This is a genomic window from Brucella sp. TWI559 (assembly GCF_039674265.1).
Classification (GTDB): Bacteria; Pseudomonadota; Alphaproteobacteria; order Rhizobiales; family Rhizobiaceae; genus Brucella; species Brucella chromiisoli.
Genome location: NZ_JBDJNE010000005.1, coordinates 57,672 through 173,014 on the forward strand (window position 1 = coordinate 57,672; position 115,343 = coordinate 173,014).

The window sequence follows — 115,343 nt, forward strand, 5'->3', positions numbered from 1 at the left end:
ATGAGCGGCGGCGAGCAGCAAATGCTGGTCATCGGGCGCGCATTGATGGCAAAACCCAAGCTGCTGTTGCTGGATGAACCCTCGCTCGGGGTCGCACCAAAGCTTGTGCAGGATATTGCACGTTCAATTGTCGCCATCAACCGCGATGAAAAGGTCAGTGTTCTTCTGGTCGAGCAGAATTCCCGCATGGCACTGCGTATTTCACAGCGCGCCTATGCGCTGGCAACGGGCAAGATCGTTCTTTCCGGGAACTCTGAAGAACTTGTTTCTGACGACCGTATCAAGAAGCTTTATCTGGGCGGCGAAATTTGATTTCAGGGCGCGCTAAAGCGCCCTGAAACAACCACAACGATAAAAAAACAATCGATGGTTTGAGGAAATGGACATACTTGTCATCAACCCGAATACAACCGCGTCTATGACGCGGAAAATCGGTGACGCTGCGCGAAGCGTGGCGGCAGCCAAAACGAATATCATTGCCATCAACCCCAAGGATGGACCACCCAGCATTGAAGGCTATTTCGATGAGGTTTTTGCCATCCCCGGCATGATTGGGGAAATGCGCAAACATCCGAAAGCCGATGCCTGTGTGATTGCCTGTTTTGACGACACGGGACTCGACGCGGCGCGCTGCGCAAGCACGATGCCTGTGATCGGTATCGGTGAAGCTGCTTTTCATGTGGCAAGCCTGATTGCAGGAAAATTCAGCGTTGTAACAACCCTGTCGCGCTCAGTTCCGGCCATTGAGCACAATCTGTCACGTTACGGTCTTGCAACACGTTGCGCCCGTGTCAGGGCCAGCGATGTGGCCGTGCTTGACCTTGAAATTCCCGGCTCAGATGCCCGACGCCGCATATCGCAAGAGATCGCACATGCGATGCGCGATGATCACGCCGAAGCAATCGTTCTGGGCTGTGCAGGCATGGCAGATCTTGCCTCCTCCTTATCGGAAGAGCATGGAATTCCCGTCATAGATGGTGTGACTGCTGCGGTAAAGCTCTGCGAAAGTCTCGTCGCGCTTGGTCTTAGAACATCGAAAATTGGTGGTTATCAGACGCCAAGATCAAAAGAGTTTCAGGGTATATTTGAACCTTTTTCACCACGAAACTGAAGGCCAATCAAACGATCTTGCCAATTTCAAACGACACGATATTTTGTAAACCATAACGGCAATATCGTTGACAATGAAGAGTGCTGCTTCGATATGTATATGAGTTGCAACTCAAAGACATACAAAACGGCCCTGAACCTTGACCCGTTTGTATCTGGATGAAAATGAATTTTCTGGACACGCAAACAACTGACAACAACGAGATGAGTGGCAATAACGGGTCCACACGCTGGCATCCTGTCTATGAGGGGCTACGCGATGCGGTCGTGAGCCACCAATTGCTGCCCGGAACAAAATTGCCGGAAGACGAACTGGCGTCGATTTATTCGGTCAGTCGCGCCGTTGTGCGTTCTGCATTGCAGGCGCTTGCCCACGATCGTCTGGTACGGCTTGAGCCGAACCGCGGCGCATTTGTAGCCGAGCCCTCGCAGGAAGAAGCACGCGAAGTGTTTGAAGCGCGTATGCTGATTGAGCCGGAGGTAGCAGCACTTGCGGCAAAAGTGGCGACCGCAGACGATGTGAAAAAACTGCGGGAGCATCTGGATAAAGAACATGAAGCCCTTCATGCAGGCCGCGACAGCGATGCCATTCGTTTGTCTGCGCGCTTTCATCTCGAACTCGCAAGCATTGCTGGCCATTCCATTCTGGCAGGGTTTGTCACAGACCTTCTGCCGCGCTCATCCCTGATTATTGCGCTTTACTGGCGGCGCCGCGAAACCACGTGCGAAAGCCACGCGCATAATGCTCTGGTCGATGCTATTGAACGCCGTAAAACAAGTGAAGCTTCGGAATTGATGAAAACGCACATTCTTGATTTGCTCGCTGGCCTCAATCTCAAACGTGCGGCGAAAGAGCAAAAGCGTCTTTCCGATATTTTGAAATAACGCGTTTCTGTAGCGCACTTACGAACGTCTTCTCAACACCGATCATCCGGTGCTTGAGGCCACCAGTGTCGAGCAAGGCGTAGCATTCGGCTGGGCTAGAACATTTCCAGCAAAGGTGAGAAACGGCTTTGCTGGATTTGATACGCCCCTCTTCAAGCCCTGAGTGCATTCCAAAGTGGTGATGCTATTTTGATCATAAAAAGCACAATCAGCGAGCCCAGCACAAAGCCAAAGATGCCATCGGCCAGGGCTGTGACCATCCAATCAACAGCCCCAAAGAGATTTGCCGTCACCTCCCCTGCAATATCCGCTGCGGTCTCTGAAATCCATGCAAATGGCTGATGGACGCCAAGACCGTGCAAACCATGAATGAAAATGTTACCGCCAACCCACAGCATGGCTGCTGTTCCCACAATTGTCAGCACCACCAGCAGCTTGGGTACGGCTCGCACCATCCATCGCCCCAGTGCACGCGTTGCAGAAGACCGCCCCTTACGGGCCATTAACACGCCAAAATCATCCAGTTTCACAATTATGGCCACAACGCCATACACAAGAACCGTAATCATGATCCCGACCATAGCCAAAGTGGCTATCTCGATCCAAATTGAATTGGTTTCGATCATCGAAAGCGCGAGTGTCATGATCTCGGCGGAAAGGATCAAATCCGTCTTGATTGCACCTGCAACACGCTTTTCTTCAAGCGCGGTTGCATCTTTGCTTTGTTCGGATTCTTCTCCATCATGCTCTTCACTCGGAAAAAGCGTGTGCCAAACCTTTTCAGCGCCCTCAAAGCACAGATAAGCCCCGCCAAGCATCAGTAATGCGGTGATTGCTAGCGGCAAAAAATAATCGAGCAAAAGCAGAACCGGAATAAGCAGCCCCTTATTCCGAAGACTTCCAAGCGCGATTTTACCAATCATCGGCAATTCACGTGCAGCCGCAATACCGACAACATATTTCGGCGTAACCGCCGTATCGTCGATCAGCACGCCAATTGTCTTTGTTCCCGCTTTTGCGGCATTGGCGGATATATCATCGACGGATGCCGCCGCGATTTTGGTAATTGCCGCCACGTCATCAAGAAGTGCCAGAAGGCCACTCATGCAGGTGTCTCCGCTTTCAGCGCAAATATGATTTCCGACACATTGCAGATATGAAGGGCTTTCAGCAAGTGTTTGAAAAAGCCGGCATGAATAAAACGCGCGTTAATTCCGACAAAACGCAAAATGGTGCAAACAGGGAACTGTCCGCACCATTGTAGGATTGCGAATAAGCGGTTTTGCGCGGGATAATGCGTGAAACAAACGATCAAGCATTTTCAGCGATTCAACCAAAACAGGAAATGCTTTAACGAGCGACCAAAATACCTGCAATAAGGCCGGTTGCAGCTGTAATCAGCAGATACTGATTGTCGACCTTCACCCAATGCTGACCACGGCCCGGCTTGCGAAGACCATAACGCTTGTAATCACGAATTTCCTGATGGCGACGCCAGTCGCCATAGCGTTCTCCCTGCCGCCAACGCTTGTGATCGCGGTCACGACGGTCATACCGGTCATGGCGTTTAAAATCTTTCCCATGGGAAGGGTGTTGCGGCTCAACATGACTATAGCCCGGCTTGCGCGGCTGATTGTAATTTTGCGCCTGAGCAAAAGGTGCACCAATAAACGACAGTGCGATGGCGGCGAGTACGGCTTTTTTAATCATGAAATACTCCATTATTCTGACACCAGAATACAGGAGGTAAAGTGAACGCAATATGAATGAAATATCCGCAAAACATTAAATAAAATCAATGTTCTATCAAAATTCACCAAGCAAAATAAACATTCAGCCAGCTTATATAATCAAGTGAAAAAATTTCATTATAATTACACGCAAACAGCGCCTGACATCGAATGATTATCAGGCGCTTTAGAAGTCGAAAAAGGCGGCTTTTATAACACAGTAAACGCTTTGCAACGATTTAACTGACAAGTAGCATTAAAGGAATGATCAGCAAAAATGCTACTGCGACGATGGCCTCTATTCGCGAATAAATAAGCATGGCTGCCTCCAATCATGATTAATCACTTATTAACAACGCAACCAGACGAATTTGGTTCACCGCCTTTTTAATTTTCTGGAATTCAGTGCTGTCTCAGAATGAAAAAGCCGGTCAAGTTAATGGGCTGCGATTAGGGCGCTGAAAGCCAAATAACGCCCATTGTAAGCATAATAGTCTTACAGCGGTTCCATCAAAACAGGAAATCCTCTAAAGGAAACGCCCCTCTAAACTTATTCACGCCATATAAGCGCAGGCACTAAAATTCAAACAAAGAGGAACGTTTAAAGAGCGGCAGTTATGGCCAACAAAGAACCAGAATATGCGGACTAATCAAATCACGGAGCCGAATTTTAAATGCCGATAAAATACGTTATTACCACTGGAAAACGACCTAGCCCAATCACCTAATGAAAAGAGCTGGCTCCCCGGGCCGGATTCGAACCAGCGACCAACCGGTTAACAGCCGGTTGCTCTACCACTGAGCTACCGGGGAAGAGGTGCTCGTTGCGTCAGCGAGGTGGCGTATAGCAGGAGGATTTCTGATTTGCCAAGCCCTATTTTCGTTTTTTTCCAAATTTTTGCATTCTTCTCACGAAACCCTATATTCTCTGGTGCGTTTTACAAATAAATTAAACACCTCAAACCGTGCGAGACTGAAAAAGTGGACGAACAAGACGGCCTTAAACCACCAAAACGCACAATTGTGATTCTCGGAAAGCGAATCCCTATGCCGCAGTCCGTCGCAATGCGCAGAACGCTGGGAGGATCGCTAGTAGTCGGAGGTACGCTTGGTTTCCTGCCCATCCTCGGCTTCTGGATGCTTCCACTTGGGCTGATCGTTCTTTCAAACGATTCCCATCGTGTCAGGCGCTGGCGCCGTAAGAGTGAGGTTCACATCTGGCGTAAGTGGCTTAAGCGAGGCTCCACGCCAACGGCAGGCTGATACCTGCCGTTGGGGTTGTGCTATCGCTTCGTCTTTGTTTGAAGATATTCCTTACTTCTACGCCGCCTAACCTCACCTGGTGTCAGATTGCGATATTTTTTTAGAGCAGTCGTAAAATGACTCTGGCTCGAAAAATTAAGCTTTATTGCAATTTCACTGATTGGCATGTCGGTTTCAATAAGCCACTTTTCTGCGTCGTCTAACCGCAGTCCCATCAAATACTGATATGGCGTAAGGCCAAAGCTTTTGCGAAAACACATCGAAAAATGCCCGGCAGACATGTTGAGCAACGATGCCATTTGCGGCACATTGATCGAATTGCGGAAGTTTTCTTTCATGTAATCCTCTATCTGCCGACAGGCATAACTTCGCAAACCGGACGGTGAAGCCTCCATGCTAAGCGAAGTCGCTGCATTAGACGCAATTTGATAGAGAAGTGCAGAATATAATGATTCAAGATAACTTTGCGCCGAAGGGGTTTCTACCCGCAATTGCTCCAAAATCAATTCACTGATCCGTAAACATTGCTTGCTGTAAAAAATGATCATACGGCCATGCGTATCGCTAACGCGCAAGGCTATATCTTGAGCATCTTGCCCGCAATTTTGATCTCGACCGATAAAGACTTTCAATAACTTGACCTGCCCGGGCCAGGTTATAATCGTTCTTTGATCCGCCGGAATGAGCAAAACCGTACCTGCCGAAAAGCTTGATGTATTTTCACCCCCTTCAGGAAATTTCCATCTAAGGTTGCGCACAGGTTCAAGCAAAATGAGCGCGACTATATCTTCCGGCGTGTAGATATCGATCCCTGTTGATGAGCGGGTGTAGAGAAAGGCTCCCCTTGAAATTTCGTCCGCGGTAAAACTCTCCCCTCCTTTGTTGCCCGTGGATAAATTGCCCTTATATTCATGAATTTTAATATTATTTTTCATCTTTAACCGCATTAGTATCCCCGATGATCAAATCAAAATTAAAAAATGAAAATGGGATTCCAATTACTTTCTTATGCCGTTGAAGCTCTATCTCAAGCAGAGGGTTTACCGCCTCAAATGGCCTAAACGAAGCTTTCACCCATAGAAGAAAAATTACACAGAAATCACGTTAATACAATTTATAAGTGAATAATCGCAAAATCACCTATGGAAATTCGGTTACGGCATTATTGCAAATGATTTGCAAAAGCGCTTGAAAAGCACCCTCACTTCATTTATGCAAATGCTAATTATTCGCATTAAAGGCATCCGGCCGTGCACCGTCTTGCAGCCGACAGGATGAATTTGAAGGAGAGAGCAATGCATCAACCGATCAACCGCAGACTGTTTACAAGTCTGGCTGTGAGCCTTGTGATACTGATGGCACCGGCAAATGCATTTGCATCAAACAAATTTAAGGCGATAACGACGTTTACGGTCATCGCCGACATTGCGCGCAATGTGGCTGGTGATACAGCAACGGTTGAATCGATCACAAAACCCGGTGCTGAAATTCACGAATATCAGCCCACCCCCGGAGATCTCATTAAGGCGCAGGGTGCGGATCTTATTCTTTGGAACGGTCTCGGTCTGGAACTATGGTTTGAGAAATTCTTCTCACGCCTCAAAAATGTTCCAAGCGTGGTGGTGAGCGACGGCGTTGTGCCGATGGGCATCACCGAGGGTCCGTATAGCGGCAAACCAAATCCACATGCGTGGATGTCCCCGACCTCTGCTCTCATCTATGTCGATAATATCCGTGATGCTTTCGTCAAATATGACCCGGAAAATGCAGAGGCTTACAAAGCCAATGCGGAGAAGTATAAGGCTAAGATAAAAGCGACCATCGATCCGATCAGCGCCGAATTCGCATTGATTCCGGCTGACAAGCGATGGCTGGTCACCAGCGAGGGAGCATTCTCCTATCTCGCCCGTGATTTTGATCTCAAGGAACTTTACCTTTGGCCAATTAATGCCGACCAGCAAGGCACTCCGCAGCAGGTTCGCAAAGTGATTGACGCCGTGCGTGCAAATACGATCACCGCGGTTTTCTCGGAAAGTACGGTGTCGGCAGCCCCTGCGAAGCAGGTCGCGCGCGAAACCGGCGCGACATATGGCGGTGTGCTTTACGTCGATTCTCTCTCCGAAGCTGATGGCCCTGTTGCGACCTATATTGACCTTCTCAAAGTTACATCGGGCACGATTGCAAAAGGCCTCAAACAATGAATGTTCCGATAGATCAACACCTTCGGGCACAAGCCGCGCTCAATGATAGCGTGTCTGAAGGGCTTAAAGTCAAAGATGCAACCGTCACCTATCGCAACGGCCACACAGCACTGCGCAATGCGAGCTTTGAAATTCCAACAGGCACGATTACGGCGCTGGTTGGTGTGAATGGATCGGGCAAGTCGACACTGTTTAAGGCCATTATGGGGTTTGTTCGTCTGGCAAAGGGCGACATTTCTATTCTTGGCCAGCCGGTAAAACAGGCACTCAAGCGCAATCTCGTCGCCTATGTGCCGCAAAGCGAAGAGGTAGACTGGAACTTCCCTGTTCTGGTGGAAGATGTCGTTATGATGGGCCGCTATGGACATATGGGCATGATGCGTGTTGCGCGTCGTGCCGACCATGAGGCGGTGGAAAAGGCGCTCGGTCGCGTCAATATGCTGGATTTTCGCAAGCGGCAGATTGGTGAGCTTTCCGGCGGTCAAAAAAAGCGCGTATTTCTCGCTCGTGCGCTTGCGCAAGATGCGCAGGTAATCCTTCTTGATGAACCTTTTACCGGGGTAGACGTGAAGACCGAGGAGGCGATTGTGCTGCTGCTGCGTGGGCTTCGTGATGAAGGCCGGGTCATGCTGGTCTCGACACATAATCTTGGCAGCGTTCCTGAATTTTGTGACCGCACTGTTCTCGTCAAGAATACTGTGCTTGCTTATGGTTCAACGAAGGAAGTTTTCACACAGGCCAATCTCGAAAAGACATTTGGCGGCGTTCTGCGTCATCTTATTCTGAATGAGGCCAAGCAATCCGATCGTTCGGCCGTTGGTGTGATTACCGATGATGAACGGCCATTTGTGCTTTATGAGCAAAAGCAGGAAGGGCAGAATTGATGGCTCTGCTGCTCGAACCGTTTTCTTATGGCTATATGCTCAATGCTATGTGGGTTTCGGCTCTTGTTGGCGGTGTTTGTGCATTTCTGTCTGCCTATTTGATGCTCAAGGGATGGTCGCTCATCGGCGACGCTCTCTCCCACTCCATCGTTCCCGGCGTGGCGGGAGCCTATATGCTGGGCCTGCCATTTTCTATCGGGGCTTTCTTTTCCGGCGGGCTGGCTGCTGCGGCGATGCTGTTTCTCAATCAGCGTACAAAGCTCAAGGAAGATGCGATTATCGGGCTGATTTTCACAGCGTTCTTCGGTCTTGGTCTCTTTATGATTTCTTTGCGGCCAACTGCGATCAACATTCAGACCATTGTGCTTGGCAATATTCTGGCGATAACGCCCGGCGATATTCTGCAACTGGCGATCATCGGCTTCGTATCGCTGGCGTTGCTGCTGTTGAAATGGAAAGACCTGATGGTGGTCTTTTTCGACGAAAGCCATGCGCGCTCCATCGGCTTAAGGCCAACCGCATTGAAAATCATGTTCTTTACGCTGCTTTCAGCATCCACCGTTGCGGCAATGCAGACCGTAGGCGCGTTTTTGGTCATCTGTATGGTCGTGACACCCGGAGCGACCGCGTATCTCCTCACAGACCGCTTTTCACGGCTTTTGTGGATTGCGGTGCTTATTGGCGCACTGACCAGCTTCATGGGTGCCTATGCCAGCTATTTCATGGACGGCGCGACAGGTGGCATTATCGTCGTGCTGCAAACGCTTGTGTTTCTTGCCGTATTTTTTCTGGCGCCCAAGCATGGAATGTTTGCGGCCCGCCGACGTGCGACCAAAGCATTCAAGGAGGTTAAGCTATGAGCTTTCCCGAAACACTCCTGATGCCGTTTCAGTTTGACTTCATGATCTACGCATTGGCTGCCTCGGTGCTGATTGCCATTCCGACCGCCCTGCTCTCCTGCTTTCTGGTTCTTAAAGGCTGGTCACTGATGGGCGATGCGATCAGCCACGCTGTACTGCCGGGGGTTGTGATCGCCTATATGGTTGGCCTTCCTTTTGGCATCGGTGCTTTCGTTGCTGGCATGGTCTGCGCGCTTGCCACCGGCTTTCTCAAAGAAAACAGCCGTATCAAGCAGGATACGGTCATGGGCATTGTCTTCTCCGGCATGTTTGGGCTGGGGCTCGTGCTTTACGTCTCCGTGCGCGCAAATGTTCACCTCGATCACATCCTGTTTGGCGATATTCTGGGCATCAACACCAGCGACCTGATTGAGACAGCAATTATCGCCGCTGTGACCGCCGGCGTTCTCATCGTCAAATGGCGAGATTTCCTGCTCCATGCGTTTGATCCTGCGCAGGCGCGCGCTGTCGGCTTGCCTGTCAGGTTTCTTCATTATGGACTTCTGTGCCTGATTTCGCTGACGATCGTCGGTGTTTTGAAAGCAGTCGGCATCATACTGGCGATTTCTCTGCTAATCGCACCCGGTGCAATCGCCTTCCTGCTCACCCGCAGGTTCAGCAGCATGATGATTGTCGCAATTATCGTTGCTGTGTTTTCGTCTTTTATGGGCGTTTATCTGTCATTTTTCATCGACAGCGCCCCTGCTCCAACAATCGTTCTGCTGATGACCGTAATTTTCATTGCGGCCTTTCTGTTTTCGTCTTGGCGCACAGCGCGCACAGAAGCGCAACATCAAGTTGAAATCGCCTGAGCGTTTAATTTGCAGGAGGCTCTTTGTGCTGCAACTAATATATGCGGCTCGACTGCCGCATAGTCGTCAGTTCATCAAGCGACACGCCAATCCAACGCGTGGTCTATCTAAAGCATGTCGCGGAAAAGTGAGAACCGATTTTACGAGAACGACATGCGTAAAAACAAGAAGATAGAGCGAGCCGATGGGTAGGATGAAACGCGACACGCTAGGCTAAAAGCCAGCCACACATAGGTGGCTGGCTATTTTCAATCAAAGAGGACGCGGGAAATTGCGGTAGACGTTTTCGATGTCCGCCAGCACTTCGTCCGAAAGCTTTAATTCGCTTGCAGCGATATTTGTCTTAAGCTGTTCAACGGTTGTGGCGCCAATAATGACAGAGGTCATGAAAGGTCTTGATGCAGAAAAAGCAATCGCCATCTGCGCAATATCAAGACCATGCTTCTTCGCAACATCGATGTAAGCGAGGATTGCTGGCTGCGAATAGGAATTATCCCGCCACATGCCACCGTCCATTACCGAAGCACGCGATCCTTCGGGGATTTTACCGCCGAGATATTTTCCGGTCAGCACGCCTGCTGCCAATGTTGAATAGGCAAGCAGACCAACATCCTCAAACAGCGATACCTCTGCCATATCGTGATCAAATTCACGCTGCAACAGGCCATACTCGTTCTGGATCGACGCCATACGTGGCAAATTATGTTCTTCGGCAATTTTCAGCCATTGCATGGTGCCCCAAGCAGTTTCATTCGACAGACCGACATGACGAATTTTGCCCGCACGAACAGCATCTTCAAGACCGAGTAGAACATCATGGATCTGTTCACGTTCCGCCTTAGAATCAACGCTTGAGGGATCAAAACTCCAGCCCTGACCGAAATGATAATGCGGGCGGGATGGCCAGTGGATCTGATAAAGATCAATGTAATCTGTCTGCAAACGCCTCAGACTGTCATTCACAGCTTCCGCAACACTGCCACGACTTGGCTTCGCACCGCCGCGGATCCATGGTTGACGTCCACCACCTGCAATTTTGCTGGCGAGGATGACACGATCACGCTTTCCCGATTTCTGAAACCAGTTTCCGATATAAGTTTCGGTTTTGCCAAAACTTTCAGGGCTCATCGGAATGGCATAAGCTTCGGCTGTATCAATAAAGTTGACGCCAGCATCGATAGCAAAATCGAGCTGATCATGTGCGTCATTTTCAGTGTTCTGCACGCCCCAAGTCATGGTGCCAAGGCAGATTTCTGTAACATTGAGGCCTGTGCGGCCCAAAGGCTTCATTTTCACGAGATTTTTCCGGATCAATTTGCCCGCAGGACGCGGATGTGAAGGGGCGTAATTGATAACCCTGCTTTGTCGTGCCTGACAAGGCCGCTCGCCGAAAATTGAAGGAAATTATAGAAAGCGATTTGCTGAATAAGGGGCTGGATCAGTAAATGGCTTCTCACCCGTCATCATCTCTGCAAGCAATCGACCGCTGGCCGGGCCAAGTGTCAGCCCGTGATGGGCATGACCGAAGTCAAACCACAGTCCTTTATGACGCGGCGCGGCACCAATGACAGGCCGCATATCCGGCAAACAAGGGCGCAGACCAAGCCAGGGTTTGGTTTCTACAGGCGCCCCCAGTTGTGGTAACAGACGTCGCGCAACTCTTTCAGCACGTTTGAGCTGAATGAAATTAGCAGGCGCTTTGGGTGACGCAAACTCGATGCCAGTGGAAAGGCGGACGCCTTGCACCATCGGCGCGAGCACATAGCCTGCCTCTTCATCAACCACGGTATGGCCAAGCCGTGCACCATCGTGCATTTCGAAATGCATATGATGACCGCGCTTGATACCGAGCGGTATAGAATAGCCAAATTTCTGGAAAACCAGCCCCGACTGTGGACCAAGGGCCACCACAACTTCACGCGCAAAACTTGGACCGTCCTCCGTCATCACCTGCCAGCCGTTTGCACTTTCCGCAAGCGTTGCTGCATCGCCATGTACAAACAGGCCGCCATTCGAGCGAAACAAATCCGCATAAGCCTGAACCAGACCAGCGGGATTGACGATGGTTTTGGGATCAAGCCAATGAATACCACCCACAACATCGCCCAGTGTGGTTTCGCGTTGTTTCAAGGAAGACGTATCAAGAATGTCATAGGCCAGATTAAACCGTTGCAACTGCGGCAGGCGCTGAACAGCAGCCTTAAATGCGGGCTCATTGCGAAAAACTTCAATCCAGCCCTGCGCACGCACCAGCCGCTCACAACCAGCCTGTGCAATCAATCCATCATGCTCGCGAACGCTCGCTTCAACCAAAGGCAACATGGCTTCAGTCGCAACTTTCAAGCGTTCAGGCGAAGATTCACGCCAATACTGAAACAGCCACCGCGCAATGCGTGGAACATAAAATGGATCGTAGCGCACATCGGAACGCCGGTTGAGGCTATATCTTAAGAGCTTACCCAACCCTTGCGGAAAAGAATAGGGAATGACGCTCGAACGTTCGATAAGACCAGCATTGCCAAAGCTTGTGGCCTGCCCCGGTTCGCCACGATCAATCAGCGTGACCGACCGCCCCCGCGCCTGCAAATGAAGTGCTGCTGAAACCCCGACAATACCCGCGCCCAGAACGATGACATCTTGTTGCTGCATGGTATCCCCGAACCATTCCATGAAATGAAAGCGCGCACCGATAAACAGTCAGCGCGCGCTTTCATACATCAAAGTGAGCAAACTTTTACAAGAAACTTTATTTGATCAGTAAATATCGAAGTCGAAGTATTTCTTCACGATGGTCGCATAGGTACCATCGTCGCGGATTTTCTTGATTGCCACATTGAACTGCTCGCGCAGATCATTGTCATCCTTGCGCACGGCGATTGCCGTGTCGGTCTGCGTGCCGGGCACATCGCCAATCAGCTTGCAACAATCAGCACCATCAGCCTTGATCCAGTCAGAAATCGGGAACTTGTCGGAAACCACCGCATCAAGACGACCGCTTTTAAGATCGGCATTGGCTTCATCGGCAGTCGGATAGAGTTTTATGTCCGCTCCGGCCTTGCCATAAACGTCCTCCGCATAGGTGCCCTGTGTGGTGGAAGCCTGCGCGCCCACCGACTTGCCTTTGAAAGCTTCTGGGGCGAGTGAAGTGATCGGGCTGTCTTTTGGAACGGCAACGGAGAGCGGCGTTGAATAATATTTATCGGTGAACGATACTTGCTTCTGGCGCTCTTCTGTCACACTCATCGATGCGATAACCGCATCGAATTTATTGGTCTGAAGGCCCGGAATCATACCGTCCCAATCATTGGCAATGATGGTGCACTTGGCTTCCATCGCTGTGCAGAGCGCATTGGCGATATCAACATCCAATCCCTGCAAAGAACCATCTGCCGCAACGAAATTAAAAGGCGGATAAGCGCCTTCTGTCGCGATCTTGATTTCCTTCCATTCTTTAGCCTGCGCCGGAAGTGCGGCGATAATGGAAGCAACGCCTGCGAACAGGATCGATTTCAACATAATATTCCCCTTGACCGTTTTATGGTTCTGTTTTGCAGGTCTATGCCAGCAATTATTTATAGAATGAAGCACCGGACGCCGTCTGTTTCAAGTTAAAGATTGAGCGGCGTCCGATAATTTTATCAATAGATATCGAAGTCGAAATATTTCTTGCGAATTGTCTCGTAAGTGCCGTTGTCGCGGATCTTTTTGATTGCAGCATTGAACTGCTCGCGCAGATCGTCATCACCCTTGCGCAGAGCAACCGCGATTTTGGTTTCAGAACCCGGAATATCGCCCAGGAATTTGCAGCAATCTGCACCCTGTTTCTTCAGCCAGTCGGCTGCGAGAAATTTATCAGCTGCAATTGCATCAATACGACCATTTTCAAGATCGGCATTGGCCTCATCAGCCGTTGGATAAAGCTTCACATCTGCGCCAGCCTTGCCATAAACGTCATCGGCATAATTGCCCTGTGTGGTGCCAGCCTGTGCGCCAACGGTTTTTCCGTCAAATGCTGAAGGCTCAAGCGAGGTAATATCGCTATCCTTTGGCACGACAACTGCCAGTGGTGTGGTGTAATAGCGTTCCGAGAAAGCGACCTGCTTTTCACGCTCGGGCGTAATGGCCATCGAAGCGATCACTGCGTCAAATTTGTTGGCCTGAAGCCCGGGGATCATACCGTCCCAATCATTGGCGACGATTTCACACTTGGCTTCCATCGCTTCACAAAGCGCATTCGCAATATCAATGTCAAATCCGACCAGCTTGCCGTCTGGCGACATATAGTTGAAGGGCGGATAGGCGCCTTCACTGGCGATACGGATTTCTTTCCATTCCTTTGCCTGCACAGGCATGGAAATGAGGACAGAGGCCAGACCGGCCAGCAAAATTGTTTTAAACATCGCTTCCCTATTTCACTTTTAACACACGGGCTTTTTATGCAGTCCTCAGTTCGGATTGCCCGCAAAGCCGAACAAATTCAATTGCAACTTTGGTGCTATTTTAACGCAAGATGACCCGCTGCGTGTTGAACGCAACGGGTCTGACATGGCCTTAACGGTGCTTTCAGGCAACGAGACGCGTTGCATGGTCTTCCTGCGCATAAGCTTTGCCGAAACGGTTTGCGAGGAATGCATCCAGCGTGATGTCTTCCTGACGAACAAAGCCCTTCTGCGCGATTTCGCCCTTGGCGAGCATGTCAAGCACGGCGCAGATTGCCGAGGCCGTGGTGATCTGGATGCCTGAACGAACGATCTTGCCAACCTGATTGGCATAAACCTTGTTCGCATAGGTTTCCTGAACCAAACGGCCGTTCTTCGTGCCCGAAACGGTAACAAAAATCACGATAACGTCCTGAAGTGTGCTTGGCAGAGCATTTTCAAAAATATCCTTGAGCACTTCACGGCGATGACGCAGGCCGAGATCGTTGAGCAGCGCTTTCATGAGCGCAACATGGCCCGGATAACGGATCGTGCGGTAGTTGAGCGTGCGCACTTTGCCTTCGAGCGTATCGCAAAGCGTGCCGAGACCACCCGACGTATTGAACGCTTCGTAAGTTACGCCATCAAGCGAGAATTCTTCACGCTCTTCAAGTGCAGGAACCTTGGTCAATACGCCATTGACGATAGCTTCACATGGCTCGATATATTCATTGATCAGACCGTCTGTGCTCCAGGTCAGGTTGTAGTTGAGAGCATTCGACGGAAATTCTGGCAAGGCGCCAACGCGCATACGCACGTTTTCGAGTGTATCGAAACGCTTTGCAAGGTCATAGGCAACAATCGAGATAAAGCCTGGAGCCAGCCCACACTGTGGGATGAATGCTGTCTGTGCATCCTTGGCCAATTCCATGACGCGCTTGGTGCTGGCAACGTCTTCGGTTAGATCGAGGTAATGCACGCCGGTCTTCGCAGCCGCTTCAGCGATCAGCGTCGTGAGCTGGAATGGCGCAGCACTCAGAACAGCAAACTTGCCGGCGAGAACGGTTTCAAGCGCCTTAGCGTCTGCAATGTCGAGTGCCTGCGTTTTGACTTCCGCGCCCGTGTCCAACGCGTCGAGCTGAGCCTGCGAACGATCGACAACCGTCACAGCATAGTCACCAGTCGAAGCCAGAAGATCGGCAATGGTTGCACCAATTTTGCCCGCACCGACAACAACGATCTCTTTCATGTATTTTCCCCTTGGGTAATGCAATTTTGATGAACAAAGAATCTCACAAATTTCGGCGAAAAGAAGCATTTAAACTGACGATTTCACGTTGTTTGTTTGTACGATTTGACGTATTCAATATGCATTATGACGACAAATGCTGATCTAGCCCTCATCGCCCTGCTGCGTGAAAATGCCCGTGCCTCCACTGCCGACCTTGCTCGCAGGCTCGGCGTGTCACGAACAACCGTCCAAAGCAGGCTGGAAAAGCTGGAAAAAAGGCGGATCATCGAAGGCTATACCGTTCGAATCGCTCCTGAATTTGAGCGTGATCTGGTGCGGGCGCATGTGCTGGTGACAGCATTGCCGAAGCTTGCACCAAAGGTTGAAACAGCGCTGCGCGGTATCATGGCTGTGCGCACATTGCACTCGGTCAGCGGCCATTTCGATATGATTGTCGTGGTCGAAGCGCCGTCAATTCAGGAACTGGATGTTGTTCTCGACAAAATCGGTGCGCTCGAAGGCGTCGAGCGCACCATGTCATCGATCATTCTCTCGACGCGGATTGATCGATAATCAGTTTCCGACAAATTCGAACTTATCGACATCAACGAGTCCCCGATCCGTAATTTTCAGATGCGGAATGACCGGCAATGCAACAAAGGCGAGTTGAAGAAACGGTTCTTCCAGAACCGAGCCAAGCTCTTCCGCAGCATGGCGAAGTTCGCGCAGCTGTTCACGGACCGTTTCATAGGGTTCAACGCTCATCAGTCCGGCAATCGGCAAAGGCATTTCTGCAAGCACGTTGCCATCGCGAACCACGACAAAACCGCCTTCAATCTCACCAAGCCGGTTAGCCGCCGCCGCAATATCTTCATCCGAAACGCCGACCACGCAGATATTATGGCTGTCGTGACTGACGGTTGATGCAATAGCGCCGGCTTTCAGGCCAAAACCATGCACGAAGCCAGTGGCGATATTGCCATTCTTGCCATGTCGCTCAATGACCGCAATTTTGACCACATCGCGCTCAAGATCGGGTTCAACACCATGTGGGCCGACTTTAAGATCAAACTCCAGGCTTTCGGTAATAATCTTGCCCGGAACGATGCCGATGGCGCGCGTCTTACCGCTATTGGATTGTGATCTGAAGCTCGATGCGCTGACTGTCGGCGCTTTCACACTGTTGCGTCCAACTTCCGCAACAGATCCACGCGTTGAGAACAGCTCTTCAGAAACCACCCTGCCCGCAGATAATACCATTTCTGCATGGCAGCCTTCGAGACTATCGACGACCACGAGATCGGCGCGCTGGCCGGGCGCAACCAATCCGCGATCAAACAAGCCAAAGGCGCGCGCTGCGGAAATGCTTGCAGCACGATAGATCGCAAGTGGCTCAACACCCCCTGCAATCGCCGTGCGAATGAGATAATCAAGGTGGCCCTGATCAGCAATATCAAGTGGATTACGATCATCGGTGCAAAGTGCCAGAAACTGCGAGTGCCGCTCTGTGATGATCGGCATCAAGGCATGCAAGTCTTTGGAAACCGAGCCTTCGCGCACCAGCACATGCATACCCTTGCGCATCTTTTCAAGCGCCTCTTCGGCAGTGGTCGCCTCATGCTCGGTGCGAATGCCTGCCGCAATATAGCCATTCAGATCAAGCCCGCGCAAAAGCGGTGCATGACCGTCAATATGACGTCCCTGAAAGGCTTTTAGCTTCGCCATGCATTCAGGGTCTTTTGAAAGGACACCAGGGAAATTCATAAACTCGGCGAGACCGACCACCTTCGGATGATCAGCAAAAGGCAGCAGATCATCGATCAGCAGTTGCGCACCGGACGTTTCCATATGCGTTGCAGGCACGCAGCTTGAAAGCTGCACCCGAATATCCATAATCGTTTCCAGCGAACTATCGAGGAAATATTGCAGACCTTCTACGCCCAGAACATTGGCAATCTCGTGTGGGTCACAAATCACTGTCGTAACGCCCTGTGGCAGCACACACCGATCAAATTCGTGGGGTGTCACATTGGATGATTCAATGTGCAGATGCGTATCGATAAAACCCGGCACAACAATGCGACCGGAAATGTCGATTTCCTTTTTTCCCTGATAGGTGCCGAATGTACCGACAATGCGATCGCCACTGATCGCAATGTCGCTTTCAACGAGCTCGCCGGTAACAAGATCGAAGAAGCAGCCGCCTTTCAACACGATATCGGCGGGTTCGCGACCGGCACCCTGATCGATCATCTGTTCAAGCATTGGCTCACTCCATTCAAATCATTTTCGGAATCAATTTTTCGAAAATAACACAGTGGAGCGTTTTTAGAGCGTGTTTCGATCTGACTGGATCAGATCGGCACTCCAATTTTGTTTGAACGCTGATATTCCATGACGCGGCTACGGTTGAGGACCAGTTCAAGCCTATCGTTCCCCAGACGATGGATGCAAATGCGTTTGTTCCATGGTCCATCCTGCAACATGAACAAGGCTCTGCCATTGCCCAAATCTTCAACCGGCATGACCTGACGCGCAGGGCCTACGCCCATAATGATGTGCCCATTGTCGATGACAAACGACGCGCCATAAAGAGGCGCATTCCACTGGCCGTCAAACTGATTGTCCACAGGCCCCGCCTGCACCGGGCGCAGTTCGCGCTGCACATGGCCGATTTCGCCGTAAAGCACCTCTCCATTCCAGCGCAGCTTCATCGGCGACGATGGTGACAGTGAAGAAGCCCAACCTTCCCCAACGTCATAAAGCCGGTCTTCCGCCCCCAGATAATTGGCAACGCCTTCGCGCATCTCAAGCCAGAATGGCCCCGTATCAGCGACATACAGTCCATCGGGGATAGCAGACGTCTTTTCAGGAAGCGAAAGCCCATTAAGAGCAGCCATACAGTCGCGAGCGATTGTGTATGTGTCTGCATCTTCCCGATTGCAAACAACGATGATTCCTGTTTTTTCGGCAGGATCGAGGAGAAAATAACTTTTATAGCCCGGATGCGATCCGCCATGGCCGACAAAATGCTTGCCACCAATTTCGTTCCAACGCAGACCAAGGCCATAACCTGTCGGGCGGCCATCATTTAAAAAATGCCCCGCGGAAAGTGCCGAAAGCAGCCCGCTCAACGCACCCTCACCGGCCAAAAGAGCCTGCGTCCATTTCGTGAGCGCCATACCACTGCCAGCCACACTTCCAGACGCAGAGAGTTGAAGGCCAGCATGGCTCTGCTGCCATTTTTCGCCGGACTTCCAATAGCCTGGGACCAGTCCTTTGACCGGATCTGCCCAGCAGTCAGGTGCATCCATAAATATATTGAGAGGAAGACCGATCTCGGAGCGTACAAAATCTTTGAAAAACAGACCCTTCCGCTCAAAAGCGGCTTCAACCAGTCGATACCCGGTATTGGAATAGGAAACTTCAGTCCCGTCCGCGAAATTCAACCGCGTCATAGACGATAGAAACTCGATCAGGCTTTCAGCACCGGTATGCGTATCAACCGACAGGCCCAATAATCTCAAACACTCCCGCACATCCGGCAAACCAGATGTCATATCCAAAGCGCGACCGATTGAAACGTCCGCCAACGGGCTTTGCAACTCTGGGAGATGATCGCCAAGCCTGTCATTAAAATCAATGATATCTCTATGGCGCAGCACCATTGCGCAAAACATATGCTTTGTGATCGATGCGTAGCGAATAACGGTGTTGGCGGTAAATGGAATACCTGTCGCGAGACTTTCCAGACCTCCGGCATAAGCGAACTTCGTGCCGTTCAGATCAAACCCGATAATGACTCCGCCTGGCTCATTTTTGTCCCATGTTCTGGAATAAATCTTTGCAGATAAAGAGGCTGCATTCCAGTCTGCTTTGATGGACATAAAAACTCCGCCTGCGAATTTCGGGAACGATAAAACGTTCCAATGCACTTTTCTTAAAAATCGGTCCGCATTTCCGCCGCTGCGTTGCACGTTTTACGGAATAAAACCTGCAAAATGATGCACAGAAATTTGGGCCCATCTAAACCATAAAGATTTCATCGTGAAGGCCTCATCGCTAAAGAGTCGCAATCAATCGTCAGGCAATCATCAGGAAAAGCGCCTCTATCCACACTTTCTCCCCAATGTTATCAATTCGTTTTCGTTTTTTTTCCTTTCAACAAATAAAATTTTCGGATTTATTCTGTTTTCGGGAGTTAAAAGTTGTTCAATGAAAATTGAAGTCATATAAGTGTAATAACGATAATGCAGGTTCCGACACCCAGAGGCCGGATCGAATCCGTTCTTGATGCTCACGAAACCTCATTTCCTGAGGAGGAAATATGTTTACCCGTCTGATTACGACTTCGGCGCTGACCGGCGCTCTTGCGTTCACACTTGGCTCGCAGGCTTTTGCCCAGACAGAACTGTCATGGTGGCATGGCATGACCGGTGCAAACAATGAAATGGTCAATGAGCTTTCCAAAGAGTTCAACGAAAGCCAGAGCGAATACAAGATCGTTCCAGTCTATAAGGGCAGCTATCCTGAAACGCTGAATGCAGGCATTGCTGCATTCCGCTCCAAGCAGCCGCCTGCAATCATTCAGGTCTTCGATGCCGGTAGCGGTGTTATGATGGCTGCTGAAGGCGCGGTGGTTCCAGCAGCAGAAGTGCTCGAAAAAGGTGGCTATAAGTTCGACAAGTCACAATATTTGCCGGGTATCGTGGCTTATTATTCGAAGCCAGACGGCACCATGCTGTCTTTCCCTTATAACTCTTCTTCGCCGATCCTCTATTATAACAAGGACACTTTCAAGAAAGCTGGCCTTGACGAAAACAACCCGCCAAAGACATGGCCAGAAGTTTTTGAAGCAGCCAAAAAGATCAAGGCAAGCGGCGCATCGGCCTGTGGCTTTACCTCGACATGGCTGACATGGATTCAGACCGAAAACTTTGCTGCATGGAATAATGTTTCCTACGGCACCAACGAAAATGGCCTTGCAGGCACGAATGTGGAACTCAAGATCAACGAACCACTTTTCGTTGAACATTTTCAGGCAATTGCCGATCTCGCCAAGGACGGCACCTTCCGTTACGGCGGCCGTACATCTGAAGCAAAGCAGCTTTTTACCTCGGGTGAATGCGCAATGCTGACTGAATCTTCGGGCGGACTTGGCGATGTGGTGAAATCTGGCATGAATTACGGCATCGGTCAGTTGCCTTATTATGAAGGCTATGGCCCGCAGAACACTATTCCGGGTGGCGCAAGCCTCTGGGTCTTTGCAGGTCTCAGCGACGACCAGTACAAAGGCATCGCACAATTTTTCAACTTCCTTTCGCAGACCAAAACTCAGCAGAAATTGCATGAAAAGTCCGGCTATCTGCCTGTGACGATGGCTGCTTATGAAGCAACCAAAAACTCGGATTTTTATGAAAAAAATCCGGGCCGGGAAACGCCAATCCTTCAGATGATGGGTAAAGCACCGACGGAAAATTCCAAAGGTGTCCGCCTCGTCAACCTGCCGCAGGTTCGCGATATTCTGAATGAAGAATACGAAGCAATGCTTGGTGGCAAGCAGGATGCAAAAACGGCTCTCGATAACGCCGTAAAACGCGCAAACGAAGCGATTGCCGCCGCACAATAATATGATGAAATAAAGCATACCGCCGGCCCATTAGGGTTGGCGGTATTGCTATCCGCAAGGAAACTCCCCGTGCAGAAAGTCACGTTTCCAAACAAAGTCTTACCCTTTTTCCTGCTGGCCCCGCAGATCATATTGACTGTGATCTTCTTCTTCTGGCCAGCCAGTCAGGCAATTTATCAATCCTTCATGCGCGAAGACGCGTTCGGATTGAAATCCACATTCGTTGGACTTGCCAATTTTACGAATGTGTTATCCGACCCCAATTACCTGCATTCCGTTCAGGTCACGATTGTCTTCAATCTTCTGACTGCGTTTGTAGCCATGGGCGCAGCCTTGCTGCTTGCAACGGCTGCTGACCGTGTCATTCGCGGCAAGACATTTTATCGTACATTGCTGATCTGGCCCTATGCTGTAGCCCCCGCTGTTGCAGGCCTGTTGTGGCTGTTCATGTTCAACCCAGCGATGGGCACACTTGCCTATCTGCTGCGCAGCAGCGGCTTTGCATGGGATCCTCTGCTCAATGGCAATCAGGCGATGGCGATGATTGTCGGTGCAGCCGCATGGAAACAGATCTCTTACAATTTCCTGTTTTTTGTCGCGGGCCTTCAGGCCATTCCAAAATCACTGATCGAAGCTGCTGCCATTGATGGCGCGCGCGGCGCGCGGCGATTCTGGTCGATCGTGTTTCCGCTTCTGGCGCCAACCACATTCTTCCTGCTGGTGGTCAACACGGTTTATGCCTTCTTCGACACATTCGGCATCATCCATGCTGTAACCGGCGGCGGCCCTGCCAAAGCAACCGAAACTCTGGTCTACAAGGTTTATAATGACGGTTTCGTCAATCTTAACCTCGGCTCTTCATCGGCGCAGTCAGTTATTCTGATGATTATCGTGATCGCCCTGACCGCATTCCAGTTCCGCTTCATTGAGAAGCGCGTGCATTATTCGTGAGTGAGGCGAGAATGATTGAAAAACGCCCAGTCTCCAATCTGATCGGCCATTTGATCCTGATCATCGGGATCATCATTGTTGCCTTTCCGATTTATTACACCTTCATCGCGTCAACGATGACATCCGGCCAGATCATCCGTCCGCCAATCTCGCTCTTGCCCGGCGGGCATATGATGGAGAACTATAACGAAGCCATATTCGGCGGCGTTGAACGTGTTGTTGGCGTCAGTCTTGAACGGCTTTTGTGGAATTCATTCGTCGTGGCCATGCTGATTGCCGTTGGCAAGATCATCATCTCCTTCATGTCGGCGTTTGCGATAGTGTTCTTTCGCTTTCCATTCCGCATGTTCTTCTTCTGGATGATTTTTGTTACACTGATGCTGCCTGTCGAAGTGCGTATTCTCCCGACCTATAAGGTCATCGTCGATCTCGGTTTGATTGACACTTACGCTGGTCTGACATTGCCTTTGATGGCATCGGCAACGGCAACATTCCTGTTCCGGCAGTTCTTCCTCACCATTCCCGGTGAGTTGGTAGAAGCTGCACGCATCGATAATGCAGGTCCATTTCGCTTCATGCGTGATATTCTGCTGCCGCTGTCGAAGACGAACATTGCTGCCCTCTTCGTAATTCTCTTCATTTATGGCTGGACCCAGTATCTGTGGCCGCTGCTCGTGACCAATGACGCAAAGATGAACACCATTATCATCGGCCTGCGCCGTATGGTGGATTTCGCCGATGCTTCCACACCGTGGAATTACGTCATGGTCACGGCCATTCTGGCTATCATACCGCCTATTCTCGTGGTGGTATTGATGCAGCGCTGGTTCGTCAAAGGTCTCGTTGAAACGGAAAAATAATGAGCAAGATCATTCTTGATAATGTCCGCAAAAGCTATGGCGGCGGTGTTGAAGTCATCAAAGGCGTTTCGCTGGATATTCAGGACGGCGAGTTCGTCGTTCTTGTTGGACCTTCAGGCTGCGGAAAATCCACGCTTCTGCGCATGATCGCAGGACTTGAAGGCATAAGTGCTGGTACAATTTCCATTGGTGACCGCATCGTCAACGATGTCGAACCCGCCGAACGCGACATCGCAATGGTATTTCAGAACTATGCGCTCTATCCGCACATGACTGTTCGCGAAAATCTCGCCTATGGTCTGAAAAATCGCAAAACGCCCAAAGACGAAATCGAACGCCGCATCAACAAGGCCGCAAAAGCGCTTGAAATTGAACAGTTTCTTGATCGCAAGCCGCGCCAGCTTTCGGGCGGTCAGCGTCAGCGCGTTGCCATGGGTCGCGCTATCGTGCGTGAACCGGCTGCATTCCTTTTCGATGAACCGCTTTCAAACCTCGATGCAAAACTTCGCGTACAGATGCGCGTTGAGATCAAGCGCCTTCAGCGTGCACTCGGCACAACCAGTGTTTACGTCACACACGATCAGATGGAAGCCATGACCATGGCTGATCGTCTCGTGGTATTGAACGCTGGCAATATTGAGCAGGTTGGCACCCCAATTGAGCTTTATGAAAAACCGGCTTCGACCTTCGTTGCCACTTTCATCGGTTCACCATCGATGAATCTGCTCGAAAAGAGCGAAAGCACTGTCTGGCAGCCGGGTAAAGCGGTTGCGCTTCCTTCGGAGAAGTACACTTTTGGTGTGCGTCCTGAAGATATTCGTATCATTGAGAACGGTGAGCCTGACGCAGATGGCTTCAACACGGAAGTACGTATTGATGCGATCGAACTGGTTGGCGCCGAAAGCTATATCCATAGCTCGCTTTCTGATGGCAAGCCGCTGATCTTCCGCGTTGCCGGCCGCTCAGAACATTCCATCGATGAAATGGTCAAAATCGGCGCTTCTGCGAAAGACGTTCATATTTTTGGTGCCGATGGTCGCCGCGCGAGCAACTAATTTCAATATCGGGCGTTCTGCATTTTGAGCGCCCGATATATAAGAAATCGCTTCATTTTAGCATTTTCGTTTTCTTTGTTATGCGCTACACGAAATAGAATATTTTTCTCCTTCCGAGGAACGCGCATTCGATGACCCATCCGCAGATACTGTCCTTTGCAGTGATCATTCTTATGATGGGGGCATTTATCTGGGGCAGATTTCGCTACGATATTGTAGCTCTCTGCTCGCTTTTATTGGCTGTTGCCGTTGGCGTCGTCCCTTATGATCAGGCTTTTACCGGTTTCAGTGATGACATCGTCATTATCGTGGGCAGCGCGCTGATTGTGAGTGCCGGAGTGGCACGCTCAGGCCTTATGCAAAACGCGGTTCAGCGATTTCTGCCGGATATAAACAGCGTTCGATTGCAGCTCGCGGTTCTTGTTGCCATTGTTACGGTTTTATCGGCATTCGTGAAAAATGTTGGTGCATTGGCAATTATGATTCCGGTTGCGTTTCAGTTTGCGCGCCGCTCCAATGTCTCGCCATCAACCTTCCTGATGCCAATGGCGTTTGGTGCGCTGCTTGGTGGCTTGATGACGCAAGTGGGCACCTCACCCAACATCGTTGTGTCGCGCATTCGCGGTGAAATGGTCGGTCAGCCCTTCACGATGTTCGATTTCACCCCCGTCGGCGCTATACTCGCCAGTGTTGGTCTGATTTACCTTGTGACTTTTTATTGGCTTGTGCCGCAGCGCACGCGCGAAAACATTTCGCTCAACGAAGCGATTAAGATCAAAAACTACGCCTGTGAAGCCAGTGTGCTTGCCAATTCTCCTGTTGTTGGCAAACGCATCAGTGATCTGATCAAGCCAGCTGAAGGCGAGGCGATGGTAACATCGATCGTTCGCAAGAACAGCCGCATTACACCTTTGCCCGATACCGTGATTGTTGAAAACGATGTCGTGCTGCTTGAAGGCGATCCGAAAGCACTGGACACCGTTGTAAGTTCTGGAAAACTCACTCTATCGAAAAACAGAAACCCGTCTGAAACAAGCGGTTCAACGGAGATCGAAACCGTTGAGGCTGTTATCGGCACCAATTCCCGCCTGGTCGGCCTGAACGCACAACAGCTTGATATCTACGCGCGCTATGAGGTCAATCTGCTCGCAGTCAGCCGGCCCGGCCAGCGTATTTCAGAACGGCTGAGTGAGGTACGTCTGAGCTTTGGGGATGTGGTGGTTCTGCAAGGCAGACAAGCCAGCCTTTCAAACTTCCTGACCGAATCTGAATTGCTGCCATTGGCACGACGCAAGCTGATGCTTGGAAGTGTCCGGCGTGGCCTCGTCCCGCTTACCATTCTCATTGCTGCAATTGGTGCGACGGCATTGAGTATCGTGCCTGTCGCGGTTGCATTTTTTGCCGCAGCCGTCGCTATGCTGCTATTCAAAGTCATTCCGATCAACGAAGTGTATGATGAGATCGACGGCCCAATTCTGGTGATGCTTGCGGCCCTGATACCTGTGTCTGATGCTTTGCGAACAACGGGAGGCACTGAGCTGATCGCACAATGGCTGTCAAACATTGGTCACCAATTGCCGCCTGCTGGCGCACTGGCGCTCATTCTGGTGACGGCCATGATGGTCACGCCTTTTCTCAACAATGCCGCAACGGTGCTGGTTATGGCTCCGATTGCAACGAGTTTCGCAGCGGGACTGGGCTTTAAGCCGGAAGCCTTTCTTATGGCGGTAGCGATTGGCGCGGGGTGCGATTTCCTCACCCCGATCGGACATCAGTGCAATACGCTTGTGATGGGTCCCGGCGGCTATAAGTTCAGCGATTATCCCAGACTTGGGCTGCCATTATCGATCATTATCGCACTTGTAACAGTGCCTGCGCTGATGTTCTTCTGGCCGCTACGGTAACTCGGCCGCCATCGAACGCATCCATTCAAGGCTTTCTGAAACGATTTTCTCAATAGGATCGACAACATCTGCGCGGAATACCATGGGTTCGCCGACCGGGCTTTCGAGGGTGGCAAGTTGGCTTTCCAGCATTGCTAATGGCATAAAGTGGCCGGTACGGTGGCCCATATGTTCATGCAGAACTTCAAAACTGCCATCGAGAAAAATGAACAACAGCGGTCCATGTGCAGCCTTCCGAAGGCGCTCACGATAGCTTCTCTTAAGCGATGAGCAGGATATGATGATCCCGCTTGCAGCCGTTGCAAGACGCTCTGCGATGAGATCAAGCCAAGGCCAACGATCATCATCCTGCAACGGAATTCCAGCCACCATTTTATCGACATTGGATTGTGGATGCAGGCTGTCACCTTCAAGAAAAGGCAGATGAAGGGCTTCTGCCAGCCTTTCCCCGACTGTCGATTTACCGGAGCCGGAAACGCCCATGACTATTATATGCAATGCCGACATGCTCAGAATGTCTCCAACTCAAGATTAACGCGTTGTGCAGCGCCGACCACATGCTTTCGCATGACGTCTCGCGCCTTTAAAGGATCGCGCTCGGCAATCGCATCGCGGACTGCTTGATGCTCCTGAATTGTGATTTCAACGATCTCTTCGAGAACCGCACGCGCCCGCGCGGCGCGAATGGCCTGGCTAATACGCTCTGCAATAAAACCAAGAACGAGAGGAAAATATTCGTTATGCGTGGCACTCGCCAATGCGCGGTGAAATGCCAGATCGGCATCAATGCCTTCATCGGCCCATTTCTTGTGGCCACTCATTCCTGCGAGCGCTTCATCCAGCTTGCACATGTCCTCAGCCGTGTGATGCACAGCCGCAAGGCCAGCAGCCTCAATCTCAAGTGCCATGCGCAGCTGAAACAAGCTGCGGAAATGATCGCGGTCGGCAAGCGTTTCAGGCTCAATACGAATCGCTTGACGCCGGTCGGGTTCGGTAACGAATGCGCCAACCCCCTGTCGCGTTTCAATCAGCCCCTCGCTGCGCAGTTGCGCAATAGCCTCGCGAATGACCGAACGGCTAACGCCAAAACTTTGGGCCAAACGATGTTCGGTTGGCAATTTATGCCCAGGTTGCCAGCTACCTTCGGTTATCTGGCGCACAATCTCAGAAGCAATACGGGCGGGAAGCTGTTCACTCCGTCTGATTTCATCGAACAAGGCGTTCTCCCATAATGTCCTGACACTCGACCGCTATTGAAGCCATTGATATTTGACCTGTTATGGTTCTGCAATGTGAAACACTATTTCATGTCGAAACCGCATTTGGTGCATAAAACTGTTTTCAAAGCAGGTATATATAGTTATCAGACAACCAGACAATAAATTCGGATTCAATTCAATCCGGATTTCTGAGTTGAGGAGATATTGCCAAATGGGAGGACTATCCGTGCAAGACAAGCATATTCTGAATTCATCCACCATCCTGCCCGAAGACAGTGCATCGGCGGTTCTGATCGGCCGGGTGTGGTCAAAGGCTGAAAATGGTCCCTGCCCCGTTTTGGTCGCCAATGGCCGTGTGCATGATCTCTCTCAACTTTCCGCAACCGTTTCCGGCTTGCTCGAACGTAAAACACTGGTCGATGAGCTCAAGGATGTCAGCCGCTTTGCCGATCTTGGAGCTTTAGACGATTATCTTTCCGGCGCAAAAGGCGAATTGCTGGCGCCCATCGATTTGCAATCAATCAAAGCTGCAGGCGTCACTTTCGCCGACAGCATGCTCGAGCGCGTGATCGAAGAACAGGCAAAAGGCGATCCGACGCGCGCGCGCGAAGTCCGTGATCGGCTTGCACCAGTGATTGGCGACAGTCTGCGCGGCGTTGCCGCCGGTTCCGAGAAAGCTGCACAGGTCAAGGCGCTGCTTCAGGAAATGGGCCTCTGGTCGCAATATCTGGAAGTCGGGATCGGTCCCGATGCTGAAATTTTCACCAAGTCGCAGCCCATGTCTGCAGTTGGCTGTGGTGCCACGGTTGGCATCCTGCCGATCTCGCAATGGAACAATCCTGAACCGGAGGTGGTCCTGGCTGTGGCTTCGGATGGCCGCATTGTCGGTGCAACACTCGGAAATGACGTAAATTTGCGTGACGTCGAAGGGCGCTCAGCGTTGCTTCTCGGCAAGGCCAAGGACAACAATGCATCATGCGGAATCGGCCCGTTCATTCGTCTTTTCGACGGAAACTTCACCATGGATGTGCTGCGCAAGCTCAAGCTTTCGCTCAAAGTAACCGGTAGCGATGGTTTCGAAATGACCGGGGAAAGCCCAATGGAAGCGATCAGTCGCGATCCGGAAAATCTTGCCGGGCAAATGATGAACCGTAACCACCAATATCCTGATGGTGCCGTTCTTTTCCTCGGCACAATGTTTGCCCCCGTCAAAGACCGTCGTGGAGCAGGTCAGGGCTTCACACACGAAATCGGCGACAAGGTGGAAATCTCTACGCCTAAGCTCGGATGTCTCGTCAATTGGGTGGATCGCACCGATAACTGCGCCGAATGGACTTTTGGTATTCGCGCTTTGATCCAGAACCTTCAGAAGCGCAATCTGCTCGACAAGATTTAAAATAATAAGGCCGCATATCAGATTTGATATGCGGCCTTTGAATTAGCTCAGCGGAATAGTATTTCCGTCTTTTGATGACTGATACGCGCCGGACATTGCATCATATTGTGCGCGCATTGCATCCAGTCGCTTTTCCAGCCGCTGACGATCCGGCTCCGGCAGCGATGCCACCATTTTTGGAATTGAATGGCTGTGCCAGAAGCTATTATCGCGGTTGTAGCCACCCGGCTCTAATGTGAAGACCTCTTTGAGGATTTTCAGATCATGCGGGATCGAAAACGCATCGCGTGAATCCTCATGGCTGAACAGATAATAAAAATTATCAAACCCGCTCCACGTAATCGCCGAAAGGCACATAGAGCATGGCTCATGCGTGGACAGGAAAACCATATCTTTGGTGTTGGGGCGCCCCTGCTCCGGCATTTCATAAAAGCGTTTGAGCGTGTGCACTTCGCCATGCCAGAGGGGATTTTCGGTTTCATTATTCGTTTCAGCCAACACCAGAGACAAATCTGACTTGCGCAAAAGTGCAGCACCAAACACCTTGTTGCCTTTTGCAACGCCCTGTTGGGTCAAAGGAATGATGTCTTGTTCAATGACATCAATTAGCTTCTCAAGCAGCTTAAATTCATCCGGTGCCATCATCTGAACTCCCAAATAAAGCAGATAGAAAAACGCCGGGGTATTGCCCCGGCGTTTATTGTTATTCTGGGAAAAATGCGAAGCGGATCACAAACAATGCCGCTACAATCCATGTTGCCAGATGCACCTCGCGTGCTTTTCCGGTGACAGCTTTGAGCACAACATAGGTGATGAAACCAAAAGCAAGACCGTTTGCAATCGAATAGGTGAATGGAATTGCAAGTGCCGTCAGAGCGGCAGGCGCTGCTTCTGTGATCTCGTCCCACTTGATTTCTGACAACTCACGCATCATCAGGCAGGCAACATAAACAAGTGCCGGTGCTGTGGCATAGGCAGGCACGGAACCTGCCAGCGGTGAAATGAACAGCGCAGCAAGGAACAGCACAGCAACAACAAGTGCTGTCAAACCTGTTCGGCCACCAGCCTGAACGCCGGATGCGCTTTCGACATAAGCGGTCGTTGAGGATGTGCCGAGCAGTGAGCCGCCGAGGATGGCTGTGCTATCTGCAAACAAGGCCCTGCCAAGGCGATTTGGCTTACCCGGTTCGATCAGGCCGCCGCGCTTTGCAACACCGATCAGCGTACCGGTCGCGTCAAAAACTTCGACAAGCACGAAAACCAGAATCACATGCAGAATGCCGGTATGCAATGCACCCATGATATCAAGCTGCATGAATGTCGGCATGAGACTTGGAGGCGTGTCGAACACACCATTAAACTGCGTAATGCCGAGCGAAATCGATGCAATGGTAACAACGAGGATACCGATCAGAATTGCGCCGCGAATTTTGAGCGCATCCAGAGCTGCGATGATGAAAAAGCCTGCAATCGCCAGAAGCGGACCGGCACCATGCAAATCGCCAAGACCGACCAGTGTTGCCGGATTAGCAACAACAATGCCTGCATTCTTAAGACCGATCAACGCCAGAAACATGCCAATACCGGCTGCAATGGCGCTGCGCAATGATTGTGGAATACCCTCAACCAGCCAACGTCGAATACCTGTTACGGTGAGGAGCAGGAAGATGACACCAGAGATGAACACCGCGCCAAGCGCCTGTTGCCATGAAAAGCCCATAGCGCCCACAACTGTGAAGGCGAAAAAGGCATTCAGGCCCATGCCCGGAGCCATGCCGATCGGCCAATTGGCAACAAGTGCCATGACGATCGAACCCAATGCCGCCGCAAGACAGGTTGCAACGAAAACCGCGTTGCGATCCATGCCCGTGCTGGACAAAATATCAGGATTGACGAAGATGATGTAAGACATGGTCAGGAAGGTCGTCAAACCGGCGATAACTTCCGTTCTCACCGATGTGCCGTGTTCCTGCAACTTGAACAGCTTTTCCAGCATGGTCCCTCCAGGGCAAAAGCTCGCTTTCCATAACACCAATGAATGACGCAACGCGAAAGAGAACGCTCAGCCACTTTTAATCAGTGCAATCTATTGCGAATGCCGTATTTGTTAACCGCAGCCACATAACAGCAAGCGGATTTGTTCCCCATACACCCAATACGATCAAAAACACAGTTCTGCCGCAAGAATGCCTGTTTATTAACGTGATTTAGTTTGGACCGAGATTTTGCGCTGCGCCAGCCGTCCATTCAGGCTTTATTTTTTGAAAGAGCTTCAAAAATGACAGATGCCCAACGTTGATCTTCTAAGACTATCTAATTGTTTATCATAATATTTTTAGCAAAATTGCGGTGCCATACATGCCAAGCGCAAAGAATGTATGCGCAACCAGATTCAGCACTCTCACCGTGCGCGCATTGGGCAATCGCGATGCTGCCCAGCCGATTCCCAAGCCCGGCTGTAACAAAAACCAGCCTGCAGCCACTGTCAGGAGACCAAATATCCATGCCGGAAGAAATGCTGGATTCGCGAACCATACACTGCCGGCATAAAGCGCAAAAATAACGCCATAAAGAATACCAACGGCATAATGACCAATCCAGCCCAAAGCGACCTCATGCGCATAGGGCCGGGATGCAGCAATGTCATCGTGAAATATCTGCCCGTCGCGCAAATGCCAGAACCAGCGGCCAACAAGACCCCAATTCGGGCGCGACTGACCGGGAAACTGCGCAAGCGCAAGCGCCCAGACATCCATAACAATCGTCGCACCGATGCCGATTATTATTCCATTGAGAATGAGATTGATCATGGGAAGGCCTTACACAACATCGGGTAGCCACATAAGCGTGTGGCTACCCGATGTGCAAGCCTTAATATTTAATATTCCGTTTTGGGCTAGAGCCCGCAATACATTCCAATTACGATAATGCCTTACGTATGGGACAGTATACAATTACGGAATGAAAGCTTCTATCTAATCAGCAGTGATGATTTTCGATGCTAAACTATCTTTACATCTATAAAGAAGCGTAGCTTCATCGCTGGCCCCCACACAAATACAGGTTACAAGAGCTGCATACATAAGCAAGAGAAGAACGTCCCAATTTAATGGGTGTTTTGTCTCAAAAAGAAAAAATTGACTCTGGAACAGAAACGCAATCAACGCGCGATATCAAAATGCTTTAATGGAATGATCTATAATAAGCCATTTTTAAAAACAAAAGCGCCGGGACTGGAGGACCGACGCTTTGTTATATTGATTGAATTTCACTTTCGGGGCGATCGATTGTGAGCCGCACCATCAGTGATTACTTACCGAACACTGCGCTCTGAATCTGCGAACGCGATACGCCGATGTCGGCAAGAAGATGATCGTCCATCGCACCAAGTTCACGCATTGCACGACGGCGGGAAACATACTGCTGGAATTTCTGACGAATGTTCATTTCTTCTCTCCTCGTTGGATGCCTCATAAATAGTCTTTTGCACAAAATTCCACCACGGATATGATTGCAAATGAGGCATGCATTTTCGGTGGAGCTCGCTGCCTTAAAAAGGCAGCTATCCCCTGCACCATAGGCTGCACAGCGAAAGCATGCCGCAGCAAAATGGGTTCATTGAACGTTTGCAAACCACCGGTAATTAAAGCAGTTTAGAGCGAGTGCCATCTGCGCGATCAAGCGCGATAAACTTTAGGTCGGTTTTTCGAAATTCTACAAAATTGCCTTTTGCTAAATCGGCTTTAATCGATTAATCCGATCCGCGGAGGAAACTATCCTTGGCCCATATTCGGACATCACAATGCTTTACGGTATTTTCCTCGCATTCGCTTCCTATGCCGCATTCGCTGTAAGCGATGCCTGCGTCAAGTTTTTGGACGGCACACTCTCCCCTTATGAAGTTGCCTTCTATGGTGCCGTTCTGGGTATACTTGCCATTCCCTTTACCAAAAAGCCCGGCGACGAATGGCTGGACATGTTCAGGACAACCAATCTCAAGCTTTGGCTGTTGCGAACACTGACCGCCGCGATGGGGGTGATTGGCAGTGTAGTCGCCTTTACCCATCTTTCCATGGCAGAGGCATTTGCACTCATCTTTCTGCTGCCTGCTTTCGTTACAATCCTTTCCGTGATTTTTCTCAAAGAACAGGTAGGCTGGCGCCGCTGGCTGGCAGTTATCATCGGCTTTATCGGCGTTTTGGTGGTTCTGCGTCCGGGATTCCGCGAATTATCGATCGGTCATCTTGGTGCGCTTGGCGGAGGCCTCGGCGGTGCGTTCAGCATCGTTATTTTTCGCGCTATGGGAAAAAAGGAAAAGCGCATCTCGCTTTACACCGCCGGTCTGGTCGGGCCGATCCTTATCTGCGGCGCGCTTATGATCCCGAGCTATCAGACGCCATCCGCCATTCAATGGACCTATCTGGCAGGTTATGGCCTGCTGGCAGCATTCGCCAATATTCTTTTGATGCTTGCCGCACAACGTGCGCCAGCCAGCGCCATTGCATCTCCGCAATATAGCCAGATGCTCTGGGCCATTTTATTTGGCTATTTTATCTTTCATGATCGCATCGATCTGCCAATGCTCATCGGCATCGTTTTGATCACCATCTCCGGCCTGTTTACTTTCGTCCGTGAACGCCAGCGCGGAATTGAAGGTCCGGCAGCCGTGGCAACATCTGACCCGTCCTCGGCTTTGGCCGAAGATAAATAGACCGCAATTCTTCAAAGGCAGGTCGCACATTTTGGGCAGCCGCGCTATTGGAAACGGGTAAATAACTGATACAGCTGAGCGAGAGTCTCTTGCCAAAATTATATAATGGTGGCTGTCTGAATGCTTGAACATACGCCTTTGTTTATGACAGTCGCCGTTATTGCGGCCTTTCTGGTGGGATTATCGAAAGGCGGACTGCCATCTGTCGGCACATTATCAGTGCCATTGATGGCATTGGTTATTTCGCCTGTGACAGCCGCAGCCCTCTTATTGCCGATCTATGTCGTAAGTGACATGTTCGGCCTCTATCTTTACCGGCACCATTTTTCAGCGCGCAATCTCGCTATTCTCACACCCGCAGCCATTGTTGGCGTCGGATTGGGCTGGCTGTTCAGTTCACATCTTTCAAGCACCTTCATCGGCATGCTTGTGGGCTTAGTGGGCCTGTTCTTCTGCTTCAATGTCTGGATGGGCGCGAAATATCGCCGTAAGGCGCGCAAGGCCGATATTCCGGGAGGCACTTTCTGGGGAATTTTGACCGGACTTACCAGCTTTGTGTCCCATTCAGGTGCGCCGCCATTTCAGATGTATGTACTTCCTCAACATCTCGAAAAGCTGGTTTTCGCAGGCACATCGACCATTCTCTTTGCCATCGTTAATGCTGTTAAGCTGATCCCTTACTGGCAGTTGCAGCAATTCTCCAATCTCGATTGGTCGCTGGGCCTGTGGTTGTTACCAGCAGCAATCATCGGGACCTTTATTGGTGCAAAGCTTACGCGTGTCATGCCGGATGGCCCGTTTTTTCTGCTGGTGCAAATCACACTTTTCGGTCTGTCGATTAAATTGATAGCCGACTGGGTTTTGCCATTCTTCTCTATTTAGAGCACAATCCAGAAGCAGACCCATCCTGCAGCGCTCGACAAGCAATGACTGCGAACAACGGAGGCAAATCATGGTCGAACTGGTCAATAATATTGAAAATATCGAATTCATCATCTCCAAAGCACGGGAGTATGACGTTCAAGTGCCTGCGGTGGACGAATCTTCCGGCTCCAATGCAGCAGATGATGGTGATGTCGACATTCTGGATTCCTCCGTCGACAACCCGACCCGAAAGGAACTGATTGCGGCCATCCAATCGCTAAATGAAGATGAACGCATCGAATTGCTGGCGCTGGTCTGGGTTGGTCGTGGTGATTTCAGCGCTGCGGAATGGGAAGAAGCCCTCTCGACAGCCGGAGATCGTCACAATGGACGTGAAGCGAAATACCTGCTCGGTATTCCTCTTTTAGGTGATTACATCGAAGAAGGTCTGGAAACGCTCGGCATCGAATTCGGAGCCTACGATAATGAATAAGAAAATTTGATTGTTCCATTCTTTCTTCTGTTTTGACCTCGTCATGAATGGAAGGTAGTTTCCGCAAAGCGAAAAATGCGACCCAAAAGCGAAGCCGTATTTGGGAAAGGTGCATCGTTTAGAATACGAAATGAATGCGCATAATGCGTCGTCGGGAATGGGCGAAATGGCGTCCCTTAAAATCAAATCAGCACCCATGGAGGACTTCATCATGCTTCAGAAAAATCTGGATCAGAAAACGGATTTTTATATCGACGGCGCGTGGCAGGCTCCGTTGGAGGCAAAGACAATTGAGGTCATCAATCCGGCAACTGAAAAACCTTATGCGGTTATTTCTGCGGGTTCGGCTGCGGATATTGATCTTGCAGTCGCTGCTGCACGCAAAGCGTTTCCACTATGGAGCGAAACGCCCGCTGAAGAACGCATTGGTTATCTGCGCCGTATTGTGGATGTTTATGAACGCCGCCTTGAGGAAATGGCACAGGCGATTTCCAAGGAAATGGGCGCGCCGATCAAACTTGCGCGCGAGTCTCAAGCCGCTGCGGGACTGTCGCATACAAAGGCTTTTATCGCTGCATTCGAGAATTTTGAATTCGAGGAAATTCTTTCGCCCAAGCACCCCAATCAGACAATCGTACATGAACCGATTGGCATTTGTGGCCTGATTACCCCATGGAACTGGCCGATGAACCAGATTTCACTCAAGGTTATCCCGGCTCTTGCCGTGGGCTGCACGGTTATCCTCAAGCCATCCGAGATCTCTCCCATGTCGGCCATGCTCTTTGCCGAATTTATCGATGAGGCCGGGCTGCCAAAAGGCGTATTCAATCTTGTGAATGGGGAAGGTCCGATCGTTGGTGAAGCAATGTCGCAGCACCCGAATATCGACATGATGTCTTTCACCGGCTCAACGCGTGCGGGTACGGCTGTTTCGCGTGCAGCGGCTGCGACGGTGAAGCGTGTTTCGCTGGAACTTGGTGGCAAGTCACCTAACATCGTGTTTGCGGATAGCGATCTCGAACAGGCCATCAAACGCGGTGTAAACCATTGCTTTGAGAATACAGGCCAATCCTGCAATGCGCCAACGCGTATGCTGGTTGAGCGTTCGGTCTACGAAAAGGCGGTCGAGTTTGCGAAAAAAGCAGCCGAAAATACCAAGGTCGATGATCCGGCAAAGGAGGGCGAACATATCGGCCCCCTCTCCTCATCTGTTCAGTTTGAAAAGGTTCAAACAATGATCCAGAAGGGCATTGATGAAGGTGCGCGTCTGGTTGCCGGTGGAACAGGCCGTCCGGACGGTATTTCTGAAGGCGATTTCGTCAAGCCAACAATCTTTGCAGATGTGAACAATGATATGAGCATTGCGCGCGAAGAAATCTTTGGCCCGGTTTTGGCGATGATTCCTTTCGACACGGAAGAAGACGCCATCGCGATTGCCAATGATACGCCTTATGGTCTTGCTGCTTATGTTCAGACCGGCAATGCGGATCGGGCAAAGCGCGTTGCGCGAAAGCTGCGCGCTGGCATGGTTCAGATCAACGGCACATCGCGCGTTGCCGGAAGTCCGTTCGGCGGATACAAACAATCAGGCAATGGACGCGAAGGCGGCAAATGGGGTCTGGAAGACTTCATGGAAGTGAAGCTGATCAGTGGCTGAAATACACCCACAAAATAAAATAAAAGCGCCGGGTCTCCGGCGCTTTATTTATCTGTGATTCCTGCCAGCTATAATAAATGGCGTAATGGGCGGATGATATATATGTACCCCCGAACCTGTTCCTTGATGGACCCAAAGCGACTTTAGCATTCGGCCGGCAAGGAACGGGTTCACTTCTCTGCTTTTCCCAGAACGCATCCCCGCTTTCAAAAGCACTACTCTAATATGCAGCCCCCAGCTTGAGACTGGCGAATTCCGGCGAGTCCAGCAGATCTTGATGATGGGCGCGGGCAACGTCTGGATGTGAACGCAGGCGGCTCTTCAAATTGTTCTGCCCCACTTCGCGGAAAAGCGTATTGAGCGGATCAACGCTTACGCCGCGCTCTTTTGTCTTCAAGTCTTCCGGCAAATCAATAACAGGGATTGTGGCATCATAACGTGCACCAAGGAAGAACGCGACGGAGAAGCGTTCAGTGCCTGCAGGCGGCGCAACAACGCCATGCACATCAGCGCGTACAAACCCATTGGTTGCCAATTCAAGGAGTTCGCCCGTATTGATAACAAACGTGCCCGGCACAGGTGGCGCATCAATCCAGACGCCGTCTTCACGCTGCACGCGCAGACCCGGAACAACATCCTGAAGCAGAACGGTCACGAAGCCACCGTCCTTGTGTGCGCCAACGCCTTGTTCACTTTCAGCCACATCGCGCCCCGGATAGCGAATGATCTTCAAAAGCTGCGAGGGATGCGGTTCATAGATTTGCGCGAAGAAATCTTCGCTCTGCCCGAGAGCCTGCGCAATGGCTTTGAGCACATCAATGCCAACACGCGTCACTTCCGCCTGATACGCAAGCAAGAGTGGCTTCAGCTCAGGCAACGCCTCCGGCCACTGATTTGGCCCGATCAAACGCTTCCATGCCGGGCTGTCAGGACCAATGTCGACAGGCTCCAACTCGGTATTGATGTCGAGCTGTTCGCGCCAGTCCTGTTCTCCGCGTGTGCGTTCCAGGCCCGCACGATTATAGCCACGGAAATTCGATGTTTTGATCATCTCAATTTTAAGCTTTTCTTCGCTTGGCAGCGCAAAGAAACGCTTGGCTGTCGCAATAACATCCGCGATCAGCTGAGGGTCAACGCCATGCCCGGTAAGATAGAAAAAGCCATGATCATGGAGCGTGCGGCGAAGTTCATCGATAAAATTGGCGCGTTCTTCCGGCGTTCCATTATAGCGGGATATATCAAGCAGCGGCAGATTGAACGGATGCGAATGAGCAGTCATAGAAAATCTCCTTGGAATACCAGCTTGAGCAATCGCCTGCTGAGTCCCGATTATTCCCGCAAAATCTACGGCTTACACTGGCCGTTAACAACGCAACAACGTGCCGATCTGCTGCGAAGGCGGGAATTATTTTCTCTAAAAAGCCATATATAGAATATCTTTCTCCACCGAACGAAACACGTTGCTATCAATTTGAATCAGATGGCCGGACTGCGATCATTTTATTTGAAGCACAATCTTATCAATCCTCACATAACAGTGTGGCGTGCGCGCCAGAGCTCTTCTGCTTTCTTGTGGAACTGGCCATAGCTTTCATTGTCGGCCCCAAGCACGGTCATGAGGGCCATTGCGGCTGAGGCAATAACCGTCAGTTCCGCGCGTTCATCAACCGCAGCCCCGGACCAGACGGCAAGCCAATATTCAAACGTCGTCAAACTTGCATGCTTGTCTGTCGTCGCTTTTGAGAGTGTTGGCAATGTCATGTCAGACTTTTGCCCATCAACCCATCTGTAAATCGTATGGGCGTGGAAGGGTACCAGTTCCGCCACGTCACGGCTTGTCGAAACCGCCGAGACCGATTGCCAATCCAAAAGCGCCGCCGCATCACGGTGCAGTTCGCGATAGGCTGGCTGCGTGACACCAAGAAATGACGCCGAAAGCTGCATTGGATTGAGCAGATGCGCGAGGCTGTTGATGGACGATCTGGAGTGAAACAGCGGATAAAGTGCGAGCAATGCATGCACTTGTGGGGCAAATCCCGCCAAAGGCATGAAGCAGATGCCATGTGCGTTCAGAGCTTCCTCGCCGAGCGACAATGAACCGGCAATCGGTATTTTGATGGCCTCTGCCGCCAGCTCCAGCTTGCCCGAGATTTCTCCCATCCCGCAATTGCCATGCAGCACAACGGGATAACCTGCGCGTGCCACAAGGATTGCGGACAGCATAAACCATGGCGACTGGTGCGAGTTTGGCGAGAGATAGGCAGGCCAATCAAGAGCAGGTCTGCCGAGACCGGCTTTTGTTGAATAATATTTCTTCGCTGCCTGCGCCATGCCTGCAAGTTCCGGCGCAGTTTCACCGCGATAATGAATAAGACGCAGCAAGGCACTGATTTGCATGGGATCCGCCTGCCCTGCAAAGATTGTTGTGAACGCATCTTCGGCTTCATGCATTTCGAGAGGCCGGGTGTGACCAGCCTTGCGTCCGGTAATGCCTATATATTTTGCCAGCCGCAGAGCCGGATCATTCTCGTCCTGAATATTCGCAAATTGTGCTGCAAGTTGTTCAGGAGTCGGATGGTTTTCCAGCTCCACGACCTTACGAATACCGAGCGGCGGCGGTGCCACAATCGTGCTTGTGCGCTCCCAGCCATGTTTTCTCCTACAATGGGTTTCAACAGCATTATCGCTGTCAAAATTCATCAGTGCTTCCGTTTCATTGGCCAGACGGCGCAAGCGCCCGCGCAACGCCTCTGCCTTGGGTGTCGCTATCATATTGCGACCGGACCGAACAAAAATGGGGTCGTCGAATTTTTCTCGAATCTGACCTAGCAACCGGCTCATGGCAGCTGTACTTAACCCTATTTGTTTGGCTGCACCACCAACGCTGCCTTCGACAAGAAGTGCATCAAGCGCTATCAACAGCCGCAATTGGCCAAGCCTCAGGCTTTCACTTTCTACGTCCGCCTGCGTTTTCATACGCTTGCCAGTCATTGCTGCTTCATCCGTTCAGTTGCGTTTTCTGAAACTTGGAACTGTTATAAATCATGACGATTGACGTCACCTTCTTGCCATACATAAGGAGAGCTGAAAACTCAACTTTAATGGTGGTGAAAAATGACCAGCTTGTTTCGGGGATTGCGCACCTATGGTTCGCAGAACAGGCAATTGGCCAGCAGGTCGCTTTTTGCAAAAGCGATCCTCGCCGGCACCTGCCTTTCAACAGCGTTTATTCTGAGCGGAGCGGCGTTCGCACAGACGGCAATGACGGCAGAAGAAGAAGTCGCAAAAAAGAAACAAGCTTCCGAACAAGTGAGTGCTGAGGGTGGGATTACACTCAACCAGATCGTTATATCGGCAACTGGCTTTGAGCAAAATATCACCGATGCTCCAGCAAGTATTTCTGTCGTGCCCGGCGAAGCACTCGAAAAAGGCGCTTATCGTGATCTTGGCGATGCATTGCGGGATGTTCAAGGCGTTGCCGTAACAGGCGCCGCTGCGGAACGTGACATCTTTATCCGCGGTCTTCCGGGCACTTATACGCTCATTCTCGTAGACGGAAAGCGCCAGAGCACGCGTGATGCCCGCACCAACGGCAATTCCGGTTTTGAGCAAAGCTTCCTGCCGCCAGCCAATGCGATTGACCGCATCGAAATTATTCGTGGTCCGATGTCATCGCTTTACGGCTCCGATGCTATGGGTGGCGTTATCAACGTTATCACCAAGAAAGTCGCGGACAAATGGAGTGGTTCGCTAAGCGTCGATACGACCATGCAGCAGCATTCCAAATATGGAAACTCCTATCAGGGGTCTTATTACATGACCGGCCCGCTTGTGCCCAACCTTGTTGGTGTTCAGCTTTGGGGACGCGGTATGAAGCGTCAGGAGGACCAGATTATCAATGGTACGCCTGAGCAAAAGGACATTGATATCACCGGTCGTGTGACAATCACGCCAAATGCCGACCATGACATTGTTTTAGAGGTCGGCAAGACACGTCTGCATCGCGATTCAAGCGTCGGAAACAATATCGATCCGGTGCCGACCAGAGGGACGGCCCCCGTCGATACCTATAATCTGAATGATCGTAATCATTGGTCGATCAGCCACACCGGACGATGGGGGCCTACAACCTCCGACTTCTCCTTCCTTCAGGAAACATCTGAAAGAACAAATTTTAGCTGGAACAACACTCGCAGTGAGTTCGTAGAGAACCTTCGGTCGCCACACATTCGCAACTCTGTCCTGGACGGAAAATTCACAACCCCGTTCGAACTTTATGGCAACCATACGCTGGTGACAGGCGGTCAGTTTATCGAAGGCACGCTGACGGACCAGAATCCCGGTCGGCGGACCGGGCTTGATGAGCAGTTCACCATCAAGCAGTGGGCACTTTTTGCAGAAGATGAGTGGTGGATCACACCTGAATTTGCCTTAACCGGCGGCCTGCGCATGGACCATCATGAAATCTATGGTTCCCATTGGAGCCCACGTGGCTATGCAGTGTGGCATGCCACCGAGCAGCTCACTATCAAAGGCGGTATTTCAACAGGCTTCCGCGCACCGGAAATTCGCACGATTGCACCCGGTTACGCTTACACGACTGGTGGCGGAAATTGTACGTATGGTCCAAACGGCACATGCGGCGTCATCATCGGCGATCCGAATTTGCAGCCGGAAAAGAGCACAAGCTATGAAGCAAGTGTACTTTGGGACGACCAGCATGGGCTGCGTCTGGGCGCAACCTACTTCTATACCGATTTTAAAGATAAGATCGCCAGCAATATCCAATATGACCCGAACACCGGCCTGCCGCTGCGTTGGGATCAGGATCCGAACTACGTGCTTTATTACAGCTACAACATTGATGATGCTGTGATTCAGGGCGTGGAACTCACAGCGGACTGGGAAGCAACTGACACGATCAAACTTCGTGCAAACTATACCTATACCCATTCCGAACAAAAAACCGGTGAATATGCAGGACTGCCGCTGGCTCGTACTCCAAAGCATATGGCCAGCATTCGCGCCGACTGGGAAACGCCCGTCGAAGGCTTAACGGCATGGACGGCAGGTAATTATCATGGTGACGAAATCAATGCCGGTTTGCGCATCGGCACGGTCGGTGAGCCTTATGCCTATAACCAACGAGGCGACGTGATTGCTCGCAAGTACAAGGGCTACGCAACCCTTGATCTCGGCGGGTCCTATGAATTCAGTGAGAACGTGACGCTGAACGCAGCCGTCTACAACATCTTCGACAAGAAGGTCACGGTTGATGAAACAAACAATGTCGTTGAAGGCCGTCGTCTTTGGCTCGGCATGACATCACGCTTCTGATGCTCAGTTTGACGCCAGCTTCTTTGGGCTGGCGTCATTTTTATGGAATGGGTGCTCGTATGAGCGGAATGAAAAAAACAATTCTGAAAGTTTGCTTCATGCTTGGGAGCATCCTCGTGAGCGCTATCGCGCAGGCAGACACACCGCAAGTCAGCGCCTTTGACATGCAAGCTAACGGTATCGACTATCGAATTTTTGTTGCCGCACCCGCTAAAAAAGCGCCTGTAGAAGGTTTTCCTGTCATCTATATGACGGATGGCAATCGAATGCTGCCAATCGCAGCAAAACTGATGGGAAAAAATCCGAAGCTCGAAGCCGTATTTGTCGGCATTGGCTATCCGACTGACGACAAGGACGAAATCGTCCGCTTGCGCTATTTTGATCTCACGCCTCCGACGCCTGATGATCTCATCCCCGTCCAGACCAATATTCCAAAAACAGGCGGTCGCGACGCGTTCTTCGATTTCATCAATCATCAGGTAAAGGCTGAAATTGAAAGCCGGTTTCCTATCGATCCAACCAGACAAGCGCTGTTTGGGCATTCGCTTGGTGGGCTTTTCACACTTTACGCGCTGTTTAATCATGCAGATTCATTTCAGTCTTATGCTGCCGCTGACCCTTCGATATGGTGGAACGGTCGCTCCATTCTTGCCGATAAAGATCGGTTCGTGGAGGCTTTCAAAGCCAATCCAAAACCGATGCGGTTGCTCGTTGAATCGTCCGGCAAGCGCGGCGAACGTCCGGGCCGGACAAAAGAAGAAATCAAGCGCCTGAAGAAGTTGCGCAGTGGGCCATCTGGCGCAGATATTCAAACCGAGTTGAAACAACTGCCCGATTTTGAAGCCGCTTATCGTCGTTTCGATAATGAAAGCCACGGCTCAATGATTCCCCTCACCGTTGAAGACAGTTTGAAATTCATTCTGCTCAATGAGAGTCCAAGCGCACAAAACAACTGAATTATAACCTTCCGGCTTTGACTGACATAAAACCGGACTATAAAGCACAGGATTGACGAAAGGATTGAACGCTATGCTGAAATTCAGCCGACACTTTTCCCGTCTATGCGGCGCAGCACTTGTTGCAACAGCACTTGCCTCCGGCGCAAACGCCGCCGATATCGCCTTAAAACATGCGCAGGGCGAAACCACGGTTGCGACCAATCCTGAAAAAGTTGTGGTTTTTGATTTTGCGACACTCGACAATCTTGACCGCCTCGGCGTCAAAATAATCGGTGTTCCGACCGGCATTGCTTACCCGGAATACCTCAAAAAATATGAAAGCGCTGATTACACCAAAGTCGGCACATTGTTCGAACCCGATTACGAAGCGGTCAATGCCGCAGAGCCTGAGCTAATCATTGTCGGTGGTCGCTCGGCTGCGAAATATGGCGAACTTGCAAAGATCGCACCAACAATCGACCTCACCGTCCCGGCCAAGGAATTCATTTCCGGTACCGAAGCCAATATCGAAAAGCTCGGCAAGGTTTTCGCTAAGGAAACGGAAGCCAAAGCGGAAGTTGATAAGCTCAACAGCGAACTTGCTGCGCTGAAAGAAAAGACCAAGGGCAAAGGCAACGGCCTGATGATCCTGACCTCCGGCGGCAAAATCAGTGCCTATGGTCCCGGCTCACGGTTTGGCATGCTGCATGACAGTTTCGGCATCGAAGCAGCAGCCCCCGATCTTTCTGTCGGCAATCACGGCCAGCCAGTCAGCTCGGAATTTATTCTCGAAACCAATCCGGATTGGCTTTTCGTGCTTGACCGCGATGCGGCCATTGGTCGTGAAGGCACCTCCGCCAAGCAATTGCTCGACAACGAACTCGTGCGTCAGACCAATGCCTGGAAGAACGATCAGGTCGTCTATCTCAATGCACAAAACTGGTATCTCGTCGGCGGTGGCCTCGGTGCGCTTCACAGCACGATCCAGCAACTGTCTGAAGCCTTTGACAAAGCAAAATAAGCAATAACGTCTTACCCAGTCAGTCGGGAAAGCCCGGCTGACAAGGCAAAAATACAGGAATTCCTTGTGAAGGCACTTGCCGCAGCCATAATTGTTGTCGTCATACTGGCCTTCGTCAGCCTGTTCATCGGCGTCAGTGATGTATCACTCAGCACACTTTTGGGTGCCAACAGCACTGATCGCGCGGCAGAAGTGCTGCTGATCAGCCGCATACCGCGCACGCTTGCGATCATTCTCGCAGGCATGTCGATGGCTGTTGCGGGCATGATTATGCAGATGCTGACCCGCAATCGTTTCGTGGAACCTTCAACAGCCGGTACGGTTGAATCGGCAAGTCTCGGCATCCTGGTGGTCATTCTTTTCGCCCCCGACACACCGGTTTTCGGTAAAATGCTTGTGGCTTCTGCCACGGCCCTTGCAGGCACAGCGCTTTTTCTGCGTATCCTGCGCAGTATTCCCCTGCGCTCGGTTCTCGTTGTACCGCTTGTCGGCATCATGCTCGGCGGTGTTATCAGTGCGGTGACGACTTTCATCGCCTATCGTTTTGATCTTCTGCAATCGCTTAATTCGTGGACGACGGGCGACTTCTCCGGTGTTCTGCGCGGACGCTACGAATTGCTATGGCTCTCTTTTTTCCTAACCGTCATTGCTTATATCGCCGCTGATCGTTTCACGGTTGCTGGCATGGGTGAGGATTTCACGACCAATCTTGGCCTCAACTATCGCCGTGTCGTAACGCTCGGGCTCGTCATTGTTTCGATGGTCAGTGCCAGTGTGGTCGTGACGGTTGGCATGATCCCGTTTCTGGGTCTGATCGTGCCGAATGTGGTGAGCATGTTCATTGGCGATAACATGCGCCGTGCTGTGCCATGGGTGGCCGTGCTTGGCGCAGGACTTGTCCTCGCCTGCGATATCGTCGGGCGCCTGATCCGCTTTCCTTATGAAATTCCCATAGGCACGATGATGGGCGTCGTTGGCAGTGCAATCTTCCTCTATCTGCTTTTGCGCCGAGGATCACGCCTTGCTTAAACGTTCCGGCTTTATCACCCTGCTTCTCGCATTGCTTGCCCTTGTATCCTGTGTTGCCTTCATGACACTTGGTGCAAAAGGCAGCTGGTCTTTCATCCTCACCTTCCGCGGCACAAAGCTTGCGGCCATGGTGCTGGTTGCCTATTCAATTGCTGTCTCAACCGTGCTGTTTCAAACCGTCACCAACAACCGCATTCTCACACCCTCCATCATGGGATTTGATGCGCTATATATCTTGATCCAGACAATTGCAGTTTTCGCCTTTGGTGCCATTCATGTAAACGGTCTTGGTCCCAATGTGCGCTTCTTCGCCGAAACAGCAATCATGGTGGTTTTTGCAAGCACACTTTATTCGTGGCTGTTTTCCAAGGCTTCACGCAGCCTGCACCTCGTCATGCTGGTCGGAATTGTGTTTGGAGTCTTCTTCCGCAGCCTGTCAAACCTTATGCAGCGCATGATTGACCCCAACGAATTTGCAGTGCTGCAGGACCGTTTCTTTGCAAGTTTCAACAGCGTCAATGCGGATATTCTTCTGCTCGCGGCGATCATCGTGGCCGTCGTCACGCTTTACGGTCTGCGCTTTCTCAATGTGTTCGATATTCTGGCGCTTGGCCGTGATCCGGCAATCAATCTGGGTGTTGATTACAGCCGCGTGGTGCATCGTATTCTGCTGATTGTCACAGTCCTCGTATCGGTATCAACGGCGCTTGTTGGCCCGATAACTTTCTTTGGCCTGCTGGTCGCAAATCTCGCTTATATGATTGCGGGATCATCCAAGCACCGTATCGTAATGCCGATTGCAATATTGCTCGCAATCCTTTGCATCGTCGGCGGTCAAACCATTCTTGAACGCGTGTTCTCGTTCAACACCGCACTGAGCGTCATCATCGAATTTCTGGGTGGACTCGTCTTTATTATCCTTCTCGTCAGGGGGAACGCACGTTGATTGAAATAAATCAGGTCAGCAAATCCTACAGCGATGCCATCGTCGTCGATAATGTAACACTGCAAATACCCGCACGCGGTATTACCTCCATCATCGGACCGAATGGCGCGGGAAAGTCGACTTTGCTCTCCATGGTCAGCCGCTTGCTGCCCATGGATAAAGGCCGAGTTGCGATTGATGGGCTCGATGTTTCCACGACACCCGGCGAAGTTCTTGCGAAACGGCTTTCCATTCTGCGACAGGAAAATGCGATCAATTCACGCCTTACCGTGCGGGATCTCGTGACTTTCGGGCGTTATCCGCATTCAAAAGGACGCCCAACCCGTGAAGATCTCGACCATGTTGAGCAGGCAATCAGCTATCTGGGGCTTGATGAACTTGGAGAGCGTTTTCTGGATGAGCTTTCCGGTGGCCAGCGCCAGCGCGCATTCGTGGCAATGGTTCTTTGCCAGAATACAGATTACGTTCTCTTGGATGAACCACTCAACAATCTCGACATGAAACATTCAGCGTCAATGATGAAATTATTACGGCGTGCAGCGGACGAGCTGGGCAAGACAGTGGTGCTTGTGCTGCATGACATCAATTTCGCATCCTGTTATTCGGACCATATCGTTGCCATGCGCAAGGGCAAGGTCGTGCATCAAGGATCGCAGGAAGAACTCATTCAGCAGGATATTCTGCGCGATATTTATGAGATGGAGATTGCCGTCGAGATGATCGGCGGCAACCGTATTGGCATCTACTATCTTTGATTATGCAACGAGCTTGCTCGGGAAAAGCAGCTGCAAAGCATCATAGGCTGAGAGAACGGTTTCCATCTGTGCTGTATGGCCTTTAACAAAAGCATCGCCATAGATGGTTTCGTCCGGATATTCAGTGATCAGCGTCAGCGGAACCGTGTGACGATCATCGACGCCAACCAGACATGGAAAACCGTTGATGATGCGGAAGCCCGTTTCGCCAGCATGTTGCTCGAAAAGCTTAATCTGCGCATCATTGTAGTCAAGAAGACCATCAATGGCACCAAGATGCCTGGTCACATGATCCATCAGCTGTTCAGCTTCTCTTTCCCATGATGCATGATGACGAACAATCAGGAAAAAGCCCTTTGGCAGCGTCCACATGGCAAAGGAACGTGGAACATAGCCTGACAATGGGCGTGTCCATTCATGCGATGGATAGCCATGCAGATTGACGTGAAGCTTGGCACCTGTAAGTGCCTCTGCCTCTACGCGGATCGCTTTCTCATAAAGCCCATGGCCAGTGCGATATTCGAGATCATCACCCAAAGCCGTGTAGCGCGATGCATGATGCATATGGTGCGGCTGCAAAACGCACAGACGCTTATGAATTTCATATCCGTCCGGATTTTCCTGCGGCGAGATGGTAAAATGTCCGCCATCACGTGCAGCAAGACGATTTGCTGCCCGCAAGGCACCGACAACGCCTGTCGTCTCATTGGCATGCTGACCAGCACTGATCATCATCGGTGTTTCGTGGCCCGATACATAGGTGGCGCGCACGGTGCGCCCGGCGCGGGTCTTTGCTTCAAAAGGCGAACCACCGAGCTTTGCAATTTCACGGCGGATCTGGTCGGCGGATAGCGGCGCCTGCGCCTTTTCCAGAACCTGCTCGGCAGTCAGCGCATCAGTTGTTGCAAGCGGACGTGTTTCCACTTTCACACAAGGGTCTGCATCGCGAAAACGCACCTCCGGCACGATTTGCCCCGGTTGCAAGCCACGATCACCGACCGGGCGGCCGGACTTTTTCTGAAAAACTTCGAGCAATGAGAAATAAATATCCTCGTGCAGAGCTTCCGTCAGGCTCAGCGCTTCCTCATCATAGGGCAGACGGCGATCAGTAATCGGCAGGCTGACAGAAATGTTGAGCTCTTCGAAATAAGGCTCGCCCCTGCCCCAGTCATGGGTCGCAATAGTCGAAATCGTATCGTGAAACAGCTTTTCATAGGCTGTCTCGAAGCGTGCACTTTCAATACGACCGTCATGCTCGACGATCAGCCAGCCAGTTGGTGAAACAAGCGTTTCGCCGATAAAATCTTCATGCACACGATTGGGAGCGAAAACGCGATGAGTTTCGCTGCGGCCACCGGTAAATGTCAGATCGACTTCATAGAAGAAATCATCCTTACCGGATGCGCTGAAACTGATCTTTGCATCTGGAAGGAGTGCTGACAGCGGATATGTTTCCAGCAAAAAGCGGTTCTCGACACAATTGTCATGGCGCGGATAGCGAATTGTTGCAGCCTTAAGGGTTGCCCCATCCACCTCTTCCAGAAAGAAATGCAGAAGCGGCTTATAAGACGAACGCAGGCGCGCCTCAATGCCTGCCTCACGCAATTTCGTTTCCGCAGCAAAGCGGCTTGGCTGATCATCGAACAGCCATCCCTCTAACTTAGCTCCGCGCATTTCCGGCTTTGAAAAGCGTTCGATCAACACATCAATTGAACGCTGGTAGGTCTTTTCAAAAATTACGCTCATCGTGAAGTCCTGCCGGTTGGATCAAGACTATCGCGCAGCCAGTCACCCAGAAGGTTGAGGCCAAGCACCGTGAAAAGGATTGCAAGGCCGGGGAACAGGCTTACCCACCATGCTGTCTGAAGATAGGTGCGGCCATCGGCCAGCATGCCTCCCCAGCTAGGAATGGTTGAATCAATACCAAAACCGAGGAACGTCAGGCTTGATTCAAGCAGAATGTTATTGGCGACATTGAGCGTCATCAAAACGATAACAGGCCCCATAAGGTTTGGCAGCAGATGCTGGAAGATGATGCGCCAGTCTTTAACGCCGATGGAACGCGCTGAGAGGATAAATTCGCGCTCACGCAGCGACAAAACTGAGCCGCGCACCAGTCGCGCATATTGCACACATTGTGAAACAATCAGCAGGATGATTGTGTTGACCAACCCGCCACCGAGAATAGCCATGAAGGTGATTGCGAGCAGGATGAATGGCATTGCCAGCTGCACATCAACAAACCGCATCAGTGCCATGTCCCAAAAGCCGCGATAATAGCCTGCAACCAGCCCCATGATCGTACCGATGATCACCGAACCAATCACAGAGACAAAGCCAACGAACAACGAAATTTTGCCGCCGATAATGACGCGTGCCAGCACGTCACGTCCGAGCGGATCGGTTCCGAAAATATGCGCAGGATTCACAAATGGCGGCGTCAGACGCGCCAGAAGATCCACCTTGTTCGCACCAGCCGGGAACAGATAACCGGAGAAGATAACGGCAAAACAGATGCCGCCTGTCAGCAGAAATCCAACAATGAATTCCATGCTTGCGAAGCGTGAAAGCCGAAGGTTCGAGGTCTTTTTAACCGCTTGTGTAGCCACTGCTCTACTCCGTCCGAATACGCGGATCGACAAGGCCATATGCAATGTCTACCAGAAGATTGACGCCGATAATCATCATCGAAAGAATGGCAATCGTTGCCTGAAGAACCGGATAATCGCGGCCACCAACTGCATCAAAGGCAAGCGTGCCCATGCCCGGCCAATTGAACACTTTTTCAATGACCACGATGCCGCCCAAAAGACCACCAAACTGAAGACCAATGAATGTAATCAGCGGAATGGCGCAATTACGAAGAGCGTGCTTGTAAAGCACTTTGTTTTCACTCAGCCCCTTTGCGCGCGCCACCATAATATATTGCGATTGCAGCGTTTCCAGCATCGAAGTGCGCACCAGACGGACATTGGTTGCCGTCAGAATAATGCCCATGGTCATTGCTGGCATAATGAAACTTGAGATACCGCTCATACCACTTGGTGGTAGCCATTGCAGCGAAATACCAAAAAGCAGAACCAGCATTGTCGCCAGCCAGAAATTGGGGAATGACAGGCCAACCAGTGAGCAAACACGAATAAGCTGGTCTGCCCATTTACCGCGCGAAACAGCTGCCTTGATGCCGAGTGGAATGGAAATCACAAGGGAAACAAACAGCGACGCGAACGCGAGCATCAGCGTTGCCGGCAAGGCTTTTCCAACCAGTACAGAAACCGGCGTACCGCCGAGGAAACTACGACCGAAGTCGAATGTGAGCAGCCCTTTGAGGAATTGCCAGTACTGAACGAGGAACGGTTGGTTCAAACCGAGCCCTTCTCGGATGCGCTCGAGATCAGCCTCTGTGACACTGCCCGCACCTTGCGTCAGCATCAGTGCAGGGTCGCCCGTCAAGCGGATTGCATAGGCGACGAGCATCGTCATTGCGATCAGCACGAACAACGCCTGCAAAATTCGTTTTGTCAGAAATCCGGCCACCAGAGCGCCTCCGAAATAAAGCGGCAAGCCGTTAACCGGCTTGCCGTATACATTTTGACTATTCTACAGTTACGTCTGTGAGGCGCAGACGGTTATCCGGTGCCGGCACAAAGTTCTTGACCCGCTTGTTCACGCCGTAAATCGCCTTGGAGCTATAAAGCGGCATTTCATATGCCTTATCAGCCGCATATTTGGCGATTTCCTGCAACATCTTTTCACGCTCACCGCGGTCGAGAACAGAGCGTTGCGCTTCGAGCATCTTGTCGAGCCGCTCGTCCTTTTCGTACGGGTTCCACTTCTCACCCGAATGATACATCGCGTAAGCCGTGTTATCGTAATCAAACGTCCAGCCGCCCCATTTCTGCTGGAACATAGCGCCGGTCTTGCCCTGTGGAATGACGTCATTCAGCAGCACATTCACGTCATATGGCTTGATGGTTGCATTGATACCAACCATTTGCAGGAAGCTTGCAACAGCCTGTGTCACTTCATTGAAGGTCGCATCATTACCACGAACGTCAATCTGCACCGTTGCGCCGGGCTGGACACCTGCTTCTTCAAGAAGCTTCTTGGCCTGTTCAGGGTCGTATGGCAGTGGCTTGAGTTCAGGATCGTAACCAAAAGACAATGCGCCCTGGAAGCTGGCAATTGGCTCTGCCTGACCAGCAAGGATAGACTGGATGATTGCATCGCGATCAACAGCCATAATCAAGGCTTTACGAACGCGCTCATCCTTTGTGATACCATCGCGCGTGTTAAAGCGCAGAGCATCGACAGTTGGACCAGCGGTTGTAACCAGTTCCAGATTTTCATCGCCTTCAATCGTCGGGATCATGCCGATTGGGATCGTTGGCGGAATAACGAGATCAACGCGACCGGCCTGAAGTTCCGCAACGGCAGTCGAAGGCTCTGTAATAAAGCGGTATTCGAGTTCCGATAGCTTCGGCGCTCCACCCCAATGGTCGGCAAAAGCCTCAAGTTTAATGTTTACCTTAGGCTCATAGGATACAAACTTGAACGGACCAGTACCAACTGGGTGCGTGTTGAAATAGTCCTCACCCTTTTCGGCGATATATTTCGGCGGCACGATCATTGCGCCATAGCCAGCAAGCTTGGTGATCAGCACCGGGTCAGGCGCTTTGAGATGAAAATCGACGGTCTTGTCGTCAATGACTTCTACCTTTTCAATCGCCATATAATTGGAACGCTGCGGACCTTTTGCGCCTTCGTCACCAAGCAGGCGATCGAAAGTGAACTTCACCGCTTCTGCGTTGAAGGGCTCGCCATCGTGAAACGTCACACCTTCACGCAGGTTGAAGCGGATCCGCTTGCCATCGTCCAGTTCTTCCCAAGAGGCCGCAAGGCCTGGTACGATTTTGAGATCAGGGCCACGATAGACCAGACCGTCAAAAATATTGGTTGCAACCGAAGCCCAGTTGACGAGAAACGTATCGATCGGATCCCAGCTACCCGGATCTTGCGGCGACGAAACAGTGAGCTTGCCTGCGGCGAAAGCCGGAGCCGATGCGATCACGGCAGCCGACAGAGCGGAAGCCAGAAGAGCGGCTTTCAGTGCTTTCTTTATCATTATTTTCCCCTTTGGGTTTGTTGGAGCATTTCCAGCAAAAGCGTGAAGCGGTTTTGCGTTGGATAATGCGATGGAAAAAGTTGCAGGAGTTCAGGCGCTTTCGGCAACGAAATGGCCTGGTGAAATCTCGCGGTGATTATAGATCGTCGGCTTTTCGTCGATCCGGCGCGTTGTGCTCGGAATTTCACCTTCAAGGGCTGCGCGCTCCGTACGCGCCGATGGATCGGCAACGGGAACAGCTGAAAGCAAACGCTGCGTATAAGGATGCGACGGCGTTTCAAAAACCTGCCGGCGTGAGCCAAGCTCCATGATCTGCCCAAGATAAAGCACAGCGACGCGATGGCTCATCTTTTCAACAACTGCCATGTCATGACTGATGAACAGATAGGCCAGTCCCTGTTCCTTTTGCAGATCCATAAACAGATTGATCACCTGCGCCTGAATGGAAACATCAAGCGCAGAAAGTGCTTCATCGGCAATGATCAGCTTCGGCTTTGAAGCAAGGGCACGCGCAATACAGATACGCTGACGCTGACCGCCTGAAAACTCATGCGGATAACGCGAAGCATGTTCCGGGCCGAGGCCGACGCGTTCCAGCAACTCTGCCACCCGCGCATTGATCGCTTTGTTGTTATCAAGAAGACCATGGGTGCGGATCGGTTCTGCGATGGAGAAGCCGACAGTCTTGCGCGGATCAAGCGAAGCGAACGGATCCTGAAAAATATATTGAACTTCTCGGCGCATCGCATAGCGCTCTTGCGCGCTCATCTGCGAATAGGCTTTGCCATTAAAACGAATATCGCCGGAGAGCGGTGATTGAAGCTGCTGGATCGTCCGGCCTATAGTCGATTTGCCCGAGCCGGATTCCCCAACAAGTGCCAGTGTTTCACCCGGATAAATGTCAAAAGCAACTTTTGAAACGGCATTGCAGACATGGGTGACTTTGCCGAACAGGTTTTTCTTGATCGGAAAGCGAACATAAAGATCATCAACAGCAAGAAGCGGCTTGTCGCTATAACGTGCGGTATCCTGAATGCGCTCTTCGCCTGACAGCACGGGCACACCATCGCGCATCATCATCACAGGCATACGCTTCGGAAACGTCTCGCCCGTCATACTGCCAAGTTTCGGAACAGCCGACAAAAGAGTCTGCGTGTAAGGGTGTTGAGGGGCTTCAAAGATACGGCCGACCGGGCCTTCTTCAACCTTCTTGCCCTTCCACATGACGACAACATCATCCGCCATTTCAGCCACCACACCCATATCATGCGTGATGAAAATGACAGCCATTTCGAGCTCTTTTTGCAAATCTTTAATAATATGAAGGATTTGGGCCTGAATGGTCACATCAAGTGCAGTGGTCGGTTCGTCAGCGATAAGCAACTTTGGGCGGCACGCAAGGGCCATCGCGATCATCACGCGCTGGCGCATACCACCGGAAAGCTGATGTGGGTAACGCTTGAGAAGTCCTTCTGCATCCGGCAGGCGCACCATTTCCAGCAGACGCTTGCCTTCAGCCAGAGCAGCACTCTTTGACATACCTTCATGCAGCATCAGCACTTCTGAAATCTGGTTGCCGATGGTGAAGACCGGATTGAGCGAAGTCATCGGCTCCTGAAAGATCATCGCAATGTCTTTGCCGCGAATGCCGCGCATTGCTTTCTGATCGGCTTTCAGCAGATCGCGTTCACCTTCGGGACCATTAAACAAAATGCGCCCGTTGGGAAACTTTGCGCCGCTCATATCGGCAAGGCGCATGATCGAGAGTGAGGTGATCGACTTACCCGAGCCAGATTCTCCGACAACCGCCAGAGTACGCCCCGGCGACACCGAAAAACTCAGATCATCAACAACACGACTAGCTCCGAATTCAACACTCAGACCCTCAACCGACAGAAGAGGCTTGGACACAGTTCCGATCAAAATCGTTACTCTCTTATAGTGTTATCGCAGACCGCGTGGCCTGATTAAATGCACCTGACATGAAGCGCAGGAGAGCCGCCACTTCCGACAGCGTTTCTTCCGAAGGCCGGGCATTGGCTGTTGATTCAATCAACAAACGCTCTCGTATCTCCCGATAACGTGCGCAGGCCTCAGCCCCCTTTTCTGTAATTTTGACCGTCTTTTCCTTGGCTGCCTTGCCAGTGGTCAACAAGCCAGCTTTTTCGAGTTTACGGATCGCGTAAGTGGCAATGTGCGTGTCTTCGATATCAAGCACGAGACAAATATCAGCAAGCTTCTTCTCGCGGCCACGATGACGGATCGAATGCAGAATCAGAACTTCAATCGGCGACAATCCGGGCATACCGGCAGCAGCCATGCAACGAACCATCCAACGCGAGAAAGCATGCGACGCAAGAATAAGCCCGTATTCAACTTCCGACATGCCGGGCGACCCGCCTTCGGCAAGGTGAGCAGAGGATACGATAGGACCGAGAGAAGCAACGGAACGCAGATGCTTTGGCAGAGAAACTTCATCGAAGCTCTGCTCATGCCCACTTGTCAGCGTTTCCGGCACAAACTCCATATCCCGATTGTTCCCCATTTGAATGCCCCCAATTTGTTTGGATTTTATGTCACCATCTTATCGACATTTTGTCAATAAAGTGGAGCTATAAAATCTGTAATGATGGACTTGTCGACAATTTCAGATAAGGTGGCGCTGAATATCACTAAGAGAATACTGCGCTTTTCGCCCCAATACGCCTCTTGAAAGCCCGGTTCGCACGATAATTTAGAACCAGAAATCGCAAATTCCGATTATACGGATTGATATTGCGAAAAAAGATATAAAAATAGAAATAATTTCTCTATCATGCCTTATGGCTGCGATTTTCAACGCTACATTAGAATGGAATTCCTGTATTTTACATTTCATCAAATAATTTTACAGGTGGCCTCAAAATGAAGTTTGCAAAAATCCTCGCAACGGTCGGCGTTCTCCAGGCAGCCCTCCTCTCGACTGCACTTGCAGGCGAAAATCTAGACGCAATCAAAGCAGACGGTGTGCTCAAGATCGGCACAGAAGGCACCTATGCGCCATTCACCTATCACGATAAAGACAACAAGCTCGTTGGCTTTGACGTGGAAATCGGTGAAGCCGTCGCTCAGAAGCTCGGCGTTAAACCGGAATTCGTTGAAGGCAAATGGGATGGCCTGATTGCTGGCCTCGATTCCAAGCGGTATGACGCCGTTATCAATCAGGTTGGCATCACAGAAGAGCGCCAGAAGAAGTTCAACTTCTCCAATCCTTATATCGTTTCCAAAGTCGTTCTGATCGTCAATGACAAGAATGACACGATCAAAGACTTCGCCGACCTGAAAGGCAAAAAGTCAGCACAGTCGCTGACCAGCAATTATGGCAAGATCGCGAAGGAAGCAGGCGCGGAGCTCGTCGCGACCGACGGTTTTGACCAGTCGATCCAGCTTGTCTTGACGGGTCGCGCTGACGCTACGCTGAATGACAGCCTGTCATATCTGGATTTCAAAAAGCAGCAGCCAAACGCGCCAGTGAAAGTTGTTGCTGAAAAGAAAAATGCAGATGCTTCAGGAATTATCGTGCGCAAGGGCGACGATGATCTGGTTGCAGCACTCAACAAGGCACTCGACGAAATCAAGGCTGACGGCACTTACGAAAAAATTTCGCAGAAATATTTCGGTCAGGACGTTTCCAAGTAAGCTTTAGAGAATCGTCGCAAAGAAGCCGGAACGTGTTTCCGGCTTCCTTTCGTTGTGCATATATAGAATCTGTTTCGTCACATCTATTCCCTGAGTTTAATATTTAAGGATCGAACACGTGCCCGACTGGCTTCAACTCATGGCGGATTCACTGCCCACCCTGCTCTGGGCTGGGCTCAAGTTCACGATCCCTCTGACAATTCTGTCGTTTATTTTCGGACTGTCGCTCGGATTGCTGACCGCGCTGGTACGTCTGTTTGCACCAGTCTGGGTATCGTTTGTTGCGCGTTTCTACGTATGGATATTTCGCGGAACGCCTTTGTTGGTACAGCTATTCGTGATTTTTTACGGCTTACCAAGCGCGGGCATCTATCTTGATGCCTTTCCCGCAGCGGTGATCGGGTTTTCGCTCAATGTCGGTGCCTATAGTTCCGAAGTTATCCGTGCGGTTATCTCTTCAGTACCCAAAGGTCAGTGGGAAGCCGCCTATTCCATCGGCATGAGCTGGCGTCAGGCGCTGACCCGCACCATTCTGCCGCAAGCAACTCGCACAGCTGTGCCGCCCTTGTCGAACACCTTTATTTCGCTGGTAAAAGACACCTCGCTCGCCGCAGCCATCACGGTGCCTGAGCTTTTCCAGTCAGCACAGCGCATCGTCGCAACAACCTATGAACCGCTCATCCTCTATATAGAAGCCGCGCTCATCTATCTGGCATTGAGCACCATCCTGTCCAACCTTCAGGCAAGACTGGAAAAACGCTTCAGGCGCTATGGTGGAACGATGGAGACAAACGCATGATCGAGCTGAAAAACATCGTAAAAAGCTTCGATAATGTTGTAATCCTCAACGACATTAACGTGAAGATTGCCGAAGGCACGGTAACGGCTCTCGTTGGCCCGTCGGGCGGTGGCAAGAGCACCTTGCTGCGCTGTATCAACCTGCTGGAAATCCCAAATTCCGGCACACTTATCATCGGCGGGCAGAGCATCACGCTTGACCCGGATCGCAAGCCGAGCTGGCAGGCAATCCAGTCCATCCGCCGCCAGACGGGTATGGTATTCCAGAATTTCCAGCTTTTCCCGCACCAGACAGCAATCCAGAACGTCATGGAAGGGCTCGTCACAGTTCTCAAATGGCCAAAGGAAAAGGCCAGAGAACGGGCAATGGAACTGCTGACAAAAGTTGGCATGGCGCACAAAGCCGATGCGTGGCCAGCAACGCTCTCGGGTGGCCAGCAGCAGCGTGTTGCCATTGCGCGTGCACTTGCGCCTTCTCCGCGTGTTCTTCTGTGTGACGAACCAACGTCGGCTCTCGATCCAGAGCTCGCATCCGAAGTGGTGGATGTCCTGAGCAAGCTGGCCAAGGAAGGCACCACAATGGTTGTGGCAACCCATGATCTGCGTCTTGCCTCAAAGATTGCGCAAAATGTCGTGTTTCTGGAAGCGGGTTCGATTGTGGAAACTGGAAGTGCGCACGATATTTTCGTCAATCCGGCACGTGAACGCACAAAACAATTTGTGGCGACGATCAACGCAGCGCACAGTTACGACATCTAAACAGGCTCAAGCATCGCCCCAAAATCGAGGATCATTTTTTGGGCGATGCTTCGATTCAATAAGGGAGCGCATTTTTATGCGTCCCAATGGGCGCAACGGATTAGAAGGGCTTCCGTTCCGCAAGGCCCTTTGTCCTATAAGTAATTTTAAATTCATTCGCGGTTTTATCGATTTTCCAACACCACTTTCCTGCCTGCCCCTTGGTAAATGTCCAAAGCACTGCTACATTAAGGACAACGTAAAAATTGAAGCGCCATGCTTGCGTCCTTTCAGGTTCGCGCGGCGCCATAAGGATAAAAACCTTGAAAAACCCCGAGGAGCGCCCTGCAGGATTGGCGCAACAAGGGGCGTCCGGCGGACAAACGGGCAATACACAGACCCGGAATCCGTCCGAGAACGGCAAGCGCAAACAGCGCAAGCAAGCCGTTCCAGAAGTCGGCAAGGCATCCAGCGCCTCCGAACAAGGACGCTCAGACACTGAAAACAAGGGCTCTCAAAGCCAGCGTAAACGCGCGCGCCGCCGCAATCGCGGCAAGGCTTCTCGTGATGCGCAGACGCCTGTGCAAAAGCTGGCTGTTGCAGCCCCTCCCGGGGCTGACGCAAAATCTGCCGAAGGCAAACCCGCTGGAAAGCTATCGAATCGTCGCCGACGCGCCCGCAAGAAAAAGCAGGCACGTCAGCAAGCGGGAGCACCCGCGCACACTGACAACGCAACGAAGGCACAAAGCACTGCTCCGCGCTCTGACAGCGCCGCAGTCCAGCCGCCCAAACGCTACAATGCTGGTGCACACACCTTGCGCGCCAATGTGCAGGAAGCGCCACTTTATGCAGCACTTGATCTTGGCACCAACAACTGCCGCCTTCTGATCGCGTCACCTACCCGTCCCGGCCAGTTTCGCGTGGTGGACGCATTTTCACGAATCGTCCGTCTTGGTGAAGGTTTGAGCGCAACAGGTCGATTGAGCGAGCATGCCATGCAGCGCGCGATTGATGCGCTCAAAATCTGCCGGGATAAACTTGCGGCACGCAAGATCAGGCGGTCCCGCCTGATCGCGACCGAGGCCTGTCGGGCAGCGGAAAATGGCGAGGAGTTTCTTAATCGCGTTCGTCAGGAAACAGGGCTTGAGCTGGAGATCGTTGATCGTCAGACAGAAGCGCGCCTTGCTGTGTCGGGCTGTGGAACCCTTGTGGCGCGCGAAACGGAAGCGGTTGTATTGTTCGATATTGGCGGCGGTTCTTCGGAAATTGCCTTAATCGACATATCGCAGCGCCGCTCGCCCCGTTTGGCCGAGCATATCATGGCATGGACATCACTTCCGGTCGGCGTGGTTACGCTTGCCGAGCGTTTTGGTGGACGCGATGTCACGGAAGCAAGTTTTAACGCAATGGTGGAACATGTAACGGAGCTGTTATCCAGTTTTTCCGAACGCCATTGCCTTGGCAGTCTTGCAACCAGCCCGCGTTTTCATCTTCTGGGCACCTCCGGCACAGTTACGACGCTTGCAGGTATTCATCTTGGGCTTGAACGCTATGATCGTCGTCGGGTGGATGGCATGTGGATGAATTCCGATGACGTTACACAGATGACGAGCCGCCTTTTGTCATGGGATTTCAACGCCCGCGTTGCCAATCCCTGCATTGGCGCGGACCGCGCAGATCTCGTTCTTGCTGGCTGTGCTATTCTTGATGCCATTCGCAATGTATGGCCGAGTGAAAAACTTCTTGTTGCTGATCGCGGTTTGCGCGAAGGCATATTGACCGAACTCATGTCGCGTGACGGTGCCTGGCGCCATAACCGCGCTCAGATCGCCAAGACCGGCGGCAAACCCGACTTAAGAAACAGGCATTAAAGATGAGCAAAGCAGGCGGAAACAAGGGCGGCACGAAAACCGGCGGACGCGGTGGCGCTGGCACAAGTAATCTTCGTGTTCGCGTGAAGAAAAAAGCCGGGACCATCAAGGAATCGTCACGTCGCTGGCTGGAGCGCCATCTCAACGACCCTTACGTTCACAAATCAAAGAAGGACGGCTATCGCTCACGTGCAGCTTATAAACTCATTGAGATTAATGATCGCTATGACCTGTTGAAAAAGGGCCAGCGTATTATCGATCTGGGTGCAGCCCCCGGCGGCTGGTCGCAGATTGCCGCCAAAATTGTTGGCTCAACCGATGAAAACCCGTTGGTTGTCGGCATTGACTATCTGCATGTTGATCCACTGCCCGGTGTCATTTTGCTTGAGATGGATTTTCTCGATGATACCGCTCCCGACAAACTTATGGAATCGCTGGGTGACAAGCCAGATCTGGTCATTTCCGATATGGCAGCGCCCACCACCGGGCACCGTCGTACCGACCATCTTCGCACCGTCCATCTGTGCGAAGTTGCGGCAGACTTTGCAGTTTCCGTGCTCAAACCGGGCGGGCATTTTCTCACCAAAACGTTTCAGGGTGGCACCGAAAACGATTTGCTGGCCATGCTGAAACAGAAATTCAAATCCGTACACCACATCAAGCCGCCAGCGTCGCGTGCGGAATCTGTCGAGCTTTATCTGCTGGCCCGCGATTTTAAAGGCTGACTTTATTTTCCGGCAATGCTGTCCGCAGCTTCTGCTGCAACAGCTTCGCGGGTCTTTTTTCTGTTTGTAACAGGCGTGGATAATTCGTGGCCTGCATCGGGTGAGAGCCTTACAAACCAGAAGAAAGCCATCGCGGAAACAGCGGCAACCACGAAAAATGCGATATGAAAATCGGCCAGCTCCAGCCCTTTTCCACGCAAACCCGTGCTCATTTCCAGAATACCGCCTGCAAGAGCCACGCCAAGAGCAATGGAAACCTGTTGCGCGACTGCGGTGATGGGGGTTGCCTGGCTGGTCTTGTCATCCGGGATCTCCGCAAAAGCCAGCGCATTTACGCCCGTGAAAAACAACGAACGGAAAAAACCACCAATCAGGAGAAACCCAATAATCAGACCATAAGGCATATCGGGGAAGAAAAACCCATTGGCTGCAATGAAAAATGCTGAAATCAGTGAACCATACATCAGGGTTCGGCGAAACCCGAACAGGTTGAAAACGCGCCTGGCACCAAATTTCATGCTGATAGCGCCAATGGCCGAAACGAACGTCATCATGCCGGACTGAAACGGCGTCATGCCGAAACCGAGCTGGAACATGAGCGGCAGCAGAAAGGGAATTGCTCCAATGCCAAAGCGGAAAACACTGCCGCCCAGAACAGCCGAACGAAACACCTGATTGTCGAAGAGTTTCAGATTGAGAAGTGCATGTTCGTTATGCCGCGCATGGATAATGTAGCCAATCGTCGAGGCCAGTCCAATAGCAACGATGATCAGACCGATCACCGGAGGCAGCGCTGGCAAGCTTACAACAGACAAACCAAACACCACGCCTGACATTGCAATACCAGAGAGCAAAAAGCCGGCCCAGTCGAGTGGCTTTAGAATGCGCTCGTCATTGTCCGGTAGAAAACGGGTCGCAAACCCGATACCCAAAATTCCAATCGGCACATTAATCAGAAATATCCAGTGCCAGGAGAAAAAGGTTGTAATGAAGCCACCGACCGGGGGGCCAACCAAGGGCCCAACCATTGCTGGAACTGTCAGCCACGCCATCGCAGACACAAGTTCACTTCGCGGAGTTGAGCGCACAAGCACCAGACGCCCCACAGGCGTCATCATTGCACCGCCCATCCCTTGCAGAAAACGCGACACGACAAATGCAGCAAGCGAGTTTGAAGCAGCACATGCCACAGAACCAACCACAAATATCGCAATTGCCGCTCTGAACACGTTTTTCGCGCCGAATCGATCAGCCATCCATCCGCTGACCGGAATGAACACCGCAAGCGAAACCAGATATGCGGTCAATGCCAGCTTTAAAGCGATTGGGCTTGTGCCAATATCAGCAGCGATGGCGGGAAGCGATGTAGAAATAACATTCGAATCCATATGCTCCATGAAAAGAGCAATTGCCAGCACGAGAGGAACGATGCGGTTCACGACTAAATCCGAATAAAAGCAGTTACTTAAATACTGCCATTAATAATTGTCTCACGCGCTTTATTTATAGAGAACTCGAAATTTTCCAAGCAATTGTATGTAACAATGCGGTGAGTATAGGATAATTTACACGCAAGAGCCTTGCGATGAAAAGTGGCAACCGCTTCCCCATAATGAAATATGTAAAAACAAAGAGATAGAGCGTCCGATTCAGCGCACGGCATGTTGGCAGCATGTTCAAAGACACCTCACGCAATCTTTCATTCGTTCACATTTGTGTAAAATGGGTTGCGCATCGCGTAACAGGCTGTTACATTTCGTTATAGTTCTCGTGCTTTAGAATCCGATGTGGAGGCGTCGCGGTTCAAGGAGGTAGAAAATGAATGACATTACAAGAACAGCCATCGTTTATGGAATGATGATCATTTCGTTGAATACAGCGCTGGCAATTGGTCTTCTTGGGCTGGACTTTCTGCGATAACCGCTGCGTCCGTGAAGTTTTATTTGCCCTCCAGGCAAGTCTTAAAAGAGTGTTCCTGCAATTTGCAGGAACACTCTTTTCATTTGTAAAGCATGCCGCGGAAAAGTGGGAGCCGCCTTCGCGGGGAAAGCACTCTACCCGACTGATTTCTATTCTCGCTACGATCCGAGAATAGATGTCTTGCGAACACCCGTAAGAAGTTTCTTCTTCAGCATTTCATTATGGTCATACGCACCTGCATGCGCCGTCCCAGATCCAGCCGCCGCGAATGCCATTCCAGGGATTTGCCTGCAAAAGCTCAAAGTGTGTGGCTGTCATGACTACCGAATACGCTCTTCGCTCTTTGGATCGAAAAACACCGACTTATCCAGATTAAACGCAAGCGGCGAGCGCTGCCCGGCATCAATCCGCGCATCCGCACGCAACCGCGCAACCACTTGCTTTCCACCGATGCGCGTCACTGCAAAAGTATCGGAACCAGCAGGTTCGACCACGTCAATGAGGCAATTCCCTTCCACAACAGAACGCGCATTGCGATCCGCGCCATCGGGATCGGTCAACGCTTCTGGACGGATGCCGAAGATGATTTCCTTGCCGACATGATCAACAAGAGTTTTCGGCGCATTCTTGACAGGGAGCTTCAAGACCTCCCCGTCGCCCTGCTTGAGCAGAATGGCAAGCTCCTCTCCATTTTTCTCGACACTCGCATGAAGAAGGTTCATGGCAGGCGAGCCCATGAAATCGGCAACAAACATATTGGTGGGATTGTTATAAATTTCGGCGGGCGTCCCGAACTGCTGCAAGATTCCGTCCTTGAGGACCGCAATCTTGGTTGCAAGCGTCATCGCTTCGATCTGATCATGCGTGACATAAACGATCGTGGTCTTCATGCGATGATGCAAACGCTTGATCTCTGTACGCATATCGACACGCAGCTTGGCATCAAGATTTGACAAGGGTTCATCGAACAGAAAGACCTGCGGGTTGCGCACCAGAGCGCGCCCCATCGCAACGCGCTGACGCTGACCGCCGGAAAGCTGGCTTGGTTTGCGATCAAGAAGATGACCGATTTGCAGAATATCGGCGACTTCCTGAATGGCCTTTTCACGTTCAGCCTTCGGTACTTTGCGAATTTCCATACCAAAAGCGATATTGCCGCCCACGGTCATGTTTGGATAAAGCGCATAGGATTGAAACACCATCGCGATATCGCGCTGCGAAGGATGCAGACCTGATACTGAGCGACCATTAATCGAAATATCACCAGAGGTAATGGGCTCAAGACCGGCAATCGTGTTGAGCAACGTGGACTTGCCGCAACCCGAAGGGCCAACCAGCACAAGAAATCCGCCCTCCTCAATTTCGATATTGATGTCCTTGAGCACGGAGACGCTGCCATAGGCCTTGTAGAGATTGGAGATTTTCAAAAATGACATATGAGACTTATCCCTTAACGGCACCGGACATCAGACCGCGCACGAAGTAGCGCCCGGAAACGATGTAAACGATCAGCGTCGGAAGAGCGGCCAGAATGGCTGCTGCAAAGTGAACGTTATATTCCTTGACGCCGGTGGAGGAGGAAACGAGATTGTTGAGTGCGACCGTCATAGGCGTTGAATGTGCGCCTGAAAAAGAAGCACCGAACAAAAAGTCGTTCCAGATATTGGTGAACTGCCAGATAACCGAGACGACAATGATCGGGCCTGAGGATGGCAGAAGAATGCGCCAGAAAATCTGGAAGAAACTTGCTCCATCAATCTGCGCAGCCCGCACCAGCTCGGTCGGAAATGCCTCGTAGTAATTGCGGAAATAGAGCGTTGTAAAGCCGATACCATAGACCACGTGAACGAGGATCAGACCCCATATTGTGCCTGCAATGCCGAGCATGCCAAGCACACGTGCCATCGGGATCAGCACAATCTGAAACGGAATGAAGCAAGAGAGCAGCAGCAATCCAAAGAAGATGTTTGAACCGCGAAAGCGCCATTTTGTGAGCACATAGCCGTTCAAAGCGCCCGCGACTGTTGAGATCGCAACCGCTGGCACAACCATCAGGATTGAGTTGATGAAAAATGGCTTGAGGCCGGTCGGCTGCACCCCGATCTGTGCAGTCGACCATGCCGAAAGCCATGGTTCAATCGTCCACTGCTGCGGCAAGCTCAACATGCCGCCTTGACGAATTTCTTCCAGCGGTTTGAATGAATTCACCAGCATCACATAAAGCGGCAACAGGTAGTAGATCGCAAACAGCAGCAGCGCCGAATAAATCAGGGCGCGTGTAAACTTACCACTGTTGATCGCATTTTCCTGGGTCTGGACACTCATGAGCGTGAGCCTCCGCGCAATTCGGAATAAAGATACGGAATGATGATCGAGAAAATCATCACCAGCATGATAATTGCTGATGACGCACCGATACCCATTTGATTGCGGGTAAAAGTATAGGAATACATGAAAGTCGCAGGCAGTTCAGTTGCCTGTCCCGGTCCACCACCCGTCAATGCAATCACAAGGTCATAGGCCTTGATCGCAAGATGGGCGAGCACCACGAAAGCTGACAGAAAGACCGGGCGCATCAGCGGAATAATAATGCGGCGATAAATCGTTGTCGTTGAAGCACCATCAATCTGCGCGGCCTTGATGATTTCATTATCAACGCCACGCAGGCCTGCAAGAAACATCGCCATGACGAAGCCTGAGGATTGCCAGACCGCCGCAATCACGAGGCAATAGATCGCCATCGTATTGCTCTTAATCCAGTTGAAGGTAAAACCTTCCCAGCCCCATAGCCGCATCGTGTGTTCAAGTCCAATGCCCGGATCAAGAAACCACTTCCAAGCGGTGCCGGTAACGATAAAGGAAAGCGCCATCGGATAAAGATAGATCGGGCGCAAAAAACCTTCGCCACGGATTTTCTGATCCAGCAAAATGGCCAGAAATAGGCCAATGACCGAACAGATAATGATGTAAAGCGATGCGAAGATCGCGAGATTTGTGACGGCACGCCACCAATGTGGCAAGGCCCACAGCTTTTGGTAATTCGACAGACCAACGAAGCCATAAGAGGGCAACATGCGGCTGTTGGTGACAGAAAGAACGCCCGTATAGATAATAAAACCATATACAAAGACGAGAACGATCAAAAAGCTCGGCGCCAGAACCAGCTTGGGCACCAGTTCCTGTAGTCGGCTGTTACGCTTCATGTCTGCGCCACCCATTTCTGCGCTGCGCACCCGGCGCCGTTCAATCGCGGCGCTCTTGATGCGGGCTATTGTTTCAACGGCATTTCTGTCTGCCGTTCACTGCAATGAATTTATTCAGCGAAAAATCCGCCAAAAGTTCAATGAATTGTCATGCTTGGAAAGACAGCGCCCGGACGTGCCGGGCGCTCACTGTTACTTACTTTGCGCCTTCAACAGCGGAGACCAGTTCCTTGACAGCGTCTTCAGAAGAAAGCTGACCGTTGAACTGACGGGTCACAACATCATAAATGGCGTTCTTCACCGAAGCCGGGTTTGCATAGCCATGGGCCATGGAACCGAGCATCGTGCCCTTTTCAGCCGCTTCCTTCACGTCAGCGATTGCCTTCTTGCCGCAGGCATCGAAAGCGGTGTCCGGCACGTCAGTCCGTGCAGGGGCCGATCCCTTGACCACGTTGAAAGCCGACTGAAATGCCGGGCTTTCGATAGCCGAAGCCATTTCGAGCTGTGCTGGGACCTTGTCTTCAGCAACCTTGAACATAGCAAACATATCGGAGTTGAAGGTTACTGCGCCTTGCGTTCCGGGGTAACGCATGCAGACAAAATCTTCGCCAGGCTTTTTTCCAGCCTTGACGAATTCGCCCTTTGCCCAGTCACCCATGAATTGAACACCAGCCTTGCCTTCGATGACCATGGCCGAAGCAAGGTTCCAGTCACGACCGGAGAAATTGTCATCCACATAGGAACGCAGCTTGGTCATGCGATCGAACGCCTGCTTCATCGTATCGCTACCCAGCGCCTCCGGGTCGAGATCAATGAATGCTTTTTTGTAGAAATCCGGCCCGAAAGAAAGCACAACCGCATCGAAAATCGTTGCATCCTGCCAAGGCTGACCACCATGGGCGATTGGCGTAATGCCCTGCTGCTTGAAATTATCGAGAAGTGCAATGAGTTCGTCCCAATTGGTCGGCTCTTTACCGCCGGCTTTGTCGAGAGCAGCTTTGTTGATCCACATCCAATTCGTGGAATGGATATTCACGGGCGCAGCAATCCAGTGACCGTCATATTTCGCAAAATCCTGCAAAGGTGCTGGAATGACCTTGTCCCAGCCTTCCTTGCCTGCAACTTCGTCAAGATTGCCAAGCGCACCCTGCTCGGCCCAATCGCGAATGTCGAAGCCGAGCATCTGAACGGCAGTTGGCGCATTGCCTGCGGTAACGCGGGCGCGCAGAACGGTCATGGCTTCCGTACCGCCACCGCCTGCAACTGGCATATCTGTCCAGCTGATACCCTTGCTCTCAAGATCTTTTTTGAGAACATCAAGAGCCGCAGCTTCTCCGCCTGCGGTCCACCAGTGCAGAACTTCAACGTTCTGCTTGTCCTGCGCATTTGCAACCGGTGCCATTGCAGCAAACATTGCGCATGCTGCCGTACCCATTGCGGCTATTTTAAAAAATTTATGCATATGTCTACCTCCCGTAGAACTCCATAAAACAAAACACGCCGGATGATTACGGAAGCCTTGCCCCGCACATCCGCAACAGCCTTCAATCTGTTTTGAGACCTCCATCCCACTGTAATTCACGCAGCTCCACCTGCGATTGACAACGTTGTCTTTTTTGGCCGAAAAAATAAACGTAAGACAACATATGCCCCTAGCATAGGCTCATGCACCCGATATGTGTCAATAAGATTTCCTCTGACAACCCCAAAATAGAGCGGGCAAGAAAGACATCAGCTGAAAAAAACAACCAAAAAATGTTGAAAAATGAGGCATTTAACCCCTCAAGTCCATTTCGTGCGCCAACATTTCATCTCGGTGTCAAAATGCAGAAAAATCAACGCCGTGATACTCAGGCACGCGTATAAATTTCCTGTGATATGGCTGGACATTCGCGATCAGAATGCATAATTTCCGTTCACCTGTACAATGGTGTGCGGGTTTGTTCTCGGGGCGGGGTGAAACTCCCCACCGGCGGTATGAAGAGCGATCTTCAAGCCCGCGAGCGCCTGAAACCAAAACCTTTTGGGTAAAGATTTCAGGGTCAGCAGATCCGGTGAGATGCCGGAGCCGACGGTTAAAGTCCGGATGGAAGAGAGCGAAAGAGCGTTAAACTCGGCTTGCGCGCGGGTTTGCGTTCCTTTGTGCGCCCTGATTCTAGTTTCGTGAGGAACCTATGAACCAGAGCTATCCGAACAAGACATCCTTCAAAATTGCCTTCATTCAGGCGCGCTGGCACGCCGATATTGTCGATGAAGCACGCAAAAGCTTCATCGCTGAACTCAAAGCCAAGACCGGCAGCAACGTGGAAGTCGAAGTCTTCGACGTTCCCGGCGCTTATGAAATTCCGCTTCACGCAAAAACACTTGCAAAGACAGGCCGCTATGCGGCGATTGTTGGTGCTGCATTTGTGATTGATGGCGGTATTTATCGCCATGACTTCGTCGCCACTGCCGTCATCAATGGCATGATGCAGGTGCAGCTCGAAACCGAAGTTCCGGTTCTCAGCGTTTCGCTCACGCCGCATCATTATCACGACAGCAAGGAGCATCACGACTTCTTCTTCAACCATTTCAAGGTGAAGGGTGTCGAAGCTGCACATGCAGCGTTGCAGATCGTCAGTGAGCGCGCCCGTATCGAAGCATTGGTATAATCCAACGCAGAGTGCGAAACCGTGGGCGTTGGTTTTCCAATAACCATATGCCCCTAAAAAGACAGCCGGCCTTGCAAATGCGAGGTCGGCTATTCAATGATGATGCGTTCTGGGTGGGTGTAGACATCAAAATCGTCGCCGCGCACCAGTGCGACGAGTGTCAGTTTGGCTGCTTGTGCCGTGCGAATGGCAAGTGCAGTGGGCGCTGAAATCGCAGCAAGCAGCGGCGCACCAAGAATAACCGCCTTCTGCACCATTTCGACAGAAACACGACTTGTCAGCGCGACGAGACCCTTGCTGGCAGATATATTTTCGCGTGCCAATGCACCAATCAGTTTGTCGAGCGCGTTATGCCTTCCAACGTCTTCGCGAACCATCAAAAGCCCCTCACCCGGCACATAGAAACCGGCGCCGTGCACTGCATGAGTCTGCGCATTCAATTGCTGCAAACGGCCGAGTTCACTCACTGCGGCGATGACCGAAACCGCTTCAAACATTGTTTGTGTTTCAATTCCGGCAAGCGGGCGGATGGCCTGATCAATGGAATCGATACCACACAAGCCGCACCCAACAGGACCGGCCATAAATCTGCGCCGGGCTGTGAGCATTTCATTGCGCGCATCAACCAGTCGCATCTGAATATCAATGCCTTTATCGAGCACTTCGATATTCAGATCCTCAATTTCCGAAAATTGACTTATAATACCTTCCGTCAGGCTGAAGCCGACGGCAAAATCTTCAAGATCAGCGGGCGTTGCCATCATTACGGCCTGTGTGGAGCCATTGTAGCTCATCGCAATCGGAACCTCTTCAGGTACCTCACGATCACTTTCTTGATAATTGGAGTGTCGGCGTGTCAGACGCGGCAAATTCTGGCTGATTTTATGTATCATCATTGCTCTCCCCGCAAACACATGCAAACTCACCCTCTGTCATAGCATTTACGGGCCACACCTCAACGACTTTGAAGCAACATGCTCAACCCTTGCGATACACCTTGCAAACAAGCTATATCAGCTAACCTCAGAAGGTCTGAAAAAGACGCAGCTTATTTTTAGGTGGAAAAGAATGGATATTCGCCAGATCGACGACAACTATTCGGTCACAGGCCAAATCACGCCGGATGACGTGCGTGATATTGCGGCCGAAGGCTTTCAGACGATCATTTGCAATCGTCCCGATGGCGAAGGCGGCGAGGATCAGCCTTCTTTTGCCGAAGTTGCAAAAGTTGCTGAAAAGGCTGGCATCAAGACCTATTATATTCCAGTGATCGGCGGCCAGCTAACGCAAGAAAATGTCGACGATATGGCTTCAGCAATTGCCGAAGCCGAAGGCCCTATTTTGGGCTACTGCCGCTCTGGAGCGCGCTCAACGAATATTTACGGGATCGTGCAGAACCAAAAGCGCGGATAAAGAACGAACGCAGACTACGCGGACGGTGCTGGCGCAAAGGCATTTGAACGGTCTTTGCAAACATGGCTATCACCGTCCAGACGTGTGAGAATGTGTGAATTTTGTACGGCGACCATTATGCGCCGAATACTGGCGATAATAGCTCATGCCGGTGCGAATGGTCGTCGCAGCAACGCCGCCCGCCACCATCATCCAGCCAATGACCTGTGGCCAGTTGAAACTTTCAATTCCGCTGCTCAAAGCAACGATAACGACACCCGCCCAGAGAACCGCAGCGGTGCGACGCCAGAAAACGGGGTTGAGTTCATCAAAGACCGCCTTCCACAAAGAGTGAACAAGGCAGGCGAAGAAAACGGCGGCAGCCAAACCAATATTGAGCAACTCGACCGGGAGCCAGTGTTGCGTATCCAGCATTGTTTTCATCATCCAAGTCATGCCGGGATTTTATAAGACCAGCCCGAATGGCTATTGCCTGCAAATCCCCGGCGTTGTTTCCATGTGGCCATTCAGCTTTCGCTTTGTGGCGTCAAAGTGGTAGAAGCATGGAAACCGCGCTTTAATACAGTCACATATTATTGCGATCACGCGAAATATCGTGTTGAAATCATTGATCTATCTGACTTGAAGATGATGTCGTTCCCCTTCAAAACCTTTGATAGTCCTGGGTTTTTAAGCTTCAAGACTTTAGAAACGGGCATGTAACGCGCTGTTAAAGCCACGGCACATAACAATATTGTAACAATTTGATATTGCAGAGCTTCCACAGCTATCAATGAGCGCGCCCCAGTCGGCGACCGACACGAGCCAACAAAATAACCGGAAGGATGCCGACCACAACAATTGCCAGCGCCGCAACAGAAGCTTCTTCATAAGTGCCGCGCGCGGCCTCGCCATAAAGATGCGTGGCAAATGTCTCAATGTTAAGCGGACGCAACAGAAGGGTTGCAGGCAGCTCCTTCACACAATCCACAAAGACCAGCAATCCTGCCGCCACGATTGCAGTCTTGGAAAGCGGTAGATGCACATGATAGAATGTGGCCGTCACACCGCGCCCCAGACTACGCGACGCCTGATCAAGTGATTGTGGAATGCGCTCGAGTCCCGCATCGATGCCACCGGCAGAAATCGCCAGAAACCGCGCAACATAGGCATAGACAATTGCAGCACCTGAGCCAATGAGCAGCAGTCCGGTTGATAGTCCGAACAGATAACCAAAGACCTGATCAAACAACCGATCAACTGCGCCCGAAACAATCATAATGCCGATTGCGATCACCGTTCCGGGGGCCGCATAGCCCATTGTGGAAAAACGATAAAACCAGCGCGATGCAGCACCGGGAAAAAGCCGCATTGCATAAGCGACCATCACACCCAATAACAGCACCAGAATGGTTGCGGCAGACGCGAGCATGACCGTGTTAAAGGCTTCTCCCGCAAGGCGCGGTGAGATGCCTGCAAAGCGCATACGTTTAATTGCTTCGATGACCAGATAGGTCGCAGGCATAATGAAGCCGATGATGATCGGCAGAGCACAAAGCGCCGCCAGCCATAGACCTCTGAATGGGGTTACTTTGAGTGGTTCAAACCCGCGCGAATGGCGAATATTGGATGAAAAGCGCTGCTTGCGGCGCGCCCAGCGCTCAACAGATACAAGGGCAACAACCAACAGCAAAAGCGCCAGCGCAAGTTGTGCCGCACCCGGCAGATCAAAGCGCGTCACCCAGGTCGTATAGATCGAAACTGTCAATGTACGCACGCCAAGAAACTCGGCAGCACCAACGTCGTTGAGTGTTTCCATCAGGGCAAGACTTACCCCCACTGCAACCGCAGGGCGCGCGAGCGGCAGCGCCACGTGCCAGAAAATTCCCCTCCGGCTCACGCCCAAGGTGCGAGCAGCCTCGATCAAACTTGCCGACTGCGTGAGAAACATCGCGCGGGTCGGGATATAAACATAAGGGTAAAGAACAAAGCCCAGCAGAATGATGCAACCGGTCATTGATCTTATATCAGGCAGACGAAACTGGCGCGGCGTATCAAAACCCAGCACAAAGCGGATTGCACTTTGCACGGGGCCAATGGGATGCAGAATATCGAGATAGGCATAGGCGACGATATAAGTCGGCACTGCAAGCGGCAGCAAAAGCGCCCATTCCAGCACGCCACGTCCGCGAAAATCATAAGCCGTCACAAGCCATGCCGTGGATGTGCCAACCAACGCCGTGATAAGCCCGACCCCCACCAGCAGAATAACTGTGTCTTTGAAAGCAGAGGCAAAAATCGTCGAGAAAAGATGGCCCCACAAACCGGAAGAACCTCTGAACGCTTCCGTTATAAGCGCTAGCACCGGCAGGCAAACAAGCAGCGCAATCAGACCGGAAAGCCACAGCCAACAGCGCCCGGAGCGGGTCCGATAAGGCAGGGATGACGATGCGGCTTGCGCTGTTTCCGGCATGCTTTCCTCATATTACAACGCCGGCGCAAGGATGTGCACCGGCGTCGTGTTTACAACAGTAATCGACTTTTAATTGTCAAAACCAACTTTGTCGACCAGTTCGCTGGCCTGCTTGCGGTGGGTAACAATTTCCGAAAGTGGAACCTGATCGATCTTCAGCTCGCCGAAGGATTCGACAATCGGATCGACCGAAGCACCCTGCTTCACAGGATATTCGTAATTGGCCTTTGCATAAAGCTGCTGAGCTTCGTCCGAAACGAGGTATTCAAGAAGCTTGACGGCTTCTTCCTTGTTTGGAGCGTTTTTGGCAACGGCTGCACCGCTGATATTGACCTGTGTTCCGCCATCCTTGAACGTTGGGAGAATGACCTTAATGCTATCGGCCCATGTCTTCTGCTCATCGCCACCCTTGCCTGACCGCATCAGTCCGACATAGTAGGAATTCGCAACCGCAATGTCACAAATTCCGCCAGCAATATCCTTGGCGCCGTCACGGTCACCACCGGCAGCCTTGCGCGCCAGATTGGCCTTGAGGCCTGTCAGCCACTCTTCGGTCTTTTCTGCGCCATGATGCGCAATATAATCCGCAATCAGCGCCGTATTATAAGGGTGCTGACCGGCACGGATGCAGATCTTGCCTTTCCATTTCGGATCAGCCAGGTCTTCATAGTTAATCTGGTCCAGTTCGAGATCCTTGTCCGCATAGACCACACGCGCGCGCATCGACAGGCCGTACCAGTTGCCGTTCGCATCGCGAAGCTGTTCAGGAACAGCATCCTTCAGCGTCTGGGAATCAACTGCCTGCGTCAATCCCTTGTCAACGAGATCGACAAGATTGCCTGCGTCCACCGTCATAAGAATATCGGCTGGGGATTTATCACCTTCCGAAGCAACACGTTCTGCAAGACCATCTTTAAGGAACACGGTATTGACGGTTGTTGCCGTCTTTTCCTTATAGGCATCAAGCAAGGGCTGAATCAGGCCTGGTTCACGCGTTGTATAGATATTCACCTCATTTGCATTTGCAGCACCTGAGAGAAACGTCGCAGCCATAAGAGCCAGTCCAGCACGCGCGATCTTGGGCATATTACCTCCGATAAAATATGTTCATTTGGAACTATATGTGATGCAATCGGAATATATTGGCTGCATTTTGCAGGGTCAATCTTGCGGGGCAATAAATATGATAAATTCACTCATTATTTTGCAAATACCAGTGCTTTGTCCCAATCGACACGCACACAGACAGACGTTGTGCTCTCAGGCAGATGATGTTGGTTACGCACACGCACCCGTTCTTTACGATCAACGAGATTGATCAGCAGTTCTTCCGTCTCACCCAGATAGGTGCGAGTTTCGATATAACCGCGCAATCTATCGGGCGCATCATCGGAAATAATCGCGATGTCACGTGGCCTGACATAAACCAGCACATTCCCCGTTAACAAACGATCCTTTGGCAGATTAACCTCGCCGATTGCCGTTTCGATAACGTTACCGCGAACCACGCCCTCAAGCGCATTGAAATCACAGAAAAAATCCGCAGCATAACGGCTGCTCGGATGATCATGCAGATCCCGCGCCGGACCTTGCTGCACAATCTCGCCAGAGCGCATCAAAACAACCCGGTCACCTGTGGAAAGCGCTTCTTCGGCCTCATGTGTAACGATGATAACCGGTGTGCCAAGCGCGCGCAGAAGCGCCATGGTTTCTCTGCGAACCCGCGCGCGCAAACCACGATCAAGATTGGAAAAAGGTTCATCCATCAAGAGCAGATCGGGCTTGGGCGCCAACGCCCTGATAAGGGCCACACGCTGCTGCTCGCCGCCTGACAACATGTGGGGATAGCGCTCGGCCATGGCTGAAAGACCGACAAGATCCAACAGTTCATTGACCCGCGCCAGCGCCTTGTCCTTATGCAGCTTTCGCAAGCCAAACATTACATTTTCCCGCACTGTCAGATGCGGAAACAAGGCATAGTCCTGAAAGACCACCCCGATATTGCGCTTTTCCGGTTCAACAAAAACCGAAGGACCAACCAAAGTGCGCCCACCCATGATCAATTGGCCTTCGTCGGGCGCGTCGATACCGGCGATAATCCGCAACAGCGAAGTCTTTCCACAACCGGAATGCCCCACCAGACAGATAATCTCTCCCGGCTGCACATCGAGCGAAATATGATCCAGCGCACGCACCGTTCCGAACTGACGCCCAATGCCTGAAAGTGTCAGTGCCGCGGCCGTTTCGTACTGTAGCTTCATGTCTTGTTGCGTGCGTGCATCCATAGAAGAGGCCGAGAGTCCTGTTTTCATCAAAGCGCATATAAAACGAGTTGAACGTCTTTGCCAATAAAACAAGAGAAATTACGTCAGGCATTTGCCAGAATACACTGACGATGAGAATAATTTGCCTCCTTATCCAGTTGAATAAGCTCGCAAATCACGCAATGCTGCACCCAACATATTTGCATGACAGGAGACGCACCATGGGGCCGATCACCGACAAAGTGACAACCGCTGAACATTTGCCCCTGGAAACGAAGGTCGCCGTCATCGGTGCAGGCGTGATAGGGGTTTCAACCGCACTTTTTCTGGCAGAACGCGGCATTCCTGTCGCATTGTTCGAAAAGGGCGAGATTGCGGGTGAGCAATCAAGCCGCAATTGGGGCTGGTGCCGCCGCACAGGTCGCGACAGCCGCGAACTGCCGCTGATCGTCGAGAGCATGCGCCTTTGGGAAACAATGAATGAACATACCGGGCGCGAAACAGGCTTTCGCGTGACAGGCATTGTTTATACTGCCGAAAAAGAAGAGGACGTTGAGCGCTATGATCAGTGGATCAGGATTGCGCGCGAACATGGTATTGAGACACAACTTCTCAGCAGCAAGCAGGCAACGGACATTGTACCGGGGCTCAAGCATTCGCTCAAAGGCGGCATGATTACGCCACTTGATGGGCGCGCCGAACCACAAAAAGCGGTTCCAGCGCTTGCCGCAAAAGCGCAGGAACTGGGCGCTGTTATTATGCAGAACTGTGCTGTTCGCGGCATCGAAACCACCAATGGCCGGGTTTCAGCAGTTTTAACCGAGAAAGGCCGCGTTGCTTGTGAAGCGATTGTCGTAGCCGGCGGCGCATGGTCGCGACTGATCTTGTCAGGCTTTGATGCGCATCTTCCGCAGTTGAAAGTCCGTTCATCCGTATTCCGAACTGCGCCCATTGATGCGGGTATCGATCCGGCGATCGCGTTTTCCGACTTTGCGCTGCGCAAACGCCTTGATGGCGGCTATACGATTGCCAGTCTTGGCGGCTCGATAGCCGACATCGTGCCCGACAGTTTCCGCTTCTTCCGGGATTTCATCCCGTCACTCTCAACCGAATGGCGCTCATTGCGCTTTCGTTTCGGCGAACGGTTCTTTGAAGAGGCTTTTCAATGGAAACTTCGCCCGGCTGATCAAACTTCCATCTTTGAAAAAATTCGTATCCTTGATCCAGAGCCGCATCGCGCTGCCAATGCGCAAGTGCTGACCAAACTCAAGCAAGCAATTCCGTCTTTCGCTTCCGCTCAAATCGCACAGGAATGGGCAGGACTGATCGACACAATGCCAGATGTTATTCCGGTCATCTCGCCCTTGCCCGGCATTGATGGTCTTATTGTAGCAACGGGTTTCTCCGGGCATGGCTTTGGCATTGGCCCCGGAGCAGGGCGACTGGTGGCCGATATAGTGACCGGCGAAACGCCAGTCGTTGATCCATCCCCGTTCCATATTTCGCGCTTCTCCGATGGATCGAAACTGCGCATCGAAAACTGGGGTTAACCCCAGTCAAAGCCGGTTAATTGTTCCCGCCGCCGCCATAACCAATGGCGCGAAATGGCTGGAGAATGTTTCTTTGTTCCATTCGCTCAGTGAACCGCCCACATGCAGCGCTGCAACGGGACGCCCATCAGGACCACGAATGGCCGCTCCAATGGCGATTTCGCCCTGCAAAACCTCTTCCGATGCAAGCGCATAACCATTCTCGCGCGCTTCCAGCACCTTCTCCCAGATAGCCTGAGGATCGGTGATCGTGCGCGGCGTAAACTTTCGTCGATTGGACCGCTCGATGATTTCATTCACCTCGTCGTCGCTCAACTGTGCCATGACCGCCCGTCCGCCTGACGTGCAATAAAGAGGCACACTGTTACCGATAAGGGTTGCGAAGAAAGCCTCGCGTTTACTTTGCAAGCGAAGAGCATAGACCAGTCTGAGATTGTCGCGCACGCTCAAATCGACGCGCTCACTCGCATCACGCCGCAACTCAAGCAGCGATGGCAGCGCGCGAACGATCACAGAATTAAGCCGCAAATAATCCAGTGTGTGATCGAGAATACGAATACCGGGTACATACCCCCGATCATTCGGATCGCGTTCGATATAGCCCTGCTGGCGCAAGGTATGAACGATGCGCTGAACGGCACTTTTACCCATTCCGCATATTTTTGCGATCTCGTTGAGGGTGAGCGGTTTGCTGGTTCCGTGAAAAGCAGAAAGCACCTGCATGGCCCGCGCTATGGCGTTTACGAACAGCGGATCCTCCGCCTCTGTTTCCGGAACCGGACGCACTCCGTATTCCACTCTTTCAACATCACGCATAGCCCCTCCTTCAAATCCCCTTGACACCCTATCAAAATGCCAGCTATCGTCAATAGCAATACTACCGTATCGCCTAACGATACTTATGTCAATCATGAGGAGTGAGTGACGGGTGGATTGGAGGAGGAAAAAATGCGCGAAACACATCTGAATTTCGACGCGAGCAAAAAGGTTGGATGTCAAAGCCACCAGGCAGCCTTAACGCTGTCAGAAAAAACAACGGAACATCATCTGCAAATGGGAAAAACAATGTTTTATGAAAAGAACTCTCAGCCTTCATGGAAAGCGAAGGCGCAGCCAAAGCGCAGCTTAAACAGGTTCAGATCTGCTCTCGCAGGAATGGCAGCCGTACTGCTCGCCAGCTCTGCTGCATTTTCCTTGCCAGCACAGGCGCAGACAATCACAGCAGTCATGGAAGGGCTGCGGGTTCTTGATCCGGTCATCACAACCGCGCATATCACACGCAATCATGCTTATATGATTTATGACGTGCTTGTGGCCGTTGACGACAAGTTTCAGCCACAGCCACAAATGGCAAGCTGGACCGTTTCCGATGATAAAAAGACCTATACATTTACACTGCGTGACGGATTGAAGTTCCATGACGGCGCGCCTGTCACTGCCGCCGATGCCGTTGCATCGCTCAAACGCTGGGGCCAACGTGATTCCGGTGGGCAAACGATCTTCAAGCTGACGGATAGCCTTGAACCAAAAGACGACAAAACCATTGTCTGGACATTGAGCGAGCCCTTCGCGCCGCTTCTTGATACCATCGCCAAGCAGTCTGCACTTCCGCCCTTCATCATGCCTGCGCGCATCGCGGCAACACCGGCAGATACCGCAATCACCGAGCATATCGGATCGGGTCCATTCAAATTTGTGCCTGAAGAATTTCAGCCGGGCGTAAGTGCGAGCTATGTCAAGTTTGAGGATTATGTACCGCGCGATGAGCCACCAAGCTGGATGGCCGGTGGTAAAAAAGTTAATGTCGAGAAAGTCAAATGGGTCACGATGGCAGACTCCCAGACCGCCGTTAACGCGATCATGTCTGGCGAAGTCGATTTCATTGATCAGGTCCCTGTCGATCTGCTTCCAATCCTTGAGACCAGTGACGACATTGCAATCGAACTGCGCGATGATCTGGGTTATCAGGCCATTGGCCGCATGAACTTCAAATACCCACCTTTTGATAACAAAAAAGTCCGTCAGGCGGCTCTTAAGGCACTGAGCCAGAAAGACTTTCTGGCCAACATCGTCGGCAACCCGGAATATTACAAAGTCTGCGGCGCGATCTTCGGCTGCGGAACACCACTGGGTGATGAAACGGGCGGTGAGACGCTTGTGAACGGTGGTGATATTGAAGGCGCAAAAAAGCTTCTTGCAGAAGCAGGCTATGACGGCACACCTGTCGTCATTCTTCAGCCGACCGACGTTCGTGTCATTGCCTCCCAGCCTATCGTGGCTGCACAGGCTCTGCGAGCAGCAGGCTTCACTGTGGATATGCAGCCAATGGATTGGCAAAGCGTTGTCACGCGCCGTGCCAATAAGGGCAAGCCAAGCGAAGGCGGCTGGAACCTGTTCTTCACAAACTGGATCGTGCCGGAAGTTGATAATCCGCTCATCAGCCCGATGCTCAATGGCCGCGGCGATCAGGCGTGGTTCGGCTGGCCGAAAGACGATGAAATCGAAGTCATGCGTCAGGAATTCATTGACGCGACGACACCTGAGGAACGCAAAGCAGTTGCGAAGAAAATTCAGGTCCATGCGATGGATACTGTGAGCTATCTGCCGCTGGGCCAGTTCTATTCGCCACATGCACGCAGCAAGGCTCTCGAAGACATGGTCATGTCGCCGGTGCAGGTTTTCTGGAACGTGAAGAAGGCCGAATAGGCTTTTGAAACGGCTGCATAAAAGCGGCGGACACCAGACAGGCGGCGCGTTCTGATCGTTAAGAACTGCCGCCTTACAAAATCAGACAAGGGTGTGAACGTAGCGTTGCTTACATTTTACAACCTTCACACTCCTTTGACTAATTTCCGACAAGGACAACTCGATGTTCGGTTTCATCCTGCGTCGCATTCTTGCCGTCATCCCGGTGATGGCAATCGTCGCGATCTTTGTTTTCTTGCTTTTGCGTCTGACGCCTGGCGATCCGGCGGCAATCATTGCGGGTGATGCCGCAACGACCGAGCAACTGGACCGCATCCGTGAATCACTGGGGCTTAATCTGCCACTTCATGTGCAGTTTATAACGTGGCTCGGCCATCTGCTTCAGGGCGATCTCGGCACATCGCTGATCTCGGGAACGTCGGTCACAACAATGATTGGGCAGCGCATCTGGCCAACGCTCAACATCGCCGTGCTGACAATTGTCCTCTCGGTTGTCATCGCTGTACCGCTGGGCATTCTTGCGGCATGGCGTCATCGGAGCTGGATCGACTATGGTGTCATGACCCTATCGGTTCTGGGCTTTTCAATACCAGTTTTTGTGATCGGCTATCTGTTCATCCAGTTCTTCTCTATTGAGCTACGCTGGTTCCCGGTTCAGGGATACACGGCTCCATCCCAGAATTTCGGCAAGTTTCTATCACGCGCAGCCCTGCCCTGTTTCACGCTCGCCGTCATTTATGTGGCACTGATTGCGCGCATGACACGCGCATCGATGCTCGAAGTGCTTGGTGAGGATTATATCCGTACAGCGCGTGCGAAGGGTGTGCGCGAGAAAGTGGTGCTTTTTCACCATGCATTGCGCAATGCAGCCGTTCCAATCCTGACGGTGATCGGTACCGGCTTTGCCCTGCTTATCGGCGGTGTGGTGGTGACCGAAAGCGTCTTCAACATTCCGGGCATTGGACGTCTGACGGTGGATGCAGTGCTTGCGCGCGACTATCCGGTTATTCAGGGCATGATCCTGCTCACCAGTGCGCTCTACGTGTTTGTCAATCTGCTGATTGATCTCTCATACACCCTCTTCGACCCAAGGATCCGTTACTGATGTCAGCCTCACCCCGCCCGGCAGCACGCCTGCAATGGCTGCTCAATACCTTATCCTTTTCCAAGGCAACGCGGCTCGGAATTGGCCCGGTGGTCGCTGCCATCATTCTGATTGTGATTGTTGCCATAACGCTGGTTTCGCCATGGATTGTCCCCCATGATCCCATGGGCATGGATGCGCTGCAACGCCTCAAGCCTCCAACCGACACCTATCCGTTGGGCACTGATGGTTATGGCCGTGATCTCCTGTCACGTGTGCTGATGGGCGGACAGGTTTCACTGCTCATCGGTATTGGCGCGGCGATTATAAGCGTGTTGTTTGGCTTGTTCATTGGCCTGATTGCCGGTTTCTTCCGCTTTGCAGATGCCATCATCATGCGCATCATGGACAGCCTGATGGCAATCCCTTCAATCCTGCTTGCCATCGCGCTGATTGCGCTTAACGGTCCGAGCATCTGGTCTGTTCTTGCCGCCATCACCATTCCGGAAATTCCGCGCGTGGTGCGTCTGGTACGCTCCATCGTGCTCTCGGCGCGTGAAGAGCCTTACATTGAAGCAGCGCTTTCGCTTGGTTCTTCCACACCAAAAATTATCTGGCAGCATCTGATGCCGAATACCTTGGCGCCGCTGACAGTTCAGGCCACTTATGTTTGTGCCTCTGCAATCCTGACCGAAGCAATTCTGTCGTTCCTCGGAGCCGGTGTTTCAACCGAAATTCCAACATGGGGTAACATCATGGCCGAGGGCCGGCTTTACTTCCAGCTCAAGCCATCATTGATCTTCTGGCCGGGCCTGCTGCTGTCGCTGTGCATCCTTTCCATCAACCTTCTGGGCGATACGGCGCGCGATCTGCTCGATCCACGTCTGAAGAAACGCGAGGGCTGATCATGATATTTAAGAACCGCAATTTTGATAAAGAACCCACCGTTCTCGAAATAACCGATCTGAGCGTGAGGCTTGCAGGCAATAGCAATGCTGCACCAGTTCTCAATGGCCTTTCGCTTAAAATCCGCAAAGGTGAAACGGTCTGCCTTGTCGGCGAAAGTGGCTCAGGCAAATCTGTCACCTCGCTTTCGATCATGGGGCTTTTGCCAAAAGGCGCGCTGGAACCTGCGGGCGGGCGAATTGATTTGGAGGGCAAAAACCTTCTCGATCTTGGTCCACAGGCGATGCGTGCCATTCGGGCGCGAAAAATATCCATGATCTTTCAGGAGCCGATGACCGCACTTAATCCGGTGTTGCGCGTTGGCGAACAGATCGAAGAAGTGCTGCGCACGCATTTGAACCTGCCTGCCAACGAACGAAAAGCCCGCGTTCTGGACATCATGGAACAGGTGCACCTGCCCGACATCGACCGTGTCTATCGTTCCTATCCGCACCAGCTTTCAGGCGGCCAGCGCCAGCGCATCATGATTGCCATGGCACTGGTGCTTGAGCCGCAATTGCTGATTGCCGATGAGCCAACAACCGCGCTTGACGTGACCACGCAAAAGCAGATCCTCAGCCTGATTTCTGAAATGCAGGAAAAGCACGGGACGGCCGTGCTTTTCATCACGCATGATATGGGTGTTGTCGCCGAGATTGCCGACACGGTTCATGTGATGAAACATGGCAATGTGGTCGAGCATGCTCCTGTCGAAACACTGCTGCGTGCACCACAACAGGATTACACTAAGAAGCTGCTGCAATCGGTGCCGAGCCTGACGCCGCGTGCGGCCCGCGATGTTGCTTGCGAGGCAATCGCGCTTCGCGTCAATGATCTTCAAAAGAGCTACGGAACCCACTCCGTCTTCGCAAAAGGCGATCACACCTTTGCGGCAAGTGATGTGAGTTTCACGATCAAACGTGGCCGCACATTGGGTATTGTTGGCGAAAGCGGCTCTGGTAAATCAACGGTAGCGCGTTGTGTCATGCGTCTGATCGAGCCGACATCCGGTGAGATTAAGGTGGCGGACTTTGATATTGCGCAACTCACCCAGCGCCAACTTAAACCCCATCGCAAACATATCCAGATCATCTTTCAGGACCCGTTTCGTTCGCTCAATCCACGTTGGACAATTGGCAGAAGCCTGATCGAAGGCCCGGTCAATATGGGCGTCGAAAAGCGCAAAGCGACAGCGCGCGCGGCAGAACTTCTGCAACTGGTTGGCCTGCCCGAGGATGCGATCAATCGTTATCCGCATCAGTTCTCAGGCGGGCAGCGCCAGCGCGTTGCTATTGCACGCGCGGTTGCGATGGAACCTGATGTGCTGGTCGCTGACGAAGCCGTTTCCGCGCTTGACGTTTCGGTTCAGGCGCAGGTGCTGCAATTGCTCGACGAATTGCAGGAAAAACTCGGCATTGCCATTCTTTTCATCACCCATGATCTGCGGGTCGCCGCGCAGATTTGTGACGATGTGCTGGTGATGCAGCACGGACGCGTCGTCGAATACGACACCGCGTTCAACGTGCTTTCCGCGCCAAAACACGCCTATACGCGCAGCCTTATCGATGCAGCCCCCGGCAGAGAATGGGATTTTGCCCAATTCCGGGAACTCGCCATCGCATGAAGCAAATCCTTCTAAACCAAATTCTAATTTCCCATACCATGGATAAAATCTGATCATGACTAAACTCAATGCACTGACCGCCCATGAAATGATTGACGGCTATAAGGCCGGGCGCTTTTCACCCGTTGATGTTACCAAGGCCGTTCTCGAGCATATTGAACGCCACGAACCAGAATTGAATGCAATGTGGTTCGTCGATGCGGATGGCGCACTTGCTTCCGCAAAAGCCTCTGAAGCACGCTGGCAGGCCGGAGAGCAAGTCATGGCCAATGGCGTGTCATTGGATGGCGTGCCGGTTACACTGAAAGAAAACATCGCCACCAAAGGCGATGCGATGCCGCTTGGCACAGCGGTGACTGAGTTGAAGCCCCTTGCAGCCGATGCGCCTCCGGCAGCGCGCCTGCGCGAAGCCGGTGCAGTCTTCATCGGTAAGACGACGATGCCGGATTTTGGTATGCTGTCATCTGGCCTTTCAAGTTTCCATAAGCTGGCACGCAATCCATGGAACACGGACATGAACCCCGGCGGTTCAAGTGCGGGTGCGGGTTCTGCCGGTGCAGCCGGATATGGCCCCATTCATCTTGGCACAGATATTGGCGGCTCTGTTCGTCTGCCTGCGGCATGGTGCGGTCTTGCTGGATTGAAGCCAAGCCTTGGGCGTATTCCTATTGACCCACCCTTCATGGGCCGCGTTGTTGGACCAATGACCCGCACAGTTGCAGATTCTGCCCTTGCCATGGCCGTGCTATCGCAGCCCGATCACCGCGATCATATGAACCTGCCTTTTGCAGATATTGCATGGAGCGACCTCAAACGCGATGTAAAAGGATTGCGCATCGCGCTCCATCTTGATCCCGGCTGCGGCATGCCTGTTGATCCGCAAGTTTATGATGCTGTCAAAGCAGCAGCCGACGTGTTCAGTGCCAATGGTGCGATTGTTGAAACGCTTGATCCATGGATGAGCGAAGATATGCTCAACGGTTTGGATAGTTTCTGGCGCACCCGTGCAGGTATTGATGTTGCAGCTCTCTCCGATGAAAAGCGTGAGAAGCTGTTGCCGATCATTCGCACATGGGCGGAATCTGGCTTGGGCAATAGCGGCGAGGATGTCTACAAAAGCTACACGAAAGCGTTGCAAATTCGTTCAACCACTGTCGCAGCCACATCCGCTTATGACTTCGTCCTCTCGCCCGTATCGCCAAATGTAAGCTTCCCGGCAGACTGGGCCTATCCATATGATAACGATGTTAACCGGGCTATGGCGCATATCAATTTCACGCTGCTTTACAGCATGAGCGAGCAACCCGCGATTTCTGTCAATTGTGGTTATGACAGCGCCGGGGTGCCAATTGGTTTGCAGATTTCCGGGCGTCGTTTTGACGACCTTGGCGTTCTGCAAATGGCGCATGCGTGGGAAGAGATGCGCGGACCCCAGCGCGCCTGGCCATTCTAAAACGCAGAGTAAGCCGGGCGGCGGAGACAAGCCCCTGCCCGTCTTAATCTTACCCCTTGCCGAAAGCCTCAACTGCTACATATCCATCTTTATTGTATCAGTCAGGGAGACAAAGAATGGGTGAGGCAGGTATAGGCTGGATTGCAGCAATCATCATTGGGGGCCTTGCAGGCTGGATAGCATCCAATTTCATGAATAGTGACACGGGCATATTCATGAATATCATTCTGGGTATCATCGGCGCAGCGATCGCCAGTTTTATCTTCGGCTTCCTCGGTGTGTCGTTCGGTGGCTGGCTCGGCTATCTGGTTGCCGGCTTTATCGGGGCCTGTATATTGATCTGGGTCGGACGAGCAATCAGTTGATGCCCACTCAACATCGAAAAAGCCCCGGAACGCGGGGCTTTCTCTATTTTAACCGTCGAGATTTTTAAGCGGCCATTGCCAACTTCTAAACAGCCCGCCAAACGCACCGCGCGCAAGGAATAGCCCTGCTCGGTGTCAGCACAATTATCATCAACTCAGCACCGACAGTAATTTGACACTGCGGTTCGGCTGGGCGTTTGCCTGCCCGTCAAGGGTGTTATGCGCATCGTAAGTACACAGGCGGCTCGTTCCACGCGCCGTGATAAATTTGGGTGATTTAACTTGATTATTAAATTCATATTTAATAGCTACTCCTGATCAGATCATAGAATAAATGGGCAGGCAGGCGTGCATTTCTTACATCCTCTCCGGGTTTTCCTGTTGCGCAGCATAGCAAAATCCCTGTTTGTGCTAATACTGCTTCATGTTGCACCACTGATGGCCTTTGCGGAAAATACTCCCGCCAAACGCATTGTCTCTCTCGGCTCCGATATAACGGAAATCATTTTCGCACTGGGAGCAGGCGACAGGATCATCGCTGTTGACCGAAGCAGTAAATTTCCAGCCGAGACTGCCGCTAAAGCCAATGTTGGCTACCGGCGCAGCCTTTCGCCAGAGGGTATTCTGGCGCTCGACACGGACCTGATTATTGCATCTGAAGATATTGGTCCGCCGGAAACAACCGATGTGCTCAACCAATCAGCGGTCGAAATTCTCTATGTTCCCGTAGACAACACCCGAGAGGGACTGATCAAAAAAATCGGCCTCATTGCACAGCGTCTCGGTCGGAAACAGCAAGGTGAAACCCTGACGCAGACAGTCATCGACGATTTTGATGCGGCCACGGCTTATGCCAGCAGAATATCGGCAGACAAGCAAAAGAAAGTGGTCTTCTTTCATGGTTTGGCGCGTCTGAGCGGTGCGGGCAGCGACACGGCAGCCGATGCTTTTATCCGTTATGCAGGCGGGATCAATCCGCTTTCAGCCTATTCCGGCTATAAGCCTGTATCCGAAGAATGGCTGGCCAAGGCTGAACCGGACATTGTTTTGATGCTCTCTGACGGCAATGGCGGGCCAACGCACGAAGATGTCTTTTCACACAAAGCGTTACAAGAAACGCCTGCCGCGCGCAGCCGGTCACTGATTGTACTGGAAGGACCATATATGCTGGGATTTGGCCCACGCACAGCCGATGCAATCCGAAAACTGGCTGCGGCGCTTTACGAGTAACCAATGAAGAAAGCCCCTCTATTGGAGGGGCTTTCTGGTTTCATGTCTACGCGATTATGCGAAATCTTCTGGCAGAAGTTCCTTTGGGAAATTCTGGTAAGAAACCGGGCGCAGGAAGCGCCGGATCGACATCGTGCCCACACTGGTTGCACCGAAGTTTGTGGAAGCCGGATATGGTCCGCCATGAACCATCGAGTCGACCACTTCAACACCGGTGGGGAAGCCGTTGACGAGAACACGGCCTGCCTTGCGTTCCAGCACCGGAAGGAGCTTCTGTGCAGAGGCAATGTCGCCAGCATCCATATGAATGGTCGTGGTCAGCTGGCCTTCAAAGCCGCGAGCAAGCTTTTCCATCTCATCGACTGAACCCACGCGGACAACCAGTCCGAGAGGACCGAACACTTCTTCACCAAGCGCATGATCGGACAGGAAGCGTTCACCGGTTGTTTCAAACAGGTTTGGCGAAGCCTGACGACCCGACGACTCGGTTTCGTAGAGCGGCTTGACTGCATTGCGCGTATCAAAACGCTCTTTGCCTTCATGATATGCCTGCGCAATACCATCAGTCAGCATGGTCTGCGGAGCGACTTTCTTTAGCCCCTCAACAGTTGCCGCAGTGAAGCGATCGGCATCAGCACCATCAAGAACGACGGCGATGCCGGGATTGGTGCAGAACTGACCAGCACCCATGGTGAGCGAGCCGGCCCAGCCCTGTCCGAGCGTTTCGGCGCGCGCCTTCATGGCTTCCGGCAGCAGGAACATCGGATTAACCGAACCTAGCTCACCAAAGAATGGAATAGGCTCTGGACGCGCAGCGCAAAGGTCAAACAATGCACGGCCACCGGCGAGAGAGCCCGTGAAGCCAACAGCCTTGATATAAGGGTTCTGAACGAGCGCATGACCGACATCACGGCGACCGCCCTGAATGAGCGAGAACACACCTGGATGAACGCCGGTCTTCTTGATTGCGGCTTCTACGGCTTGCGCAACAATTTCACCCGTTCCCGGATGGGCCGAATGGCCCTTCACGACCACAGGGCAACCGGCTGCAAGCGCTGCTGCGGTATCACCCCCGGCAGTCGAAAACGCCATCGGAAAGTTCGATGCACCAAAAACTGCGACAGGCCCGATTGGACGCTGAACCAGACGAATTTCAGGACGCGGCGCTGGCTGACGATCAGGAAGCGCTGCATCAAAACGGCGATCAAGATAGTCACCCTTTTCGATATGGTCGGCGAACAGCCGAAGCTGGCCGGTAGTGCGTCCGGTTTCGCCTTGAAGTCGTGCTTCCGGCAAGCCGGTTTCCTGTGAGCCAATCACGACGATATCGGCAATGCGTGCTTCAATTTCATCAGCGATTGCGCGCAGGAACTGAGCACGTTCGGCACGGGTTGAATAGCCGTAAGACCAGAAAGCGTCTTCAGCTGCTTCACAAGCACGATTCACCAGATCAACTGTACCAACTGCAAACGAATGAGCAGGCCCACTTGCTGGTGAAGATTCAAAAGTGCCGGCTCCGTCGAGCCACTCGCCAGCAACAAGGTGTTTTCCTTTGGGCGTGAATGCCATTCGTTCATCCTCCTGTAGAAATCGACGTACAATTAAGCCAGTATCCGGCTACATCTAAATTGCACATACCTAATGATTGTATACCCTAAATCTTTGTATACAGTGTGTGCGCAGATATCAATTGCCTGTAGACACCTCCTGTCAGGCGCAGCCATGAAAGACGCATAATGAGCGAGACGACCATCCTGAGCATTGCTAGCCTTCACGACCGCGTAGAGGCGATTTTTCGTAAAGCAGGGTTAAACGCTATACAGGCTGCTGCCGTCGCTCGTGTGATTGTTGCGGGTGAACGCGATCACTGCAAATCTCACGGCATATACCGTATCGAGGGTGCGCTTCGCACAGTCAAGGCCGGGAAGGTAAAAGCAGACGCAATTCCTGAAATCGTGAAAGATGAAGCCTCCAGCATCGTGCGCGTCAATGCGAATTTCGGCTTTGCAAACCCGGCTTTCGAGTTGGGCGTCCCTGTGCTTGCCGAGCGCGCACGTAAGAACGGCTTAGCCGCCCTCGTCATCAACGACTGCACGCATTTTTCGGCACTCTGGCCGGAAGTCGAAGCGCTGACGAGCGAAGGTCTCGCAGCACTCGTCATGTGCCCAAGCTACGCAACGGTTGCGCCAACCGGCGGCAACAAGCCATTGCTCGGCACCAATCCTTTTGCCTTTGGCTGGCCACGCAAGGAAACATCGCCTTATGTCTTTGACTTTGCAACCTCTGTTGCGGCGCGTGGCGAGATCGAACTGCATCGCCGCGCAGGCAAGCAATTGCCGGAAGGCTGGGCGCTGGATGCAGAAGGCAACCCGACGACCGATCCAGAAACTGCACTGGCAGGTGCCATGCTGCCGTTTGGCGGGCATAAGGGGTCGGCAATCAGCACAATGGTTGAACTGCTTGCTGCCATCATGATCGGCGACCTGACCAGCCCCGAAGTGCTCGATTTCCTCGGCACCACCACATTGTCGCCAGTGCATGGCGAGCTCATCATCGCATTTTCACCGGAAGCCTTTGCCAAGGGCCGACCCGGCGATCCATTTGCCCGTGCGGAAGCTTTCTTTGAGGCGATCGTCGGTCAGGGCGCTCGCCTGCCATCGCAGCGCCGCTTCAAGGCACGCGCGGAATCTGAAAGCGATGGCGTCAAGCTCACCAAAGCAGAAATCGACCAGCTTGATCTCCTTCTGGAAAAAGGTCTGGATGCCATTTCCTAAACCAAAAGCGGCTGGAATTTTCAGCCGCTTTTTATTTACGTCTAAATTTGTCTAACTCTTGTGCCCGTTGAAAAACCGGAATCTATTATGAATTGCGATATTAAGAGTCGCCTCCGCCGAAGCGCCCTTGAAACCCGCAAAATATTGATGATTACCGGCTCCCAGAAGCCTGGATCTCCAGAGGAAAAAGCATGAAGACTACCGCTCCGAGGCGCCTGAAGCGCTCAACTATTCCAACTGCACTCATATTCGCCCTATGCCTTTCTGCATCGCCGCAAGCTGTAGAAGCTGCGACACCCGCTGACACGCTGGTGATTGCAATGAGCATTGATGACATCATTTCGCTCGACCCGGCAGAAATTTTTGAAATTACCACATCGGAAATGCTGACCAGCACCTACGAACGTCTGGTAACGACAGATACCAAGGATCCGACTAAGATCATTCCGCAGATCGCCGAAAGCTGGACTTTTTCTGATGATGGTAAGTCGATTACATTCAAAATCCGCGACGGCTTGAAGTTTGCTTCGGGCAATCCGATTACCGCGCAAGATGCGGCTTACTCCATACAACGTGCAATTAAACTTGATAAAAGTCCCGCTTTCATCCTCAGCCAGTTTGGCATTACGCCTGATAATGTTGAGCAAAATGCAGTAGCCGTTGACGATAAGACCTTTGTTTTCACCACCGGCAAGCCTTTTGCGCCAAGCTTTGTTCTCAACTGTTTGACCTCCAGCGTCGCCTCGCTCGTCGATAGCAAGTTGGTCAAGGAACATGAGCAGAAAACTGAAAAAACCGAGACATATCCCTATGAAACTGACTTTGGCTATGAATGGCTGAAGAACAATTATGCAGGATCGGGTCCGTTTGCACTCAAGCAATGGCGTGCCAATGAAGTACTTTTGCTGGAACGGAATGACAATTATACCGACGCCAAGCCTGCAATGAAGCGTGTGATCTACCGCCATGTGAAGGAAGGCATGTCGCAGCGGCTTTTGCTTGAGGCCGGCGACATCGATATCGCACGCAATCTGGAACCGGGAGATATTGAGCAGCTGGCAAAGGACAGCAAGTTCAACATCATCAACGCCCCCAAGGGACGCGTCTATTATCTGTCGATGAATCAGAGTGTCCCTGAACTCGCCAAGCCGGAAGTGCGTCAGGCACTGAAATATCTGATTGATTACGACACCATCGAAGGCACCCTGATCAAGGGAATTGGCCGCAAGCATCAGTCCTTCCTGCCGGTTGGCATGTTTGGCGCTACGGACGACAATCCGTTCGATTACAACGTTGAAAAAGCCAAGGAACTGCTTGAAAAAGCTGGATTAAAAGACGGCATCAGCGTCACCTTAGACGTCCGCAACAACCAACCTTATGTCGGCATTGCTGAAAGCATTCAGCAGACAATGGCAAAGGCGGGCGTGAATGTCGAGATTTTGCAGGGCGACGGCAAACTGACGACAACAAAAGTCCGCGCACGCAAGCACCAGCTTGCCCTCGGCATCTGGGGGCCGGACTATTGGGATCCACATACGAATGCCGTCACCTTCACCAACAATCCGAACAATGGCGATGAAGTTAATTTGCGGACCACTGCATGGCAGGCTTCATGGGACATTCCTGAACTGACTGCTGAAACTATGGCAGCAGCCGAAGAGCGCGACACGACCAAGCGCGAAGCAATGTACCACGATATTCAGAAGAAGTTTCAGGAAACAAGCCCGATCGCTGTTATCTATCAACAGATCGAAACAGCTGCAACGGGTGCGAATGTGCATAACTTCAACATGGTTGCTGATGCCAACTATGTCGCCACAGTAACAAAAGACTAATCAAAATGGCCGGGTGATAAATCACCCGGCCATCAAACTGCTGACAAACCTTCTGGACAGAGCGTGCGCGCTTAACCGTACCCGATTGCTCGCTCTATCTTTTTGTTTTTATGCGCATCTTGGTCAGAAAACCGTTTCACACTTTTCGGAATGCGCTCCAGGCTACATCCCTCGGACAGCACGAAGTTGTTTTCAATCTATGGCTATGTCAAGCCTTGTATGTCTGAACAGCGCCAGGCAGCTTGCTCCACTCGGCATACCACTTGTTGAACAGCTTGAACTGCGCTTCAACATAACCACGCTGGCTGTCTGACAGGGCATCGCTTGCATTAAAGTGCAGCGTATATTCCTTGTCCCCCTTCAGAACCATCATGTGCTTGAAATGAAGAACGAGGTCCGGGCCTTCATCGAAAGATGAAAGAACGGCAAGCGCCTGTTCGAGTTCAAGCGCGCGCTGACGGGCGTCAGCGTCGCCTGCTGCTGCGGCCTGCGAAAGCTTACAAAGATGAATAACTTCTTTTGGAAGCACATTGCCGATACCTGTGATCGCACCTGTTGCTCCACAATTAACGAAGCCGTGGAACACAGCCGTATCAACGCCAACCATCAGCGTGACTTCATCATCGCGACTGGTGATGTTTTCGGCTGCATAACGCATGTCAGCAGGCCCACCAAATTCCTTGAAACCAACGAGGTTTGGATGCTCTGCACGCAAGGCGAAAAACAGATCGGCACGGGTTGAATAGCCATAATATGGGCTGTTGTAGATGACGGCTGGAAGATCGGGCGCTGCCGAAAGAACAGTCTTGAAATGATCTTTCTGAGCCGCAACAACCGAACCACGCGAAAGAAGGCGCGGGATAACCATAAGGCCCTTGGCGCCGACCTTCTGCGCATGCGCTGCATGGGCGGCGGCAATGGTTGTATTCACGGCACCAGTGCCAACAACAACAGGAACCCCGGCGGCGGTCAGGCGTGCAACACCTTCCATACGCTGTTCATCTGTGAGGAGCGGCCAGTCGCCCATCGAACCACAATAAACGACAGCCGACATACCATCGGCGATCAGTTCCTTACCCTTGCGCACCAGCGCATCAAAATCAGGCGTTCGATCATCTTTGCAAGGGGTCATCAGAGCCGGAATCACGCCGGTAAAGATATTGGCAGCCATGTAGAAATCCTCTCAGAGTATTGCCGACAAACAACTTATGCAGGCAATGCTACAAACAAAACCAGAGCCATTGGCCTGTGATGGCGATTGCCATTTTCGGCCCTCCATATCTGATATATCAGTTTGTATTTTATTTGTCGACAGAAATTACACGGCACTACAGGTTTATTTCCAGACGGTCTTCACGCATGACGAGTTTCTGCACCTGACGCACGATCTGCTCGGCATGTTCATGGGCAAGCTGTTCCGCCAGCTTCATGTCGCGTGCAGCAATTGCGGCGATCATTTCTTCATGTTCCTCCACGAAACGGCGAGGCAATTGATCATTATAGGATTGATAATAGAGACGGAGAATGCGTCGGCCCTCATCCAACAAACGCTTGAAAAGATTTGTAAAATATGGATTACGCCCCGCCTCGGCGATTGCAAGATGAAGCTCTGCATTGGTCGCAATCATCAAAAGCGCATCCTGCGCTTCCACAGCCTTCGTGAACTCCACCTGATGTAACGCTATAATGTCCAGATCTTCCTGCCGATGATTTTTGGCGGCAAGCTGGGTCGTGGCGCGATACATCAAAGTCAACGCGTCGAAATAGGTGTGCATATTGAGGAAATCGATATTCGATACCATGGTCGAACGATTGGGCAGCGTATCGATCAGCCCCTCACCTGCCAGCCGCACCAAAGCTTCGCGGATTGGGGTGCGAGACATTTTAAACCGCTCTGCAAGCTGCACCTCATCAATTGGGCTGCCAGGCGGCAGCACCAGATCGAGGATTTCATCGCGCAGCAGGTCATAGACCATTTTCCCACCAGAACCGCGCTTGCGTTCAGGGATGGCGTTCATATCGCTTTCCGTCATCAGCATATCCTTTTGCGGTTATCAGGAGAAAGGTTCTGTTGGTCCCTTGGCAGGCTGCGTAAACCACTGCGCGCCTTCAGCACTCATATAAATATGATCTTCAAGACGCACGCCAAACTGTCCCGGTACGACAATCATCGGCTCATTCGAGAAGCACATGCCCGGCTGGAGCGGCAGCGAATTACCACGAACAATGTAAGGCGCTTCATGGATTTCCAGTCCCAGACCATGACCCGCACGATGCGGAAGACCGGGGAGCTGATAATCCGGCCCCAACCCATGCTTGACCAGTATGGCGCGAGCGGCATCATCAAGGCTGGAACAGGCAGCCCCTATCTTTGCAGCATCAAACACGGCCTGCTGCGCCTGCCGTTCAATCGTCCAGATACGCTCAAATTCGGCGGTCGGCGCATCCAGCATATAGGTGCGGGTGAGATCAGAGTGATAGCCATCAATCCGACAACCCGTATCGACCAGAATAACATCGCCATTTTTATAAAACTGCTCACCATCCGCGCCATGCGGCAGCGATGTTGCCTCGCCAAAAGAGACAATGCAGAAGGTCGAGCCGCCATCAGCGCCCAATTCACGATGCTGCTCATCGATAAAGCGCACGACATCAGAAGCGGCAATGCCCGGACGAATGAACTGATGCGCGCGGCGATGCACTTCCAGTGTCAGCCCCATGGCATATTTAATGATGTCGATTTCGGTCTGCGATTTAACGATACGCTGTTCGCGAATGATCGGACCAGCGTCAACAAGACGCTCAGCACCGATTTCTCTGCATAAAGCATTATAGACAAAGAGCGGCACAGCATCATCAACAGCCAGCGTTTCACCGGCTTTCAGCAGAAAAGCCACAAGGGCGGCACTGTTTTGTTCTTCCTGCCAGATGCGGATTTCGCCAGCCAAATGCGGAAGGCTTTCCACTCGGCTCTGCTCAAAACCCGGAACGATATAGACAATCTCGCTTTGCGTAATGACTGCACCAAGTAGGCGCTCGCTCGAATGCCAGACAAGGCCAGTGTAATAAAGCAGGCTCTCGGTGGACCCAAGCAGCAAGGCACCAATGTTTTTTTCGCTCAAACGACGGCGCAGTACATCAATACGCGCCAACCGCTCATCATTGGAAATGCTTGGGTGTTGAGTGGTGAGAGACATTGCTTATTCCTTTCAGCCTCTGCCACGGACTCTGTGGCATGCTGAAAGGATAAATCTCTGTACGCAATTTGTCGACAGAATTAGATTTTTACCAAACCGGTTCGCTTCAGCAGCCCCATCAACAACAGCGGCAACAGCGTCGTCAACAGGATCGCAATGAACGCCATCGCCATGCCAAGCCCAATTGATCCCTGTTCAAACTGCCGCCAGATAAAAATGGAAATCGTCTGCATGCCGACGGGTGCCACCAGAATGGAAGCGACCAGCTCACGCGTTGCGACTGCAAAAACCAGCAGCATTGCGGTGATCAAGCTTGGTGCGATCAGCGGCAGCATGATGCGGCGGAAGGTCGTAAAACTGCTTGCTCCGCACACGCGCGCTGCCGCTTCAAGATTGTCACCAATCTGATGAAACGCCGCTGTCGCATAGCGGATCGGCTGCGGCAACAGAATGCAGCAATAAGCAAGCAGCAGAATGAGCGGCGTATTGTAAGGCGAGATGAGCAGCGACGGCTGGTTCCAAGCAAGGATCAGTCCGACAGCCACCACAACCCCCGGAAGGGCGTTCGGCAACACAGTTAAAACATCAAGCCAGAAACGCCCACGGAAACGCATTTTCACAACTGCATAGGCAGCGATAGCACCCAGCAAACCTGTCAGAAGCGCACTTGCGACGCCCAAAGAAAGACTGTTTGTCAAGGCTCGCATAGCGCCCGCGCTGTTATCAGCGATATCAGCAAAATTATCGAAACCGAGATTGGACAGCGTCAGCCCGCCGGAAATGGTTTTCGACATGGCAGTTGCGAGAATGGCAAGGAGCGGCACGCCGGTTGCCGCAAAAGCGACCACACCAAACAGGATAACGACCGGAACCCTGAACGCTCCAAGATCACGCTTGTCCTTGTTCTGCGGTTTGCCGCCAGTCGTCACATAAGAACGGCGTGTCAAAATCCAGCGCTGAAGCATGAAAGCCGCGAGCGACAACAAAACCAGTGCCAGCGAAAAGACCGCAGCCCCCGAAAGATCAATCGGCCAATCGGATATGCGCAGGTCGATTTCCGTTACCAGCACATCGAAGCCCGAACGGCTGCCGAGAGCGGCCGGCGTGCCATATTCCTCAATTGCTGAAGCGAAAACGAGCAGCAGGCTTGCTGCAAGTCCGGGCGTTGCCAGCGGCAGTGTGATGCGAAAGAACGCGCGCCAAGGCGATCCACCAAACACGCGGCCCACGTCAGAATAGCGCGCACCGACCGCTTCTATCGTGCGGGACACCGCAAAATAGACCAGCGGAAACGTGTTGAGCGCCATCACGAATGTCATGCCTGCAAGCGAAAACAGAAATGGTGCCAGGTTGAACCCTGTAAGCTGTTCAAGATAGCCGCGCGGCTGCAAAGTCATGATCCAGCCAAGCGTTGCAATATAGGGCGGGATCATGAAGGGTACGAGCATCAGCACGTCCCAGACCAGCGCCAACGGCACTTTGTAAAGTGCTCGGAACACAGCGAGCGGCACTGCGATAATAGCCGACAGCACGACGACACTGACACCGAGCAAAATGGTATTGCCGGTCATACGCATAAGCTTTGGATCTTCAAACAATGCTGGCAAATGCACAAAAGGCGCGCTGAACACACCCTGCCCTATCTGCGGGAAAATCGCCTGCAGAACAATGAAAATAAACGGAACCGCAACGACAATGGCAAGGCCGATGACGGCCACAAGCCCAAGCGGATTTGCAGCAGTAGCGGTCTTAGCACTCATGATTGCCTCTGCGGTATTCCCGCTGTCTGGAAAAATGACAGCGCTTTTAAAAATAAACAATATGAAACGGCTCTCCCAATATTGAGAGAGCCGCCGGTTCATTACTTCTTCGCGCCAAAAATCGCGTTGAACTCTTTCAGCGTTTCATCACGCTTGCCGTAAACGGCCGCTGCATCAATCTTCAGAATCTTTAGATCGTTGATCAAAGGACGGTTTGCAGAAATGTCGGAACGTGCGGGCATCAGATAGGTTTTTGCCACCATCTTCTGGCCTTCTTCCGAAAGCATGTAATCAATGAATTGCTTGGCTTCATCCTGATTTTTGGACCATTTAAGGATCATGGCCGGACGCGGCGCAATGACGGTGCCCGATGTCGGGAAAATCACGTCAATGGCCTCGCCTTTGGCCTTGCCTGCGAGGGAAATATAATCGACAGCGCCGAAAACAGCTGCTTTCGCGCCCTGAAGCACGGGGTTCAGCGCTTCTGCGTTAGCACCGGCAGCAACCGCACCATTCTCATGGAGCTTCTTGAAAAGATCCCAGCCCTGCGTTTCCGAAAGCGCTGCAACAAGCTCGAAACTTGCACCCGACTGCGATGGATCTGGAAGGTTCACCAGATCTTTGTATTCAGGCTTGGCAAGGTCAGCCCATTCGGTTGGCTTTGGAGTCTTGCTGTTTGGATTCCATGCGATGCCAAGTGCCGAAACACCCTGTGCAACAGCCGTTTCATTTTTCAGAAAATCGGGAACTTTTTCAGCATTTGGGCTTGAGTATGCCACGAGCCAGTCGCGCTTGGCGAAATCCGTTGCTGTATCCCATGAGGCCGAAATCAGAACATCGACAACAGGATTGGCAGCTTCGGCTTCGATACGCGCCATTACCTTGCCTGTCGTTGCCTGAAAGACATTGACCTTTGTGCCTGTCTTGGCTGTGAAACCAGCGGCCAGGCCTTCAATCAGTTTGCCGGGACCAGCTGAATAAACGGTAATGTCAGCAAATGCAGCCGTGCTTGCGAGCAGAGCTGCGGCAAATGCCATACCAGCACCGATAAGTGACTTCTTCATAAATCTCTCCTGAGATATGGGACGTGAAGTGATTGTTAGGCGAACCAGCGGAGCTCTTCAGCATTGATTGCTATGCCGACAGGAACACCGGGCGTGTGACGATGATTATCAAGATAGGTCAGTTCATGCCCCTCATGCTGTGAACCGATGAGGACAGTCGTCAGGTGCCCATCACTGCGAAACTGTGTGCGCAGAACGGTCGCAGGAATCGATGCATCACTCATTTCAACACTGCGAACCGAGCGTGACGGCAGCAGCACGTGCGTGGCCATTTCGGGAGCCGTAAGATGTGAAAGATGAATGTCCGTTTGCGCTATCCGATAGCCAGCGCTCGCTCGTTCCACAGGCACCACACAGCCAAGCCGAAGAAAATCGGCAACCGCTGGTGTGGTCGGCTGCGCAACGAGCATTTCGGGTGCCGCAAGCTGTTCGATAACACCGGCGCGCATGATCGCCACCTGATGCGCCAGTGAGAAAGCTTCGCTCTGATCATGCGTCACATAAATTACGGTCAGACCGAGATTGGCGACAAGCTGGCCGATTTCACTGACCATGTTTTCACGCAATTCACGATCAAGATTGGAAAGCGGTTCATCAAACAGCACGAGGCCAGGTTCGGCAACAATTGCACGCGCAATCGCCACACGCTGCTGCTGACCGCCCGACATATCGCTGATCGAGCGATCACCAAAACCCGAAAGGCCAACCCGATCCAATGCCGATTTCACACGAGTCTCACGCTCGGCCCGTCCGACCCCACGCATTTCAAGCGGAAACGAGACATTCCTATAAACCGACATGTGCGGCCACAGTGCGTAATCCTGAAACACCATGCCAAGCTGACGCTTTTCCGGCGGAGAAAAGCGCCCCGTTGCAGCATCGGCAACCTTCACGCCATTAATCATGACGGAACCTGTTGTTGGTGCGAGAAGACCTGCCACCAGACGCAGCAATGTGGTCTTGCCACACCCCGATGGACCGAGCAGCGCAAGCGTCTGGCCTTTTGGCAAATTGAGATCAATGTTTTTAAGGATGATGCTTGAGCCATAGGCCAGGCTTATCCCCTCGGCCTGAACAGCAAAATCAGTGCATATATTTGAGACGTGTAACATTGCCCGCAATCTTTGATTGTTTGCGCGCTTTTATTCTGCCCCCATGACAGAGCGATGACAAAAACCACAAGGCACGGGCGTGATTTTACATTGAGCCTGCCATTCAGGCGCATATGGCCAAATCACGACGCTTGCAGCATCGGGAATTCGTGCACAACACCTCTCTTATAAGAAGGGGCGCCAATCCATTGTCTTACCCGCTTCTATCAGAATGCAAACCAAAGCATAGACCACGCCATTTACCGGCACATAACGTGATATGAGTGCGGTGATGATCGATTATTGAAACAGTGCGCCTTCTATTACCAATTTCTAATTTTAGGCTCACAATCTACAAAGTAAAAAAGCAATAAACTTATGAATCTTCAATAAATATTGAAGTAACTATATTCGATACTCCCATAAGACAGTCCTTTGAAAAATGATATAACCGTGTAAAATTACAATCAAAATAAGACGACGAAACGAAGGGGAATGCGTGCTAAAATTTCAGAACAATGTTCTTGAGCTGATAGCCAGAGGCAATCCTCTGAAGCAAACGCTTGAGCAGTTGTGTCTTGGAATTGAAGGGCTGATTTTAAATGCCCGCACGATGATTTGCTCCGTCGATCAGGAGGGAATGCTGCATATGCTCGCCGCGCCAAATCTCCCTGATAGTTACGGCTATTCTTTCAATGGAATTGTCGTTGGGCCGAACGTCGGCTCTTGCGGTCGCGCCATTTATTACAAAGTGCCGGTCGTCGTTTCCGATATTGAAAACGATCCCAAATGGGCAAGTTATAAGCAGCTCGCCCTGCCACTGGGGCTGCTTGCATGCACTTCAATCCCCATCCTCAGCGATACAGGCGATGCTCTGGGCGCATTGGCGGTCTATTTTGATGAGAAGCACACGCCATCGGCAGCCGAGCAAGAAATCATCGATATAGCTGTGGGGCTTTGCAAGCTTGCGATGATGCGCGAAATGCGAATCCTCAATTATGAGCGAAGAGCGACGGTGGATATTCAGACGGGCGTCGCCAATCGCACAGCCTTTGATGATGCGCTGTCGCAATTGCGTTGCGAATTACCCGGTAGCTGGGCCTTGTTTGTTATCGACATTGATAACCTCAAAGTCACCAACGATACGTTTGGCCATGAAGTGGGTGATGTGTTGATCAACACGATTGCCACGCGCATTGCAGCGGCTCTTTCGCCGGATATAACATTCCGTACGGGCGGGGATGAATTTACCGTCATCATCCAGAACCATAAAGCACTCTACGACCTTGATCATGCGGCAGATCTTGTTTTTGAAGCTCTGTCTTCGCCTGTCCATTGTGACGGTCAGACAATCCTGCCACGCGTGACGATCGGCGGAGCAGTTCTTGCTGCTCTTGATACGCATCCGCAGACTGTGCGCCGCAATGCGGATTTTGCGCTCTATCATGCCAAGGAAAATGCACGCGGCAGTTTTGTGCTTTATCAAGCCAATGTCGGCACCCGGATCGTTCACAGGCGAAACTCGATCAGGGAAGTGCGTGAAGCGCTCGAAGAAAAGCGTATTACGGCACATTATCAGCCACTCATCCGGCTTGATACGAAGGAAATAATCGGCTTTGAAGCATTGAGCCGTATGACAACGCCGTCAGGTGACATTCTTTCTGCGGCCATGTTTCAGGAATCTTTCTCCGATGTGCATATTGCATCCGAGATCACCCAATATATGCTTTCTATCGTTGCGCAGGATATAAGGCGCTGGCTGGACCTGGGCCTTCCCGTTCAGCATGTCGGCGTTAACGTCACGGCAGCAGACTTCTATGTGGGTGATCTTGCTGCTTTCGTTTCAAAGACATTTGCCCAATATAATGTTCCGCTGTGCCATCTCATTATAGAGGTGACAGAAAACGCCTATATCGGGCAGCGCGACGATGTTGTTGCATCAGGTATTCGAAACCTTCGCTTACTGGGTGTGCGTATCGCGCTCGATGATTTTGGCACTGGCTTTGCTGCACTGGCCCATCTTCTCACCGTTCCGGTCGACATCATCAAGATTGACCGGTCTTTTGTATGCCGTCTTGTGCCGGGTGATCCAAGTGTCGCGATTGTAAAAGGCATTGTACAAATCGCCAGAGACTTGAACATCAAACTCGTCGCAGAAGGTGTTGAAACGCTTGAATTGGCAAAAACTCTCGAAAAAATGGGATGCCAGCTTGGGCAAGGCTATGCCTTTTCCAAAGCCGTAGAGTATGACACTGCCACCACTCTTTTACGCGATTATGGGCAAGATTATCAGCCCCGACACTCAGCCATCATACAGCCGTACAGCACAAAAAATTGACAGTTTTACCTGGACTGTGATCCAGTTTCATTTTGCCTTCGTATAAAGCTTTATGAATACAAACGTTTCCTTCAGCTCACAGACGTGGCAAAAGAAAATAGAGTGCTATTCGCCGCTTCTGGCTTTGTCGCATCTGAGCATATGGGATTCAACACGGATGACCGAGCGGACTGCTTCTGAAAATCAGCCCTCCCTGGAGGAATTGATGCTGGCGGTCAGTTCGCGGCGCGACATGGACGCGTTCGAGGCGATTTTCAAACATTTCGCACCGCGCGTTAAATCCTATATGGCCAAATTGTCTGCCGATACGCAAACAGCGGAAGAATTGATGCAGGAAACCATGATTGCAGTCTGGAACAAGGCAGACCAGTTTGATTTTTCCAAAGGAGCCCTGTCTACCTGGATTTTCACGATTGCACGCAATCAACGCATTGATGCCATTCGGCGTGCGCGGCGTCCGCAATTCGACCCAACCGACCCGGCCTTCGTGCCCGATGAAGAGCAGCCTGCCGACATTCTGATTGCGCAGAAACAATCCGCCAATCAGTTGCGGGCTGCGATGGCGAACCTGCCAAAAGAGCAAAGCGCATTGCTCGAACTTGCCTATTTCGAGGAAAGCACCCACAGTGCGATAGCCAAAAAGCTCAATCTGCCTTTAGGAACCGTGAAATCACGCCTGCGACTGGCATTTAGCAAATTGCGTTCTGCGCTCGATAATTCGGGAGCGCAGTGATGAACATTCAACACCATCTAAGCGACGAACTTCTCTCAAGCTATGCAGCCGGAACACTGGCTGAAGGCTGGAGTATCGCTGTCGCAACACATCTCGCGCTTTGCCCTGCCTGCCGCTCCCGGCTTAAACAATTTGAGCAAATTGGCGGTGAGCTTCTCGAAACAGTCGCTCCGCAGGAAATCAAAATTGATTCATGGGATTCGGTAAAAGACCGGCTCACAAATCAGCCGAAGATGCCCCCGCAACCCGTGCAACATCGCGGCTCACCCCTTGCAACGCCTGCCATTCTGCCTGAACCACTGCGCTCTTACGTTGGTGGCGATCTGCCTGATTTGAAATGGAAATCTCTTGGTCGTGGTGCTTATCAGGTGCCGATTGCGATCAATGATGGCGAAACCAATGTCAGGCTGCTGAATATCCCGGCTGGCAAACCTGTACCCGAACACGGCCACGGCGGACGCGAGCTGACGCTGGTGCTTTGTGGCAGTTTCGAAGATGAAACCGGCATTTTTGCGCGTGGCGATATTGAAGAAGCAAATGCCGATCTTGTGCATCAACCAATCGCTTCGAACGGCGGTGATTGCATATGCCTTGCCGTGACGGATGCCCCACTAAAATTCCAGGGTTGGCTGATGCGCATGGTTCAACCGCTGATAGGCATCTGAAAAAGGCGGCAAAATTGCCGCCTTTTTCATTTTCAGTTTAGAACCACGATGGCTGCATTCAAAGCAGTCGCCAAAGACAGCCAGACGATATATGGCAAAAACAACAATGCGGATATGCGATCAGGCTGCCATGCGCGGATGATGAACAACAGCACGCAAAGCCATGCGCCAATAATAACCACCAGTCCAAGCATCGTCATATGGGCACCGAAGAAAATAGGCGACCAGATAAAGTTCAGCACCATTTGACCAAACCATGGCCCGCGACGTTGCCAACCGGTGTCCTTCAACCAGGTTCGCCAGCCCGCAATCGCAATCAAGACATAGAGGATCGTCCAGATTGGCGCAAAAGCGCCGTTGGGCGGCGTAAACCACGGCTTTTGTAGCGATGCATACCATTCACCCGGAGGAAAACTGATACCCATCGTCATACCAATCGTAATCGTCACAAGGACGAAGACCGCCAGAAGACCCAATTTCTGCATATTACTTCTCCAGTCTAGCCGACCAAACGCGACGTTACCCAATAGCCAATATAGGCCGAGACGGCAGACAGCACAGTCCCCCAGATCAGATCGACAATTGTCAGGGCCCATGACCAGTTTTTCAATGTGGCTTGATTGGTCAGGTCATAAGTCGCATAGGCAACAAATCCTAAAAGCGCACCGTTGAGCAACACAACGGCTCCACTTCCTGCGAGAAGTCCCGGTCGCACCGCGAAAAACACCAGTCCAAATACGAAAATCACGTAGAATACGACTGCTGGAGCGAGACGGAAACTTGGCGCAAGCATATCGCCCATAGCAGGGCGATAAAACACATTGGCCATATTCGTCAGCCAGACTGAATCAATGGCCAGAAAAGCGAAGGCTGTGACCACATAAGCGACAATATAGGATTTCATCTAAACCACTCTCCAGTGCCAACCGGCTTAACTAAAACATTATGCATTCTGCGTTACTTTATGCGTGACCAACTGACATCACGGCACAAAAGACCTGCCAGAACGCAGCCATAGGTCGTCATTTTATCGCCGTTTACCTTTACGCTAAGCTTGTAGGTAAGGTTGCGCTGGGGATCAAAAGCAGTTCCAGAATATTGGCCGCCCGCAATCTGGTTTATGTTCATAACCAGACGGTCGCCGGCTTTTTCTTTTGGGGTTCCGGACCTGATCCACGTATTGGTGGCGCAAATATCCTTGCCACATTCTGCAATCTTGACCCGCGCCTTGCCATCGCCGCGCGCCCAGTTGCCGCTTATGTCGCCAGCCTGCGCAATCGACGGCGTTAACACGGCTATGCTCCCTATTATGCGTATCCATTGCATCGGTGCCTCCTGCATCCGTGGATTCATGTCATCAAGCATGTTCGATCGTATAAAGGCCGACATTGATCGCGCCTTCTTCAAACCCGCCCTCGCAGTAACAAAGATAATATTCCCAAAGCCTGCGGAACCGGTCGTCAAAGCCCAGCTTTTCGATCGAAGGCCAATTGGCAGTAAAACGCTGCCGCCATTCAGCCAGCGTGAGCGCATAAGAGTGACCGAAATGATCAATCTCTTTCAAAACCAGACCAGCTTTGGAGAGGTCGCGTTCAAGCACCTTGTCGGAGGGTAAAAAACCTCCCGGAAAGATGAACTTCTGAATGAAATCCGCCTTGCGGCGATAGTTTTCATAGCGTGCATCTTCAATTGAGATGATTTGCAAAACGGCTTTGCCGCCCGGTTTTAAACACCGCTTGAGCGTCGCGAAATATTCGGGCCAGTAAGCCTCACCGACAGCCTCAAACATTTCGATGGAAACGATCCGGTCAAACTGCCCTTTGACATCGCGATAATCCTGCAAGCGCAAATCAACGGCATCCTTAAGTCCCGCATTCTGGACGACAGCCTTGCCCCAGGCGAGCTGGGAGGGTGACAAAGTGATCCCTGTGACATGCGCATCGCCATCATCTGCAAGATGGGCTGCCAAGGCGCCCCAACCACACCCAATCTCGAGGATTTTTTCGCCCCCCTCAAGCGCCAGTTTGTCAGCAATACGCTTCAACTTGTATGCCTGCGCATCCTCAAGGCTATGCGTGTTTTCATTCCAGATGGCTGACGAATACAGCATCGTGTGATCAAGCCACTGTTTGTAGAAATCATTGCCAAGGTCATAATGCGCCTCGATATTCTTGCGGCTGCCACGGCGTGTATTTGCATTGAGCAAATGCCCCACACGGTGAACAATGCGCATGAAGCGTGAACCGTGCAGCGTCGAAACAAGTGTGTCGCGATTGCGCGCGGCAAAGCGGATCACCGCTGTTAGGTCCGGGGATGACCAGTCACCGTCGATATAGGCCTGCGCAAAGCCAATATCGCCGCCCGCTAACAAGCGACGCAGGCAGCGCCAGCTCTTAATAACGATTTTTGCTTCCGGTCCGGGCAATATGCCTTGAGCAACAACGGATTGTCCCGAAGGCAAAACAAGGTTCAGACGGCCATATCGCACCTGACTGAGCAGCCGCCTTAACACACGCGCCGACGGGCTTAAAACCGAACGACCAACAGATATGGGGGCCGGGTAATGGGAAGACTCATCAAACTGGCTCATGCAACCCTGTTCCTCTCCCGAGACATGTCATGATGGATATGGGATATGGGATCCTGCGGTGGGCTTGGACGCTTGCGGAGTTTCATCCCCTTCGCCCAGATTTTCAGCGCTTCCCAGTGAATGCCGCCGACAACGCGCAACGTCAGAAATGGAATGGCAAAAAAGGCACGCAACAAAGCCATGTCACTGAGCTCCACACGACGCGCCAGATGACGCGCTGTCAGCACCAGACCTTCGTCATCAAAAGTGTTTATCCTGACTGCGAGCTTATCCGCCGGAGGCTGAACCTCGAATTCATAGCGCAGCTTCATATCCATGAAGGGCGAAACATAAAACGCCTTGTCGCAGGTCTGCACGATGCGCTCGCCCTGCTCTGCTTCGACCGGGATCATATAGCCATGGCGCTGCTTAAACGTGTTATCGACTTCCCATAGAATAGCCGTGAGCCGATCTTCACGATTATAGCAAAAGAAAATGCTCAACGGATTGAACGACCAGCCGAGGATACGCGGCATCGTCAGAAGACGGATCGCGCCTCCATCGGGTTGCATACCTGTGCTGCGCATCGCATCTTCAATCTGCGCCCGCAAAGATGTTGCTGATCCATTGCCGCGATCTTTTTCGCAAAAAGAAAACAGATTGAACCGATTGACCGAAAACAGCCTGAGCCTGCGGTGAAGCACATCCAGCTCATCAAGATCGAGCAGCAGTGAATAGATTTTATAGGCGAGCTTATGTTCCTTTGGCCGCAAGCGGGCATGGGTCACATGCCCCGGAAAAAGTGCAGATTTGAAAATACCGGTCATGCCAGCGCCCTTTCCCGGATCGTTACAGGCTGGCGAACAATGCGCGCGCTTTCCTGCTCAACCCGCCATGGGCGACGCAGTCCGCCGAGGTCTTCCGCTACTGCAAGACCGGCCTGCAAACCGTCCTCATGAAAACCGGAACCCAAATGTGCGCCACAAAACCAGGTTCGGCGCTGTCCCTGCAACGACCAGACTTCCCTCTGCGCGCGATCCGTTGCCATATCAAAGATTGGATGTTCATAGATCTCGCGATGAATCACCAGATCCTCACGCGGCGCACGACACGGATTGAGCGTGACAAATGTATCGGGCGCAGTTCCCAAGGGCTGCAAGCGGTTCATCCAGTAGGTGATTGAGGGCTGCGACGAACCGTTGGCTGCATTGGTCAGGTAATTCCAGCTCGACCATGCCGCCCGGCGTTTTGGCATGAGCGAAAGATCGGTATGAAGAACCGCCTCATTGCGTGAGTATTTAAATGCACCAAGGATGCGGCTTTCCTCTGCACTGGGATCGGCCAGCATCCGCAAAGCCTGATCGGCGTGAGTTGCGATAACCACATCGTCAAAGAAATGAACACCACCGCTTGCATCGGTCAATTCGACCGCATTTTCATGCCGTCGCACCCATTTTATGGGTGTTGAAAGCCGGATATTGTCGGCATAGGGCTGCGTAATGCGCTGCACATATTCACGACTGCCACCCTTGACTGTCCGCCAGATCGGGCGATCCCGCAAAGCAAGCAAGCCATGATTGCAGCAAAAACGAACAAAGCTCGCTGCCGGATATTGACCAACTTCCATGGCAGGCGTTGACCAGATTGCAGACGCCATCGGATAGAGATGATCCTCCCGGAAAGCCCGGCCATAGCCATTTCGCGCAAGATAATCATCAAGCGAAATGCCGCCCATCATCTCCAGGTCTTTGGGAGCGTTACGGTAAAAGCGCAAAAGATCGCGGATCATAGACCAAAAACGCGGGCGAACGAGATTTGAGCGCTGTGCAAACAGGCCAAGCCCGGTGCCGCCGGAATATTCATAAGCGCCATTTCCAATGGAGACGGCAAAGGACATATTCGATGCGGCAGTCGGAACATCAAGTATTTTAAACAATGCCGTCAGATTTGGATAAGTCACTTCATTATAAACAATAAAGCCCGTATCGACCGCAACGGGGCCGGTGTTGCTTGCAAATTCGACCGTATTGCTATGCCCGCCAATGCGCTCCGCTGCTTCAAAAACGGTGACGTCATGGCGTTGCGATAAAAGCCATGTAGCAGACAGACCAGAAATACCGCTCCCGATAATCGCGAGCCTAAGACGTTCAGCGCCGCCCGGATGGTTTGTAACGTCCATAAGTCCCTCACTGTGCCGCATTTCTCTATCTTACGTTTTGAGAAGACGATTGGTTCAACGGATGCTGAAACTTTCTTGGTTTTTTTAAACGGCTTAGGAAACCAAACAGCGGGACCAAACGTATTGCATGGTATAAATCGTCATTCTGACCCAGGGTGCGCCATGCAAATCGGCCTTCTTTTGATTGTTGCTATCTTTCTGTCTCTCCTCATGAGCTTTGCATGGGCGCTGGAGAGAAAAACCGGCAAAAGCGGCTGGATCGATGCAATATGGTCGCTTTCGGTTGGTCTGGGCGCGATGGTCGCCGTACTTCTGGCCGACACCTCTTGGCCGCGCCGTTCAGCGATCCTGATCCTCATCCTTGCATGGTCGCTACGGCTTGCCTTGCATATTGGACAGCGAAGCATGTCCCACGGCAAAGACCCGCGTTATGCAAAGCTGATGAAGGAATGGGGCGATAGCGCACCAAAACGTCTGTTCTGGTTTTTGCAGATACAGGCTTGGGCAGCGTTTATTCTGGTGCTTTCAGTCTACCTTGCCACTGTTAGCCGCGCTGAATTCCCGCATTTCGTCGATATGATTGCTGTCGTACTTATCGCAATCGCGATCACGGGCGAAGCGCTGTCAGACGCACAACTTGCGCAGTTTCGCAAAACGCCTGCCGCCAAAACCGAAATCTGCGAGACCGGGTTTTGGGCCTATTCGCGCCATCCAAACTATTTCTTCGAATGGCTTTTCTGGTGCGCATGGCCGTTCATGGCAATCACCGCATCACCATGGAGCTGGCTATCGCTGCTCGCCCCCATCCAGATGTACTGGCTGCTGGTCCACGTATCGGGAATTCCACCGCTTGAAGACCACATGATCAAATCACGCGGAGAAAAATTCCGCGCACTGCAACGCCGCGTCAATGCGTTTTTTCCCGGTCCCAGAAAGCCGGAGTCGTAAATCACGAACCTGCAAGTGAAGAAACTGGCATATACAATCAAAGCAGCGCATGCTCAATCTTCTCAAGCCCGTCAGGCAAGGATTATTCAATGAATGCAAATGCACTTGTCTGGTTGCGGAATGATCTGCGCCTTGCGGACAATCCGGCACTTGATGCAGCCGTCAAACTCGGCGGTAGTATAACCGCGCTTTATGTTCATGAAACCAATCCCCAATTGCGCGCGCCCGGCGGCGCTGTGCTCTGGTGGCTGGAACAGAGCCTGAATTCGCTTGAGAAAAGCCTCCATGCGCGCAATGTCGAACTGATTGTTGTGCATGGCGACGCACTGAAAATCATTGAACAGCTCGTCGAAAAAAATGGGTTTAATGCTGTTTTCTGGAACCGGCGCTATGCCCCGCAAGAACGCGACGTGGATGCTCATGTCAAAACAGCTCTGAAAGACAAAGGGCTGAACGTTGCCTCTTTTGCGGGCAATCTTCTGTCAGAGCCATGGGAGATCAAAACAGGCAGCGGTGGACCGTATCAAGTCTTCACGCCTTACGCAAAGACCCTGCGCCAGCAAGGCGTAACCCGCCCCCTTTCATCGTCTGACTGGAAAGCTGTACCGTCCACGCTGCAAGATAAACCGGAAAGAGCGCCTTTCAGACAGCCTTTCTGGTCGAAGAAAATGGAGGATCTGTGGGAAATTGGCGAGGCCGCAGCCATCAATCAGCTCTACCATTTCTTTGATAAGACCATCCGCAATTATGCAGGCGATCGTGACCGCCCCAATGTTGAAGGCACTTCCAAGCTCTCGCCTCATCTTCGCTTTGGCGAGATTAGTCCGCGTCAGGCATGGCATGCAACACTATCGTTGATGGATGAGAACCCGGATACCCAGACCGGCGGCGAGAAATTCCTGTCCGAACTCATCTGGCGCGATTTTCATTATCATCAGCTCTACTTTCGCCCGGATATTGCCGAAAACGATATGCGCAACACGCTTGCAGATATCGAATGGAAACATGATCCGGCATTGTTTGAGGCTTGGACAAAGGGCAATACTGGCGTGCCAATGATTGACGCAGGCATGCGTCAGCTTTGGGCAACCGGGTGGATGCATAACCGCGTGCGTATGCTCGTCGCCTCTGTCTTAAGCAAGAACATGCAGATCGACTGGCGCGAAGGCGAAAAATGGTTCTGGAACACGCTGGTTGATGCCGACATCGCCAGCAATCCGGGAAGCTGGCAATGGGTGGCAGGTTGCGGCATGGATGCAGCCCCCTATTTTCGCGTTTTCAACCCAGTTCTGCAAGGCGACAAGTTTGACAGCGAAGGCGCTTATGTACGCGAATGGGTGCCAGAAATTGCAACCCTGCCGGAGCGTTGGATCCATAAGCCTTATGCGGCACCCGAAGACGTGCTGCAAAAAGCAGGCATCGTTCTCGGCAAAACATATCCGTTTCCCGTCTTTAAAGCACCGAAAGCTGGGAAATAGAGCATTTCCAAGGATTCAATCAAAACAGGAAATGCTTCTGGCCACGGCTAATTTGGTGATGCGCTCATCTGAGTGCTTCCAGCTCAGCGATGCGCGCGGCACTGTCATGCTCTAAAGCGCGCGTCATTTCGCGAATAATGGTTTCCGCAAGAACGAAAATGGACGCTGATGAATCCCATGCCGAAGGCACCGCAATCCGCCCCGCCAAGACATGCCGGGCAACACGGGCAATCGGTGACAACCACTGATCGGTTATCAAAATAATCTCAACCCCTCGCCCACGCGCTTTTTCCGCAAGGCTTAACAAGCTTTCCTGATAGCGGCGAATGTCAAAGACAACAAGAACATCGCGTTTTCCCATATCCAGCAGGCGATCACGCCACATGCTTTCCTGTCCACCCAGATGGAAAACATGCGGCCGGATAATCGACATATGCGCTGTCATATATTGTGCTATCGGATCTGTGAAACGCCCGCCGATCAGATAAACGTTTCCCTTGGAATTGCTCAGAGCAGCAACGATCTGCTGCAATTGCTTGTCGCCCAGATGCCGAAAACTTTCCCGAATATTATCAAGTGTATATTCCACTGCCGGATAGGCCGTATCCGTTGCCTTCTCAGGCTTTTCGTTGCGATGATGCGGCGATTGCAACTGTGCAGCAAGCTCATTTTGCAAATGCGCCTGAAACTCCGAATAACTTTGAAAGCCGAGCCTGTTTACAAACCGCAGAATGGTCGGAGAACTGACGCCTGCCTGTGCTGAAAATTCTGCCACTGTTTTCAGCCCCAGCATGGGATAATTGGCAATCAGAGTTTGCGCGGCACTGCGCTCTCCGGCGGACATGCTTTCGAGCCGTTCGTTCAGCAACTCCGCGATGCTGGCCCCCATCGATGTGGCAATTTCCATTCCCGCAGCTCTTTTCAATTTCGCACAAAATTATGTTTGACAAAGCATCTTACGACGTATCAAATATTCCGCAATAGCGCATTTTTTTAAAAACGTAACAAAAGTTACAGCGCAGGGGAATAGAGAGAATGGCCGACCAGCGAGATCATCAGGACCCGGCCCTAAAGCCGGTTCTGGTCGTCAACGAAGCGGGGGGAAGTCCCTATGTTTTCGTTTGCGAACATGCATCCAATTTCATGCCTGAGCACTTTGATGGGCTTGGCCTCGACCCTCAATCGTTAAACGCACACATTGCTTGGGATCCGGGTGCTGTGGCGGTTGCACGCCATCTTAGTCAACAGCTTGATGCCCCTTTGATAGAGGCGACCTACTCACGCCTGCTGATTGATTGCAATCGTCCACTTGAAGCGCGCGATCTTATTCCTGAAATCAGCGAAACGACGGTCATCCCCGGCAATCATGATCTCAATTCCCTTGAACGCACAGCACGAATTGACCTGTCGCACAGGCCTTTTCACCGCTGTATTGAAGAAGTCATCCATGCACGTGCCACACGTGGACTACCATCGTGGATCGTCACCATTCACTCCTTTACGCCAATCTATAAGGGCATCTCACGCCCATGGCAGATTGGCATTATTCATGATGCGGATGCGCGCATTGCAGAGCCTTTGATTGCTGCACTTAAGAAAAACAAGGCGCTGAACGTCGGCGTAAATGAACCCTATTCACCAGCCGATCGCGTTTATTACACCCTTGAGCGACATGCGCGACCGCGCAATGCACCCTGTGCAATGATTGAGATACGCAACGACGAAATCGCCACCCGTGAAGCGCAGGAAACCTGGGCTAAGCAACTTGCTGCGATTTTTAGCGATATTGAGCGCGTGATACCGTGAGGAGCGAAGCATAATGGCCGAACAACTAACTTTCGACACATTAAAAAAAGCCGTCGCAAATGACGAAATTGATACGGTTCTCGCCTGCTTCGTCGATATGCAGGGCCGCCTGATCGGCAAACGTTTTTATGCGGAATTCTTCGTGGAAACGGCCCATGATGAAACGCATGGCTGCAATTACCTACTCGCCAATGACATCGATATGGAGCCGGTTCCGGGCTATGAAGCCGCAAGTTGGGACAAGGGTTATGGCGACTTCGTGATGAAGCCAGACCTCTCCACCCTGCGTCTTGCGCCATGGCTGGAAAAAACCGCGATCGTGCTTTGTGACGTGCTTGATCATCACGATCACAAAGATCTTGCGCATTCACCGCGCGCGGTTCTTAAAAAGCAGCTCGCCCGCCTGCATGAACGTGGCTATCGCGCCTATTTCGCATCGGAACTCGAATTCTATCTCTTTGATGAAACCTATAAAACCGCGCGCGCCAAACATTGGCAGGAGATGGAAACCGCCTCTCCCTACGTGCAGGATTATGTGATCCACCTGACTACCAAGGAAGAGCAGGTTCTGCGCGCCATGCGCAATCATTTAGGTGCTGCCGGTATCCCGGTTGAAAACTCCAAAGGTGAATGGGGGCCGGGTCAGCAGGAACTCAATGTTCGCTATGCGGAAGCACTTGAAATGGCCGACCGTCATGTCATCATGAAAAACGCCATGAAGGAAATCGCCGAGGCCCATGGCAAGTGCATCACCTTCATGGCCAAATATGATTATGACAAGGCTGGCAGTTCAAGCCATGTGCACAACTCTATCTGGAGTGCGGATGGCAAGGAGCCATTGTTTTTTGATCCCAAAGCACCACACACCATGACACCGCTGATGCGCTCATGGGTGGCAGGCCAGCTTAAATATGCGGCTGAATATACGTATTTTCTGGCGCCTTATATTAACTCTTATAAACGCTTTCAGGCGGGCACATTCGCGCCGACAAAGATCATGTGGAGTCAGGATAACCGCACAGCAGGCTTCCGGCTTTGTGGCGAAGGCAGCAAATCTATCCGCATCGAATGTCGGATTGGCGGCGCTGATCTCAACCCCTATCTTGCATTTGCAGCGCTTATCGCGGCAGGTTTAAAGGGTATCGACGAAGCGCTGGAACTGGAAGATCCTTTCGTTGGCGATGCCTATAGCGCAGTCAAACTCAAGGAAATTCCATACACGCTGCGCGAAGCGGCAGAAGCCCTCAAGAACTCGGCATTCCTCAAGGAAGCACTCGGTGAAAAAGTGGTCAATCACTATGTCCACACCGCCCACTGGGAGCAGATTGAATATGACCGTCGCGTAACCGACTGGGAACTGCATCGTGGTTTCGAACGCTATTAAACTTACATAAGGAATTGCCCGATGAGCGGCACGGCCAGAATTATCTCCCCTATCGATGGCTCGGTTTATGCAGAGCGCGCCTATGCCAGTGACACCACGATCCATGCGGCAGTCACGGCGGCACGCAAGGCGCAACCCCAATGGGCAGCTTTAAACATTGCAGAACGGGCCGGTTATTGTCGTGCAGCTCTGGATGCGCTGGCCGCAATGCAGGATGAAATCATTCCTGAAATTGCCTGGCAAATGGGGCGCCCCACACGTTATGGCGGCGAAAATGGCGGCGTTCAGGAACGCGGCCAGTACATGATCGACATTGCAGAAGAAGCGCTGAAACCTTATGTGCCTGCACAAAAAGATGGCTTTCGCCGCTATGTAAAGCATGTTCCGCTGGGCGTGGTCATGGTCATCGCGCCGTGGAACTATCCCTATCTCACCGCCGTCAATACGATCATTCCGGCATTGATGGCAGGCAACACGGTTCTGCTTAAACATGCAACGCAAACTTTGCTGACGGGCGAACGCTTCGCGCAGGCCTTTGAGAAGGCCGGCATTCCAAAAGGCGTTTTCCAGAATATCGTTCTCGATCATGGCTCTACAGAAAAACTGCTGGCATCAGGCACCATCGACCATGTCAACTTTACAGGCTCCGTTGGCGGTGGCCGGGCTATCGAAAAGGCAGCCGCTGGCACTTTCATGACGCTGGGACTAGAGCTTGGCGGCAAAGACCCCGCCTATGTATTGCCCGACGTTAATCTCGACCATGCTGTTGCCAATCTGGTCGATGGTGCTTTTTTCAATTCCGGTCAATGCTGCTGTGGTATCGAACGTATCTACGTGCATGAAGCTGTTTATGACCGATTTGTCGATGGTTTCATCGATCTGACAAAGCAATATGTCGTCGGCAATCCGCTGGATGCCGCAACCACGCTAGGACCGATGGCGCAGGCACGGTTTGCCGATCTTATTCGTGAGCAGAAAGCCGAAGCCTTGCGCAAGGGTGCCAAAGCGCACGTCAATATGAAAGTTGAGAACGACATCGCCGGTTCGCCTTATATTGCGCCGGAGGTGCTCACCCATGTTGATCACCAGATGAGCGTCATGCGGGAAGAAAGCTTTGGCCCCATTGTAGGCATCATGAAGGTGCGCAATGATGAGGAAGCGCTCGCGCTGATGAATGACAGCATTTACGGCCTGACCGCTTCGCTCTGGACAACCGACACGGACCGTGCAGCAAGCCTTGGCGACCGCATCGAAACCGGTACCGTCTTCATGAACCGCTGCGATTATCTTGATCCGGCATTGGTTTGGACCGGCGTGAAGGATACCGGCAAGGGTGCTGCCCTTTCGCCTATCGGTTATGGCAACCTGACACGGCCAAAATCCTTCCACCTGCGTGAAAAAATCTGATCTGTTTCAAATATCTGGAAAGCATCGACATGACCGATCTGACTGCCAAATGGAATTTCCCGACCACCGTGCTTTTTGGACCGGGCCGTATTAAGGAACTGCCGGCCGTGCTGAAAGCAGCCGGTATCGAACACCCACTATTTGTCACCGATCCAGGACTTGCAAAACTTCCCGTGGTTGCTTCCACGCTTGCCATTCTTGATAAGGCAGGCGTCAAATATGCCGTCTTCTCCGATGTGAAGCCCAACCCGGTTGAAAGCAACCTCAATGCTGGCGTCAACGTCTTTAATGACGGCAAGCATGATGGTGTGATTGCATTTGGTGGCGGTTCCGCACTTGATCTGGGAAAGCTCATAGCCTTTCAGGCAGGTCAAACGCGCCCTGTCTGGGACTTTGAAGATGTTGGCGACTGGTGGACCCGCGCTGACAGCAGCGCAATTGCGCCGATTATTGCCGTGCCGACCACGGCGGGAACCGGCTCGGAAGTGGGCCGCGCGGGCGTTCTGACCAATGAAGCAACCCACACCAAGAAAGTTATTTTTCACCCAAAAATGCTCCCCGTGACGGTCATTGCCGATCCTGAGCTTTCAATCGGCATGCCGCCTTCCATCACTGTTGGCACAGGCATGGATGCGCTTGCGCATTGTCTGGAAGCCTATTGCGCGCCCGGTTTTCACCCCATGGCCGATGGCATTGCGGTTGAAGGTATCCGACTGGTATTTGAAAATCTGCCAAAGGCCTATGCCAATGGCTCCGACATTGAAGCCCGTGCCAATCTGATGGCGGCAGCCGCCATGGGGGCAACCGCATTCCAAAAAGGGCTGGGCGCGATCCACTCGCTATCCCATCCAATTGGTGCGCTTTACGACACACATCACGGCATGACCAACGCCGTTTTCATGCCTTATGTTCTGTATCACAACCGGGCTGCAATCGAAAAGCGCATTGAACGGCTTGCAAATTATCTGGGTATCAAAGGCGGATTTGACGGGTTCATTGACGCAATCATGAAATTACGCAGCGATCTCGGTGTTCCCGACACATTGCAGGATTTTATCAAGGGCCTTGAAATGGACGAAGGCCGCAAGACACTGATCGCAGAAATGGCCATTGTCGATCCGACAGCAGGCGGCAATCCGATTGAACTCACGAAGCAGGGTGCGCTTGATCTGCTCAATGCTTCCCTCACAGGCAGAGCCTAACATCGAGAGCCCCGTGCATTTTTCCAGATGCGCGGGGCTCTTCTGAAAACGCATTTTAGCGGTGTTGGAAGAACGGCTTACTATTTTGTATATAAGCCCCTTGAACGTTCAAGGTGATGAAGCATGGCACCTTCCGCAGCATCCGGGTCTCGTTTAGCGATACTATCAAGAATTTCTTCATGCTCAACCAGCGTGTAGTTTTCCTTACCCGTCCAAATCAGCATATGAGTGTGATATTCGCGCAGCCAGGACAGCATAGACTCGCTCACCGCTACAAAAATCGGATTGCCGGATATTTTCGCAATACGGATATGAAACTCCATATCGGCTGAAATGAATGCATCCGCATCGCCCAACGATTCCCGCTGCCGCTCGACGATCGCACGAAGATCGGCAATGTCCTTATCGCTCGCTTTAAGGGCAGCTTCACGGGCAATACCGCGCTCAAAAAAGATACGCGCACTCTTGAGATGCTCCAGCGTATCAATCGATTGAGCGAGCATAATTTTCGCTGTAGGATCAACCTGCTGAAAGATAGACCTCGCAGTAAGCTTTAACACCTTTGCACGCTCGCCATGCGAAATGCTGACCAGCCCCATCTTGGCAAGTGACTGCATCGCCTCGCGGATCGCCGGGCGGCCCACACCAAAACGCTCCATCAGCACGCGTTCAGACGGCATTTCATCGCCGGGCGTCAATTCGCCAGACGTAATCATGTTTTCGAGCCGGTCAAAAACTTCGTCAGATAACTTGCGGCGAACGATGGGTTCTATGGGCTTGTTCATGGCATCTCACTGTTCATGAGCTTTCTCCCCCCTTATGCATCTTCAAGCGACGGGATGAAAGTTGTTACCCACATTCTCATGAATGGGCCAACAATTTTCCACTTGCAGATATTGGAATACTCATTATACCAGTTCGCTATCGGAGCCAAGTGCTTCAATGGCATCCCGGGAAGTGAGGAGAAACTTTCCGGCGAATGCGCGACATAAAATGTCAGAGCCTTTCTGACATGGGTGGAACACGAGAGCGAATCCCGAAAAGTGTGAAACGGTTTTCGGGATGCGCTTCAAAAAAGCAGCGAGCGACAAAGAACCCGATGAACATCTGTCTGACCTATCGCATTGAGACAACCGGCAGCATCGAAAAGATGGCCGCCAAAATCGCCAGCGATCAGTCGACCGGCACTTTTGTCGCCCTCCCCGGTGAAACGGAAGAATTAAAAGCCCGCGTTGCAGCGCGTGTGTTGGAAATCCGCCCCCTTGAAGACGCAACAGTTCCAGCCTGGCCAGAGCTTGAACCCGGACACGACCCTATCAAGCGTGCTGATGTGGACATTGCTTTTCCGCTCGATGCGATCGGCACCGACCTTGCAGCGCTGATGACGATTGCCGTTGGCGGTGTTTACTCGATCAAGGGCATGACCGGCATCCGCGTGATCGACATGAAGCTGCCGGAAGCTTTCAAGGGCGCGCATCCCGGCCCGCAATTCGGCATAGCCGGAAGCCGCCGTCTGACAGGCGTTGAAAAGCGCCCAATCATTGGCACTATCGTTAAGCCAGCACTCGGCCTGCGTCCGCATGAGACAGCAGAACTCGTCGGTGAACTGATCGAATCCGGCGTCGATTTCATCAAGGATGATGAAAAGCTGATGAGCCCTGCCTATTCGCCACTTAAAGAGCGCATTGCAGCGATCATGCCGCTTATTCTCGATCACGAGCAGAAGACCGGCAAGAAAGTTATGTATGCTTTCGGCATTTCACACGCCGATCCTGATGAGATGATGCGCAATCATGACATGGTGCTGGAGGCTGGCGGTAATTGCGCGGTTGTCAACATCAACTCCGTCGGTTTTGGCGGCATGAGCTTCCTGCGCAAGCGTTCCGGTCTTGTGCTACATGCGCACCGTAACGGCTGGGACATCCTGACCCGCAATCCGGGTGCGGGCATGGATTTCCGCGTCTATCAGCAGTTCTGGCGCCTGCTCGGCGTCGATCAGTTCCAGATCAACGGCATCCGCGTGAAATACTGGGAGCCGGACGAAAGCTTCGTCAATTCGTTCAAGGCTGTCAGCACGCCGCTGTTCGACCCGACCGATTGTCCGCTGCCTGTGGCAGGTTCCGGCCAGTGGGGCGGACAGGCACCTGAAACCTATGAGCGCACAGGTCGCACGACGGACCTTCTTTATCTTTGCGGCGGCGGCATTGTCAGTCATCCGGGTGGCCCGGCAGCTGGTGTTCGTGCCGTGCAGCAGGCATGGGAAGCAGCAGTCGCTGGCATCCCTCTTGAAACCTATGCCACGAACCATCCTGAGCTTGCAGCCTCGCTCGATAAGTTCGGGAAAGGAGGCGAATAATGACGAATAATCTTCTCCTGTCCTATTACGGCGACGACCTCACCGGCTCGACCGACGTTATGGAAGCCATGGCTTCCAACGGCGTTGACACTGTGCTGTTCATGAATGTGCCGGACGAAGAGCTTCTGTCACGCTTTTCCCATTGCAAAGCCATCGGCCTTGCAGGCACCAGCCGCAGCGAAACGCCGGAATGGATGCAGGAAAATCTCACGCCTGCATTCAACTGGCTGAAAAGCCTGAATGCTGCGATTGCCCATTACAAGGTCTGCTCGACATTCGATTCCGCACCGCATGTCGGAAATATCGGCAAGGCCGTGGAAATCGGCAAAGCGATCTTTAATCAGGCTTATGTGCCGCTGATAGTCGGCGCACCACAGCTCAAGCGCTATACCGCTTTCGGCAATCTCTTTGCCGCCTATCAGGGTGAAACCTACCGTATAGACCGCCATCCGGTCATGAGCCGTCATCCCGTGACGCCAATGCACGAGGCGGACCTACGCGTCCATCTGGCACAGCAGACAGCTCTGAAAACCGTACTTGCGGACCTCGTAGCGCTTTCAGCC

At 51.9% G+C, this 115,343-nt stretch carries 102 protein-coding genes, 1 tRNA gene, 1 pseudogene and 1 riboswitch (2 of these 105 cut by a window edge); of the genes and pseudogenes, 53 read left to right on the plus strand and 51 right to left on the minus strand.

Translation table 11 applies throughout. The features are described 5' to 3' along the window. The 3 genes from ABE530_RS08710 to ABE530_RS08720 form a co-directional block, all read left to right on the plus strand. On the plus strand, positions 1-312 hold the end of the coding sequence (locus ABE530_RS08710; RefSeq protein ID WP_265984215.1) for an ABC transporter ATP-binding protein. It extends 411 nt beyond the left edge of the window; the window shows 312 of its 723 coding nt (coding positions 412-723); the start codon falls outside the window, past its left edge; its stop codon occupies positions 310-312. A gap of 67 nt (positions 313-379) precedes the next feature. Further along, the gene (locus ABE530_RS08715; protein WP_499694273.1) at positions 380-1,111 is read left to right on the plus strand and encodes an aspartate/glutamate racemase family protein; all 732 of its coding nucleotides are present in this window, start codon (positions 380-382) and stop codon (positions 1,109-1,111) included. 203 nt (positions 1,112-1,314) lie between these two features. Continuing rightward, entirely contained in the window at positions 1,315-1,995 is a 681-nt protein-coding gene (locus tag ABE530_RS08720; RefSeq protein ID WP_265984480.1) for a GntR family transcriptional regulator, read from the plus strand. 152 nt (positions 1,996-2,147) lie between these two features. On the opposite strand, the gene ABE530_RS08725 is transcribed toward ABE530_RS08720, so the two are convergent. From ABE530_RS08725 to ABE530_RS08735, 3 genes are all read right to left on the minus strand, one after another. Beyond that, positions 2,148-3,101 carry a DUF808 domain-containing protein gene (locus ABE530_RS08725; protein WP_499694274.1) on the minus strand — a complete coding sequence of 318 codons (954 nt, stop codon included), beginning with the start codon at positions 3,099-3,101 and terminating at the stop codon, positions 2,148-2,150. A gap of 244 nt (positions 3,102-3,345) precedes the next feature. Then, positions 3,346-3,705, minus strand: a complete 360-nt coding sequence (locus tag ABE530_RS08730) for an RcnB family protein (RefSeq protein ID WP_499694275.1) — start codon at positions 3,703-3,705, stop codon at positions 3,346-3,348. Between the two features lie 758 nt (positions 3,706-4,463). Beyond that, positions 4,464-4,538, minus strand: a tRNA-Asn gene (locus ABE530_RS08735). Positions 4,539-4,772: 234 nt separating this feature from the next. Between ABE530_RS08735 and ABE530_RS08740 the strand changes: the two genes are divergently transcribed. Continuing rightward, positions 4,773-4,988, plus strand: a complete 216-nt coding sequence (locus tag ABE530_RS08740) for a hypothetical protein (RefSeq protein WP_265984109.1) — start codon at positions 4,773-4,775, stop codon at positions 4,986-4,988. Positions 4,989-5,008: 20 nt separating this feature from the next. On the opposite strand, the gene ABE530_RS08745 is transcribed toward ABE530_RS08740, so the two are convergent. Next, the gene (locus tag ABE530_RS08745; RefSeq protein ID WP_499694276.1) at positions 5,009-5,923 is read right to left on the minus strand and encodes an AraC family transcriptional regulator; all 915 of its coding nucleotides are present in this window, start codon (positions 5,921-5,923) and stop codon (positions 5,009-5,011) included. Between the two features lie 420 nt (positions 5,924-6,343). Between ABE530_RS08745 and ABE530_RS08750 the strand changes: the two genes are divergently transcribed. Genes ABE530_RS08750 through ABE530_RS08765 form a run of 4 tightly spaced genes read left to right on the plus strand, consistent with a single transcriptional unit; the run spans position 6,344 to position 9,784 of the window. Next, entirely contained in the window at positions 6,344-7,189 is an 846-nt protein-coding gene (locus tag ABE530_RS08750) for a metal ABC transporter substrate-binding protein (RefSeq protein WP_265984477.1), read from the plus strand. Next, positions 7,186-8,073, plus strand: coding sequence for a manganese/iron ABC transporter ATP-binding protein (locus ABE530_RS08755; RefSeq protein ID WP_265984106.1), 888 nt, complete (start codon positions 7,186-7,188; stop codon positions 8,071-8,073). The genes ABE530_RS08750 and ABE530_RS08755 overlap by 4 nt, the downstream gene beginning before the upstream one ends. Then, on the plus strand, positions 8,073-8,933 hold the full coding sequence (locus tag ABE530_RS08760; protein ID WP_499694277.1) for a metal ABC transporter permease: 861 nt from the start codon (positions 8,073-8,075) through the stop codon (positions 8,931-8,933). The genes ABE530_RS08755 and ABE530_RS08760 overlap by 1 nt, the downstream gene beginning before the upstream one ends. After that, entirely contained in the window at positions 8,930-9,784 is an 855-nt protein-coding gene (locus tag ABE530_RS08765; protein WP_499694278.1) for a metal ABC transporter permease, read from the plus strand. Before ABE530_RS08760 ends, ABE530_RS08765 begins: the two co-directional genes overlap by 4 nt. A gap of 252 nt (positions 9,785-10,036) precedes the next feature. Here ABE530_RS08765 and ABE530_RS08770 read toward each other — a convergent pair whose 3' ends face one another. From ABE530_RS08770 to ABE530_RS08790, 5 genes are all read right to left on the minus strand, one after another. Then, positions 10,037-11,074 carry an aldo/keto reductase gene (locus tag ABE530_RS08770; protein ID WP_499694357.1) on the minus strand — a complete coding sequence of 346 codons (1,038 nt, stop codon included), beginning with the start codon at positions 11,072-11,074 and terminating at the stop codon, positions 10,037-10,039. Positions 11,075-11,188: 114 nt separating this feature from the next. After that, the gene (locus tag ABE530_RS08775; protein WP_499694279.1) at positions 11,189-12,433 is read right to left on the minus strand and encodes an NAD(P)/FAD-dependent oxidoreductase; all 1,245 of its coding nucleotides are present in this window, start codon (positions 12,431-12,433) and stop codon (positions 11,189-11,191) included. Between the two features lie 105 nt (positions 12,434-12,538). Then, positions 12,539-13,300 (minus strand): ABC transporter substrate-binding protein, encoded by a 762-nt coding sequence (locus tag ABE530_RS08780; protein ID WP_499694280.1) that lies wholly within the window; start codon positions 13,298-13,300, stop codon positions 12,539-12,541. A gap of 122 nt (positions 13,301-13,422) precedes the next feature. Beyond that, the gene (locus ABE530_RS08785; protein ID WP_499694281.1) at positions 13,423-14,184 is read right to left on the minus strand and encodes an ABC transporter substrate-binding protein; all 762 of its coding nucleotides are present in this window, start codon (positions 14,182-14,184) and stop codon (positions 13,423-13,425) included. Between the two features lie 163 nt (positions 14,185-14,347). After that, entirely contained in the window at positions 14,348-15,451 is a 1,104-nt protein-coding gene (locus ABE530_RS08790; protein WP_499694282.1) for a saccharopine dehydrogenase family protein, read from the minus strand. Positions 15,452-15,577: 126 nt separating this feature from the next. On the opposite strand from ABE530_RS08790, the gene ABE530_RS08795 reads away from it, so the two are divergent. Next, positions 15,578-16,006 carry an Lrp/AsnC family transcriptional regulator gene (locus tag ABE530_RS08795; protein WP_499694283.1) on the plus strand — a complete coding sequence of 143 codons (429 nt, stop codon included), beginning with the start codon at positions 15,578-15,580 and terminating at the stop codon, positions 16,004-16,006. On the opposite strand, the gene ade is transcribed toward ABE530_RS08795, so the two are convergent. After that, complete coding sequence (gene ade / locus ABE530_RS08800; protein WP_499694284.1) at positions 16,007-17,698, minus strand: adenine deaminase; 1,692 nt, start codon at positions 17,696-17,698, stop codon at positions 16,007-16,009. Between the two features lie 89 nt (positions 17,699-17,787). Beyond that, the gene (locus ABE530_RS08805) at positions 17,788-19,320 is read right to left on the minus strand and encodes a serine hydrolase domain-containing protein (protein WP_499694285.1); all 1,533 of its coding nucleotides are present in this window, start codon (positions 19,318-19,320) and stop codon (positions 17,788-17,790) included. A gap of 440 nt (positions 19,321-19,760) precedes the next feature. Between ABE530_RS08805 and ugpB the strand changes: the two genes are divergently transcribed. From ugpB to ABE530_RS08830, 5 genes are all read left to right on the plus strand, one after another. Beyond that, positions 19,761-21,062 (plus strand): sn-glycerol-3-phosphate ABC transporter substrate-binding protein UgpB, encoded by a 1,302-nt coding sequence (gene ugpB, locus ABE530_RS08810; RefSeq protein ID WP_499694286.1) that lies wholly within the window; start codon positions 19,761-19,763, stop codon positions 21,060-21,062. Positions 21,063-21,131: 69 nt separating this feature from the next. After that, positions 21,132-22,013 (plus strand): sn-glycerol-3-phosphate ABC transporter permease UgpA, encoded by an 882-nt coding sequence (gene ugpA, locus ABE530_RS08815; protein WP_265984090.1) that lies wholly within the window; start codon positions 21,132-21,134, stop codon positions 22,011-22,013. Positions 22,014-22,024: 11 nt separating this feature from the next. After that, complete coding sequence (ugpE, locus tag ABE530_RS08820; RefSeq protein WP_265984088.1) at positions 22,025-22,873, plus strand: sn-glycerol-3-phosphate ABC transporter permease UgpE; 849 nt, start codon at positions 22,025-22,027, stop codon at positions 22,871-22,873. Beyond that, on the plus strand, positions 22,873-23,928 hold the full coding sequence (locus tag ABE530_RS08825; protein WP_265984087.1) for a sn-glycerol-3-phosphate import ATP-binding protein UgpC: 1,056 nt from the start codon (positions 22,873-22,875) through the stop codon (positions 23,926-23,928). Before ugpE ends, ABE530_RS08825 begins: the two co-directional genes overlap by 1 nt. A gap of 131 nt (positions 23,929-24,059) precedes the next feature. Then, on the plus strand, positions 24,060-25,832 hold the full coding sequence (locus ABE530_RS08830) for an SLC13 family permease (protein ID WP_499694287.1): 1,773 nt from the start codon (positions 24,060-24,062) through the stop codon (positions 25,830-25,832). Here the strand turns inward: ABE530_RS08830 and ABE530_RS08835 are convergent. Together ABE530_RS08835 and ABE530_RS08840 are read right to left on the minus strand one after the other, a co-directional pair. After that, positions 25,824-26,339 (minus strand): gluconokinase, encoded by a 516-nt coding sequence (locus ABE530_RS08835; protein ID WP_499694288.1) that lies wholly within the window; start codon positions 26,337-26,339, stop codon positions 25,824-25,826. The two genes, ABE530_RS08830 and ABE530_RS08835, sit on opposite strands and share 9 nt — an antisense overlap. Before the next feature lie 2 nt (positions 26,340-26,341). Beyond that, positions 26,342-27,049 carry a FadR/GntR family transcriptional regulator gene (locus tag ABE530_RS08840; RefSeq protein WP_265984082.1) on the minus strand — a complete coding sequence of 236 codons (708 nt, stop codon included), beginning with the start codon at positions 27,047-27,049 and terminating at the stop codon, positions 26,342-26,344. A 214-nt stretch (positions 27,050-27,263) separates the two neighbouring features. On the opposite strand from ABE530_RS08840, the gene ABE530_RS08845 reads away from it, so the two are divergent. Next, positions 27,264-28,448 (plus strand): fumarylacetoacetate hydrolase family protein, encoded by a 1,185-nt coding sequence (locus ABE530_RS08845; RefSeq protein ID WP_499694289.1) that lies wholly within the window; start codon positions 27,264-27,266, stop codon positions 28,446-28,448. 42 nt (positions 28,449-28,490) lie between these two features. Here the strand turns inward: ABE530_RS08845 and ABE530_RS08850 are convergent, their stop codons facing one another. From ABE530_RS08850 to ABE530_RS08865, 4 genes are all read right to left on the minus strand, one after another. Beyond that, positions 28,491-29,090, minus strand: a complete 600-nt coding sequence (locus tag ABE530_RS08850; RefSeq protein WP_499694358.1) for a deaminase — start codon at positions 29,088-29,090, stop codon at positions 28,491-28,493. 61 nt (positions 29,091-29,151) lie between these two features. Then, a complete protein-coding gene (locus ABE530_RS08855) occupies positions 29,152-30,444 on the minus strand; it encodes an NCS2 family permease (RefSeq protein ID WP_265984079.1) in 1,293 nt (430 codons plus the stop codon). Between the two features lie 328 nt (positions 30,445-30,772). Beyond that, positions 30,773-31,258, minus strand: a complete 486-nt coding sequence (locus tag ABE530_RS08860; RefSeq protein WP_499694290.1) for a DUF2938 domain-containing protein — start codon at positions 31,256-31,258, stop codon at positions 30,773-30,775. A gap of 499 nt (positions 31,259-31,757) precedes the next feature. Continuing rightward, positions 31,758-31,895 carry a DUF1127 domain-containing protein gene (locus ABE530_RS08865; RefSeq protein ID WP_084486677.1) on the minus strand — a complete coding sequence of 46 codons (138 nt, stop codon included), beginning with the start codon at positions 31,893-31,895 and terminating at the stop codon, positions 31,758-31,760. 355 nt (positions 31,896-32,250) lie between these two features. Between ABE530_RS08865 and ABE530_RS08870 the strand changes: the two genes are divergently transcribed. From ABE530_RS08870 to ABE530_RS08885, 4 genes are all read left to right on the plus strand, one after another. After that, entirely contained in the window at positions 32,251-33,159 is a 909-nt protein-coding gene (locus ABE530_RS08870; protein WP_265984072.1) for a DMT family transporter, read from the plus strand. A 120-nt stretch (positions 33,160-33,279) separates the two neighbouring features. Beyond that, positions 33,280-34,041 (plus strand): sulfite exporter TauE/SafE family protein, encoded by a 762-nt coding sequence (locus tag ABE530_RS08875; protein ID WP_265984071.1) that lies wholly within the window; start codon positions 33,280-33,282, stop codon positions 34,039-34,041. A 70-nt stretch (positions 34,042-34,111) separates the two neighbouring features. After that, positions 34,112-34,516, plus strand: coding sequence for a DUF3775 domain-containing protein (locus ABE530_RS08880; RefSeq protein ID WP_265984069.1), 405 nt, complete (start codon positions 34,112-34,114; stop codon positions 34,514-34,516). 211 nt (positions 34,517-34,727) lie between these two features. Continuing rightward, a complete protein-coding gene (locus ABE530_RS08885) occupies positions 34,728-36,173 on the plus strand; it encodes an aldehyde dehydrogenase family protein (protein ID WP_499694291.1) in 1,446 nt (481 codons plus the stop codon). Between the two features lie 220 nt (positions 36,174-36,393). On the opposite strand, the gene ABE530_RS08890 is transcribed toward ABE530_RS08885, so the two are convergent. Both ABE530_RS08890 and ABE530_RS08895 read right to left on the minus strand, forming a co-directional pair. Further along, positions 36,394-37,452, minus strand: coding sequence for an isopenicillin N synthase family dioxygenase (locus tag ABE530_RS08890; protein ID WP_265984066.1), 1,059 nt, complete (start codon positions 37,450-37,452; stop codon positions 36,394-36,396). Between the two features lie 248 nt (positions 37,453-37,700). After that, positions 37,701-39,164 (minus strand): glycosyl transferase family protein, encoded by a 1,464-nt coding sequence (locus ABE530_RS08895; protein ID WP_499694292.1) that lies wholly within the window; start codon positions 39,162-39,164, stop codon positions 37,701-37,703. Between the two features lie 123 nt (positions 39,165-39,287). On the opposite strand from ABE530_RS08895, the gene ABE530_RS08900 reads away from it, so the two are divergent. The 6 genes from ABE530_RS08900 to ABE530_RS08925 all read left to right on the plus strand — a co-directional run bounded on the left by ABE530_RS08900 (position 39,288) and on the right by ABE530_RS08925 (position 46,199). Beyond that, entirely contained in the window at positions 39,288-41,510 is a 2,223-nt protein-coding gene (locus ABE530_RS08900; RefSeq protein ID WP_499694293.1) for a TonB-dependent receptor domain-containing protein, read from the plus strand. Positions 41,511-41,626: 116 nt separating this feature from the next. Beyond that, on the plus strand, positions 41,627-42,466 hold the full coding sequence (locus ABE530_RS08905; protein ID WP_499694294.1) for an alpha/beta hydrolase: 840 nt from the start codon (positions 41,627-41,629) through the stop codon (positions 42,464-42,466). Between the two features lie 73 nt (positions 42,467-42,539). Then, a complete protein-coding gene (locus tag ABE530_RS08910; RefSeq protein WP_499694295.1) occupies positions 42,540-43,469 on the plus strand; it encodes a siderophore ABC transporter substrate-binding protein in 930 nt (309 codons plus the stop codon). Positions 43,470-43,535: 66 nt separating this feature from the next. Beyond that, entirely contained in the window at positions 43,536-44,498 is a 963-nt protein-coding gene (locus ABE530_RS08915) for an ABC transporter permease (RefSeq protein WP_499694296.1), read from the plus strand. Beyond that, positions 44,491-45,444, plus strand: coding sequence for an iron chelate uptake ABC transporter family permease subunit (locus ABE530_RS08920; RefSeq protein ID WP_499694297.1), 954 nt, complete (start codon positions 44,491-44,493; stop codon positions 45,442-45,444). Before ABE530_RS08915 ends, ABE530_RS08920 begins: the two co-directional genes overlap by 8 nt. After that, entirely contained in the window at positions 45,441-46,199 is a 759-nt protein-coding gene (locus tag ABE530_RS08925) for an iron ABC transporter ATP-binding protein (protein WP_499694298.1), read from the plus strand. The genes ABE530_RS08920 and ABE530_RS08925 overlap by 4 nt, the downstream gene beginning before the upstream one ends. Here ABE530_RS08925 and ABE530_RS08930 read toward each other — a convergent pair whose 3' ends face one another. The 6 genes from ABE530_RS08930 to ABE530_RS08955 form a co-directional block, all read right to left on the minus strand. After that, positions 46,200-47,945 (minus strand): peptidase M14, encoded by a 1,746-nt coding sequence (locus tag ABE530_RS08930; RefSeq protein ID WP_499694299.1) that lies wholly within the window; start codon positions 47,943-47,945, stop codon positions 46,200-46,202. After that, positions 47,942-48,751 (minus strand): ABC transporter permease, encoded by an 810-nt coding sequence (locus ABE530_RS08935; RefSeq protein WP_499694359.1) that lies wholly within the window; start codon positions 48,749-48,751, stop codon positions 47,942-47,944. The genes ABE530_RS08930 and ABE530_RS08935 overlap by 4 nt, the downstream gene beginning before the upstream one ends. Before the next feature lie 61 nt (positions 48,752-48,812). Next, positions 48,813-49,736: an ABC transporter permease gene (locus tag ABE530_RS08940; protein ID WP_499694300.1), complete on the minus strand. Its 924-nt coding sequence runs from the start codon at positions 49,734-49,736 to the stop codon at positions 48,813-48,815. Positions 49,737-49,794: 58 nt separating this feature from the next. Continuing rightward, a complete protein-coding gene (locus ABE530_RS08945; RefSeq protein WP_499694301.1) occupies positions 49,795-51,324 on the minus strand; it encodes an ABC transporter substrate-binding protein in 1,530 nt (509 codons plus the stop codon). A 90-nt stretch (positions 51,325-51,414) separates the two neighbouring features. Then, entirely contained in the window at positions 51,415-53,235 is a 1,821-nt protein-coding gene (locus tag ABE530_RS08950) for an ABC transporter ATP-binding protein (RefSeq protein ID WP_499694302.1), read from the minus strand. 25 nt (positions 53,236-53,260) lie between these two features. Next, on the minus strand, positions 53,261-53,869 hold the full coding sequence (locus ABE530_RS08955; protein ID WP_499694303.1) for a winged helix DNA-binding protein: 609 nt from the start codon (positions 53,867-53,869) through the stop codon (positions 53,261-53,263). Positions 53,870-54,228: 359 nt separating this feature from the next. Here ABE530_RS08955 and ABE530_RS08960 point away from each other — a divergent pair, with 359 nt between their 5' ends. The 5 genes from ABE530_RS08960 (at position 54,229) to ABE530_RS08980 (ending at position 59,134) form a co-directional block, all read left to right on the plus strand. Further along, on the plus strand, positions 54,229-55,002 hold the full coding sequence (locus ABE530_RS08960; RefSeq protein ID WP_265984046.1) for an amino acid ABC transporter substrate-binding protein: 774 nt from the start codon (positions 54,229-54,231) through the stop codon (positions 55,000-55,002). A gap of 118 nt (positions 55,003-55,120) precedes the next feature. Beyond that, a complete protein-coding gene (locus tag ABE530_RS08965) occupies positions 55,121-55,801 on the plus strand; it encodes an amino acid ABC transporter permease (protein ID WP_265984045.1) in 681 nt (226 codons plus the stop codon). Beyond that, positions 55,798-56,559 carry an amino acid ABC transporter ATP-binding protein gene (locus tag ABE530_RS08970; protein WP_499694304.1) on the plus strand — a complete coding sequence of 254 codons (762 nt, stop codon included), beginning with the start codon at positions 55,798-55,800 and terminating at the stop codon, positions 56,557-56,559. Before ABE530_RS08965 ends, ABE530_RS08970 begins: the two co-directional genes overlap by 4 nt. A gap of 302 nt (positions 56,560-56,861) precedes the next feature. Continuing rightward, positions 56,862-58,409 (plus strand): Ppx/GppA phosphatase family protein, encoded by a 1,548-nt coding sequence (locus ABE530_RS08975; RefSeq protein WP_499694305.1) that lies wholly within the window; start codon positions 56,862-56,864, stop codon positions 58,407-58,409. Between the two features lie 2 nt (positions 58,410-58,411). Beyond that, positions 58,412-59,134: an RlmE family RNA methyltransferase gene (locus tag ABE530_RS08980; RefSeq protein ID WP_265984042.1), complete on the plus strand. Its 723-nt coding sequence runs from the start codon at positions 58,412-58,414 to the stop codon at positions 59,132-59,134. A gap of 2 nt (positions 59,135-59,136) precedes the next feature. On the opposite strand, the gene ABE530_RS08985 is transcribed toward ABE530_RS08980, so the two are convergent. The 5 genes from ABE530_RS08985 to ABE530_RS09005 all read right to left on the minus strand — a co-directional run bounded on the left by ABE530_RS08985 (position 59,137) and on the right by ABE530_RS09005 (position 65,719). Then, positions 59,137-60,573 (minus strand): MFS transporter, encoded by a 1,437-nt coding sequence (locus tag ABE530_RS08985; RefSeq protein WP_265984041.1) that lies wholly within the window; start codon positions 60,571-60,573, stop codon positions 59,137-59,139. Between the two features lie 801 nt (positions 60,574-61,374). Next, positions 61,375-62,490 (minus strand): ABC transporter ATP-binding protein, encoded by a 1,116-nt coding sequence (locus tag ABE530_RS08990; protein ID WP_499694306.1) that lies wholly within the window; start codon positions 62,488-62,490, stop codon positions 61,375-61,377. Positions 62,491-62,497: 7 nt separating this feature from the next. Beyond that, the gene (locus tag ABE530_RS08995; protein ID WP_499694307.1) at positions 62,498-63,379 is read right to left on the minus strand and encodes a carbohydrate ABC transporter permease; all 882 of its coding nucleotides are present in this window, start codon (positions 63,377-63,379) and stop codon (positions 62,498-62,500) included. Beyond that, the gene (locus ABE530_RS09000; protein ID WP_265984037.1) at positions 63,376-64,257 is read right to left on the minus strand and encodes a carbohydrate ABC transporter permease; all 882 of its coding nucleotides are present in this window, start codon (positions 64,255-64,257) and stop codon (positions 63,376-63,378) included. Before ABE530_RS09000 ends, ABE530_RS08995 begins: the two co-directional genes overlap by 4 nt. A gap of 196 nt (positions 64,258-64,453) precedes the next feature. Beyond that, positions 64,454-65,719 (minus strand): ABC transporter substrate-binding protein, encoded by a 1,266-nt coding sequence (locus ABE530_RS09005; RefSeq protein ID WP_265984036.1) that lies wholly within the window; start codon positions 65,717-65,719, stop codon positions 64,454-64,456. Between the two features lie 476 nt (positions 65,720-66,195). Next, positions 66,196-66,359: riboswitch (FMN riboswitch) on the plus strand. A 72-nt stretch (positions 66,360-66,431) separates the two neighbouring features. On the opposite strand from ABE530_RS09005, the gene ABE530_RS09010 reads away from it, so the two are divergent. Next, positions 66,432-66,908: a 6,7-dimethyl-8-ribityllumazine synthase gene (locus ABE530_RS09010; protein WP_265984035.1), complete on the plus strand. Its 477-nt coding sequence runs from the start codon at positions 66,432-66,434 to the stop codon at positions 66,906-66,908. An 89-nt stretch (positions 66,909-66,997) separates the two neighbouring features. Here ABE530_RS09010 and fdhD read toward each other — a convergent pair whose 3' ends face one another. After that, complete coding sequence (gene fdhD / locus ABE530_RS09015; protein ID WP_499694308.1) at positions 66,998-67,804, minus strand: formate dehydrogenase accessory sulfurtransferase FdhD; 807 nt, start codon at positions 67,802-67,804, stop codon at positions 66,998-67,000. Positions 67,805-67,976: 172 nt separating this feature from the next. Between fdhD and ABE530_RS09020 the strand changes: the two genes are divergently transcribed. Next, the gene (locus ABE530_RS09020) at positions 67,977-68,321 is read left to right on the plus strand and encodes a protein tyrosine phosphatase family protein (protein WP_265984033.1); all 345 of its coding nucleotides are present in this window, start codon (positions 67,977-67,979) and stop codon (positions 68,319-68,321) included. A 69-nt stretch (positions 68,322-68,390) separates the two neighbouring features. On the opposite strand, the gene ABE530_RS09025 is transcribed toward ABE530_RS09020, so the two are convergent. From ABE530_RS09025 to ABE530_RS09040, 4 genes are all read right to left on the minus strand, one after another. After that, positions 68,391-68,756: a hypothetical protein gene (locus ABE530_RS09025; RefSeq protein ID WP_499694309.1), complete on the minus strand. Its 366-nt coding sequence runs from the start codon at positions 68,754-68,756 to the stop codon at positions 68,391-68,393. Positions 68,757-69,090: 334 nt separating this feature from the next. Then, positions 69,091-70,773: an ABC transporter permease gene (locus ABE530_RS09030; RefSeq protein WP_499694310.1), complete on the minus strand. Its 1,683-nt coding sequence runs from the start codon at positions 70,771-70,773 to the stop codon at positions 69,091-69,093. 69 nt (positions 70,774-70,842) lie between these two features. Further along, positions 70,843-71,859, minus strand: coding sequence for a Fe(3+) ABC transporter substrate-binding protein (locus ABE530_RS09035; protein ID WP_499694311.1), 1,017 nt, complete (start codon positions 71,857-71,859; stop codon positions 70,843-70,845). 113 nt (positions 71,860-71,972) lie between these two features. Continuing rightward, positions 71,973-73,058, minus strand: coding sequence for an ABC transporter ATP-binding protein (locus tag ABE530_RS09040; protein WP_499694360.1), 1,086 nt, complete (start codon positions 73,056-73,058; stop codon positions 71,973-71,975). A 200-nt stretch (positions 73,059-73,258) separates the two neighbouring features. Here ABE530_RS09040 and ABE530_RS09045 point away from each other — a divergent pair, with 200 nt between their 5' ends. After that, positions 73,259-74,587, plus strand: coding sequence for an NAD(P)/FAD-dependent oxidoreductase (locus ABE530_RS09045; RefSeq protein WP_499694312.1), 1,329 nt, complete (start codon positions 73,259-73,261; stop codon positions 74,585-74,587). Positions 74,588-74,593: 6 nt separating this feature from the next. Here ABE530_RS09045 and ABE530_RS09050 read toward each other — a convergent pair whose 3' ends face one another. Continuing rightward, a complete protein-coding gene (locus ABE530_RS09050) occupies positions 74,594-75,403 on the minus strand; it encodes an IclR family transcriptional regulator (RefSeq protein ID WP_265984028.1) in 810 nt (269 codons plus the stop codon). A 339-nt stretch (positions 75,404-75,742) separates the two neighbouring features. Here ABE530_RS09050 and ABE530_RS09055 point away from each other — a divergent pair, with 339 nt between their 5' ends. The 7 genes from ABE530_RS09055 to ABE530_RS09085 all read left to right on the plus strand — a co-directional run bounded on the left by ABE530_RS09055 (position 75,743) and on the right by ABE530_RS09085 (position 83,994). Then, positions 75,743-77,293: an ABC transporter substrate-binding protein gene (locus tag ABE530_RS09055; RefSeq protein ID WP_499694313.1), complete on the plus strand. Its 1,551-nt coding sequence runs from the start codon at positions 75,743-75,745 to the stop codon at positions 77,291-77,293. Positions 77,294-77,456: 163 nt separating this feature from the next. Next, positions 77,457-78,398: an ABC transporter permease gene (locus ABE530_RS09060; RefSeq protein WP_265984027.1), complete on the plus strand. Its 942-nt coding sequence runs from the start codon at positions 77,457-77,459 to the stop codon at positions 78,396-78,398. Then, on the plus strand, positions 78,398-79,282 hold the full coding sequence (locus ABE530_RS09065) for an ABC transporter permease (RefSeq protein WP_265984026.1): 885 nt from the start codon (positions 78,398-78,400) through the stop codon (positions 79,280-79,282). Before ABE530_RS09060 ends, ABE530_RS09065 begins: the two co-directional genes overlap by 1 nt. Positions 79,283-79,284: 2 nt before the next feature. After that, positions 79,285-80,946 (plus strand): ABC transporter ATP-binding protein, encoded by a 1,662-nt coding sequence (locus ABE530_RS09070; RefSeq protein WP_499694314.1) that lies wholly within the window; start codon positions 79,285-79,287, stop codon positions 80,944-80,946. A gap of 55 nt (positions 80,947-81,001) precedes the next feature. Continuing rightward, positions 81,002-82,399: an amidase gene (locus ABE530_RS09075; protein WP_499694315.1), complete on the plus strand. Its 1,398-nt coding sequence runs from the start codon at positions 81,002-81,004 to the stop codon at positions 82,397-82,399. Between the two features lie 116 nt (positions 82,400-82,515). Beyond that, positions 82,516-82,764, plus strand: a complete 249-nt coding sequence (locus ABE530_RS09080; protein WP_265984023.1) for a GlsB/YeaQ/YmgE family stress response membrane protein — start codon at positions 82,516-82,518, stop codon at positions 82,762-82,764. 408 nt (positions 82,765-83,172) lie between these two features. Next, a complete protein-coding gene (locus tag ABE530_RS09085) occupies positions 83,173-83,994 on the plus strand; it encodes a heme/hemin ABC transporter substrate-binding protein (RefSeq protein WP_499694316.1) in 822 nt (273 codons plus the stop codon). Between the two features lie 54 nt (positions 83,995-84,048). Here the strand turns inward: ABE530_RS09085 and ABE530_RS09090 are convergent, their stop codons facing one another. Further along, positions 84,049-85,563, minus strand: a complete 1,515-nt coding sequence (locus ABE530_RS09090; protein WP_499694317.1) for an aldehyde dehydrogenase (NADP(+)) — start codon at positions 85,561-85,563, stop codon at positions 84,049-84,051. Between the two features lie 167 nt (positions 85,564-85,730). Here ABE530_RS09090 and ABE530_RS09095 point away from each other — a divergent pair, with 167 nt between their 5' ends. Next, entirely contained in the window at positions 85,731-86,768 is a 1,038-nt protein-coding gene (locus ABE530_RS09095) for an Ldh family oxidoreductase (protein ID WP_499694318.1), read from the plus strand. A gap of 191 nt (positions 86,769-86,959) precedes the next feature. Then, positions 86,960-88,603 (plus strand): ABC transporter substrate-binding protein, encoded by a 1,644-nt coding sequence (locus ABE530_RS09100; protein ID WP_265984019.1) that lies wholly within the window; start codon positions 86,960-86,962, stop codon positions 88,601-88,603. A 208-nt stretch (positions 88,604-88,811) separates the two neighbouring features. Here ABE530_RS09100 and ABE530_RS09105 read toward each other — a convergent pair whose 3' ends face one another. The 6 genes from ABE530_RS09105 to ABE530_RS09130 form a co-directional block, all read right to left on the minus strand. After that, positions 88,812-89,774, minus strand: coding sequence for a dihydrodipicolinate synthase family protein (locus ABE530_RS09105; RefSeq protein WP_499694319.1), 963 nt, complete (start codon positions 89,772-89,774; stop codon positions 88,812-88,814). Positions 89,775-89,931: 157 nt separating this feature from the next. After that, positions 89,932-90,636 carry a GntR family transcriptional regulator gene (locus ABE530_RS09110; RefSeq protein ID WP_396996150.1) on the minus strand — a complete coding sequence of 235 codons (705 nt, stop codon included), beginning with the start codon at positions 90,634-90,636 and terminating at the stop codon, positions 89,932-89,934. A gap of 21 nt (positions 90,637-90,657) precedes the next feature. Continuing rightward, on the minus strand, positions 90,658-91,800 hold the full coding sequence (locus ABE530_RS09115; RefSeq protein WP_499694320.1) for a M24 family metallopeptidase: 1,143 nt from the start codon (positions 91,798-91,800) through the stop codon (positions 90,658-90,660). 80 nt (positions 91,801-91,880) lie between these two features. Next, positions 91,881-93,560 (minus strand): ABC transporter permease, encoded by a 1,680-nt coding sequence (locus ABE530_RS09120; RefSeq protein WP_499694321.1) that lies wholly within the window; start codon positions 93,558-93,560, stop codon positions 91,881-91,883. Positions 93,561-93,661: 101 nt separating this feature from the next. Next, a complete protein-coding gene (locus ABE530_RS09125) occupies positions 93,662-94,624 on the minus strand; it encodes an ABC transporter substrate-binding protein (RefSeq protein ID WP_499694322.1) in 963 nt (320 codons plus the stop codon). A gap of 35 nt (positions 94,625-94,659) precedes the next feature. Then, positions 94,660-95,736 carry an ABC transporter ATP-binding protein gene (locus tag ABE530_RS09130; RefSeq protein WP_499694323.1) on the minus strand — a complete coding sequence of 359 codons (1,077 nt, stop codon included), beginning with the start codon at positions 95,734-95,736 and terminating at the stop codon, positions 94,660-94,662. Positions 95,737-96,214: 478 nt separating this feature from the next. Between ABE530_RS09130 and ABE530_RS09135 the strand changes: the two genes are divergently transcribed. From ABE530_RS09135 to ABE530_RS09145, 3 genes are all read left to right on the plus strand, one after another. Next, positions 96,215-98,053, plus strand: coding sequence for a bifunctional diguanylate cyclase/phosphodiesterase (locus ABE530_RS09135; RefSeq protein WP_499694324.1), 1,839 nt, complete (start codon positions 96,215-96,217; stop codon positions 98,051-98,053). Positions 98,054-98,210: 157 nt separating this feature from the next. Continuing rightward, positions 98,211-98,786 carry a sigma-70 family RNA polymerase sigma factor gene (locus ABE530_RS09140; protein ID WP_499694325.1) on the plus strand — a complete coding sequence of 192 codons (576 nt, stop codon included), beginning with the start codon at positions 98,211-98,213 and terminating at the stop codon, positions 98,784-98,786. Then, entirely contained in the window at positions 98,786-99,451 is a 666-nt protein-coding gene (locus ABE530_RS09145) for a ChrR family anti-sigma-E factor (RefSeq protein ID WP_499694326.1), read from the plus strand. The genes ABE530_RS09140 and ABE530_RS09145 overlap by 1 nt, the downstream gene beginning before the upstream one ends. A 32-nt stretch (positions 99,452-99,483) precedes the next feature. Here ABE530_RS09145 and ABE530_RS09150 read toward each other — a convergent pair whose 3' ends face one another. The 6 genes and pseudogenes from ABE530_RS09150 to ABE530_RS09175 form a co-directional block, all read right to left on the minus strand. Beyond that, positions 99,484-99,936 (minus strand): TspO/MBR family protein, encoded by a 453-nt coding sequence (locus ABE530_RS09150; protein WP_499694327.1) that lies wholly within the window; start codon positions 99,934-99,936, stop codon positions 99,484-99,486. Between the two features lie 14 nt (positions 99,937-99,950). Continuing rightward, positions 99,951-100,355 carry a DUF2177 family protein gene (locus ABE530_RS09155; RefSeq protein WP_265984008.1) on the minus strand — a complete coding sequence of 135 codons (405 nt, stop codon included), beginning with the start codon at positions 100,353-100,355 and terminating at the stop codon, positions 99,951-99,953. A gap of 53 nt (positions 100,356-100,408) precedes the next feature. Then, positions 100,409-100,777 (minus strand): DUF2147 domain-containing protein, encoded by a 369-nt coding sequence (locus ABE530_RS09160; protein WP_265984007.1) that lies wholly within the window; start codon positions 100,775-100,777, stop codon positions 100,409-100,411. Between the two features lie 31 nt (positions 100,778-100,808). After that, positions 100,809-102,041 carry an SAM-dependent methyltransferase gene (locus ABE530_RS09165; RefSeq protein ID WP_265984006.1) on the minus strand — a complete coding sequence of 411 codons (1,233 nt, stop codon included), beginning with the start codon at positions 102,039-102,041 and terminating at the stop codon, positions 100,809-100,811. After that, positions 102,028-102,847, minus strand: a pseudogene (locus ABE530_RS09170) (DUF1365 domain-containing protein). Before ABE530_RS09170 ends, ABE530_RS09165 begins: the two are co-directional and overlap by 14 nt. After that, on the minus strand, positions 102,844-104,199 hold the full coding sequence (locus ABE530_RS09175; protein ID WP_499694328.1) for an NAD(P)/FAD-dependent oxidoreductase: 1,356 nt from the start codon (positions 104,197-104,199) through the stop codon (positions 102,844-102,846). The pseudogene ABE530_RS09170 and the gene ABE530_RS09175 overlap by 4 nt, the downstream one beginning before the upstream one ends. 162 nt (positions 104,200-104,361) lie before the next feature. On the opposite strand from ABE530_RS09175, the gene ABE530_RS09180 reads away from it, so the two are divergent. Beyond that, complete coding sequence (locus tag ABE530_RS09180; RefSeq protein ID WP_499694329.1) at positions 104,362-105,147, plus strand: DUF1295 domain-containing protein; 786 nt, start codon at positions 104,362-104,364, stop codon at positions 105,145-105,147. Between the two features lie 89 nt (positions 105,148-105,236). Beyond that, positions 105,237-106,625 carry a cryptochrome/photolyase family protein gene (locus ABE530_RS09185; RefSeq protein WP_499694330.1) on the plus strand — a complete coding sequence of 463 codons (1,389 nt, stop codon included), beginning with the start codon at positions 105,237-105,239 and terminating at the stop codon, positions 106,623-106,625. Between the two features lie 64 nt (positions 106,626-106,689). Here the strand turns inward: ABE530_RS09185 and ABE530_RS09190 are convergent, their stop codons facing one another. Further along, the gene (locus ABE530_RS09190; RefSeq protein WP_499694331.1) at positions 106,690-107,532 is read right to left on the minus strand and encodes a MurR/RpiR family transcriptional regulator; all 843 of its coding nucleotides are present in this window, start codon (positions 107,530-107,532) and stop codon (positions 106,690-106,692) included. A gap of 128 nt (positions 107,533-107,660) precedes the next feature. Here ABE530_RS09190 and ABE530_RS09195 point away from each other — a divergent pair, with 128 nt between their 5' ends. Genes ABE530_RS09195 through ABE530_RS09210 form a run of 4 tightly spaced genes read left to right on the plus strand, consistent with a single transcriptional unit; the run spans position 107,661 to position 112,424 of the window. Then, the gene (locus ABE530_RS09195) at positions 107,661-108,431 is read left to right on the plus strand and encodes an N-formylglutamate amidohydrolase (protein WP_499694332.1); all 771 of its coding nucleotides are present in this window, start codon (positions 107,661-107,663) and stop codon (positions 108,429-108,431) included. A gap of 13 nt (positions 108,432-108,444) precedes the next feature. Then, a complete protein-coding gene (locus ABE530_RS09200) occupies positions 108,445-109,815 on the plus strand; it encodes a glutamine synthetase family protein (protein WP_265983999.1) in 1,371 nt (456 codons plus the stop codon). A gap of 21 nt (positions 109,816-109,836) precedes the next feature. Further along, a complete protein-coding gene (locus tag ABE530_RS09205) occupies positions 109,837-111,222 on the plus strand; it encodes an aldehyde dehydrogenase family protein (RefSeq protein WP_499694333.1) in 1,386 nt (461 codons plus the stop codon). Positions 111,223-111,251: 29 nt separating this feature from the next. Then, positions 111,252-112,424 carry an iron-containing alcohol dehydrogenase gene (locus ABE530_RS09210; RefSeq protein WP_265983997.1) on the plus strand — a complete coding sequence of 391 codons (1,173 nt, stop codon included), beginning with the start codon at positions 111,252-111,254 and terminating at the stop codon, positions 112,422-112,424. A gap of 80 nt (positions 112,425-112,504) precedes the next feature. On the opposite strand, the gene ABE530_RS09215 is transcribed toward ABE530_RS09210, so the two are convergent. After that, positions 112,505-113,209: a transcriptional regulator NanR gene (locus tag ABE530_RS09215; RefSeq protein ID WP_265983996.1), complete on the minus strand. Its 705-nt coding sequence runs from the start codon at positions 113,207-113,209 to the stop codon at positions 112,505-112,507. 314 nt (positions 113,210-113,523) lie between these two features. Between ABE530_RS09215 and oiaX the strand changes: the two genes are divergently transcribed. Both oiaX and ABE530_RS09225 read left to right on the plus strand, forming a co-directional pair. Beyond that, positions 113,524-114,780 (plus strand): 3-oxo-isoapionate-4-phosphate decarboxylase OiaX, encoded by a 1,257-nt coding sequence (oiaX, locus tag ABE530_RS09220; RefSeq protein WP_499694334.1) that lies wholly within the window; start codon positions 113,524-113,526, stop codon positions 114,778-114,780. Then, a protein-coding gene (locus ABE530_RS09225; RefSeq protein ID WP_499694335.1) for a four-carbon acid sugar kinase family protein crosses the window boundary here: on the plus strand, positions 114,780-115,343 show its beginning. It continues 774 nt past the right edge of the window; the window shows 564 of its 1,338 coding nt (coding positions 1-564); the start codon lies at positions 114,780-114,782; its stop codon lies beyond the right edge, outside the window. Before oiaX ends, ABE530_RS09225 begins: the two co-directional genes overlap by 1 nt.

Bases quoted from the DNA above. Each gene is read 5' to 3' on its own strand.
- ABE530_RS08715 (WP_499694273.1), top strand. From the start codon at position 380: ATGGACATACTTGTCATCAACCCGAATACAACCGCGTCTATGACGCGG.
- ABE530_RS08720 (WP_265984480.1), top strand. From the start codon at position 1,315: ATGAGTGGCAATAACGGGTCCACACGCTGGCATCCTGTCTATGAGGGG.
- ABE530_RS08725 (WP_499694274.1), bottom strand. From the start codon at position 3,101: ATGAGTGGCCTTCTGGCACTTCTTGATGACGTGGCGGCAATTACCAAA.
- ABE530_RS08730 (WP_499694275.1), bottom strand. From the start codon at position 3,705: ATGATTAAAAAAGCCGTACTCGCCGCCATCGCACTGTCGTTTATTGGT.
- ABE530_RS08740 (WP_265984109.1), top strand. From the start codon at position 4,773: ATGCCGCAGTCCGTCGCAATGCGCAGAACGCTGGGAGGATCGCTAGTA.
- ABE530_RS08745 (WP_499694276.1), bottom strand. From the start codon at position 5,923: ATGAAAAATAATATTAAAATTCATGAATATAAGGGCAATTTATCCACG.
- ABE530_RS08750 (WP_265984477.1), top strand. From the start codon at position 6,344: ATGGCACCGGCAAATGCATTTGCATCAAACAAATTTAAGGCGATAACG.
- ABE530_RS08755 (WP_265984106.1), top strand. From the start codon at position 7,186: ATGAATGTTCCGATAGATCAACACCTTCGGGCACAAGCCGCGCTCAAT.
- ABE530_RS08760 (WP_499694277.1), top strand. From the start codon at position 8,073: ATGGCTCTGCTGCTCGAACCGTTTTCTTATGGCTATATGCTCAATGCT.
- ABE530_RS08765 (WP_499694278.1), top strand. From the start codon at position 8,930: ATGAGCTTTCCCGAAACACTCCTGATGCCGTTTCAGTTTGACTTCATG.
- ABE530_RS08770 (WP_499694357.1), bottom strand. From the start codon at position 11,074: ATGAAGCCTTTGGGCCGCACAGGCCTCAATGTTACAGAAATCTGCCTT.
- ABE530_RS08775 (WP_499694279.1), bottom strand. From the start codon at position 12,433: ATGCAGCAACAAGATGTCATCGTTCTGGGCGCGGGTATTGTCGGGGTT.
- ABE530_RS08780 (WP_499694280.1), bottom strand. From the start codon at position 13,300: ATGTTGAAATCGATCCTGTTCGCAGGCGTTGCTTCCATTATCGCCGCA.
- ABE530_RS08785 (WP_499694281.1), bottom strand. From the start codon at position 14,184: ATGTTTAAAACAATTTTGCTGGCCGGTCTGGCCTCTGTCCTCATTTCC.
- ABE530_RS08790 (WP_499694282.1), bottom strand. From the start codon at position 15,451: ATGAAAGAGATCGTTGTTGTCGGTGCGGGCAAAATTGGTGCAACCATT.
- ABE530_RS08795 (WP_499694283.1), top strand. From the start codon at position 15,578: ATGACGACAAATGCTGATCTAGCCCTCATCGCCCTGCTGCGTGAAAAT.
- ade (WP_499694284.1), bottom strand. From the start codon at position 17,698: ATGCTTGAACAGATGATCGATCAGGGTGCCGGTCGCGAACCCGCCGAT.
- ABE530_RS08805 (WP_499694285.1), bottom strand. From the start codon at position 19,320: ATGTCCATCAAAGCAGACTGGAATGCAGCCTCTTTATCTGCAAAGATT.
- ugpB (WP_499694286.1), top strand. From the start codon at position 19,761: ATGTTTACCCGTCTGATTACGACTTCGGCGCTGACCGGCGCTCTTGCG.
- ugpE (WP_265984088.1), top strand. From the start codon at position 22,025: ATGATTGAAAAACGCCCAGTCTCCAATCTGATCGGCCATTTGATCCTG.
- ABE530_RS08825 (WP_265984087.1), top strand. From the start codon at position 22,873: ATGAGCAAGATCATTCTTGATAATGTCCGCAAAAGCTATGGCGGCGGT.
- ABE530_RS08830 (WP_499694287.1), top strand. From the start codon at position 24,060: ATGACCCATCCGCAGATACTGTCCTTTGCAGTGATCATTCTTATGATG.
- ABE530_RS08835 (WP_499694288.1), bottom strand. From the start codon at position 26,339: ATGTCGGCATTGCATATAATAGTCATGGGCGTTTCCGGCTCCGGTAAA.
- ABE530_RS08845 (WP_499694289.1), top strand. From the start codon at position 27,264: ATGGGAGGACTATCCGTGCAAGACAAGCATATTCTGAATTCATCCACC.
- ABE530_RS08850 (WP_499694358.1), bottom strand. From the start codon at position 29,090: ATGGCACCGGATGAATTTAAGCTGCTTGAGAAGCTAATTGATGTCATT.
- ABE530_RS08855 (WP_265984079.1), bottom strand. From the start codon at position 30,444: ATGCTGGAAAAGCTGTTCAAGTTGCAGGAACACGGCACATCGGTGAGA.
- ABE530_RS08860 (WP_499694290.1), bottom strand. From the start codon at position 31,258: ATGATCAATCTCATTCTCAATGGAATAATAATCGGCATCGGTGCGACG.
- ABE530_RS08865 (WP_084486677.1), bottom strand. From the start codon at position 31,895: ATGAACATTCGTCAGAAATTCCAGCAGTATGTTTCCCGCCGTCGTGCA.
- ABE530_RS08870 (WP_265984072.1), top strand. From the start codon at position 32,251: ATGCTTTACGGTATTTTCCTCGCATTCGCTTCCTATGCCGCATTCGCT.
- ABE530_RS08875 (WP_265984071.1), top strand. From the start codon at position 33,280: ATGCTTGAACATACGCCTTTGTTTATGACAGTCGCCGTTATTGCGGCC.
- ABE530_RS08880 (WP_265984069.1), top strand. From the start codon at position 34,112: ATGGTCGAACTGGTCAATAATATTGAAAATATCGAATTCATCATCTCC.
- ABE530_RS08885 (WP_499694291.1), top strand. From the start codon at position 34,728: ATGCTTCAGAAAAATCTGGATCAGAAAACGGATTTTTATATCGACGGC.
- ABE530_RS08890 (WP_265984066.1), bottom strand. From the start codon at position 37,452: ATGACTGCTCATTCGCATCCGTTCAATCTGCCGCTGCTTGATATATCC.
- ABE530_RS08895 (WP_499694292.1), bottom strand. From the start codon at position 39,164: ATGACTGGCAAGCGTATGAAAACGCAGGCGGACGTAGAAAGTGAAAGC.
- ABE530_RS08900 (WP_499694293.1), top strand. From the start codon at position 39,288: ATGACCAGCTTGTTTCGGGGATTGCGCACCTATGGTTCGCAGAACAGG.
- ABE530_RS08910 (WP_499694295.1), top strand. From the start codon at position 42,540: ATGCTGAAATTCAGCCGACACTTTTCCCGTCTATGCGGCGCAGCACTT.
- ABE530_RS08930 (WP_499694299.1), bottom strand. From the start codon at position 47,945: ATGAGCGTAATTTTTGAAAAGACCTACCAGCGTTCAATTGATGTGTTG.
- ABE530_RS08935 (WP_499694359.1), bottom strand. From the start codon at position 48,751: ATGGAATTCATTGTTGGATTTCTGCTGACAGGCGGCATCTGTTTTGCC.
- ABE530_RS08945 (WP_499694301.1), bottom strand. From the start codon at position 51,324: ATGATAAAGAAAGCACTGAAAGCCGCTCTTCTGGCTTCCGCTCTGTCG.
- ABE530_RS08955 (WP_499694303.1), bottom strand. From the start codon at position 53,869: ATGGGGAACAATCGGGATATGGAGTTTGTGCCGGAAACGCTGACAAGT.
- ABE530_RS08960 (WP_265984046.1), top strand. From the start codon at position 54,229: ATGAAGTTTGCAAAAATCCTCGCAACGGTCGGCGTTCTCCAGGCAGCC.
- ABE530_RS08970 (WP_499694304.1), top strand. From the start codon at position 55,798: ATGATCGAGCTGAAAAACATCGTAAAAAGCTTCGATAATGTTGTAATC.
- ABE530_RS08980 (WP_265984042.1), top strand. From the start codon at position 58,412: ATGAGCAAAGCAGGCGGAAACAAGGGCGGCACGAAAACCGGCGGACGC.
- ABE530_RS08990 (WP_499694306.1), bottom strand. From the start codon at position 62,490: ATGTCATTTTTGAAAATCTCCAATCTCTACAAGGCCTATGGCAGCGTC.
- ABE530_RS08995 (WP_499694307.1), bottom strand. From the start codon at position 63,379: ATGAGTGTCCAGACCCAGGAAAATGCGATCAACAGTGGTAAGTTTACA.
- ABE530_RS09000 (WP_265984037.1), bottom strand. From the start codon at position 64,257: ATGAAGCGTAACAGCCGACTACAGGAACTGGTGCCCAAGCTGGTTCTG.
- ABE530_RS09005 (WP_265984036.1), bottom strand. From the start codon at position 65,719: ATGCATAAATTTTTTAAAATAGCCGCAATGGGTACGGCAGCATGCGCA.
- ABE530_RS09010 (WP_265984035.1), top strand. From the start codon at position 66,432: ATGAACCAGAGCTATCCGAACAAGACATCCTTCAAAATTGCCTTCATT.
- fdhD (WP_499694308.1), bottom strand. From the start codon at position 67,804: ATGATGATACATAAAATCAGCCAGAATTTGCCGCGTCTGACACGCCGA.
- ABE530_RS09020 (WP_265984033.1), top strand. From the start codon at position 67,977: ATGGATATTCGCCAGATCGACGACAACTATTCGGTCACAGGCCAAATC.
- ABE530_RS09025 (WP_499694309.1), bottom strand. From the start codon at position 68,756: ATGACTTGGATGATGAAAACAATGCTGGATACGCAACACTGGCTCCCG.
- ABE530_RS09030 (WP_499694310.1), bottom strand. From the start codon at position 70,773: ATGCCGGAAACAGCGCAAGCCGCATCGTCATCCCTGCCTTATCGGACC.
- ABE530_RS09035 (WP_499694311.1), bottom strand. From the start codon at position 71,859: ATGCCCAAGATCGCGCGTGCTGGACTGGCTCTTATGGCTGCGACGTTT.
- ABE530_RS09040 (WP_499694360.1), bottom strand. From the start codon at position 73,058: ATGGATGCACGCACGCAACAAGACATGAAGCTACAGTACGAAACGGCC.
- ABE530_RS09045 (WP_499694312.1), top strand. From the start codon at position 73,259: ATGGGGCCGATCACCGACAAAGTGACAACCGCTGAACATTTGCCCCTG.
- ABE530_RS09050 (WP_265984028.1), bottom strand. From the start codon at position 75,403: ATGCGTGATGTTGAAAGAGTGGAATACGGAGTGCGTCCGGTTCCGGAA.
- ABE530_RS09055 (WP_499694313.1), top strand. From the start codon at position 75,743: ATGGCAGCCGTACTGCTCGCCAGCTCTGCTGCATTTTCCTTGCCAGCA.
- ABE530_RS09060 (WP_265984027.1), top strand. From the start codon at position 77,457: ATGTTCGGTTTCATCCTGCGTCGCATTCTTGCCGTCATCCCGGTGATG.
- ABE530_RS09065 (WP_265984026.1), top strand. From the start codon at position 78,398: ATGTCAGCCTCACCCCGCCCGGCAGCACGCCTGCAATGGCTGCTCAAT.
- ABE530_RS09070 (WP_499694314.1), top strand. From the start codon at position 79,285: ATGATATTTAAGAACCGCAATTTTGATAAAGAACCCACCGTTCTCGAA.
- ABE530_RS09075 (WP_499694315.1), top strand. From the start codon at position 81,002: ATGACTAAACTCAATGCACTGACCGCCCATGAAATGATTGACGGCTAT.
- ABE530_RS09080 (WP_265984023.1), top strand. From the start codon at position 82,516: ATGGGTGAGGCAGGTATAGGCTGGATTGCAGCAATCATCATTGGGGGC.
- ABE530_RS09090 (WP_499694317.1), bottom strand. From the start codon at position 85,563: ATGGCATTCACGCCCAAAGGAAAACACCTTGTTGCTGGCGAGTGGCTC.
- ABE530_RS09095 (WP_499694318.1), top strand. From the start codon at position 85,731: ATGAGCGAGACGACCATCCTGAGCATTGCTAGCCTTCACGACCGCGTA.
- ABE530_RS09100 (WP_265984019.1), top strand. From the start codon at position 86,960: ATGAAGACTACCGCTCCGAGGCGCCTGAAGCGCTCAACTATTCCAACT.
- ABE530_RS09105 (WP_499694319.1), bottom strand. From the start codon at position 89,774: ATGGCTGCCAATATCTTTACCGGCGTGATTCCGGCTCTGATGACCCCT.
- ABE530_RS09110 (WP_396996150.1), bottom strand. From the start codon at position 90,636: ATGACGGAAAGCGATATGAACGCCATCCCTGAACGCAAGCGCGGTTCT.
- ABE530_RS09115 (WP_499694320.1), bottom strand. From the start codon at position 91,800: ATGTCTCTCACCACTCAACACCCAAGCATTTCCAATGATGAGCGGTTG.
- ABE530_RS09120 (WP_499694321.1), bottom strand. From the start codon at position 93,560: ATGAGTGCTAAGACCGCTACTGCTGCAAATCCGCTTGGGCTTGTGGCC.
- ABE530_RS09125 (WP_499694322.1), bottom strand. From the start codon at position 94,624: ATGAAGAAGTCACTTATCGGTGCTGGTATGGCATTTGCCGCAGCTCTG.
- ABE530_RS09130 (WP_499694323.1), bottom strand. From the start codon at position 95,736: ATGTTACACGTCTCAAATATATGCACTGATTTTGCTGTTCAGGCCGAG.
- ABE530_RS09140 (WP_499694325.1), top strand. From the start codon at position 98,211: ATGACCGAGCGGACTGCTTCTGAAAATCAGCCCTCCCTGGAGGAATTG.
- ABE530_RS09145 (WP_499694326.1), top strand. From the start codon at position 98,786: ATGAACATTCAACACCATCTAAGCGACGAACTTCTCTCAAGCTATGCA.
- ABE530_RS09150 (WP_499694327.1), bottom strand. From the start codon at position 99,936: ATGCAGAAATTGGGTCTTCTGGCGGTCTTCGTCCTTGTGACGATTACG.
- ABE530_RS09155 (WP_265984008.1), bottom strand. From the start codon at position 100,355: ATGAAATCCTATATTGTCGCTTATGTGGTCACAGCCTTCGCTTTTCTG.
- ABE530_RS09160 (WP_265984007.1), bottom strand. From the start codon at position 100,777: ATGCAATGGATACGCATAATAGGGAGCATAGCCGTGTTAACGCCGTCG.
- ABE530_RS09165 (WP_265984006.1), bottom strand. From the start codon at position 102,041: ATGAGCCAGTTTGATGAGTCTTCCCATTACCCGGCCCCCATATCTGTT.
- ABE530_RS09175 (WP_499694328.1), bottom strand. From the start codon at position 104,199: ATGGACGTTACAAACCATCCGGGCGGCGCTGAACGTCTTAGGCTCGCG.
- ABE530_RS09180 (WP_499694329.1), top strand. From the start codon at position 104,362: ATGCAAATCGGCCTTCTTTTGATTGTTGCTATCTTTCTGTCTCTCCTC.
- ABE530_RS09185 (WP_499694330.1), top strand. From the start codon at position 105,237: ATGAATGCAAATGCACTTGTCTGGTTGCGGAATGATCTGCGCCTTGCG.
- ABE530_RS09190 (WP_499694331.1), bottom strand. From the start codon at position 107,532: ATGGAAATTGCCACATCGATGGGGGCCAGCATCGCGGAGTTGCTGAAC.
- ABE530_RS09195 (WP_499694332.1), top strand. From the start codon at position 107,661: ATGGCCGACCAGCGAGATCATCAGGACCCGGCCCTAAAGCCGGTTCTG.
- ABE530_RS09200 (WP_265983999.1), top strand. From the start codon at position 108,445: ATGGCCGAACAACTAACTTTCGACACATTAAAAAAAGCCGTCGCAAAT.
- ABE530_RS09205 (WP_499694333.1), top strand. From the start codon at position 109,837: ATGAGCGGCACGGCCAGAATTATCTCCCCTATCGATGGCTCGGTTTAT.
- ABE530_RS09210 (WP_265983997.1), top strand. From the start codon at position 111,252: ATGACCGATCTGACTGCCAAATGGAATTTCCCGACCACCGTGCTTTTT.
- ABE530_RS09215 (WP_265983996.1), bottom strand. From the start codon at position 113,209: ATGAACAAGCCCATAGAACCCATCGTTCGCCGCAAGTTATCTGACGAA.
- oiaX (WP_499694334.1), top strand. From the start codon at position 113,524: ATGAACATCTGTCTGACCTATCGCATTGAGACAACCGGCAGCATCGAA.